This is a genomic window from Cohnella sp. SGD-V74, from assembly GCF_003001675.1.
Lineage (GTDB): Bacteria > Bacillota > Bacilli > Paenibacillales > Paenibacillaceae > Cohnella.
In genome coordinates, this window is sequence record NZ_PVYW01000001.1 from 1 (window position 1) to 114,152 (window position 114,152).

Sequence of the window (114,152 nt, forward strand, 5' to 3'; positions counted from 1 at the left end):
CCTGCTAGCTACGGGGCAGCTTGGTCTTTACCCCGACTGAACTCTCATCAGCTAGTTGTGCCTAACTTGGCTAGGCGCGCGTTCAACTTATATAGGAATAGAAAGGCATCAATAGTATCGAGATCGGCAGTTGCAACATCTCGGCAACTGCCGAATCCGGTTTTCTCACTTTCAACAGCGCGACCGGAAAGTTTTATTCCCATAATGCCGGCCCGATGAAGTCGATTCAGGATTTTTTTTGCGCGAAGTTTGTAACTCAGGGTTGAATAGGCATCGTCGATATTTTTTTCCGTTCCCGCGTATATTTTCCTTCGGCAAGGCCACACTGATATTACCGGCGCCGAGAGGTGTCGGGGACAACCGCGGAGAAGACTTACGTTTCCCCATAAGCTCTTCGTCCGGTTTCTCCTCTCCCATGAGACCCTCGTCGCGAGACGGGGGTCGACTTTTTGTTTATAAAACCTTATACGTCACGGTTTACGATCTCAATAACGACATTGTTTCGATTACAAACATCGCCTTATCCACTACGCGTCCGCCAAAACTCGAAATCAGATCAATATTTCTTTATCGGCGGATTTGAAGATACTTCAAATGTAATCGTTTTCTCGTTCATTACGAATATTTTCCGTATTTTTCCTCCTTCTCTCCGCTTCTTTCTTTTTTTCTTCTTCCATTCTGATTATCTTATTTAGTTGGATTTCAATTCTAAGTTTTTTTCGAGTGTAATAGTAGCAAAGGCGACCATAAAGGGAACCCCTAATCCTAAAAAGCTGTATCCTTTATAAGCTTCAGCCATTCCTTCGCACTTGGCTTTGCGTTTTATTAACTCGTCTTTATCCATTAATTTCTCTATTTTCATTCGTGTAATCCTTCCTCATCGGAAATATAGAAACAATATGCTTACCGTTTACTACCGTCCAAAAAATCCTTCTTTTACCTGATCTTCCTTCTTCTCCCACCACATCGATAGAAAAGTACTGCTCGATCTGTCATCCTCGTGATCGTCCGCACAGCAAGCTATAGACAACTCTGCTCCGGTCGATCAATGCCACCATTGTATAAAGAACATATCCGCGCGTCTCAATGCCCTAAGCGACTTATACGAGTGTTGCTATTTCATATTAAATATGTTTACCTATATGTGAGAGCTCGACTATACGGTTGAGGACCGATGTCTTCAAGAGAAATTGAAAAAGAGTGGTTGCAGAGGGGAGACGGTTGAATGACGGAGGAGCAATTAAAAAGGCTCAGCGCTTTACTGGACGAAAAAATACATCCGTTGCAAACGCAACTGGACTCTCAGGGCGACCTGCTCACGCAGCTTGTGAAGATGGCTTCTGAACAAGAATCCGTTTTGAACAAGTTCAAGAACTTATGATCCTTATATATGCGCTAACGCCCCTCATCTCACGACGAGGAGCGTTTTTTCTTACAAATCCGCCCCAAAAAAGTCCCGGATCGACTTATTCGCCCATCCCCCGCTGCCGGGGTCGGTGATCGTCCCCGCAAAGCCAGGTCTGGCCGGCGGACCGGGAATCGACGGCGAGGCCGGCTCTCCGCTCATGCCGGGAACGGACGGCAACCAATTGCCCGCCCATCGGGTGAAAGCAATAATTCCGCCTTTCCTGTCCCGCAGCACGCCTTTCTCCAGCCAGCCGAGCGGCTGTCCGGTCAAGCTGAATACTTGTTTGCCCTGATGAAGCCACCCCAGATTGCGCCCGTATTTGCTGACAAATCGTTCGTTGCCAACCACGATGAAGGACGCTTGTCCGTATCGATCGAAGTACCATTCATTCATTTTTCGGGGCCCCTTCGTTTTTTCCTCATTATACCACCATATGCGCGGCCTTCCATCCCTTCGCGCGCATCTTCGTCCCAGTATTCGTCGCTAAGACGCTTTTATCAACAAATATAAAAAATAAGGAACGCTTACGATAGTCACGATTACGCCAGCCGGTATACCCATCGCAAAGCTGGCTGTGCGAACAATCGTATCCGAAGCAAGGAGGATCATTCCCCCGATGATTCCGGCCGCAGGCAGCAGCACTTTATGATCGGAACCAACCAGCTTACGGGCGATATGCGGGCTGATCAGACCGATGAAAAAAATCGAGCCGCCAAGCGCTACACTTCCCGAAGCAATCGCCACAGCGGTAAGCGTCAGACTTACAAAAGCTTTATTAACCGATACCCCAACTCCGGTCGCGACCTCATAGCCCATACCGATCGTGTTCAGCGTGCGCGATTTGTACCACGCGTACCCGAACAGCAGCAGCACCCACGGCGCGAGAATCGCTATGTAAACCCATTTATCCCCCCATAAATAGCCTGCCTGCCACTTTTGAGCGAACGCATATTGATTCTCATCCAGCTTAAGCGTCAAAAATAGAGAGACCGCGCCCAAACCTACATTAATAGCCACGCCAGTCAAAATAAGCCGGGTAGGCGATGGAAACGCACCTTTACGATAGGAGAACAAATAAATAAGAAACGCGGCGAACAGGCCGCCGATAAACGCAAGCAACGGGAGCATTATCGCCGAGGATAGACCGTCAGCCCCCAATATAGATATAAAAACAAGCACGACTAGTCCTGAACCCGCGCTAATACCCAGAATGCCCGGATCGGCAAGGTCGTTGCGGAGAAGCCCTTGCAGCACCGTTCCCGAGGCCGCCATTCCTACTCCGACCAGGACGGCCAAAGCGATGCGAGGCAATCGGAATTCGAACAGCACCAGCTCGTTATTCGCTGTCCCCTTGCCGAACAACGTCGTGAAGACTTCGAACGGACTAAGCGCCATTTTACCCAAATTCATGCTAAGCACTGCGCCGGCCAACAAAAAGACAAGCAGCCCGGCTATAATGGCTATGGATGACTTTCTCATCAAAATGCCCTCTTCTCTCTACGGGAAATGAACAGAAAGAACGGCACTCCGATAATGGCAAATACGATGCCAAGCGCCAGTTCGTTCGGCCTGGCAAGGAGCCTTCCCGTGACATCCGCCAAGAGCATGAATACTCCTCCGTAAATAGCCGACGCCGGAATAATCCGTCTGTAGTCGATGCCGACAACAAATCGCATCGTATGCGGGACAATGAGCCCTACGAAACTAACAGGTCCGACTAACGAAGTGGATAGACCGGCCAGTACCAGTACGGCCAGCAGGGAAAGCAGCTTGACCAGCGCAGTACGTTGACCGACACTGACCGCTGTCTCGTCTCCGAGACTTAGAAGGGCTATCGAAGGAGACAGACCAATCGCCAGTACGACACCCGCGGCAAACCAGGGAGCGACGAAAGCAATATCCTCCCAGGACGCCCCAGCTACGCTTCCCGAAGTCCAATAGACGAGCGCTTTGCCGATATTGTATTTCATCGAGACGAACGTACCGAGAGCGGAGAACAGCATCGTAATCGCTATCCCCGCAAGTACAAGCCTCTCCGGCGTCATCCCCCGGCGATTCAGCGCCGCCGCCAAATAGGTCATGCCGGCGCCAAGTCCGGCTCCTGTAAAACAGATGAGCAGCAACTGCGTATGGCTGCTTCCCGGCAAGAATGCAAAGGCTAGCGCAACAGCGAACGCAGCGCCGGAATTGACTCCCATCAAGCCCGAATCCGCCAAAGCATTGCGGGTTGCCCCTTGCATAATCGCTCCGGCTACAGCAAGGCTGGTCCCCACCATAATATCGGCTATCGTACGAGGAATACGCGCGAACTGAATAATCTGATGCTCGGTCAAGGCGGGATCAAAATCGAAGACGGCCTCCCATGCTATCGCAATATGAATTCGGGCGGCGCCAAACGAGATCGATGCCGCAGCGAACACAAGCAGCAGTACAACCCCGACTATAAGCAACAGCCAATAAATAAAATTGCCCCGGTTGACCGAGGCAGATTTGTTCTTCGTCATTGTGTCCATCTTTACTTTCCTGCTGTTTCCAGCAGCTTCCCGGTGAGCAGATCAAGCTGCTTGTTAAGGGACAGCGGATCGGTATAGAAGAATAAGCCAAACTCCGCCTCGATAACGCGTCCCGCTTTGACCGCCTCTATACTGTTCCAAATCCTGTTGTCCGACAGATCGTCCATGCCTTCCCATGAAGAACGGACGATGTAATCTCCGGCGTATTCGGGGAGCACCTCCATCGATACGGACTTACCCGCCTCCGACTCCGAAGCATTCATATTGTTCTGAATCACATCCGGTGCTTTCATGCCGAGATAATCGTAGATCAACTGAGAGCCCCTTCCGAAATGTGTCGATTGGACGACGAACATCTCTTTGGCTCCGCCCTCCATAATCGTAACGGTTTTGTCCAGCACGCCGGCTGCTTGCAGCTTCTGCTTGCTCGTCTCCACATTCGTCCGGAAATCCTCGAGCAGCTCCTTTGCCTCTTGCTCCTTGCCGAATACTTTGCCCAACATCTCGATCCGCTGCTCGGTAGTCAGCTTGTCGTAGGGGACATATACGGTCGGGGCGATCGATTTAAGCTTGTCGTACGTGAACTCGGTTGCAACGATAATCAGATCCGGCTTCAGTGCCATAACCGATTCGGGATTGACATCATATTCGGGGCCGAGCGAGTCCGCATCGACTAGCCGATCGGTAAAAGCGGCGCCGGCGTAAATTTCCGAAATGCCGACGGGCTTCACCCCCAGAGCCGCAATATCGCCAATCAGATACATCACGACGACTCGTTGCGGATTAAGAGGGACTTCGACGTCGCCTTTCTCGGTAGAGATCACTCTCGTCGCGGCCTTGCTTGTCGTCTCTGTCTCTACGGCAGCGGCGGAAGAAGCGGACGGAGCAATTACGGCCGAGCCCGCAGCGTTATTGATTCCGGCCCCTCCTCCGGTCGTGCAGGCGCTAAGCACCATCGTCAGGCTGATCAGCATACTGAACAGTATGGCCGACTTGGAATTTCTTTTCATGTAGGATGAGCCTCCAGCGTTAAATTGATAATGATTATCATTGCCATGGTTAATATAACGCAGAGCTTTCTTCGTGCCAATGTGCAATCCGGATAAAATAAATGGACTATCCTTTGCTTGTTGCTGCTGACGCGCTTGCGCCTGATAACGCGAGGGCGACAATCCGGTCTGTTTTTTGAATATGCGATTAAAATAATACACGTCCGGGTATCCGACCTGCGACGCAATATCCCGCAGCGATGCGCCCGTCTCCGCCATCAGCCTGCAGGCATGACTGATTCGAATACGTATTAAATATTCGATTGGGCTGACGCCGGTCTGCTGTTTGAAGCTGACCGCAAAATGTCGAACGCTGTAATTCAACTGCTCCGCAAGAGATTGAAGCGTAATGCTGTCTTGATAATGACTATGCAGATAACGAGTTGCGCTGGTGACGAAATCCGTTTTGACGAGTTTCTCTTCGTCCGTCTTTAGCTGCCACAGAAGCTCATGAACGAATTGATAGAATAGCCCCGTCGCCTGCAGTCTGCCAAGCTTGCCTCCCTCCGTCCATGTCCGCTCCATCGAACGCAGGCAACTATATAAGCCAAGAGGTTCGCTAGGCCGGAAGCCGTATTGAATGCTGAAAGGATCGCTGCGCGTCAGCAATCGCCCAATTTCCTTCCAGCGCGAGAATACGAGCGTCGTTCTATAAAACAGCAAATAAAAGTCGAACGACTCCTTAGCCGCGACTTCAAGTCGCATCCCCTTTGCCCCGTGCAATAAATAGAACGATTCCGCCTGGTGCGTCACGCCGTCAAGCGCTACGCTCGCGCGACCGCGCATACTGTATATGAAGCAGCTTGCCGGCAGTCGATAGCCCTCCATCGTTTCCCCAGGGCTCATTGCGATATGACGAATATCGGAAATTTTGACAGCCGTATGATTCCATATCGTCGTGTGTTCGTCCAGCTTCATGCTACCTTCTCTCCTTGTTGTCTGCTCCGTAACGCCCTGCAATTGATAATCATTCTCATTTTAATCCCTATTATACAAATGCCGCCTCCTTTTGTCGATGAGTTAGAAGATTTGCTTCGCCTCGTCCAATTACAAACAACCCGCATACCTTGACGGCATACGGGTTGTTTGCAATTATGCATCGCCATACAGACTCAGACCGTTCCCGAGTGGCCTTCCTCCAGCAGCCGAAGCACTTCCCGCTTCAGCTCGACAAACTCGGGCGAGGTCCATACGTCCGCGCGGCGCGGCCGTTCGAACGGCACGACGAGCTCGCGCAGGACGGTCGCCGGAGCCGGAGACAGCACGTAGATGCGATCCGACAGCACGAGCGCTTCCTCGATGCTGTGCGTGACGAACAGCACGGAGCGCCGGTCCGCTTCCCATAGCTCCAGCAGCCAGCGCTGCATGTCGGCCCTCGTCAGCGCATCCAGCGCGGCGAACGGCTCGTCCAGACACATGACGCTGCGACGCATCAGCAGCGCGCGCAGAAAGCTGATCCGCTGCTGCATGCCGCCGGACAGCACATGCGGGTACTCCTTCGCCACATGCCCGAGCTGAATCCGCTCCAGCCATTGCGCGGCCTGCTCCTTCGCTTCCCGCTTCGGCGTTCCCGTAGAGACGAGCGCGAAGCGGATGTTGTCCTCTACCTTCAGCCAGGGAAACAGCGCCGCCTGCTGGGGCATATAGCTAATCAGCCCTTTGTGGCCGGTGCGGTCCTCCCCGTCGATCAGCACGCGTCCTTGATCCGGCTTCTCCACTCCGCCGATCATCCGAAACAACGTCGATTTCCCGCTGCCGGAAGGCCCGATCAGCGAGACGAACTCCCCGGCCCGCACCGTCAGCGAGACATCGTTCAGGACGAGCGTCCGTTCCTTACCCCTTCTGTACGACTTGACGATCCCCTCGAGTTCCAACGTACTGCCCCGGCTGTCGCTTCCGCTCATGACGACGCCTCCTTCCACTCCGGCTCCGGGCGCGGCCTCCATCGGATAACGAGGCGCTCCGCCAGCACGACCATATAGAAAAACAGAAGGCTCATGACGACGATGCAGACGATCGAGCCGAATACGGCCGCCTGCTGGAAGCCGCTGAACTTCAGCTTCAAGTAGAAGCCGATGCCCGTATTCGCTCCGGCTCCCAGCCATTCGGCGACGATGGCCGATGAGACGACGTATGTCGCGGCGATGCGCAAACCCGAGAACAGATAAGTCAACGATGCCGGAAATTCCAACCGCTTGAACCGCTCCCAACGCGACGCCCCGATCATGCCCAGGTATTCGCGCAAGTGCGGCTCCGCCTGTCCCAGGCCGACGAGAATCGACAGCGCAACCGGGAAGAAGCAGACGAGTACGAGCAAGATCAGCTTCGGCGTCGTTCCGAAGCCGAACCAGATGATCAGCAGCGGGCCGAGCGCGATTAACGGAACGTTCTGGGACAGCACGAGCAGCGGCGACAGCGCCGTCTTGAACGGCGGAACGATGTGCAGCAGCACCGCTACCGCTATGCCGACGGCGGTGCCCAGCGCAAGTCCGACAAGCGCCAGGCCGAACGTCGCCTGCACATGCGTCCACAGCACGGCCGAGTCCTCGTACATCTTGACGGCAATATCGGACGGAGCCGGAAGCGTGTACTCTTCAATCGCGAACGCCATGCAGGCCGCCTGCCAGACAGCCAGAAAAACGATAATCGTACCGACGGGCAGCGCAATCGCTCTTAATCGCTTATTGCCCATCCGGATACTTTTGCAACAGACGCGCCATCGAAGCGTTCGCTTTCGCATCCACAGACAGCTTGATTTGCGACAAGACGGAAGGACTGCCGCGCTCGATCATCGCAGCGCTCATTTGTTTGACGATATCGAGCAGTTGGTCCAGATCCCCTTCCATCGTCGTTTCCATCGGTCCTACACGGTAAGGAACGCCGGACGCCTTGATGATGGAGATCGCTTCGTCTACATAAGGGATAACTTCCTCGCCTGGATTCACCTTCGGAATGATTTGAATGCTGAGCAGCGCTTGAGCCATGTTCTTCTCTCTCTCCCTTGCGTCTTCATTTCTCTATGTCCGTCGAATTCGTCGTCTTCCTCGTATTCCACGTATTTCCTCGTCCCGATCTGCACGACTGCACCGCGCATTTCAATCTGGACGTCTTACTGCGGCAGAAACTCCGTCGTAAACATGTCGTCGTAGTTCAGTTCCTTCTCCATCAGGCCGTTCTCCAGCATCCACTCGCCGTAGCCGGACCATACTTCCCGCTTCTGCTCGCCCCAGCGCGGAGCGTCGTCCTTGTATTTCGGGCTGAGCCACGTCTGGCTCGCCTTCACCAGGTCCGCGTTGATTTCCGGAACGGCCTTGATCAGGACGTCCGCGGCGGCGTCCGGATTGTCGATGGCATACTGGTAGCCTTCGGAAGCGCCGGCCAGGAACGCGCGAACGAGCTCCGGATCTTCCTGGATCACCTTCTCGTTCGTCAGCAGAAGCGGCGTGTAGTAATCGAGCTGCTTGCTGTAATCGGTCAAATACACCATGTTGACCGGCTCGCCTCTAAGCTCCGCCTCGATGCCCGTCCAAGCGTAGAAAATCCACTCGAAGTCGATTCCTTTTTTCGTAGCCGTGAAAAAGTCCGCCGTACCCGCGTTGACGAAGTTGACCTTGTTCACGTCCGCCTGCTGCACGTTCATAATCGACTCGATGACGGCGCGCTCGGCCGGAGAGCCCCAGCCTCCGTACGTCTTGCCCTCGAAGTCCTTCGGTTCCTTAATGTTCTTGTCCACCGGCGATGCGAAGCCGGACGTATTGTGCTGAATGATCGGCGCGATGGAGACGAGCGGCAAGCCCTGCTCCCTGGCCAGAATCATGCTCTCCTGCGCTCCGACGCCGAACTCGGCTTGTCCGCCTGCGACAAGCGCGCTCGCCCCGGCTTCCGGCGGCAAAATCAGCTCCACCTTCAGGCCGTGCTTCTCCCACAGTCCCATATCCCGAGCCACGTACAGGCCGGTATGGTTCGTATTCGGCGTCCAATCGAGCACGACCTTCACTTCTTTCAGTTCCGCGGCCGGCGCCGTTTCGGACGCCGCGGGCGAAGAAGCCCCCGCAGACGGGCTGGCGGACGATCCGGCATCATTCTTGCCTCCGCAGCCGGACAACAGCATCGCCCCCGCCAGCAACGACAAACCTAACCCTTTCCAAGCCAAAACCTTTTTCTTCATGTCTCTCTCCCTCTCTCTACTATCTTTTACGCGGAAGAGGGCTCCATACGTATCAAAAAACGCCCCCCGACTCCGGAGGGCGCCCAATAGCAAACATGGACAATTGACACGACGAACCTCGCCGTGCTTCCCGCCTTCCTACGCTGGTACTAGCCAGATCAGGTTATAAGGGTCTGCATCTTCTTAGGGATGCACTCTCAGCCGGCCATCGTCCAGCTCCCCCGGGGCTTATTCGATTGTCGAAACCCGCAACTCACATTCCCTATTATAGCAAAAGCGCGGCTCTTGTCTATCCCCGGTCCCGCAAACCGACGATTCTCCGCACTTCCGCCAAGTATTGCCCGTAATACGGCTCCCGCTCGTAATGCTCCGTGAACACCGCCTCGAAGCCCCCGTAGTCGAAATCGAAGCCGACTTCGAGCATCATTTCCAGACGGGGCAGAACGAAACGGTCGAGCACGATTTTCTTTTCCGCCGCATAGACCTCTTCCGACAATCCCCTGCCCGCGAAATGCCGCAAAATTTCCAAGTAGCCGCGAATCGCCGCATCCCCGTAATTGTACCCGCGCGGAGCGTTGAACGCGTAGCGGAACATCGACAGCTTAAGCAGGGCAAATCGCGGGTCTTCCCGCAGCAGCTCCATCAGCCAATAAATGTGGTTCAGGCTTGTTCCGATAAAACGGTCCGGCTCGGACAGCCGGAGCACGGCTTCCCGATCGACGACGATCGAAGTGATGAACCCGGAGGCGAGCGACAGCTCGCGGACGAGCGTATCCATTCCCTCCAGCACCTCCACCGTCCCGTCGCTCCTCAGCACGTCAATAAACAAAAATCGGGTCCGCTTATGCAGCAGCGCGTACAGAATCGGCTGCACCGCGCCCGGCACGAAATAGTCGTCGTCCCCGTGCAGCTTCGCGTATTTGCCCCGCGCAAACTTCAGGATCTCGAGATAATTGCGCTCGCCCCCGATATTTTCCGGCTGCCGGACCGTCCGAAGCTGGGGATATTTCATGACGTACCTGGCGAGCAGCGCCGCCGTCCCGTCGTCGGAGGCATTGTCTGAGACGCACACCTCGATCAACCCGTTCATGCTCGTCTGCGGGAGCGCCGCGTCAAGGCACTCTTCCAGCTCCTTGACGCGGTTGTAGGTCGGGATGCAGATCGACAAGAGCGGATGCTCGCGCCTTCGCCGCAGCACGTCCGCGACGTCCCGTTCCGATTCGACCGCTATCCAGTCTTCGGCGACCGTATCGAACATCCGCTCGATGCGGGCCGGCACGCCCGAGACGACCGAATAATCCGGCACGTCCGCGCGCACGACGCTGCCGGCTCCGATCACGCAGCCTTTGCCGATCGTCACCGGCCCTTCCACGACCGCGTACGGTCCCAGATAGGAGCCTTCGCCTACGATCAGCCGTTTGGCCCCTCCCGTCTCCCGAATGCCTTGCTTGTAGATCGGCAGGCCCGTCTTCCGATATTCGGCCTCCGCGTCGGACAGCACGACATAAGGCCCGCACCAGACCGAACGCTCCAGCTCGACGTGATGCTCCGCTGTCACGTTCAGCCCGATGTCCGCCTGAACGCCGTCTCCGATAATCAGCTTCGGCCGAATGCCGCTGACCGTCGAAGTGACGATGAGCCGATAACCCGCGCTGATCATCGCCTCGTGCCCGACCGAAATTTCTTCCGCCCCGTAGATCAGCCCCGAGGCGTCCAATCTCGCTCCTTCGCCAAGCGAGTAGAAGGGCTGTTGCCCGTTGTCCAAGACGATCCCTCCTCACAACCGGCAGTACGAAATCCACGGGTCGAACGGAAACCTGCGCAGCTCCGTCTCGCGGATCGGCAGCATCTCCAGCAAAGCCGCCGTCTCTCCCGGGAACGCCGCGCAGTTCAATTCGTCGAAGCAGACGATCGCCCCCTTGGGCATGCGCGGAACGAACAGCTCCAGCGCCTTGCGCGTCGGCTCGTACAGATCGAAGTCCAAATACAGCAGCGCCACCAGCAGATGCGGATGGGATTGCAGGTACGCCTCCGCCGTCAACATAAAATCGCCCTGCACGATTTCCGCGTTCGGAATGTGCGACAGATGCCTCTCCGCGCCGTATTTGGCGATCGATCGGCGAATCTGCTCCGCCGTATCGCCCCTCATGTCCCCCGCGGCAAAGGTCCGGTGTTCGTCCTCGTCCTGCCCGGCCAAGCCCGGGAAGCCTTCGAACGTGTCGAAGCCGATAATTTTGCGCGTATGGTTGGACGGTTCGAAGATGTTGGAGAATTGCGCCCAGGAGAAGAAGCCCGCCCCGTTGAATACGCCGCATTCCACGATGCTGCCGTTCACGCGCAGCAGCTCGCGGTAAATTTCGTATCGCGCGAGGAAACGGGCGACGCTCCGCTTCGTCGCGAAACGCGGGAACGCTTCGAGCTTGTTGATCAGAGACGTCTGTGACGAACGGAACGTCTGCTCCGCCAGGCGGTGCGCCGCCCTGTCCTGCTTGGAATGATGGCGGTCGATCGCCGCCATCGGGCGCTTGCGGCCGGACATGCCCCGATTCCTCCCTTCGCTCATCTTTTGCGGCACACCGCGATCACGTAAGCCGGTCTTGCGTTCTTCACACGGCTTAGGGAAGCCGGAGCGTAGAATCGAATGATGTCCGGATTAAATCCCGCCATCGTCGTGTCTCCCCCTACCGCCGCGGCAATGTCCGGCCATTCCGGAGCGACATGGCCATGGGGGCCGACGAACGTCTGCCCGAACATGCCTTCGATATCGTAAAGCACGGACAGCTCCCCGATGAATTCGCCGATGCTGTATTCGAAACAGTGGTACGGATTGCGAACCTGCTGGCCGAACAAGCGGTCCGGATTCGTCACTTCGCGGTTCGGCGTCGAGATGATCAGCCGCCCGCCCGGACGCAGCACCCGCGCGGCTTCCCGCAGCCAGGCCGAGCCGTCCGGCACGTGCTCGATCGTCTCGAACGAGACGACGACGTCGAACGAGGCGTCCACGAAGGCAAGCTGCAGCACGTTGCCGGTCTGGAAGCTCACGCCCTCTCCGCCGTAATCTCTGCCGGCAAGCGCTATCGCCGCCGCATCGATGTCGACTCCGGTGACGCTCGCCGCGCCCCCGTCCTTCAGCATTCTTGCGCCGTAACCGGCCCCGCAGGCCGCATCCAAAACTTGTTTACCGGCGCAGTACGCCCGGGCGAGCCGGTAGCGGTACACATGCTCAGCCAACACGTCGGGATGGGACCCCGCGACCGCCGAACTCAGAACCAATCTCTCTCCCGTAAATGGAACGTCTTCTTGCGCCTTCGGCAAATAGCTCAAGTCGGTCACCATCGCTTCCGTTGAATTTGTCGGGGGATTGGCAGCAGGCGCTTGGACGTCAGGTCCGCCGATTCTGGATGCTTGACCGCCTGATCCGCCAACTTCATGCGCCTGGCCGCCCGATCCGCCGCCTTCGCGCGCTCGGTCGCCCGGCCCCCCGGCCAAGCTGATTCCCGCAGACTTGCCCTCGACGCCGCCGCTGCCTTTGACGGCTCTTGCCACATAATAGACCGCCGCATAGTCGTCCCGGTTCGCTTCGCCCGTTAACTGGAACAGCGCGTCGACGTCCCGCTTGGCCGCTCCCTCCGCGACGATCGCCTCGATCTCGATCTCGCCGAAGCCGGCTTGCTTCAACCGATGCTCAAGCTCCGTCCTGGACAGCATGGCGTCGCGGGAGATGGGATTCAGCGGCTTCAAATACGCTTTGATGTAATCGACGAACAGCCGGTTCGGCGCGCTCGTCGCGACAATTCCGCCGGGCCGAAGCCAGCCGTGAATGTACCGCAGAACGGAAAGCTGCGCAGGAACCGTTAAAATATCGTTCAGCACGACCGCATCGAATCCGCTCGCTCCGGTCGGAATTTCGACTTCCTCGTTCCTCGTCCACACTTTCTCCGCAACGAGCTCGGCTACTTTGGCGGCGGCAGGCTCCCCCTCGCATCCGAAGAGCCGAACGTTCCCGTAACGGTTGCGCAGCTCGAGCAGCGTCGCCCCGCAGCCGCAGCCGACTTCCAGCACGCTCATTCCGGGCTTCAAGCCGCGCAGCGGCCGCAGCAGGTCTTCGCGCACGTTCACGGAAATCTGCGGATGAAACCCCCATTTGTTCATGAACGTTTTCTCGTTGGTCAACAGCGCTTTGCGGTAGGTTTCCTTGACGAGACGGAACGATGCGCTCCCTTCGTGATGGATGAACGTGTCCCGGCAGAGCAGCAGCCGGAACCCGGCCAGCCGCGCGCTCATGCACCAGTCGTCGTCCTCGTAGTTGCCGATGCCGTAGCTCTCGTCCAGCGGCCCAGCCGCCTCCCACGCGGAACGCTTGATCATCAGGCAGAAGCCGATCAGCTTCATCCGCTCCTCCCACCGGTCGGGGGACGAGACGTTGTACGCCTCCGCGAAGCGCTGCATTTCATCCATTGTACGGTAAGACGTCTCGATCATCTGGCCGTAGCCGGCATAGTTGGTGATCGGGCCGACCGCCCCTACGCGCTCGTCGCTCTCTATCGCCAGCGTCAGCTGCTCCAGCCAGCGGGGAGTGACGACCGTATCGTTGTTCAGCAGCAGCACGTAGTCGCCTGTCGCGCGCGCGGCTCCGATATTGCAAGCCGCCGGAAACCCGACGTTTCCGGACTGCCTGAGCAGCTGCACGTCCGGCTGCTCCGCCAGCCAGTCGGCCGTACCGTCCGCGGACGCGTTGTCGACGACGATCAGCTCGTACGAGGAAGCGGCCGTATGCTTGCGAATGCTGGCTATCGCCCGCTTCGTCATCGCCAGTTGATTGTAGGTCACCATGATAATGCTCGTCGTCATTCCGGCTCCGTCCCTCCAATGCCAAGCGCCTGCTCGATCTTGGCCTTGTTTTGCAGCAGGTTCGCATCGTTCGGCAAGTAGGAGAGCGCCTTCTCATTGTGCTCGTATGCCAGTTCCAGCTCCCCGGTCATCCCGTAGCAGATGCACAGCTGCAGGTGCGGAAGCCATGTCCAGCAGATGAGATTAAGCACGCCGAAATGGTGATCCGGCGGCCGCTCCTGGGAGAGCGCCAGCTTAAACCAATAGATTGCCTTGACGAAATCCTCCCGATCGAGAAAGCACTGGCCGATCGAGCAGCAGAAATCCGCGCGCGGAACGTCGTAAACCATCGATTGCAGCAGCGCCGTCAGCTTCTGGTCGAGCAAGCCCAATTGGTGATAACAAGCCGACAGCCGCGCGCAGGCAGTCAAGTTGTCTTCGAAATATTCGACGGGCTGGTCGAGAAACCGCCGGTACTGCTCTGCCGCTTCCGCGAACCTTCCCGCGTCGGAGAGCTCGTTGGCGTAATAGAAAATGTCCCTCCCCGTCACTTCCCCTTCCCGCTGCACGATTTGCTCCAGAATGCGCAAATTTCTTCCCGTGTTTTCGTGCACTCTGCCGTGCGAGACAGCGATGTCGGTCAAATAGTAGTTGCCTTCTACGAGCAAATACTCATGGACGGGATTGTACCAGCGAAACTGCCTGCTTCGCTTGACGATCCGGTTGCGGCGGGACATCGCCAGCGGATTGCCGTAGGCGTCGAACGCCAGATGGTATTCCATGACGACGGAGTCGACCGCAGAATCGAGCTCGTCTTTCAGCTTCTTCAGCTTCAGCCGGTCCTTCTCGCGAAAATAATCGTCGGCATCCAGCCACATCACGTAATCTTGGGTGGCAAACGCGAAAGAGTAATTGCGCGCGTCGGCAAAATGGTCGGTCCATTCGTAATCGTAGATACGATCCGTATAATTGGCGGCGATCTCCTTCGTCCGGTCCGTCGAACCGGTGTCCACGATCACGATCTCGTCGACGAGATCGCTCACCGAATCCAGACAGCGGGCCAGCACTTCCTCCTCGTTGCGCACGATCATGCACAGACTGATGGTGGTCACCTTATCCCTCCTCGTTCCGACCTCTGTCCCATTTTATGTCGCGTTCGCCTTCTCCGCTTGGACAGGTGGTGGAGGTACATCCGCATCAAAAAAATAAAGCCGGCAACATCGTTGCCGACTTCATTCAAGCATATGACGCGATTAAGGAGCGCCTTGGGAAGCGATGCCCCAGAACACTTCCGGTCCGACCCTCTCGCCCGTGAACAGCAAGCCGAGCAGGCTTCCGCCGAAAATAAACGCGGAATAGATCGTCTCAGCGGCAGCCGGAGCGAGCAGATCCTGCGCGGTAAAGGCATACGTATCGGAGAATGCGGATAGGCGAACGTTCTGCACCAGCGTGTAGATGACGTTGGCCGGATTATAGACCGTCGTGCCGCGACAGATTTGAATGGCGAAGGTCGTGCCGAGGAGAAGAGAGCTGACGCCGACCATCCCCGTAAGCGTAATGACCTTGTTCGAGACGTTCTCCGTCTGCAAGCCGATAACGCCGAACAGCGCGGGAGTTGCAGTGATCGGGACGCCGGGAGCGCCGGATACGCCCGCGTTCATCGAACTGCGCAGATCCAAAAATCTACCCATTGAGTTAACCTCCTTCATTGTGAAGTTGGTATAGTGTATGTCCAATCGGCACGGATGCTTGGACAGACCTCACGGGGGTAGTTGTGTATTTTAGCGCGCGGAAGAGGCTGATCTATAAGCAGCGAATGCTGCTCAAGATCAGCCTCTCGCCGTCTTGCGTTATCTGAACATCGTATACAGTTTGAGCAGATGCAGCATGTTATTGGGATCGATTCTCTGGGCGATGATGAAGTTGACCAGTTGATCTTCCTGCGTCTCCGTGAGCGGTTCGCTCAAAATTTTGGCGAACGTCTTCACCCATCTTCTCACTTTGGCGCGGTCCTGGAGATCGTATTTCGTGGCGCCTTCCAAATGTCCTTTGATCTTCTCCTTGACGGCGGGATTTTTCATCTTCAGCTTTACGCGCTCGACGAATTCCGTCTTGATGCCGAACTTCTGATAACCCGGGCTCAACGAGGGTCACGCTCCTTCCTGCGGCTGCTCGGTACATCTTATGCCGCGGGCGGACGCGCGATGACTCCCGCTCAGTCGAGCGGCTCGTCCCGAAGCTGCGTTTCCCTCGCCAAATAGTCTCTGAGCGGGCCGTAGGCCGGGGAGGACCAGAACGATTCCGAAGACGTCAGAGCGGCTGCGTCGTCCCTGGCCTGCTCCAGCACTTCGAAGTCGTTCAGCAGGTTGGCCAGCCGGAATTCCGGCATCCCGCTCTGCTTCGTTCCGAAAAACTCCCCCGGCCCCCGGATCTCCAAGTCCCGGCGGGAAATCTCGAAGCCGTCGTCCGTCTCCGTCATCGCCCTCATTCTCTCCTGGCCGTTTTCCGATTTCGGATCGGCGATCAGAATGCAGTACGACTGGTGCTCGCCCCGGCCGACCCGCCCCCGGAGCTGGTGAAGCTGGGACAAGCCGAACCGGTCCGCGTCCATGACGATCATCAGCGTCGCGTTCGGCACGTCCACTCCGACCTCAATTACCGTCGTGGAGACGAGCACATGCGTCTTCCCGGCAGCGAACTCCGCCATCGTCTCTTCCTTCTCCGCTGCCGTCATCCGGCCGTGCAGCAGCCCGACCGTAAGCTCTGGCAAAGCTTGGGAGAGCTGGATGTGCAGGTCGATCGCGTTCTGGACGTCCAGCTTCTCCGACTCCTCGATCAGCGGGCAGATGAAGAACGTCTGCCTGCCGTCCGACGCTTCCTTGCGGATGAAGCCGAGCACCCGATCCATCATCTCGTGCTTCACCGAATACGTCTTGATCGGCTTGCGGCCTTTCGGCCGCTCCCGGAGCGTGGAGACGTCCATATCCCCGAACACCGTAATGGCCAGCGTGCGCGGAATCGGCGTCGCGGTCATCGTCAGCACGTCCGGATTCATGCCTTTGCGCCTTAGAATGCTGCGCTGGTTCACGCCGAACCGATGCTGCTCATCTGTCACGACAAGGCCAAGGCTGCGGAAGAACACGTCCTCTTGAATGAGCGCATGCGTGCCGACGATGATGTCGAGCAGTCCCATCTGCAGCGACGCGATCAGATCCCGACGTTTGCGCTCGGTCAGGCTGCCGGTCAGCAAGCCTACCTGGATGCCGTAGGGCTCGAACATCTTGCCCAGCGATCGGGCATGCTGCTCGGCCAATATTTCCGTCGGCACCATCAGAGCTCCCTGATGTCCCGCGCGCACGGTTGCGTACAGCGCCACCGCCGCCACGACCGTCTTGCCGGAGCCCACGTCTCCTTGCAGCAGCCGGTTCATCACGTAAGGCTGCTTCATATCGTGCAAAATCTCGTTGATGACCTGCTTCTGCGAACCGGTCAACTCGAACGGAAGCGCCCCGACGAACGCACGAATCTCGTCGTTGTCAACAGCGTGAACAAGTCCGTCCGTCTTCCGCGAATGCATCGCCCGGTACGCTTGCAGCTTCAATTGAAACAGGAACAGCTCCTCGTACACCATCCGGCGTCGGGCTTCCTGTCCGTCCTTCGTATTTTCCGGCTTATGAATGCCGGCGATCGCGTCCTTGCGGGCCATCAGCCCGTGCTTGTCCGTCAGCTCCGGCGGCAGAATCTCCGGAATATACGCGCCGAACTGGGTCAGCGCCTTGTCGATCAAGCCCCTCATCGCCGACTGGGTAATGTCGCCTCCGACGGAGTAAACCGGCTGCAAGGTGCCCGTCTTCGCGCCGCCGCGGTCCGGAAACTCCGAATCCGCCACGGTCAGCTGCCGCCGCCGCTGATCCCACTTGCCGGTCAGCGTAATTTCCCGCTCGAGCGTAAGCTGCTCCTTCAGGAACGCCCGGTTGAACCAGACGGCGGTCACGAGCGTCGCATCGACCGTCACGCGGCAGAGCAGCCTCGACTTGCCGCCGTACCTCTGCAGCGAGGGAAGGGACGCGATTGTCCCCTGAATCGTAATTCTCTCGCCGTCTTTCACTTCCCGCAGATCGCGGATGCGGTAATCCTCGTACCGAAACGGATAATATTCGATCAGCTCTCCGACGGTGGAAATGCCCAAGGCGTGGAACTCCCCCGCTTTGCGGGGACCCACGCCTTGAAGTTTCGTCAGAGGAATTTGGAACAATGAGATAGACATAAGACCAACCTCTTTATCTGCTTGCCTCTATCGGGAGCCGAGCGGGAACACGAACAATCCGATCGTTCCCGGCCCCGCATGCGCGCCGATGACCGGCCCGATCTCGGTCTCCTCGTATTCCTTCACGTTAAGCTTGCTCTTGAGCAGCTCGGCCATCTCCGCCGCCCCGTCCGAGTATCCCGGCGTAATCGCCACGATCAGGCTCACCGGCGTGTCCTTCAGATCGGTTTCCAGCACTTCGACGATGCGGGACATCGCCCGCTTCTGGCCTCTGGCCTTGTCGAACGGGTACACGAAGCCTTCCTTGTCGATCGACAGAATCGGCTTAATGTTCAGCAGCGAGCCGAGCACGGCCGAAGCCTTCCCGATGCGGCCGCCTTTCTGCAAGTATTCAAGCGTGTCCACGAGAAAATAAAGGCGAAGCTCCGAGCGCATTCGCTCGACCTCGGCGATAATGTCGGCTTTGTCCGCGCCGGCTTGCGCCAGCTCGGCCGCTCTGACGACGATTTTGCCGTAGCCGAAGGAAGCGGACTTCGAATCGATGACCGTCACGTCGGCATCGTCGTCCAGCATCGACTTGGCGATCGTCGCCGACTGGTACGTGCCGCTCATCGCGCTCGACAGCTGAATGGAGATAACCGAATGGCCTTCGTCCGTCAGCCTCTTGTACACCTCGTGGAAATCGGCCGGAGAAGGCTGCGAGGATGTCGCAAGCTTGCCGAAGCTCGCCAGCTTCTTATAAAAATCCGCCGGCTGAAGCTCAATGTTGTCCAGGTAGCTTTCTGCGCCGAAATTCACCTTCAGAGGTACCATCTCGATGCCAAGCTTCTCCCTTGTCGCCAGCGGGATATCCGCCGTGCTGTCCGTGACCACAACAATCGATGCCATAGCCTGTCTCCTCTCGCCTCACATGAATTTTACGGTTCGACCGCGAACAAGTACGGATACAGCGGCTGGCCGCCCTCGTGAACCTCGACCTCCGCGTCCGGATAAGTCTCCCCGAGCCATCTTGCCAGCTCTTCGGTCTGCTCCTCGTCCGCGCCCTCCCCGGTCAGCACCGTCAGAATCTCCTCGCCGGTCGCCAGAAGCGATCCGAGCAGCCCCTTCGCCGCTTCCGGCAAGCTCTCGTCCGACACGACGATCTTCTTGTCCTGAATGCCGATGTAGTGGCCTTCCTTGATCTGCACGCCGTCCATCTCGGTATCCCTGACCGCCTTCGTGACCGAGCCCGTCACGACCCGTTCGAACGCTTTCGTCATTCTGTCGATGTTCGTCTGCTCCGGCTCGCTTTCCTGGAACGCCAGCATCGCCGCCATGCCTTGCGGCAGCGTGCGGGTCGGAAGCACCGTCACCGGACGCTCCGCCAGTTCCGCCGCCTGCTTCGCCGCCATGATGATATTCGGATTGTTCGGCAGCACGATGACATGATGCGCGGACAACGAAGCGATGGCGCCGAGCAGATCCTCCGTGCTCGGATTCATGCTCTGGCCGCCGGAGAGCACTATGTCGACTCCGAGGCTGCGGAACAGCTCCGCATTGCCGTCGCCGACGCTGACCGCCACAATGCCGTACGAGGCCAGCTCGTAGACGTCGGGATTCGGCTCGCTCTCCGGAGAAGCGGTAACGGCCGGCAGGTCGACGACGCCCGGAAGCGCGTAATCGACTTTCGGCGTTTCCTGCGAAGCATGAGTCTCCTTCGGAGCGGAGAAAGCTGGCGCGTCATGATTCTGAGCCAGCAGCTCGCGATGCTGCTCCTGCATGTTCAGGATATGAATTTGCGTAATTTCCCCGTACGCGAGCGCCAGATTCAGCACATCGCCGGGGCGGCGGGAATGAACGTGCACCTTGACGATGTTGTCGTCCTCGATCAGGATGATCGAATCGCCGTCGCGTTCGAGCGCCTGCCTGAACGTGCGCTCCGGGAACGGAGCCGCCGTCGTGAAGCGCTGAATGAAAAACTCCATATCGTAAGGGAAAGCGATGCTTTCCGTCGTAATTTTCGATTGCGCGGACGTTGCCGCGGAAGCCGGCTTGCGCTCCGGCGCGGGCGCGATGGAAGGCGCGGGGCGCACTTCGGCCGGACGCGCAGCCGAATCTTCCGAATCCGGGGCGCTGCCGCTCAAGTAATCGACGAAGCCCTCGTAAATATAGACGAGGCCTTGGCCGCCGGAATCGACGACACCGACCTGCTTCAGCACAGGCAGCATGTCCTGCGTCCGCGCGAGCGTCTCAAGCGCTTTGGCGTACACCTCGCGCATCAGCTCCGTCAGATCCGCCGTGCGGCGCGCCACGGTCAGCCCATGCTTGGCCGCTTCCCGGGCCACTGTGAGAATCGTTCCTTCGACCGGCTTGACCACCGCTTTGTAAGCGGTATCAACTCCCTGTTGCAGGGCACTCGCGAACAGGGGCGCCGTAAGCTCGCGTTGGCCTGTTATTGCGCGCGCGAAACCGCGGAACAATTGGGACAGAATAACGCCCGAATTGCCCCGCGCTCCCATCAGAAGCCCTTTGGACAGCACTTCCGCCGCCCTGCCGGCTTCCTCCGAAGGCTTATTTTTCAATTCGGCCACGCCGGCCGACATCGTTAAGTTCATATTCGTTCCCGTGTCGCCGTCCGGCACGGGAAATACGTTCAGGGCGTTGACGCGTTCCTCGTTGCGGGACAATCTCTCCGCGCCGAGCAAGATCATGGCCGCCCATTCACTTCCGTTCAAGAAGCGCTTACTCAATGATGAATTCCCCTTCCCTAAAATGAGCTACTTCAGTACTCGCACTCCTTGAACGTTTACGTTCACTTGGTCGACACGCAGGCCGACGACTTCTTCCAGCACGTACTTCACTTTGGATTGAATGTTGTGGGCGACTTCGGAAATCTTCGTTCCGTAGCTGACGATGACGTACAGATCCAGATGAACCTGCTCGCCTTCGTGGCGGACTTCAACGCCGCGCGACAGGTTTTCCCGTCCCAGCAGCTCCGCGATCCCGTCCTTCAAGCCTTTGCGGGACGCCATGCCGACCAGTCCATAACAATCCAATGCCGCCGAACCGGCAACCACGGCGATTACTTGATCCGCTACGTCAATCTTTCCGTTCTCCGAGACGAGCTGCAGAGGCATGGAAATTCACTCCTTTATGGCTTATTATGGACTATACCTCATTGTACTATAAAAAAACGGGAGAATGAAGCCGTTAAGCTGTCATTTCTCGCGATTAAACCGCAAAAGCTTGAGGTACGCGCTTTTTTCGTTGCATCCGGATACGCGCTATGCTAAGATAATGAAGTATTTGTATGGACGTGGCAAGGAGGTGTATTTTAATGGCTCGTAAATGTTATATCACAGGTAAAACGCCAGGTTCGGGCAACCACAAGTCTCACGCGAACAACACTTCCCGCCGTACTTGGGGGGTTAACGTACAAAAAGTGCGCATTCTGGTGAACGGCAAGCCTAAGCGTGTATATGTCAGCGCCAAGGCTCTGAAATCCGGAGCGGTAACCCGCGTATAAGGATAGACCGATTCGACCATGAGAAAAGAACCGTCAGACTCGTCTGACGGTTTTTCTTTTTATGCTTGCCTACTACGAGGCGTCAATTTTTGTGAAAAGTGTTGAGAATCGCTTTGACGAAGCCACCTAAAAATTTCGGCAGCTTGATGGTGTAAAACTTCATCGTCCCATCCCTCCTCCGCAGGCTGAACCCTCGCAAGCTTCTTCTCTTCGCCGAAGCCGCTACTGATTCCAATGTATGCAGGAGAAGTTTTGTCCTATGCCAGACAAATTGTCAACGCAGGGAAGCAATTGCCTCCGCCCGGTCCGCGTGTCCGAAAATATACGTCCCCGCCACCAAGGAATTCGCTCCGGCTTCCTTGACGAGCGCTGCGGTAGCTGCGTTAATTCCGCCGTCCACCTGGACGTAAATATCGTTTCTGCCGTGACGCTCGAGCATATGGCGCAGATCGCGCAGCTTGGACAGCATCGCGGGAAGGAAGCTTTGGCCCCCGAACCCGGGATTGATCGTCATAATGAGAATAAGGTCGATCTCATCCAGCATGTATTCCAGCACGGACAGCGGAGTATGCGGATTCAAGGCGACTCCCGCCTTCATGCCAAGCTCCTTCGCTTCCGTTAGAGTACGGTGCAGGTGGACGCACGCTTCGGGATGCACCGTCACCCGCTCGGCGCCGGCTTTGGTCAGCGCGGGAAACAGCGACTGCGGGTTCTCCACCATCAAGTGCACGTCGAAAAACAGCTTCGTGACCGGGCGGATCATCTCCACGATCGGCGGTCCGAACGTCAGGTTCGGCACGAAATGTCCATCCATAATATCAATATGTACCCAATCCGCTCCGGCTGCTTCAATGCTGCGAATTTCATCGCCTAGCTTAGAGAAGTCCGAAGCGAGAATGGACGGGGCGATAATCGTCATGTCAGTACCTCCGCTTGTTTTCTTTCCACTCCGTCATGAAACTTGCGTAATTGTCGTATCGGCTGACGGCAATCCGTCCTTGCTCCTTCGCCTCCAGCACGGCGCATTGCGGCTCGTGCGTGTGCGTGCAGCCCCGGAATTTGCAGGCGGACGACAGCTCCGCGAATTCGCGGAAGCACGATCCGATCTCGTCAATGCCGAGCTCGGCGAAATCCAGCTGACTGAAGCCGGGAGTATCGGCCATGTAGCCGCCCCCTGCGAGCGGAACAAGCTCGACGTGACGCGTCGTATGCTTGCCGCGTCCCAGCTTGTCGCTGATCTCGTTCGTCTCAAGCTTCAGCCCAGGCACGAGCGCGTTGACGAGCGACGACTTGCCGACGCCGGACTGGCCCGCAAGCACGTTGATGTGTCCGGCCAGTTCGGCCCGCAGCTCGTCCAGCCCTTCGCCCAGATGAGCGCTCGTCTTCAGCACCCGATACCCGATCGAGGAGTACAAGGCTTCCGCTGCCGCGACATCCCGGCGAATACGTTCGCCTTCTTCCCCTTCGGGAATCCGGTCCAGCTTCGTCAGCACGATCACCGCATCCAGGCCGGCATGCTCGATGTGCACGAGAAACTTGTCGAGCAGGCCGAGACTCAGCTCGGGCCTGACGACGGAAAACGCGAGCACGGCCAGATCGGCGTTGGCGACCGGCGGACGCACGAGTTCCGAGGAACGGGGGAGGATTTCGTCCACCGTCCCTTCCCCGTTCTCCGTCTCGCCGTAGACGACGCGATCCCCGACCAGCGGAGACTCGCCCCGCTTCTTGAAGATGCCTCTGCCCCGGCACTGCACCGGCTCTCCGCCGTGCTCGCCCTGCACGTAATAATATCCGCTTAACGCTTTAACGATAATGCCCTCGGGCACTCGCATGCAGCTCCTTTTGCCTTCCGGCCCAGCTTGCCGACGATTGGAGCCGCCCGTTACTGCCCGGCGTCTCCCCCGTCCCCGTCATGGTCCGAATAGTCTTCGATGTGTTCGTCCACCGGCGGCTCTCCGTCGCCGGAGTCGCCCGGATCGGGATCCGGCGACGTCGATGCGGGTATATTCCGATCGTCGTAGTAGACCGGCTCGGATTTCAGGAATACGCCGTCGCGCATAATGGTGATCAATCCGGTCTTATCCGGGGACAGGATGAGCTTGACCGGGAACGAAGTCGTCGAGCTGATCCTCTTCGATACGTTCACGATATTGTCTCCCGTCGCGTCGGAATACAGAATCTGAATATCGCTCGGCTGTCCTTCCACGGCCGGAGAGACGGTGACCTCCAGCTTCTTCTCCAGAGCGTCCGCCGGGAATCCGCTGCTGACCCAGATTTGCACTTTCGTTTTCGGAGTGACCATCTCGTCCTTATTGGCCGGGAATTGCTTAAACACTTCGTCCTTCGGCGTGCTGTAGCTCGGCTCGCGGAATACTTCCTGCAGCACAAGGTTTTCCCGCTCGATCATCGCTTTGGCTTCGTTCTCCAGCTTGCCAATCAAGTCCGGCATCGGGAACGCTTCCTCGCCTTTGCTGACGACCAGCGTGATTTTCGTCGTTGCCGAGGTCGGATCGAACTTGGCTTCGGCCTCGGGAATCTGATCGAGAACCGTTCCCGGCTCGCTCTCGTTGTGCCTGTCGACGGACAAAATGTTGTTCGGATTAACTCCCATCGCCTGAAGCTGAGCGACCGCCGCATCGTACTGCAGTCCGGTCAGCGCCGGCATCGGCGGAAGCTCCTTCTCTTTGCCGACCGTCAGTTCGATCGGAGAGCCTTCCTTGGCCACGACGTCTTTCTTCGACTGGTCGATGACCTTGTCGTATTTCTTGTCGTCGTCGACCTCTACGTAGTTAATGGGGTCCACAATCTGGAACCCGGCCGTGGTCAAAATTTCGATCGCCCTCTGCTCCGTTTCGCCGATGACGTTCGGAACCTCGACGTCTTCGTTGGTTACGCCCTTCAGCAGAGTGACCGCCCAGATAAGCACGCCGATCAGCACGACGGCTATGACGCCCAGTACGGTCGGCAACACCCACCTGCGCTTGCCCTGTTCCCCATCGTCTTCGTTCCAGCGCTCCTCTGCAGAGGAGGTTTTGATCGCCGGAGCTTCGATCGTATTGCGCATATCGGGCCGGATCGCCGGCACGACCCTCGTCTTGTCCTGCTCGTCATCGTCGTCGCTGGCGTATTGCCGTGCCGGTTCGTTCAGCCGATCCGGCCGCATGCACGTTTCCAGATCGCGCTGCATTTCCTTGGCCGACTGGTAGCGCTCCTGCGGATTTTTGCGCATCGCCCGGAGAATGATGTTTTCCACGCTTTGCGGAATGTACGGGTTCACCAGCCGCGGCTGCTCGAACGGCTCCTGCAGATGCTTCAGCGCGACGCTGATCGGGCTTTCTCCCAGGAACGGAAGCCTTCCGGTCAGCATCTGGTACAGCACGATACCGAGCGAGTACAGGTCCGACTTCTCTCCGGTGGCGACGCCTTTGGCATGCTCCGGGGAGAAATAATGAACGGAACCGATGACGGAGCCGGTCTGCGTAATCGTCGAAGAAGTAACGGCGCGGGCGATGCCGAAGTCCGTCACCTTGACGCGGCCGTTGTTGCCGATCAGGATGTTGTGAGGCTTAATATCGCGATGGATGATTTGATTATGATGGGCGTGCTCCAGGGCGTCGCAAATTTGCACGGCGAATCTCACCGCTTCTTCCGCCTGCAGAGGAGCCCGTTCGCGAATGATTTCGTTCAGATTGGCACCGTCGACGAATTCCATAACGATGTAATGCGTATCGTCGACTTGTCCGACGTCGTAGATGCTGACGATGTTCGGATGGGACAACGACGCCGCGGCCTGGGCTTCGCGCCGGAATCTCTTGATGAAATCGTCGTCGTGGGTAAACTGCTGACGCAGCACCTTCACCGCCACGAAACGGTTCAGCAGCAAATCCTTCGCTTTATAGACGAGGGCCATGCCTCCGCCGCCGACTCGAGCCAGCAGTTCGTAACGTCCGCCGAGCGTATGTCCGATCATGCCGATTCTCCTCCCGCGGCGTATGCCCGTCCGCCGTCCGCGACAAGCACAACCGTAATGTTATCGTCCCCGCCCGCTACGAGGGCCAGATCGATCAACTGCTGGGCCTGCTGGTCCAGGTCGGCGCCCGGATGCTCCAGCGCGGCCTGCACCTCGGAAGGCTCCACCAATCCGCTCAGCCCGTCGCTGCACAGCAGCAGAACATCCCCGCTCCGCCAATCGATAATCTGGACATCCGCGTCAACTTCCCGATCCGTTCCCAGCGCTCTCGTCAGCACGTTGCGGCGCGGATGATGAGCCGCCTCCTGCGGGGTCAGCTGGCCGGATTTCGTCAGCTCGTTCACCAGCGTGTGGTCTTCCGTCAGCAGCTCAAGCCGCCCGCCGCGCAGCCGATACGCCCGGCTGTCGCCGATATGCCCGATGAGTCCGGCGTCTCCCCGAATCATCGCCATGACGACGGTCGTGCCCATGTTGTGGTACTGGTCGTTAAGCGACGCCGTATCGAACACGGTTTTGTTGGCTTGGCGTATGATCTCCCTGAGCTTGGGGACGCTATCGGCTACGGACGCCGCATGCTCCCAGGTTTGCAGGGATTGAACCAGGCTGTCCACGGCGAGCGAGCTGGCTACATCGCCCGCGCGATGGCCGCCCATTCCGTCGGCGACGATCGCCGCCGTCCACCCGCCCGGGAGAACGCCGCTCCAAGCCTGGTCTTCATTGACTTGCCGGACTTTGCCGACATGACTTCGCAATACCGTTAACATCTCGCATCACCCCGTCGTCGTCTCCATATGCTTCGCCCGCAGCTGGCCGCACGCCGCCGCGATGTCATGGCCTTGTTCCCTGCGAATCGTTACGTTCACGTTTTTCTTCTGCAACACTCGCTGGAATTCGAAAATATCGTCCCGGGGCGTTCTGACGTAGTTGCGTTCCGGTACATAGTTGACGGGAATCAGATTGACGTGGCACAGCATATCCTTCAGAACTTCTCCGAGTTCCTCCGCATGCTCCGGCCGATCGTTCATGCCTCCGATCAACGCATATTCGAACGTGATTCTTCTGCCCGTTTTCTCGATATAGTATTTGCAGGCGTCGATAACGTCCGCGAACGGATACCTCCGGTTGACCGGCATCAGCTTCGAGCGCAGCGCATCGTTCGGCGCATGGATCGAGATCGCCAGATTGATCTGCGTGTTCTCGTCCGCGAACCGGATCATGTTCGGCACGATGCCGCTCGTAGACACCGTAATATGCCTTGCCCCGATGTTAAGTCCTTTCGGATGGATCATCGTCCGCAGGAAGCTCATCGTCGCGTCGTAATTCTCGAACGGTTCGCCGATGCCCATAATGACGATGCTAGACACCCGTTCGTCCAGCGGATCGAGAATTTGCTGGGCCTTCACGACCTGCGCGATAATCTCTCCCGCGGTCAGGCTCCGCTTCAGGCCGCCCAGCGTCGAAGCGCAGAACGTGCAGCCGATCCGGCAGCCGACCTGCGTCGTGACGCAGACGCTGTTCCCATAATTGTGCCGCATGATTACCGTTTCAATCGCGTGATTGTCCTGCAGGCCGAACAGAAACTTGACCGTTCCGTCCTTGGACTCGAACTTGGCAATCTCCGTCAGCGTCACGAACCGGAAGCTCGCGCTAAGTTTATCTCTGAGCGGCTTCGGCAAGTTCGTCATCTCTTCGAACGAATTCACTCTCTTTACGTACAGCCAGTCGAAAATTTGCCCCGCGCGGAACGCGGGTTCCCCCTGCTCCTTGATCCAGTCCTGGATTTGCTCCAACGATAAATCGTAAATAAACGGATTGAGTTGTTCTTCTGGATTATGTTTGACTTTCTCCAACTTCGTCACCACCATTCGTTCATTTTATCATAAAATCAGCCGTTTTGCTTCCGCAGCCGCGCGATGAAGAAGCCGTCGCTTCCGAACATATCGGGCAGCAGCTGCAGCATGCCCTCGAATGGCTCCGTCGCGACTCCCGCTTCGCGAAGAGGCCCCAGCGTCTCCTCGGTCCAGCCCTCGGGTTCGAGGGAAAACGCCGGATGGCGCTGCAGGAACAGCCGAACCGCGTTCTCGTTCTCTTCCGGGGCGATCGTACACGTGCTGTAGACGAGTGTGCCGCCGGGCTTGACCAGCGCTTGAACCCGGTCGAGCAGACGGCTTTGCAGCTCAGATAGGGAGCCGATATCCGCCTCGGACTTGTTCCACTTGATTTCCGGTTTGCGGCGAATGACTCCAAGCCCGGAGCACGGAGCGTCGAGCAGGACGACGTCGAACGATTCCGGCTCAAGCTTGTCGGCCAGCTCCAGCGCATCCGCCGTCATCGTCCGGACTGCCGTAAGGTTAAGCCGTTCGGCCTGCTGCTTGATCAGCGCCTCTTTGTGAGGATGCACATCGTTGGCGACGATCGTTCCTTCGTCGCGCATCTTCTCGGCAAGGTGAGTCGTCTTGCCTCCCGGCGCGGCGCAGCAGTCCAGCACACGCATGCCCGGACGCGGGTCGGCGACGGACGCTACGAGCATCGAGCTCTCGTCCTGAACGGTAAGAGAGCCTTGCTTATACCACTCGCTATGTACAAGATTGCCCGTCCGACTCGCGATAATTCCTTCCGGCGCCAGCCGCGACGGGGCGGCTTCGATGCCGGCGTCCGCCATCTCCGCAAGCACCCGCTCGCGCGTCGTCTTCAGCGGATTGATCCGCGCGGAGACGTGCGGCGGCTCGTTGTTGGCGGCGCACATCCGCTCGGCGGCCGCTTCGCCGAATTCGGCCAGCCACCGCTCCACCAGCCAGAGCGGATGGCTGTGCTCAAGCGCAATCCGTTCCGCCGGCGTCAGTCCTTGCGGCAGCGGGGCCGCGAAGCCTTCCCTTAGGACGGCGCGCAGCACGCCGTTAACGAGGCCGCCGATCCCGGCGTGCCCGCGCTTCTTCGCGATCCCGACCGCCTCGTCGACGACGGCGTGGGCGGGGACGCGGGTCAGCCAGCGCAGCTGGTAGTAGCTCATTCTCAGCAGAGCTCGCACCCACGGCTCTATTTTTTTGGGCCAACCTTTCACCCGGCTTTGCAGCGCATGGTCAATCGTATTGAGCCGCTGAATCGTCCCGTACGCCAACTCGGTCGCCAGCGCCGCATCCGGCCGCGACAACCCCGCGGCCTGAATCGCCTGATTCAGCTCCAGTCCGCTGTACGCCCCCCGCGTCTCCACATTATGCAGCACGCTCATCGCCACTTCGCGCGCCCCCTGCGGCTTCCCGCCGGGCAATCGTATCGTCTTCGTCATCCTTCGCATCCTTTATCTGCTTGATTCTTTGTTTTCGCATCTCTGGAATAGCTTCGCGGGACGTCCCGCGCACTTGCTTGCCCTTGCTTGCCCCGGTGCTCGCCAATCACTCCCGGTCCCCGAGCGCCGAGGCACTTTTTTGGCCTACGCACTCTTCGCACACTCCCGGTCGCCCAGCGTCGAGGCACTTTTTTGGCCTCCGCACTCGTCACTCACTCCCGGTCCCCGAGCGCCGAGGCACTTTTTGGGCCGCTGCCCTATCCATCTACTTTTCCCCGGATCCGATTCTAACACGCCTTTATACACACGATAGAGCAAATAGTTGCGTTTAAGGCTGCTCTCGTCACCGCATTCTCGCGGGCCGGCTCCTCGAAGCACAGCCCAATTGTCGACGATCCGCCGTAAAGCGGGACTCTTCGCAAGTTCGTTTTATTCCAGAGGGAACGCGTTTCCGTCTTCAGGCAAGTTGTTTTCAGCCCGCCAATTGTCGAACTTCCCCTATCGGGCCCGCAACGCACAACTCGCCGAACCATCAAAAAAAGCCCGGGGTTACCCGAGCGTCTTGCCGGGAGCCAGTCGGGCTCCTTTGGCGAACTCCGATGCTTTCAGCGCTTTTTTGCCGGCCGGCTGGACGTCCGTCAGCACGATGCTGCCGTCGCCGGTCCGCACGCGAATGCCGAACGCTCCTGTCTCCAGTACCGCTCCTGGAGCGAACGCGGTCCACTCGGAACGCAGTTCAGCATCCGACGGGCCTGGGACAGCGCAGCCCCACACCTTAAACACTTCACCGTCCATAAAAGTAAAGCCGCCCGCCATCGGATTAAGCCCTCTCACCCGGTCGAAAATCCGCCGCGCGCTCTGGCTCCAATCCAGCTTCTCGTCCTCGCGGGACAAATTCGGCGCATACGTCGCTTCCTCGCCTGCTTGCGGCGTACGTCCTGCCGTGCCGCCTTCGATTCGCGGCAGCCATTCCAACAGCAGCGCCGAGCCGGCCTCGCTCAGCTTCTCGAACATCGTGCCCGCCGTGTCTTCATCCGTAATCGGCACTTCGACTTTGGCGATCATATCCCCGGTGTCGAGCCCTTCCGCCATGTACATCAGCGTCACGCCAGTCACCTTCTCGCCTTCGATGATCGAACGCTGGATCGGCGCCCCGCCCCGATACTTCGGAAGCAGCGAGCCGTGCACGTTGATGCACCCGAGGCGCGGCAGCTCAAGCACCGCCTTCGGCAAAATTTGTCCGTACGCAGCCGTCACGATCAGATCCGGCGCGATCTCCGTCACTGCGGCGACGCCTTCCGGCGAGCGCAGCTTCTCCGGCTGCAGCACCGGCAAGCCCCGCTCCAGCGCGAACGCTTTGACCGGCGGCGGCGTCAATTCCCTTTTCCGGCCCTTCGGCCGGTCCGGCTGCGTCACGACCGCCGCTACCTCGTAGCCGCGCTCCAGCAGCGCCGAGAGCGAAGGCACCGCGAACTGCGGCGTTCCCATAAACAAAATCTTCATTTTAATCTCCATCCTGCTCCTGATCTTCCGGTTTGCGAGCCTCGTACACGGATTCCGCCGAGTCGATGAACAGTACGCCGTTCAAATGATCGACCTCGTGCTGGAACGCCCTGGACAAAAACTCCGTGCTATCGTATTGGATCGGCTTGCCGTGTCGGTCCTGTCCTTTGATTACGATCCGGTTCGCCCGCTTAACGTCGCCTTGAAGGCCTGGAATGCTCAGGCAGCCCTCAGGCCCAAGCTGTTCGCCTTCCGCGAGGACGATCTCGGGATTGACCATCTCGATGAGCTCGTGTTCGTCTCCGACGTCGACGACGATGACTCGCTTCGAAATGCCGATCTGCGGGGCCGCAAGACCAACTCCGTCGGCGTCGTACATCGTGTCCGCCATGTCGTCCAGCAGCTTGTGCAGATTGGCATTGAATTTCGTCACTTCCTGAGCTCTTTCGCGGAGCACGGGGTCGGGGTGTTTCACGATTAACCGAATGGACATAACGGCATCCTTCCTTTTCATTACAGACGTTGTATTGCCACTCTAATCAAGTTCAGCTAGTAAGACCATTCAGAAATAAGAGGTGATCCCGCTCGAAGCCGATACAGCCGGCTTGCAGCTCCAACATCTCCTCTTCTTCCGTTGCAGCCCGACACAATCGGGTTGCAGCCTTGCTAAACCGCTTGTTTGCTGCTCTAACCCGACTCAGTCGGCTTGCGGTCCCCCGACTATCCGGTTCAATTGGGCAATGCCCGGCCGAACCCAAGATTCGATGCCGAATCCACTCCCTGCATCAGCTTCGTGATCAAAACCGGACTTTTTGAACTTCCCTTCCAATCGAGTTCGACAAATTCGCTTTTCAGCACCGAGAAGGTTGGGAGAGGCTTAGGGACCGAGGAACGGAGCGTAGGCAAACCTACGTGAGTACCGCAGGGCCCGGCCGAACCCAAGATTCGATGCCGAATCTGCTTCTGCGCACCAGCTTCGTGATCAAAAGTGAATTTGTCGAACTTCCCCTCAAAGCATCATTTGCGGATCTACGTCGACGCTGACCTGCACGCCTCCCTTTTTCACCGCATCCGACAGGGAGCCGAGAGTTTCCGCGACGAGGCGGCTCGCATCCATGTCTCCCCGATATTTTACCATACATTGAAACCTGTAGCGATCTTTCAATCTCGCAATCGGAGAAGCGACCGGCCCGAGCACCTCCATCGCCGCCGCCCCGCCGTGGTCGAAGTCTCTGCGAATGCCGAGCGCATCCGCTTTGCCGCGCAATCCGGACGCGAATTGCTGACCGATCGACAGCAGCATAGGGACCGATTCGTGGGAAAAGGTGACGGAGATCAGGCGGCCGTACGGAGGATAACCGAGCTGCTTGCGCAGCACGAGCGCTCTCTCCGCGAACCCGAGATAGTCGTGCCCTTGGGCGGACGTGACGGATTCGTGCTCGGGATCGTACGTCTGGATGACGACCTCGCCCGGCAGCTCGTGGCGGCCGGCCCGGCCGGCCACCTGCGTCAGCAGCTGGAACGTGCGCTCGGATGCGCGGAAGTCCGGCAGGCGCAGCGCGGCGTCCGCAGCCAGCACCCCGACGAGCGTCACGTACGGAAAATCGAGCCCCTTCGCCACCATCTGCGTGCCGAGCAGCACGTCCGCCCGGCGCTCGCGGAATTCGGACAGCCAGCGCTCGTGCGAGCCTTTTTCCGTCGTCGTGTCCACGTCCATCCGAATGACGCGAATGCCCGGAAACGTCGCGGCCAGCGCCTCCTCCACCTTCTGCGTCCCCGTCCCGAAAAAGCGGATGTGCGGACTCTCGCAGCTTGGGCAAGTTTTCGGTTCGCCTTCCGAGTAGCCGCAGTAGTGGCAGCGCAGGTTTTGCGAGCCGCGGTGGTAGGTCAGCGAAATTTCGCAGTGGGGGCACGCGGCCGTATAGCCGCAGGACCGGCACATGACGAACGTCGCGTATCCTCTCCGGTTCAGCAGCAGCACCATCTGCTCCTGCTTCTCCAGCCGGCTGCGAATGGCGTCGGCCAGCATCCGGCTGAACATCGCCCGGTTGCCCAGCTTCAGCTCCTCGCGCATGTCGACGACATGGACGCGGGGCAACGGCCGGTTCGCCACCCGTTCCGGCAAGGCGATATAGGCCGTCTCCCCGAGCGCCGTCTCTCTTCCTTCATAGACGGCCGCTTCATAGGTTTCGAGAGCGGGAGTCGCCGAGCCGAGCACGACGACGGCGTTATGGAGCCGCGCCCGCTCGATGGCGACGTCGCGCGCGTGATACTTCGGGCTCTCCTCCTGCTTGTAGGACGTTTCGTGTTCTTCGTCGATGACGATCAGTCCGATGCTCGTAAAAGGGGCGAAAATCGCCGACCGCGCCCCGACCGCCACCTGCGCCCTTCCTTCGCGGATTTTGCGCCATTCGTCGTAGCGTTCCCCGTGCGACAGCCGGCTGTGAAGCACGGCCACCCGCGCGCCGAACCGGCTCTTGAACCGCTCGACCATCTGCGGCGTCAGCGCAATCTCCGGGACGAGCACGATCGCTTCGCGCCGCGAATCGAGGCAGCGCTGAATCGCCTGCAAATAAATTTCCGTCTTGCCGCTCCCCGTCACGCCGTGCAGCAGGAACGTGCGGCTGACCCGCGCGTCCAGCGCCTCGCGAATCGGCGCCAAAGCCGTCTCCTGCTTCGGCGTCAGCCGCATCGGAGCGCTGGCCGGAAAGTCGCGGTCCGCATACGGGTCCCGATCCTCCGTCACGGGCCGGATCTCGACCAGCCCCCGTTCCTCCAGCGAACGGATCGTGCCGGACGTCGTCCCCAGCGTCTCCGCCAGCTTCGCGAGCGGAACCGGTTCGTTATGCTCCGCCAGGTAAGCCGCCAGCTCGCGCTGCTTGCCCGCTCGCGCCGGAATCGACCCGGCCGCCTCCAGCAGACGCTCCGTCTCGACCGGAAACACCGTCAGCACCGTCTTCACCGATAACTGGTCCTCGACGCGCTGCCGCTCCTCCAGTCGGCCTTCTCGCAGCCATTGCTTCAGCAGCGTCCCCTGATCGGGATACTGCTGAAGCAGCGAGGCGAGCTTAAGCGGCTTGCCTTTGCCCAGCGCAAGCAAAAGACCGCCGCTCAGGGCGATCTCCGCATCGGACCAGACCGCTCCGGCGGCCTGCTGCACATATTTCTCCACCCGTCCCTTGAGCGCAGCGGGCAGCATCGCCTGCAAAGCGACGGTTAACGGACAGAGCCACCTGCGACTGATCCATTCTCCAAGCGCCACCAGCTCGGCGGACAGCGGAGGCATCGCGTCGAGCACTTCCTCCAACGGCTTCAGCTTCCCTCGCTCGACCTCGGCGTCGTCGCCCATCCCGGTCACGATGCCTTGAAGCTTGCGCGGCCCGAACGGCACCGCCACCCGGCTGCCGACTTCGACCCACTCGCGCAGCCGATCCGGAATCGCATAATCGAACGTCCGGTCGGTGTCCCGGCTCGGAACGTCCACGATCACTCTGGCTACCCTCATCGATTCGCCGACCCTCTCCCCGCGTCCTGGACGATGTCGAGCAGCCGCTCGGCGACGGCTCTCTTCGCCATTTGCGGCAGATGCTCGGCGAAGCCGCCGCGTCCGTACACGCTGACAATATTCGTCTCCGTGCCGAAGCCCGCTCCCGCCTCGGCCACGTTGTTGGCGACGATCAGGTCGCACTTCTTGCGCGCCAGCTTGTCCAGCACGTGCTTCTCCACGTCCGTCGTCTCCGCCGCGAAGCCGACGATGAAGGGGCCGCCTCCGCGCGCTTCCTTCCATTCCCCGATCTCCTGCAAAATGTCGGGATTGCGGACGAGATCCAACGTAAACGAATCCGACGTTTTCTTGATTTTCTGATCCGCGCGGCTGGCAGGCCGGTAGTCGGCCACGGCAGCCGCCTTGATCACCACGTCCGTCCCGTCCAGCCGGCTCAACACCTCGTCCCGCATTCGCAGCGCCGAATCCGTTCGAATCACGTTCACCCCATGAGGAGGCTCCGCCTCCGTCCTGCCGCACACGAGCGTAACCTCCGCTCCGCGGTCACGGGCGGCCTCCGCGATGGCGAACCCCATTTTTCCCGACGAGTCGTTCGTAATGTAGCGCACGGGATCGATCCGCTCGACCGTCCCCCCCGCCGTAATCAGCACCCGCTGCCCGGCCAGCGGCTTGGGGCCGACCAGCTTCGCCACGACGGCGTCCACGATCTCGTCCGGCTCCGCCAGCCTGCCTTTGCCGACGTAGCCGCACGCCAATTGGCCGGTCCCCGGCTCCACGAAATATACGCCGCGCGAGGCCAGCTTGTTCACGTTGTCGATGACCGCCGGATGCTCCCACATATGTACGTTCATCGCCGGCGCGATCAGCAGCGGAGCCGTCGTCGCCAGCAGCGTCGTGCTGAGCATATCGTCCGCCAAACCGTTGGCGAGCTTGGACAGCATGTTGGCCGTCGCCGGAGCCACGACCGCGAGATCCGCGGAGTCGGCCCAGTCGATATGCTGCACGATCGCGGCGTCGCGCTCGTCGAACACGTCCGTCGCCACGGGATGACGGGTCAGCGTCTGCAGCGTCAACGGCGTAATGAACTTCGTCGCCCCTTCGGTCATCATGACGCGGACCGACGCCCCCAGGCCGACCAGACGGCTGCACAGAGTCGCCGCCTTGTATGCCGCGATGCCTCCCGTTACGCCTACCAGTATCGTTTTGCCCGTAAGCGGCTTGCTCATGGATTCCCCTCCCACAGTCTTGAAGCCTAGGGCGTGTATGCAAACCCGCTCAGAGGCATCTATCACCGCCTTTACGCCCCTTGCTTCGTCACTTTTGCTTGACGTACCCCGGTACGCCTTCACAAAAGTTCCTGGCATGGAACGAAAATTCAGCAACATCTGCTGTCCTCGGAGATTGCATACACGCCCTAGAAAAAAAACAACCGCGCGGGTTGTCTTTCCTTCTTGTTCCGTATCCGGTTGCTTGTTGCCGACTTGCTATTCCCCGGCTGCGACAGCCGGCTTGAGGTGCTCGACTTTGATCGCTTCCTGGTAGATCTCTTCGAGCGCCACGCCTACCTGCTTGTGGGACTTCGGAGCGCCGAGATTGCACATGACGCCTTCGCGCAAGTTGCGCGCCCGCTTGGCGGCGGCCACGACGAGCGTATATTTGCTGTCGACCTTCTTCACCAATTCATCAATGGATGGATATAGCATGCCATTCACCTCTTCTTTAGACGTTGTCCGCGGTTTTGAGCGTCTCGAACTGCTCGAACAGTTCCCCGAGAAAACGCTCCCGCTTGCAGTGCTCCGCCGTAATGATCGAGCCGATGCGGCTGCAGGCCAGATCGATCTCGTCGTTGACGACGGCATAATCGTAATGGTGCAGCAGATTCATCTCTTCGACCGCCACCGACAGCCGATGATCGATCGTCGCCTGGGACTCCGTGCCCCGACCGACGATTCTCTGTTTCAGCTCGTTAAGCGACGGAGGCATGAGGAAAATAAAGACGCCCTCTGGGAACTTCTCCCTCACCTTGATGGCACCCTGCACTTCGATCTCCAAAATGATGTCCTTGCCTTCCGCCAGCGTCTTCTCCACGAACTCCCGCGGAGTGCCGTAGTAGTTGCCGACGTATTCCGCATACTCCAGAAGCGCGTCCGTCTCGATCATTCGCTTGAACTGCTCATGCGTCTTGAAGAAGTAGTTGACGCCGTCCTGCTCGCCTTCGCGGGGAGAGCGGGTCGTCGCCGACACGGAGTACACGAGCCCGGGAAGCTTGCCTCGCAGCGCGGAGCATACCGTTCCTTTGCCGACGCCCGAAGGGCCGGATAATACGAATAAAATCCCTTTGTTCATCGTGTTCCCCAATTCATTCATCGTGTTCGTCGTCTTTGGTAGACAACCGGTGCGCAACCGTCTCCGGCTGAACGGCCGACAAAATCACGTGATCGCTGTCCGTAATGATGACCGCGCGCGTGCGGCGGCCGTAGGTCGCGTCGATCAGCATGTGCCTGTCCCGCGCCTCCTGGATGATCCTCTTGATCGGAGCCGATTCCGGGCTCACGATAGAAATAATCCGATTCGCGGACACGATATTGCCGAATCCGATATTGATCAGCTTGATCGCCATGGTATGCACTTTCCCCCCGGTCATTCCTACCACACAGGTGCGGCCGGCACCCGAACCGTCGCTTCCAGTGTTGCCAGAAGCGGCCCGCCGCATACTGAAGGCCGATAATGCCCTGTTTTATACATCTATCGATTATTGCCTATTGTACTTCAAATCCCCTGGGGGGACAAGAGGAACTAAAGGCTTAATTAGCGGGATTCCGATTCAGGCTCGGACTCTTGGAACGGACGTATTCCGTCAAGGAAACGGTCATCTCGTAAGCCATGAACGGAGTCATCAGATAGATGCCGTTAAAATGGGCCATCGCGACGTCCAGCAGCTCTTCGGCGATCTTCACGCCTTCGGCGCGGCCGGCGGCGCCTTCCAGTCCGCTCATTCGCTGGCGAACCGAATCGGAGAGCTGGATGCCCGGAACCTCGTTGTGCAAATATTCGGCGTTGCGCCCGCTCGCGAGCGGGAAAATGCCGAGGAAAATCGGGACTGTCAAATGTTTGGTCGATTCCGCGATCTGCACGATCAGTTCAGGGTCGTACACCGGCTGGGTCATAATGTAGTCGGCTCCTGCCGATATTTTGCGCTCCAGCCGCTGCACCGCTTTATCCAGATGCTTGACGTTCGGGTTAAAAGCCGCGCCGACGACGAACTTCGCCTTCTGCTTGAGCGGCTTGCCCGAGAAGGCGATCCCTTCGTTGAGCTGCTTGATCATGCGAATGATTTCGAATGAGGTCAGGTCGTACACCGAGCTGGAGCCGGGCAAATCCCCGAACTTGGCCGGGTCTCCGGTCACCGCCAGCACGTGGTCGATGCCGAGCGCGTCGAAGCCCATCATATGCGACTGCGTGCCGATCAGGTTGCGGTCGCGGCAGGCGATATGGGCGAGAGGCTTGATGCCGACCCGCTCCTTCAGCAGCGCGGCCAAGGCCAAGTTGCTCATGCGGGTGACGGCCAGCGAATTGTCCGCCATCGTCAAGGCGTCGGCTTTCGCATCCTTCAACGCCTGCGCGCCCGCCATAAACTTCGTGATATCCAGATCGCGAGGCGGGTCCAGCTCGACGATGATCGTGTGGCGTTCGCGCACGAGATCGACGATACTCGGCTCGGCATCATGCGTCGGCGGCTCGACTGGCGCAGGAGCCGCTTCGACGATGACCGCCGGGCTCTCGGCCGGAGCCGGAGCGGCCGACTGCTCGGCCGGCAAATACCCTTGCAGCGCCTTGGCGATCTCCGCGATATGCTCCGGCGTCGTTCCGCAGCAGCCCCCGATCAGCTTCGCTCCCGCGTCTGCGAACCGGAGAGCCGACGCTCCGAAATATTCCGGCGTCGCCGAGTAGACGACTTTGCCGTCGACGTAATCCGGAATGCCCGCGTTCGGGAAGACGCTCAGCGGCAAGCTCAGGTCCGCCGGAATCGTCTCCAGCGCGCGGAGAATGCCCGTCGGACCGCTGCGGCAGTTAAAGCCGATCACGTCCGCGCCTTCTCCCTTCAGCCGGCGAAACGCTTCGGCCAGCGGAATGCCGTCGTGCGTTCTCTCCGGGTCCTCGACCGCGAATTGGCAGATGACGCTGATATCGCTCTTCTTGCGGATCAGCGTCAAGGCCAGCGACAGCTCCTCGAGGTCGAAGAACGTTTCCAGCAGCAAGCCGTCTACCCCGGAGGAGAGCAGCACGCCGATCTGCTCCTCGAAGTCGCGCTTCACGATCGCCGTTCGGATGTTCTTGCCCGCTCCTCCCCGCACCGCTCCGATCGATCCGACGACGTACACGCCGTCTCCGACCGCTTTGCGAGCGAGGGCGACGCCAGCGGCATTGATCTCCTCGACCTTCTTCTCCAGACCATAGCGGGCCAGCTTGTTCTGCTGCGCGGAATACGTATTCGTCTCAATGATCTGCGCTCCGGCCGCCGCGTATTGCCGATGCACGTCCGCGATGACGTCCGGCTTCAGCAGATTAAACTCCTCGAACGATACGCCGACCGGCAATCCGAGTTGATATAAATAAGTCGCCATTGCGCCGTCGCCGACAAGCGGCTTGCGGGCGAGGGCCGTGCGTAAATCGGGTTTCATCCAGCTTCCCATCCATTCCATATAAGAGGTTGTTCAAAAAAGTCCGATTTTGATCACGAAGTCTCTCGGGAAGCAGACTCGACATCGAATCTTGAATTCAGCCGGTTCTTCCGGTGCTCACGTAGCTTCCACTACGCTCCGCTCCTCATACCCGGTCTTCATCCAACCTTCTCGGTGCTGAAAACCGGACTTTTTGAACACGCATTAATATAAAGTATCCTTAATGTAGCATAATTTTCATCCCGGGAAAATGGAAAAACCCGACCATATTCGATCGGGTTGAGCGGAATTTTCATTTTAGCGGGATGCGGCGTCGGATTGGGGAACGGCCAGCGCGGCGGGTTGCAGTTCGTCGGCCTTCTGCTCGGCGCCGCGTCCGATGCGGAAGGAAGCGGCCGCCAGCACCGCCGCGGCGGCGACGGCGAGCGCGCCCAGCCAGCTTACCGCCGACAGCGATACGCCGCTGACGATCGCGCCGCCGATGCCGGCTCCCGCGGCCATCGCGAGCTGCAGCATGGAGGAGTTAAGGCTCAGCATGATGCCCGAAGCGCCCGGCGCAAGCGTCAGCAGGTAATATTGCTGCGTCGGCCCCGACGACCACGCGGAGAACGCCCACAGCATAAGCAGCGGGAACATCAGCGCCGCTGAATGGGAGAACGCGGAGAGCAGCAGCAGGACGGCGGCGTGCAGCAGCATTCCTCCGAGCAGCGTCCGCTTGATGCCCCATTTGTCGGAGCTGAAGCCGCCGAGCTTGGAGCCGATCAGGCTGGCGATCCCGAACGCGAACAGACCGATGCTGACCGCGCGTTCGCTCATTCCCGTAATCGACAGCAGAAACGGGGAGATGTATGTGTACATGATGGAATAGCCGAAGATCCAGAAGAACGTCACCGACAACGCCACCGCGATTCGCGGACTGCGCAGCAGCGCAAGTTGCGATCGGATTGGCACGGGCGCTTCTCCCTCGGACTCCGGAATCGCCCGCACGATGGCGAGCGCGCCGAGCAAGCTCAGCGCCCCGATGCCTGCGAAGATCAGCTTCCAATCATACGAGGCGGCGATTACCCGGCCGAGCGGCACGCCCACGATCAGCGACGTGCTGAACCCCATCACCAGCGTGGCGATGGCGCTGCCCTGCTTGCCTGCAGGGGCCAGCTTGGAGGCGACCGTCAGCGAGGCGACGACGAACACCCCGGTGCCGAGCGCCAGTACAATGCGCGAAATCATCAATACGGCATAGTTGGGGGACAGAACCGCGATGACGTTGCCGACGATGAACAGACCCAGCGCGCCGAGCATCAGCTTCTTCCGCCCGACTCTGGCCGTAGCGGCCATGACGACGGGCGTTCCGAACGCGAAAGCGAGGGAGAAGACGGTGATGAGCTGCCCCGCCGCGGCGATCGACACTCCTACGTCTCCCGCGACCCGGTCCAAAATGCCCGCGATAATATTCTCCGACGTTCCGACGAGAAAACTGACGATGGCCAGTAAATAAATTTTCCATGAATTCGGCATGCTTCCGCATTCCCTCCCGTTTAATTTCTATATTTCTAAAAATATAGAAATATTCTCGAAAAAAATTACTTCAACAAATAGGGCGCGTACTTCTGCGCCATATCGCGGTTTACGCTATAGAAAATATACGTGCCGTCCTTGCGCAAGTTCAGCAGGCCGCAGTCGGTGAGCTGCTTCAGATGGTGCGACAGCGTAGAGCCGGCCACGGATTCCAGCTTGCCGCCAATATCGGAGCAGCACAGATTGTTCTCCCCGTCCGCGAGCAGCAGCGCGATCTTCAGCCTCGTCGGCTCTCCGAGCGCTTTGTACACCTTCACCGCTTGCCCGACATCCTTGTTGTCCGCGTCCATCCTTTCTCACCTCGGCCCTATATTTCTATATGTATCGAAATTAGATTAGCACAACGTTCGTCGTCTGTAAACAGGCAAAGAGGAGACGGGCGCAAATAAACGCCTGTCCCCTCTCCTCCGTCTGCCAAACCCCGATCGCGTTCCGGAGCCTGCCGCAAGTTGCCCTGCAGCGGCATCTCCCCGCTCCCGGCTTGGATCAGATCTCCACCGAGCCCGTGTAGACGGCCGCGGCCGGACCGGTCATATAGATGCGGTCGCTGGCCTCGTCCCACTTGATGCGCAGATCGCCGCCGGCGAGCGAGATCGTCGCCTCGCGATCGGTCAGCCCGTTCAGCACCGAGGAGACGAGCGTCGCGCAAGCGCCCGTGCCGCATGCCAGCGTCGGCCCCGCGCCGCGCTCCCACACCCGCATGTCCACTTGGCCGCGGGTATTGACGGTCGCGAACTCGACGTTGATTTTGCGCGGGAACAGCGGATGCTTCTCCAGCTTCGGTCCCCATGTCGCCAGGTCGAACCCGGCCGCATCGTCCACGTAGATGACGCAGTGCGGATTGCCCATCGATACCGCCGTGAATCGGAATTCGCGTCCGTCCACCTCGACCGAGTGGCCAATGACCGGATTGGCGTCGATCGTCGTCGGCACGTCGAGCCCGTTCAGAATCGGCTTGCCCATATCGACGGTTACTTGCGCGACCTTGCCGTCTTCGACCTGAAGCACGACCGGCTGCACGCCGGCGCCCAGCGTCTCGATCGTCAGCTCCGTCTTGGCCGCCAGGCCGTTGTCGTAGACGTACTTGGCGACGCAGCGAATCGCGTTGCCGCACTGCTCCGCTTCCGATCCGTCGGAGTTGATGATTCTCATCCGGAAGTCCGCCTTCTCCGAAGGCAAAATGTAGACCAGCCCGTCCGCCCCGATACCGAAGTACCGGTTGCACAGCCGAACGGCCAATTCCGCCGCGTTATCCGGCAAAGCTTGCTCGCCGGCCACGACGATGAAGTCGTTGCCGAGCCCGTGCATTTTCGTAAATTCCATAACAAAAGCCTCCCGCTATGACCAGTCAGTCAAGTATTCTCGCTCACTGGAATAATCATAACGGGAAGGCGGCGGGATGAGCATACAGCAAACCTTCATTTATTTGCACTTTTTGACTACGACGAACGGAAAATCAGCTCTCTTGCACGCTTAGACGCTCCAGCGCCTTCGTCGCGCGCTCGCGCGCTTCGGCGACCGTGCCACCCGTCGACAGAGCGACCGCCATCCGGCGTCCCGGCTTCGTGACCGGCTTGCCGAATACGCGCAGCTGCGTATACGGAACGGACAGGGCCTCGCCGATTCCGCCGATCCGGTAGTCGTCCAGCTCCCGGTCCGCTTTCAGCGGGCGGCTGGCTCCGGGAGCGACGTTCTCGATCTCCGGAATCGGATAGCCGAGAATGGCGCGGACGTGCAGCGCGAATTCGGACAGGTTCTGGCTCACGAGCGTGACGAGACCGGTATCGTGCGGCCGCGGCGACACTTCGCTGAAATACACCTTGTCCTTGGCGAGAAACAGCTCCACGCCGAAGATGCCCGCTCCGCCCAGCTCGTCCGTAATCGCTTTGGCGATCCGCTGCGCCTCCACCAGTTGTCCGGCGGTCATCTCGTGCGGCTGCCACGATTCGATGTAGTCGCCGTCCTTCTGGATATGGCCGATCGGCGGGCAGAACGCCGTGCCGCTGACCGAGCGCACTGTAAGCAGCGTAATCTCCGACTCGAACGTGATGAATTCCTCGACGATAACCCTCGTCTGCTGCACGCGACCGCCTTCCATCGCGATCGTCCAGCAGCGTTCAAGATCATCTTCCGAGCGGCAGACGCTTTGCCCCTTGCCCGACGAGCTCATCAGCGGCTTCACGACGCAGGGAAAGCCCATCTCCTTCGCCGCCTCGGCGAATTGCTCGTACGTATCGGCAAACCGGTACGCAGCCGTAGGCAAGCCCAGCGTCTCCGCGGCCAGCCGGCGAATGCCTTCGCGGTCCATCGTCAGACGCGCCGCTCGCGCCGTCGGGATGACCCGGCAGCCTTCCTCCTCCAGCTTCAGCAGTTCGGCGGTAGCGATCGCCTCGATCTCGGGCACGATCAGGTCCGGCTTTTCCCGTTCGACGACTTCCCTGAGCGCCTGCTTGTCCAGCATGTCGATCACGTAGCTGCGATGCGCGACCTGCATGGCCGGCGCTCCTTCGTAACGATCGACCGCTACGGTCTCCGCTCCCAGACGCTGCGCCTCGATGACGACCTCCTTGCCGAGTTCGCCCGATCCGAGCAACAATATTTTTTGACTGGCGTACATGTCAGCATTCCTCCATCATGAACTCGAATTCAATAACGTCCATTATACACGATGATCGGACGAAGCGTAGCCGGTCGTCCCTTCATAGAGGGGCCAGCGCCGATATCGCGAATGACGCCGCAAGCAGCAGACAGAGCGGACTATACAGCTTCGTATCGCTTGCCGCGAATGCCGTTCCGCGCACTTTTTTGAAGAAGCCGACATACTTGAAATCCCCCACCGTCCGGATCAAAAAAACCGCCCCGCCCAGCAGGCAGCCCCATTGCGTCCAAGTCTCCGAAAGCCCCAGCGGCAGCAATCCTCGGTGCGCGAGCAGCAGCGCTCCTGCGGCAAGCAGCATCGTCCCCACCGTCAGCGTCGCCGGCTTGCCCGGCCGAAACAGCGGTTCCCCGTCCGGTCTGTCCGGCACCGCGGCGCGCGCTCCCGCTTTCCCTCCGAACGCCCAATAGTAATGAAGCCCCCCAAGCCCCGCCAATACGAGGCTCGCAAACCAAGCAACGAAGTCCGCCATCCGATCTCCTCCACTGCATATGAGTCACATTTATTTCCATTATACCGTCCCTTCAGAAGAGTGACACCGACGAGCCTCCCGCGAATGTGACCGATTCCCGACAAAAAAACAGCCCGCCATCCCACGAATGGGAGAGCAAGGCTGTTTGGCCGATCGAATCGTTTATCTGGCGGGCCTGGCCGAGGCGGAGTTGCCTCCGTAAGTGATTTTGGTTCCTTTCTTCTTCTGCTTCGAAGAGCCCCATACGCTGCCGGCGCCCATCGCGAACGTCGGGATGCCGGCGGCGACGATGACGAGCGCCCAGTCGCGCAAGTCGAGCGGCACGGTTTTGAATATCGGCTGCAGCGGCTCGATGTACAGCACGGCCAGCATCAGCACCAGCGAAGACAGCACCGCGAGGACGAGGAACTTGTTCTCCAACAGCTTGCGGTGAAAAATCGAACGTGAGCTGCGGCAGTCGAACACGTGAATGAGCTGAGCCATGACGAGAGTGGCGAACGCGACGGTCTGCGCGTGAATGAGCTGGTCCGGCTGACCTTCTCCCGCTTTCAGCGCCAGCACGAACGCCCCCAGCGTACAGAGGCCGATCAGCACGCCGCGGCTGACGATCTTCCAACCGAGCCGTCTGGCGAAAATGTTCTCTTTGGCCGGCCTTGGCTTCTGCTGCATCAGATCGCTCTCCGCCTGATCGACGCCGAGCGCCATCGCCGGCAGTCCGTCCGTCACCAGGTTGACCCACAAAATCTGGATCGGAACGAGGGGAAGCGGCAGCCCGGCCATCATCGCCAGGAACATCGTCATAATCTCGCCGACGTTCGACGCCAGCAGATAGCGGATGAACTTGCGGATGTTCTCGTAGATGCCGCGCCCTTCCTCCACGGCGGCGACGATGCTCGAGAAATTGTCGTCGGACAGCACAAGCGCGGAAGCTTCCTTCGTCACGTCCGTTCCGGTGATGCCCATCGCGATGCCGATGTCGGCCGCCTTAACCGCCGGAGCGTCGTTGACCCCGTCCCCCGTCATCGCCACGACGTGTCCGCGCCGCTGCAGCGCCTGCACGATTCTCAGCTTGTGCTCGGGAGAAACGCGGGCGTATACGTTCACGTCGTCGGCGACCTTCTCCAGCTCTTCGTCGGGCATTGCCGCCAGCTCCGTGCCGGTGATGACGCGGCCCTCGCGGCCGATAATGCCGAGCGTTCTGGCGATCGACTCCGCCGTCGTGCCGTGATCTCCGGTAATCATGACCGTCTTGATGCCCGCCTGGCGGCACTTGTAGATCGCTTCCTTGACTTCCTTGCGCGGCGGGTCCATCATCCCCGTCAGCCCGACGAAGATGAGCCCGCTCTCGGCTTGCTCGCTATTGTCGCAGGTCTCATGTCCTTTGACGTCCCGATACGCCGTTCCCAGGACGCGAAGCGACTCCCTGGCCATCGCTTCGTTCGCGGCGAGCACCTTCGACTTGAGCGACGCCGTGAACGGGACGACCTGATCATCCCACAGCACGTAAGCGCACTGGCCGACGAGCAGGTCGGGCGCTCCTTTGGCGCAGATCAGCTTGCCTCCCTGGTGGGAGACGAGCACCGACATCCGCTTGCGTTCGGCGTCGAACGGGAATTCTTTGACGCGCGTATACAGGCTTTGCAGCGCGGATTTGACCAGCCCCGTCTTCGCCGACAGCACGAGCAGCGCCGCTTCGGTCGGATCGCCTTTGATTTTCCATTCCGCGGCGTCGGAAACCGGCGGTTCTCCTTTGGCCGGCTTGCGTTTCTTGGCATCGTCGCTCTTTTCCTGCTGAGACAGGTCCGAGTTGTTGCAGAGCGCGGCGATCTGCGTCAGCCGGCGCAGGGCGGCGTCGCCCTTGGCGTCGATGCTTTTGCCGTTCTCCTTCAGCAGGCCGACCGGCTCGTAGCCTTCGCCCGTCACTTCGATCGTCCTGCCGCCGAGCCACAGCTTGGTGACGGTCATTTTGTTTTGCGTCAGCGTCCCGGTCTTGTCGGAACAAATCACAGAGGCGCAGCCGAGCGTCTCGACGGACGGCAGCTTGCGGACGATCGCCCTGCGCTTGATCATGCGCTGGACGCCCAGAGCGAGCGCGATCGTCACGATCGCCGGAAGACCTTCCGGAATGGCGGCGACGGCCAAGCTGACGCCGGCCAGGAACATGTCGTAAGCGGGCTGTCCGTGCAAGATGCCGGCGAGCACGACGACGACCGTCAATACGAGCGCCACGACGATCAAAATTTTGCCGAGCTGCTCAAGACGGTGCTGAAGCGGCGTTTCCGCCTCCTCCGTCTGCTGGATCAGATCGGCGATTTTGCCCATCTCCGTCCGCATGCCCGTGACCGTCACGATCCCTTTCGCCGTTCCGCGCGTCACCATCGTCCCGAGATAGCCGCAATTTTTCCGGTCCCCGAGCGCCAAATCCGCCGAATCCAGCTTGCCCGCCGACTTGACGACAGGCACCGATTCCCCCGTCAGGGCGGACTCGTCCACCGAGCAGTCGTTGCATTCCACGAAACGAAGATCCGCGGGCACCCGGTCTCCGCTTTCCAGAAGCACGAGGTCCCCGGACACGAGGTCCCTCGCCGGAATGTGCAGCAGCTCCCCTCCCCGGATCACTTTGGCAAAAGGAGCGGACAGCTCCTTCAGCGCCCGAAGCGAACGCTCGGCCCGATATTCCTGATAGAAGCCCAGCACGCCGTTAATGAGGATGATCGCGATAATCGTGAGCGCGTCCAGCATCTCCCCGAGCAATCCGGAGATGATCGTCGCCCCCACCAGCACGAGCACCATGAAATCCTTGAATTGATTCAGCAGCAGCTTCAGCGGAGAATCTCCGCGCTTCTCGGCGAGCTCGTTCGGTCCGATCGCCTGAAGACGCTCGTCCGCCTGCTCCCGCGACAATCCTTTTTCGCCGTCGGTATCCAGCGCCTTCGTCAATTGCTCCTCGCTCAGCTGATGCCATGCCTGACCTTCCAAGATCGTCAACCCCTTCCGTCTTATCCGCGTGCGGTTCTTGACCTATATGTATTCAGACAAGCCGGGAAATATCCCCGGGGGTTGTACGAGGAATGGCGATCGCCGCGCATGCAAAGAGCGGCCGCCCCGCCCCCATACGAGATGGCGACAAGACGACCGCTTAATCTTCAAAACCGCGCCCTTTAGCGGGACTGAACCTTCTCCAACTGCTCCTCCAGGCGATCAAGCAGCTCGCTCGCGCCTTCCGCCATGCCGGTTTGCAGCACCGCTTCGCGAACTTCCACGGAAGGATACAGCGTCAGCTCCGTAAACTTCGTCTTGCCGCCCTCCAATTCCTCGAACGTCGTCGTGACGAGCCCGACCACGCCGGGATAACCTTCGAATTCGTACGTGTTAATGAGCCGTTCCGGCGCGGCCACCTCGTGGTAAACCCCGTTATGCGCAAACTCGTTCCCGCCGCCGCTTTCCTGTTGAATGTACCTCCATACACCGCCCTTTTTGACCTCCATCCGGTCTACCCTCGTCTGCATGCTTCTCGGGCCCCACCAATCCGGCACCGTGGCCGGGTCCGTATACATCCGGAAAACAAGGTCTCGTGGGGCATTGAAAATTCGGGTGATCGCGACTTCCTGTTTTCCCGGTTCGGCGATAATGTTCGTTTTCGACATGTTTGATTTCTCCTTTTCATCTCATTAATAGGGATTGTTGTCTTCACGCTGGGCCTTCTGCAGCAACTGCTCGAAACGGTCGTACTGCTCTTCCTTGATCCGGATGAAAGATTCCAGCCAGTCGTTCATCTCGATCAGCGGCGTCGGACATAACGAATAGATGCGGCGGTTCGCATCGACCTGCACTTGGACGAGACCGGCCTCGGCCAGCACGTGCAGGTGCTTGGAAGATTGAGGGAGCCGCAGCCCCAGCTTGTTGGCGATCTCGCTGACGGTCAGCGAGCCGTAATCGCGCAGCAGCTCGACGATGTTGAACCGGTTGGGCTCGGCAAGGGCGCTGAGCGTTGCGAATGTCATTGCTGGCGCTCCTCCTTTCCGTAAGATTAGGCTTTATGGTTCCAATTTACACCACGGGGAAATTTCCGTCAAGGGAAATTTCCTTTCAAGGAAAATTGAATGATTGAGAGCAGAAAGTCCCCGCGCTTTCCCTTTCCGAAAATGTATGGCATCATAGGGAGGCGGCATCCACCCGAAGCGAACCTACTTACACAGGAGATCAAACGATATGTCATTGGACGGAATCGTCGTCAGAGCGCTCGTACGCGAGCTTCAATCGTGCGTCAGAGCGCGAATTCTTAAAATCTATCAGCCTACGGACAATGAACTGATCCTGCATATACGCGGGCAAGGCGCCGGCGGCAAGCTGCTGCTGTCCGCACACCCTTCGATGCCCCGACTGCATTGGACGGAGCAGGTTTGGGCCAACCCGTCCGAACCGCCGATGTTCTGCATGCTGCTGCGCAAATATTGCGAAGGCGGCGTTATCGAAGCTGTGCGCCAGATCGGTCTGGAAAGAATCGTGGAGATCGACGTCCGGCACCGGGACGAGCTCGGGGACGCCTCCCTGAAGCGGCTTGTCATCGAAATTATGGGCCGGCACAGCAACATTATTTTGATGGACCCGGTCACCGGCGTTGTGCACGACGGCATTCGCCACGTAACCCCGGCCATCAGCAGCTACCGCGTCGTCCTTCCGGGAAGCGCGTACGTCTCTCCTCCGGAGCAGGATAAGGCCGACCCTCTCGGCATCGGCGAGGCGAAGTTCGCCGAATTGACGTCCCGGGGCGGCAATCTTCCTGAGCTTCGCGAAGATTCGTCTTACGTCGACGCCGCTTCGAAGGCTTTGCTCGGAGCTTTCACCGGGCTGAGCCCGCTCATCTCCCGCGAGATCGCCTTCCGGGCCGCACAGCGCCCGCAAGGACTGTGGGCGGCATTCCGGGAGACGTTCGATCAAGTGGCGCGCGATGCGTACGAGCCGAATATCGTCGTGCAGGAGAACGGCAAAGCGGCCTTCTCCGCCCTTTCCTTGACGCATCTGAACGGGGAGAGGCAGACGTTCCCTTCCGTTCACGAGTGTCTGGAAAGCTTCTATCGGGACAAGGCGTCCCGCGATCTGGTCCGGCAGCGCACGACGGACTTGAACCGTTTCCTGCTGAACGAGATCGCCAAAAACGAGAAAAAGCTGGTCAAGCTGCAGGAGACGCTCGACGAAGCGGCCGAAGCCGACAAGTTCCGTCGGATCGGCGAACTGCTGACCGCGCATCTGTACGCTTTCCAGCGGGGCGACGCCTCCGTCGACGTCGTCGACTACTACGAGGAAGAGCAGCCGACGCGCACCGTCGCGCTCGATCCTCTGCTGACGCCTAACGAGAACGCCCAGCGCTACTTCCGAAAGTACAACAAGCTGAAGAACAGCCGCGACGTCGTAACGGAGCAGATCGAAGCGACGAACGCGGAACTCGCCTACTTGGCTTCTGTGCTGCAAGGACTCGAATCGGCGAGTCCGGACGACATCGGGGAAATTCGGGACGAGCTGATCGAGCAGGGCTACATCCGCGAGCGGGGCGTTAAACGAGGAGCTAAAAAGCGGAAAAAGGACCGCCCTGCCGTGCTGTGCTACACGTCGAGCGAGGGCGTCGCGATCTACGTCGGCAAAAACAACACGCAAAACGACTACATTACGAACCGTCTCGCGTCGTCATCCGACACGTGGCTGCATACGAAGGACATTCCCGGCTCCCACGTGCTCATCCGCGGCGGCGAGTTCGGCGAGGCGACGCTGCACGAGGCGGCGATGCTGGCCGCTTATTACAGCAAAGCCAAGTCGTCGAGCAGCGTCCCCGTCGACTACACGCTCATCCGCTACGTCCGCAAGCCCAACGGCGCCAAACCCGGCTTCGTCATCTACGACGCCCAGAAGACGCTGTTCGTCACCCCGGACGAAAGCCGCATCCAGCAAATGCCGTCCACGGTTAAATAAAAAGAGAGGCGGCAATCGCCGGAGCTTAGGCTCCAGGGATTGCCGCCTTTCTGTTGATCGTACCGCCTCGCGGGTTTATTGGTCAGCCGCTGCCCTGCGCTCATCAGCAGGCAGGCAAGCTATTCCGTCCGCACGCCGAGCCGCTCAAGGATGTCGGCGTCCACGCTGCGATTGCCGATCGCCCCGTGATAGACCTTGCCGTCCTTGACGCCGTGGAAATCGGAGCCCCCGGTAGCCAGCTTGCCGCGAGCCGCCGCCCATTCGGCGTAACGGCGCTCCTGCTCCGGATTATGATCCGAATGGTACGCCTCCAGACCGTCCGCTCCCCCATCCAGCAAAGAGAGCACGAGATCGTCGTCCCCATATATGCCCGGATGGGCGATGACAGCCTTGCCGCCCGCCTCGTGAATCCAGCCGATCGCCTCCAGCGAGGAGGCGCGTTCCTGCCGCTCGTAAACCGGCTTCCCTTCCGCCAGCCACCGGTCGAACGCCTCTCTCAAGTCCGACACGTAGCCTTTGTCCACCATCGCCTGCGCGATGTGCGGCCTGCCGACCGATTTGTCCTTGCGCTCCGACTTCCCGGCCGCGGCCGCCAGCTCCTCCGGAGTGATCGGCATGCCGAGCCGGCCCAGATTGGCCAGCATGCGCTCGTTCCGAAGATTCCTTCCTTCGCGCAGCGTCTCCAATCGGGCCAGCCACTTCCCGTCGTCCAGATCGAAGCCGTAGGCCAGCACGTGAATATCCTTGCCGCTTGCAACCGTGCTTAGCTCGACTCCGGGCACGACAACGATGCCAAGCTCGCGTCCGGCCCGCAGCGCTTCGTCTACCCCCGCCACCGTATCGTGATCGGTAATCGCTATCGCGAACAGCCCCGCTTCCTTGGCCATCCGAACGTTGTCGGCCGGAGCGAACATGCCGTCCGAGGCCGTCGTATGCATATGCAGATCCGCGCGTCTACTCATGCGACAATTCCCCCAATTCGCTCAGCAAGGCGACCGCCGGAATCGGCAGCAACGACGAACGCAGCCTTACCGAATAGAACTGGCGCCTAAAGCTGACGCCCGTAATTCTCACCGGCTTCAGCAGACCAAGGGCAAGCTCGTGCTTGATCGTCCACACGGACAGCAGCGACAGGCCGAGTCCGGCCTCCACCGCCGATTTGACCGCCCCCGTGCTGCCGAACTCGCTGACGACCCGCAGCCGCTCTTCGGTGACGCCGTGCCGCTGCAGCTCCTCCTCCATGATCTGTCTCGTGCCCGAGCCTTTTTCCCGCAGCACGAGCGGCTCCCGGATCGCCTCTTCGAGCGATACCTGCTCTCGGGAAGCGAACGGATGGTTCGACGGAGCGATGAGCAGCAGCTCGTCGTCCATGACCGCTTGGGCCTCGAAGCCCGGAACGTCGCAAGGCGCTTCGATAATGCCGAAATCCAGCCCCTGGTGGGCGACCGCTTCGATAATCTCGGTCGTGTTCATCACCTTCATGTCGACGGAGACATTCGGAAATCTTCGCAGGAAGCTGCCGAGCAGCCGAGGCAGCACGTATTCCCCGATCGTCAGGCTGGCCGCGAACTGCAGCCTCCCCTTCAGCTCTTCGATATACTTGGTCATCATCTCGTCCGTATCCCGCATCAGCTCCACCGCTTTGCGGGCTTGCGGAAGCAGACGATGCCCCGCCTCCGTCAGCTCCAGCCGTTTCGTCGTCCGGTTGAACAGCTTCGTGCCGAACCGCTCCTCCAATGCTTGCACCTGCATCGTCACGGCGGGCTGGGTCATGTGCAGCGACTGCGCGGCCGCGGAGAAGCTTCCCCTCTCCGCGACGGTGTAGAAAATGTGAAGTTGGTGCACGTTGAGCGCCATCTCTTTCCGCCTTCCCGTCCGTAAGTTTCTCTCGCATTATACCATAGAATACGAACGGCCGGGCGGAGGGTGCTCCTCCGGCCCGGCCGTTCCGATCGCGCAGCCGCTTAGCGGCGTTTGCGATTGTTTTTGATTAACGTCATGCGCCTGGAATGGCGCAGCCACGAATAATACGTCTTCAGATCCCGGAGCTCCATCGTCTCCGACATTCTTCCGAGGAACGTAACGACGATCATCTTGTGGAGGGGATTTCCAAGCAGGTCCGTATCGGTCTCGCTCACGGAAAATTCGGCAACGAAAACAAGATCGTCGTCGATCGTATAGACGTCCTGCTCATTCCGGTAATAGGAAACGATACGCCCGTCCTTCAAGCATTGCCACATGAATTCGGCGATATCGGAATAGCCGGTCTTCTCCTGCTCCACTCGGTCCGACCAGCGGGTACGAGCATGGTTCGTAATAATGATGTCGGATACTTTCTTATCCCCAAGAACGACATGAAAGGGTTCGTATGTGCTCCATCGCTCCGTATGCCTATCCTTCACCGGGCCATCCCCTTCCCGATTCTAGGTCTTCTGAATCAAATTTGTCATGTGTTCCTAGGAACTTAAGTACATTCTACAGCATCTATTCCCTACGATTCAACAATAAAATAGACGTTTAGAAAAAATTCCCATGCAATAAAAAGAGGCGCCCGCCCACCATCGGATGATGAACCGGGACAGCCCCGTCTAGCCCAATACGATGCGGTCGTCGGAAAGCTGGTGACCGCTGATTCTCTCGAATTCTCCCAGCAGCTGCGCGACCGTCAGGCCCGCCTTGCGCTCCGCGGGAACGTCGAGAATGATGCGCCCCTTGTCCATCATGATCAGGCGGTTGCCGAGGCGGATCGCCTGCTCCATGTTGTGGGTCACCATCAGCGTCGTCAGCTTCATGTCGCGCACGATTTCATCCGTCAGCCGCGTGATCAGCTCGGCTCTGGCCGGATCCAGGGCGGCCGTATGCTCGTCGAGGAGCAAAATCTGCGGTTTCGTGAACGTCGCCATCAGCAAGCTGAGCGCTTGCCGCTCCCCGCCGGACAGCAAGCCCACCTTGGCGCTCATGCGGTTCTCGAGCCCGATGCCCAGACGGCTGAGCTGCTCGCGGAACAGCTTCCGCTTCGAAGCGGTCGCTCCCCAGCCCAGTCCGCGCGGCTTGCCGCGCTTGTAGGCCATCGTCAGGTTCTCCTCGATCGTCATCCGCGGCGCAGTCCCGGCCATCGGATCTTGGAAGACCCGCCCGATCCAGCAGCTTCTCTTATATTCGGGCAAGCCGTGCACCTCGGTGCCCTCGATTCTGATCGCTCCGATGTCCGGCTTCATAACGCCCGAGATCAAGTTCATCAGCGTCGACTTGCCCGCCCCGTTGCTGCCGATGACGGTCACGAAATCTCCCGATTTGATTTTCAGGTTGGCGTTCATGAGCGCCACCTTCTCGTCCGGCGTTCCGGGATTAAACAGCTTGGATACGTTCGTCAGGTCGAGCATCAGGCTTTACCTCCTTTGCCAGGAGCGATCGTCGCGAGCAGTTCCTCGGAACGCTTCTTGGCGACGCTGCGCTGCCTCATCACCCGGCGAACGTACGGAACGACGAGCGCGACAATGACGATAAGCGCGGTAACCAGCTTAAGATCGGAGGCTTCGAACAGTTCGACGCGCAGAGCGATGGCGATGACGATCCGGTAGATGATCGCGCCGATGACGACGGCCAGCGTCGCCATAAACACCGTTCTCGCTCCGAAAATCGCCTCGCCGATAATAACGGAAGCAAGCCCGATGACGATCATCCCTACGCCCATCGTGACGTCGGCGAACCCGCCTTGCTGGGCAATAAGCGCGCCCGACAGCGCGACCAGGCCATTCGACAGGCTGACGCCCAATATTTTCGTGCCGTCCGTGTTCGCTCCGAAGCTGCGAATCATCCGCTCGTTATCGCCCGTAGCTCTGAGCGCAAGCCCCAAATCCGTATGGAGGAAGGCGTCCAGCAACAGCTTGACGATCAGCACCGCGATCCCCATGACGAGAATAAACAGGCCGACCGGCTTCACGATCGAAGAAATCAACGTATCCATATTGACGATGGACACGTTCGGACGACCCATGATCCGAATGTTGATGGAGTGAAGCGCGATCATCATCAGAATACCGGCCAGCAAGCCGTTTACTTTGCCTTTCGTATGCAGAAGTCCGGTGCAGACCCCCGCGAGGAGCCCGCCTCCGAAGGCGGCCAGCGTGGCGAGCGCGGGATGATACCCCGTCGAGATCATGATCGCGGCGATCCCTCCTCCCGTCGCGAAACTCCCGTCGACGGTCAGGTCGGGGAAATCCAAGATGCGGAACGTGATGTAGACCCCGAGCGCCATCAAAGCGTACAGCAGTCCCAGCGCAACGGCTCCGTAGATCGAATCAATCATCGGTTAAGCCTCCTCACAGACAAATGGAGTGAGCGACGGCTGCCGCCCACCCCATTGTTCTGTTTACTGGATAATATTATTTTCTTTGTCCTTCACTTTATCCTTCATCGCGTCCGTGACGGAGATGCCCTGCGCTTCGGCCGCTTTCAGGTTCAGGATCAGGTCCAGCTTGTCCGGTACGGATACCGGCATGTCGGCCGGTTTCTTGCCGTTCTTCAGCACGTCGACGGCCATCTGGCCGACTTGGTAGCCGTGGTCGTAATATTTGAAGCCGACCGTTGCGAACGCGCCCTTCTCGACCGTATCGCGGTCGCTGGAGAAGAACGGAAGCTTGTTGTCGTTGGCGACTTGAATAATCGAATCCGCCGCGGTGACGACCGTGTTATCGAGCGTGATGTAGATCGCGTCCGCGCGTCCGATCAGCGATTCGGCCGCTTGCTTCACTTCGGAGGAAGTCGTGGCTGCCGCTCTGACCAGCTTGATGCCGTGGGCCGACAGCGCTTCCTCGGCTTTCTTCGCCATAATAACAGCGTTGGACTCGCCTTCGTTGATTACGATACCGACGTTCTTCACGTCAGGGAAATCCGAAGCGATGAAGTCCATCAACTGCACGATCGCTTCCGGGTTCGTGTCGGACGCGCCGGTGACGTTGGCGCCCGGCTTCTCCAGGCTGCTGACGACTTTGTCGGCGAGAGGGTCGGTAACGGCCGCGAACAGAACCGGGAAGTCTTTGACGTTCTGGGCGAGCGACAGCGCGGACGGCGTAGCGATGCCGAGCGCCAGATCGTATTTGCCGGAGGCGATCTTCTGCGCGATCGACAGGTTGTTCGTCGAATCTCCTTGCGCGATATTGACGTCGACTTTCAGATTATCGCCTTCCTTGATGCCGGCGTCTTCAAGCGCCTTGAGGAAGCCGTCTCTGGTCGCGTCAAGCGACGGATGTTCGACGATTTGCGAAATGGCAATCGTATAGCTTGCGGAGCCGGATTCCTTACTGCCGCACCCTGCAAGCGCTAACAGCGCCGTGGTGGACAGCATTACGGTCGATAACAGTTTCTTTTTCAACTTCATTACCCCTTTATCGTGTTTGTTTTTTTCTCCAGCTGCTGAAAAGCTTCGACGCTTCTTCCAGTTACAGCGATAAAAAAGAATTGATACTAGTTTAATAGTCCGTTTCACGATTCGTCAATTGCAATCTTTCACAGTCGGGCATCCCAAGCAAAAACGCCTTCGGCGTCCTCTGGACGATGAATGCGTTTTGTCGGAGACGATTCAGAGAAGGATAGCGAATTTTATACTTGCTCAATCGTGGACAAAGGAAGAGACAGCCCCGCAGGCGAGGCTGTCTCTCTTGAGCGAGTGCGGTTCCGTTCGAACGTCCGGCCCCCGAGAGATCGCGCTCCCGGACTTACAGGCCGTAAAACCGCGTTTTGTCCGGTACGTTCTTCTCGTACTCGGTTTTGATCTCGTTCCTGTAGGAACGTTCCACCTTGCGCACGAAGGGCAGCCTCTGCAAGTTGCGAACCGTCTCATCCGCCACATCGGCGTTCATATACATGACGGCGTAGTGCATCTTGCGGGACAAGTAATGGAGCGTTCCGTACTTGTCCAAGCCTCTGGCCGCCTTCGAATCGCTGAACCATACGATGTACCCTGTCCGTTCGGCAAACATGTCCAACCTCCGTCTGAACTGGAATCCGTTACCCGCAGCCTCCGCTCCCGCAGGAGCAGCTGCCCCCGTTGCCGCAGCCCGAAGCTTTCGGATTAGGGTTGTTGTCCGGAACCTTGATGCTCTGCGATACCGCAAAAGCGAGCGTTCTGGATATATCGGTCAGCAGCTCGTCCAAGGAGCTCTCCGCGGCTTTGTATTTGCGCACGGATTCTACCTCGTCCAGCCGCTGCTGCGCTTCGTACACTTGCTCCAACGCGGCGTTGTAATCGGGATGGAATCTTCCGAAACGCTCGCACTCCGCGAACTTCTCCTTCGCCTGAAGAAACTGCTTCTTCAAGCTCTGGGCCTTGGCGTCCTGCAGAACTTCCGTCTTCCAATAAGCGTATTCCGCAGCGAAGTCGGAGCGGATCAGCGATTCCCCCAGCTGGTAAGCGCGGTCCAGCAGCAGCGCCATATCGACGGGCTCTGCCGCGCTATATTCCGCCGCGGGGAGGTTTTGCGTCATGCTGGCCATCGGCCTCACCTCACCATTCGGCTTTGTCTTACCTCCCCTATCATAACACAAGATGAGCTCATCCGGTCAATTGGTTTCAAGCTCCTCCAGATCGGGAAGAACGATCATCAGCTCGGCGACTTCCTCTGCGCGAACGCGCGCCGGTTCCATCGGACCGACGATGGAATCGCGACCGTCGGACGGATGGCGCCATCTCCCCTCGGCTACCCAGGAAGCTCCGTTCTCGCGCATGCTGCGCGGCGCAAAATAACAGGCGTCTCCTTCCCGTTCCAGACGAACCGCCGTCCGCCACTCGATGGCTCGCCTGATCAACTCCTTGCTCGTGGAAGGATGATACTTCCTCGGCCTCGTCACCCATGTCGCAGGGATGTCCCCCAGCCCCGGGAACAGCTCTTCCGTACCGGTTCCCCCCCTGTCCGCCTCGAAGGCGGACAGCGCCGATCCGATTCCGGGCCACCCCCGTTCCTCGCTTGACGACCGTTCGTCTTTCCCCGGCAGCTCGCCGCCTGCCGACCGTTCTCTAGCCGGTTGATCACCGCCTGCAGGTCGTTCGTCGCTCGCCAATCGCACTCTCTCCGGCCGTTCACCGCCTCTTCGAGACTCATCCGTCGCGCCCCGCTCCATTCGAACGGCATCCGCAGGCGGATAACCGACTTGCCGCAGCTTGGCCCGAATCGCTTTGCCTGCGGCAGCGTCGACGAGAAAGTGCCTGTCCCCGATTCGTTCCAAGATCATCCCCGCTATGTCGGCGTCGGAGGCGACGACGTCCGCGACCTCCTTGCTGTCCGCGCGCAGCACCAGCGCTTCGACGAGCTCCGTCCTTCCCAGCGAAGCGAACCAGTCGCGGAGCGCAGCCCGAACGGGCTCGGGAACCGGGGCTTGGGATCCCTGCTCCAATACGCCCAGCACTTCTCCGAGCGAATAGCCCAAGCGGAAAGCCTCCTCGCACGAGCGCCGCGTCAGCCGGTACACGCACAATTCGTCGGCCTTCTCCATCTCCGCAACGTCGAACAGCGTCCAGCGCGTCGCCAAGCCGACGTCCGGCGGAACGAGAATTTCCCCGTCGGGCTGCAGGATGAAAGGACTCTCCTCGCCCTCGTTATAGCTCATCGGCTCCATACGCCTTCTTATGACCGTCTGACCCCGCCATGTTCCGCGTTCGATCCAGCCGAGCGCCTCCAGCACCGCCAGCCGCCCGTCGGCTTCTTCCCGGCTCTGCCACTGGCCGCCGATTCGCCCTTCGGTATGCCACTTGCCAGCGCTTAATCCCAGCGCCGCCGAGAACGTCAGATGAAAGGCCGGCCGCGAGGCGCAGTATCTGGTCATGACCAGACCGTGCAGCCGGCGATCGGCTTCGCGCAGCGTCAAACCGAGCCATTCGTTCAAAACGCTCCGCTGAACGCCAATGACGCCGTCCTGCTCGTTCAGCACCCCGCAGACGAGTCCGAGATCGAGAGCCAGCATCGCCTGCGGGGGCACCTGTTCCCCATAAGGATAAGTCGGCAGCAAGCCGTTCAGCGCCTCCGCCTCAAGCCGCATAGCCGCTGCGACCCGTGCGACCGCCGCCTGCTGCGGCGCTCCCTTGGCCGTTCGCGCTACCGGCTTCCTGGCGATCTCGTGCCAGGCCGACAGCAAGCCGAGCGCCAGCGGCTGTCGGAAATCCGCCGCGTTCGGCGCGACCTCCCAAGCTTCATCGGGCTCAAGCGGCCGATTATCCGCAGGAAGCAGCAGCGGCTGCCACAGCGCGACGGCGTCGTCCGGCACGTAGATCAGCCGGTCTCCCCAGCTTTTGCGCACCGCGAACACGATGCCGCTTCTGCGCAGCTTCGCGATCGCGACGCGCGCCTCGGCCCCGGTCAAGCCGAGCTCCTCTTCCGCGTCCGCCGCGATCCGTTCCGGCTCGAACGGATTGGCTCCGTATTTGTTCAGCACGCCCCTTAATACGGCGATCTGGTCGGCATCGCGGCAGCGATGCAGCCAAGCCTCGGCCCATTCCGGGTCCGACAGCGTGTCGGCCAGCTCCATGCCCGGCTCCAGCCTCGCCTTGACCGCGGGATCGGAGGCAATGAGCCGCTTCATCGCCTCCGGCAGCCTCTCGACGGACCGTCTGACGTTCATGGGCACACCTCCCCGGCAGCTTCGCCAACGCGTTCGGCGTTCCAGTAGTCGATCTGGTACGGATACCCCTGTTCAAGCAGGAAACGTCCGCGATTGCGCGAAAACTCCACCTCGTCCGTCCCCTCGCTGACGAGCGAATAGAACCGGGCCTTGGCCCCGTTCTTCTTCGGGCGCAAAATGCGGCCCAGCCGCTGCGCCTCCTCCTGGCGGGAACCGAAGCTTCCGGACACCTGGATCGCGATCGCCGCATCCGGCAGATCGACGGCGAAGTTGGCTACTTTGGAGACGAGCAGCACGCCCAGCTCGCCCCGCTTGAACCGCTCGAACAGCTCTTTGCGCCCGCGCAGCGGCATCTCTCCGGTAATGAGCGGCAAAGACAGCTCCCCGGCCAGTCCGTGCAATTGATCGAGATACTGGCCGATCACGATCGTCGGAACGCCGGAGTGGCGCTGCAGCAGCGCTCTGACGACTTCGGCCTTGCGCGGGTTCTCCCCGGCGATCCGGTTGCGCCGGCTCTTGGGAGCGGCGACATAGTCGGCTGCAGCGGCAGGTTCCATCGGCACCCGAACCTCGGTGCACTCCGCCTCCGCGATCCAGCCCCGGTCCTCCATCGTCTTCCAGGGCAGCTCGTATCTCTTCGGTCCGATCAGCGCGAACGCGTCCTCCTCCCTGCCGTCCTCGCGTACCAGAGTGGCGGTAAGCCCCAATCTCCTCGTCGCCTGAATATCCGCCGTCATTCGGAACACCGGAGCCGGAAGCAGATGGACTTCGTCATAGACGATCAGCCCCCAGTCCCGATTGACGAACAATTCGAGATGAGGATATTCCTCTCCCTTGGAAGAGCGGTATGTGAGCACCTGGTAGGTCGCCACCGTGACCGGTCTTACGTTTTTCGATTGCCCCGTATATTCGCCGACCTCGCTCTCGGTCAGCGTCGTATGCCGCAGCAGCTCGGAGATCCATTGCGCCACCGACACTCCGTTCGGCGTCAAAATGAGCGTCTCGCATTGCAGGCGGGCGAGGGCGGCCATGGCGACCCACGTTTTGCCCGCACCGCACGGCAGCACGACAACCCCGCTCCCCGCGGAATCTCCCAGCAAGGCGTCCACAGCCTCCCGCTGATAGTCTCTCAGCTCCACGGGTCTGCCGTCCTCCGTCTCCGATCGCAGAGACACGGACAGCGGCTGACCTTCATGAAAACCGGCCTCGTCCTTGACCGGGTAGCCTGCGCTCGCCAGTTCCCGCTTGATCCAGCCCCGGGCTTCGGGCCGAATCGCCGCCCGCGCGCCTTCGGGGCCGCCGGCGAAGCAGGCGGAGATCGCTTCCAGCCGTCCGACCCGTTCCATTAACTCTAGCGAATCGGTCAATAGAACAAGCTCGCCTCCGTCGCTAACGAGCCGAATTTGCCCGTACCGCTCCATCTGCATCCGGACAAACTGCTCTACCGAAGCCGGAAGCGGGCAGCGGGCCATGGCGGCAAGCCGCTCCGACACGCGCACGGAAGTCCAGCCGGCGGCTGCTGCGTTCCACAGCGTCACCGGCGTTAACCGGTATGTATGCCAGAAGCCCGGACGTTTCTGCAAGATCGCGACTTCCCTTAGAAAATCCCGCGCTTGCGCGTACTCCGGATGCCGCTCGTCCAGCAGCAGCGTGCCGTCCGACTGCACCCACAGCGGCCTCGTATTTTCCATCCGGCATTCCTCCTTGTCGTTAACAAGGTTCTCCTCCTCGGCGCCGGTTCATGCATTGGGAACGCAAAGAGGCCGTTCCATAAGAGGTCAGCGAGCAACAATTGGCATTATCGATGAACAAGAACCGGGTCATCTCGATAATAATACCTGTTGCCTGACTTAATGGGACGGCCTCGCTATCGTTAATGCGCGTAAGACGAGTTGCCGTGCTCGGAGATTTCGCTCAGCGCCTCTCCCGCTTCGTTGACGAAAATTTCCCGCACGGCCAAGTCGCCGATCGAGACGATGCCTTCCAGATGGCCGTCGTTCACGACCGGAAGCCTGCGGATTTGTTCCGCCGCCATAATCGACGCGGCTTCGTCGACGGACATGTCGGACGGCACCGTCCGAACCCCGTTCGTCACCACTTCGTCCAGAGATTCGGAGCCCGAGCGATTGTCCGCGTAGCCGCGAACGACAAGATCCCGGTCGGTCACGACGCCAACCAGCTTGCGCCCGTCCACGACCGGGATAAAGCCGATATCGTGATCTCTCATCAAACGCGCGGCTTCCGTAATGCTGGCATTCCGGGAAAGCGTCACGCAATCGGTCGACATAATGTCGGCAATTTTCCTCATCGATAGCCTCCTGTATGGCCGAATGACGCCAATGGCGCCCGATCCGGCTTCATTGTTCGGTCCTACAGTAGAGTGACCGAATCACGGAAGCCCCATACAGGTAAAATCGGCTAGGGCGTGTATGCATACACGCCCTAGCCGAAATCGAGCGCGGCATCGTCCGCCACCGCGATCAGAAGCCGGGCCGCGTGCAGCATCGCTTCCTCCTCGATGTCGAACATCGGATGGTGGTGGGGCGCCGAACTCCCCTCCGGCTTGCCCGCCCCGACGAAGAAGAAGCAGCCGGGCTTGCGTTCGAGATAATAAGAGAAGTCTTCGCCGGCCATGATGCGTTCGCACGGTCCGGAAGCCGTGTCCGGCAGCAGCTCGCCTATAATTCGGAGCACCCGGCTGGCTTCGCGCTCGTCGTTCACGACGGGAGGATAGCCCTCGATAAACCGAAACCGGTAATCGCAGCCGTGCATCTCGCACGTGTGCTTGACAATCTCCTCCATCCGCCCCCTCACGAGGGCTCTCATTTCCTTATTAAAGGAGCGAACCGTTCCGGCCAGCTTGCTGCCGGCGGCGATGACGTTGTTGGCCGTGCCCGCGGAAAACCTGCACACGGACAGCACGGCGGCGTCGAGCGGGTTGACGCTGCGCGAGACGATCGTCTGCAGCGCCGAGACGAGAGACGCGCCGGCCAGGAGCGCGTCCCGGCTCTCGTGCGGGAGCCCTCCATGACCGCCGCGGCCGATGATCTCGATCTCGAACTCGTCCGGCGTCGCCATGAAGGGGCCCGGCCGGGTCGTCGCGGTGCCGCACGGCAGCGGAGACCACAGGTGAACGCCGTAGATCGCGTCCACGCCGTCCAGCGCGCCGTCCTCGATCATCCGGATCGCCCCGCCCGGCAGCATCTCCTCTCCGGGCTGGAAGAGAAAGACGCGTGTTCCGGCCGTCTCCGCCCGATGCAGGCTGTAATATTTGGCCACCGCCAGCAGCTCGGCCATATGCCCGTCATGGCCGCATGCATGCATGACTCCGGGGACGGTTGAGCGATACTCGCAATCTTTGGCGTCCTGAATCGGCAAGGCGTCGATATCGGACCTCAGCGCGATCGTCCGGCCCGGCAAGCCGCCGGCGAGCCGCGCGACGATTCCCGTTCCGGCGACGCCCCGGCGCACCTCCAGTCCCCACTCCTCCAGCAGCGCCGCGATCATGGCGGACGTTTCGTGTTCCTGGAAGCTCAGCTCGGGATGCCGATGCAGATGTCGGCGCCATTTCACCATCTCCCCGTAAAGAGGCTGAAGCGTTTGCTCGTTGACCGTCATGGCGACGACTCCTTTCCGTAAACCGCGTATTTTTATTATTGTATCAGAAACGGCAAGGCTCCGTAACCTACCGGGAGAGCGGGCGAAGAGAATTGTCAATGAACGTTCGAACTTAGGTCCCGATGCAGGCTTGCAGAAGGCATGCAAACCGACTATCATGGAAGTGGACAGCGCTTGCCCCAACGGGCTCCGAGCGCAAGCAGCCTGCACGTTGGATTGTACCTACATAAGGAGGATCACCATGTTACTCGAAAATACAGGGTTAAACGGAATGCGCAGCGATCTGGGCCATCTGGACGAGTCCGGCGACAAGCTCGGCTTCGTACGCTGGCAGTGGGAATATCGCCGCGCGACTTACGATCTGAAGCTGCACGACCGCACAAGCGGGCAAGATTACTATCTGCGCATCGCGACGAGAGCCGTCGAGGGCAAATTGGAAAATCCGGACGCCGTTCTGGAAGTGGAAGCCGTCTATCTCGGACGCTCGACGTTCCCGCACGGACTGGATTACGAATCTCCGATTCCCGAGCCGATCTTGAATGCCGCTAATCAACGCGCGCAGGATCTGAAGAAGCTGCTATCCTAAGCGGCACGGGGGAATTCGGGATGAAATCTCCGGAGAGCGGCCAGCGCGGCGCGCCAGATTTTCTGTTGCTGATACTGACGCTTCTGCTCGTAGGATTCGGACTTGTCATGGTTTTCAGCGCCAGCTCCAGCATGGCGGTCACTAAGCCCGCCTACAACAATGACGCCTTCTACTTCCTGAAGCGTCAATTGATGTGGGTCGGGCTAGGCACGTTTATCATGCTGATTCTGATGAACATCCACTATCAGAAATACAAGAAGCTGTTTCTGTTGTTCTTCATCGGCACGCTTGTCCTGCTCGTTCTCGTTCCGATCATCGGGGAGACGCGGAACGGCGCGAAAAGCTGGTTTGGAGTCGGTTCGTTCGGCGTTCAACCGACCGAATTCGCGAAGCTGGCGATCATTATGTACTTGGCCGCGATCATCGCGAAGAAGGACGAGAAGTTCCGGAATTTCAAAAAAGGGCTGCTCCCCGTCATGATCGTCGTCGGCTTCTTCGCCTTCCTCATCATGCTTCAGCCCGACTTCGGCTCGTGCGCCATCCTCGTCATGTGCGCGTCGGCCATCGTCGTCGCCGGGGGGTCGAACCTCAAGCACATCCTGCTTTCCTCCGCCGTTCTGATCGGCTTGGCCGCGCTCGGGACAAGCTTCTACCTGCTGCTGAATCCGGACGCGGGATTCGGCTTCCGCGGCGACCGTTTCACCGCTTTCCTCGATCCGCTGGCGGACCAGCAAGGGAGCGGATATCATCTGTCCCGTTCGCTGCAGGCGTTCGGACACGGAGGATTGACCGGCACCGGACTCGGCAACAGCATCCAGAAGCTGTTCTATCTGCCCTACGCGTACAACGACTTCATTTTCGCCGTCATCGGCGAGGAGTTGGGCTTTATCGGCACGACGATCTTTATTCTGTTCTACGTGTTGTTCCTGTGGAGAGCGCTGATCGTCTCCCTGCGCTGCCCGGACATCTACGGCACGCTGGTCGGCATCGGCCTCGTCTCGCTGATCGCGATCCAGGCGCTCATCAATATGGGAGGCGTCAGCGGAGCGATTCCGATTACCGGAGTCACTTTGCCGTTTATCAGCTACGGAGGCTCCTCGATGCTCACGCTGCTCGCGGGGATGGGCATTCTGCTCAGCGTATCCAGGGAGTACAACCGCGTCGAGAAAACGGCGCAGAACGCGCCTCAGGCGCCTTATACGCGCAACAAAGCTTATCATTCATGAACAAAAAGAGCCTTCCGCTTCGCAACTCGCGGGAGGCTCTCTTTTTCGTGTATACGGATGACTCTACTTCACCCGGTTAGGCTCTTCGGTCTCTTCATCCTTGAAGGCTACGCCTTCCACCTTGACGTTGACTTCGACGACGTTCAAGCCCGTCATATTCTCGACGGCTTCCCTTACGTTCTCCTGAAGTCTCCGACCGACTTCCTGAATCGGAATACCGTACTGGACGACGATTCGCAAATCGATGGCCGCTTCGACCTGGCCGACTTCCACGGAGACGCCCTTCTGGGCGTTGCGTCCGCTGAGCCTCTTGGCCAACCCTTCCGATATGCCGCCCGACATCGCGGCGACTCCCGGCGTCTCCAGCGCCGCCAATCCGGCAATCGTGGCGACGACGTCGTCGGAAATCCGTATCATTCCTTGTTGAAGTTCATCCGTCATAGCGGCCCACTCTCCCCGACCTGTTATGCTTCCATTGTAATGGAAGACTACTCCATAATCAACCGCAGCGGCTAACCGCCTCGCATTGTTCAAAACTCTCCGTTTACGAACATACAGAAATTGGGTATAGTAAGAAATGCCAAATCCGGATTTTTACATTCTGCCTTCGAGAAGGTGACCGCTTGTTAAAAAAATCGTTTTATCCTCTGCTCGTCGTTACGTTTCTCCTCAGCGCCCTTTCCCATTATCTGCACTGGGGGATGGAGCTCCAATTCGCCTTCGCCGGAATCGCGATTCTATTCGCGGCCGGCCTGCTCGGCAAAGCGACCGAATCGGTCGCGCACTACGCGGGACAGCGGCTCGGCGGATTTCTGAACGCCACGTTCGGCAACGCGGCGGAGCTGATCATCGCCATCTTCCTGATCAAGGAAGGTCTGTTCGAGATCGTCAAGGCGAGCTTGACGGGCGCCATCATCGGCAATCTGCTGCTGGTGCTCGGCGTGAGCGCTCTGGCCGGAGGATTCAAGTTCAAGGAGCAGAAATTCAACGTCCACCTGGCCGGTCAGAACGCGTCGCTCATGCTGCTGAGCATCATCGCGCTGTTCATTCCCGCCATCTTCGTCAAGACCGAGCACATCTCCGTCGAGGATACATTGAAAATGAGCGAGATCGTAGCCGCCTTCCTCATCGTGGCCTACATCGGCTGGCTTGTCTATTCGATGGTCACCCATAAGGATCTGCTGGCGGACAACGAGGATACGAAAGCCGATCACGGTGAAAGCGCCGGATGGTCCAAGTCGCTGTCCATCGTCCTGCTCGTCGCCGCTACCGTCATGGTCGCCTTCATCAGCGAATGGCTCGTGCATACGCTGGACGCGTTCTCCGCGCGCTTCGGCCTGTCGGAGCTGTTCATCGGCGCCTTCGTCGTGGCCATCGTCGGCAACGCGGCTGAGCATAGCGCGGCCGTCATGCTCGCCATGAAGAACAAGATGGGAGCCGCGGTCGAGATCGCGGTCGGAAGCAGTCTGCAGATCGCCCTCTTCGTCGCTCCGGTGCTCGTCTTCGTCAGCCTGCTGTTCGGCGGGGGCATGAACCTGATTTTCACGACGATCGAGCTCGCGGCCATCGGGGTGGCCGTCTTCATCGCAATCTCCATCTCGCGGGACGGATCGACGACCTGGTTCGAAGGCATGCTGCTGCTGTTCGTCTACGTCATTCTCGGAGTTGCCTTTTTCTTCGTTTGACGGTCTCTCCGCCATATTGTCTCGCAAAAAAAGAAGAGCAGCAACCCTGCCCTGTCAGGGTGCTACTCTTCTTTCTTTTCCAACGCTTCGTATAGCATCGCCAGATTGCGTTCCAGTTGGCTGATCAGCAGCTTGCCTGCATTCTCGTCGACCAACCCCGCACGCACCGCGAAATCCACCGCCCGTGAGAAGCCGTACATCTGGGTGTCCAGAACTTCTTCGTATAACGGGCATTTACGAGTCGTTAGGTTTTCCATCTGGATAGCGATCAACTTCTCGATTTTATCGGCGTCTTCCTGAAGCAGCCTTAGCGCTTTCTCGTGAAGATCGATTAGGGTATCCGATGCTGCCATTCCCACTCCCCCTGTGCCCTTGCTTCCAATTGTAAGCCATTCTTCGCCAGAACGACGAACCGCCCCATGCCATTGTTTCTAGCTATCACTTTTATATTAGACCATAATGCCCGGAAGCACAAGGACAGGTGGCCGTATTCCCGAAACTTTCCGGTTCCAAGCCAAAAGGCCTTCGCCGTTCTTAGGACGGAGAATGCGTTTTGTCGGAGACGATTCAGACAAATAAAAGAGCCGCCCCTCCGGTACGATACCGCAAGGAACGGCTCCATCATGAACCAATCCCGAAAAACTGAAACGGATTATTCCACGACTTTGACGTTCAAACCGTGCTTGGAGAAAATATCTCCGAGTTCCTTCTTCGCTTCCTCGGCATCCGGACCGTGTACGTGAAGCTCATAAGAAAGGTTGCCTACGAGCGTCGTGAACAATCCCAGAATGCTTTTCACGTCGATGTACTTGTTATCCGCTTGAAGAACGATGGAAGAGCGGAACTTGTTTGCGGTTTGGGACAACTCTACAATAGCCGCATTGTTCGACATAGGATTCCCTCCTAAATTTAGGCGTAACAATCTCTCCCACATCATAACTTGTTCCCCCATTTTCACGCAAGGGGAAAAAAATCATGATTTCAAGAAATCGGGGTTAAGGCCTTCCAATTCCGGGACGACGAACAGCCCGTCCTTGCGGATCAGCACGTCGTCGAAGTAGACTTCTCCGCCGCCGTACTCGGGGCGTTGAATGAGAACGAGATCCCAATGGATGGACGAACGGTTGCCGTTGTCGGTCACCTCGTACGCCTGTCCCGGGGTGAAATGCAGGCTGCCCGCGATCTTCTCGTCGAACAGCGTATCCTTCATCGGATGAAGAATATACGGGTTAAAGCCGAGGCTGAATTCGCCGATATGGCGCGCGCCGTCGTCGCTGTCCAGAATCGCGTTGATCCGGTCCGTGTCGTTGGCCGTCGCTTCGACGATTTTGCCGTTCTTGAACGTGAATTTGACATTCTCGAACGTAAATCCGTTATAGACGCTCGGCGTATTGTACGAGATTGTGCCGTTCACGGAATTGCGCACCGGACAGGAATACACTTCTCCGTCGGGGATGTTGCGCTCTCCGGAGCACTTCTGGGCGCCGATGCCTTTGATCGAGAACGTCAGATCCGTGCCCGGGCCGACGATGCGAACCTTGTCGGTGCGCGCCATCAGCTGCTGCAGCGGGTCCATGGCGCGGTCCATCTTGGCGTAATCGAGATTGCAGACGTCGAAGTAGAAATCCTCGAACGCCTCGGTGCTCATGTTGGCCGATTGCGCCATTGAGCCGTTCGGATAGCGCAGGATGACCCACTTCGTCTTCTTCACCCGCTGCTCCATATGTACCGGATGGCGATGAATGCGATCGTACGCCTTCATGCGGTCCGCCGGCACGTCGGCCAGTTCGTTGGCGTTGTCGCCCGCGCGGATGCCGATATAAGCGTCCATTCGCTTCATCCGCTCCAAATCGTATTCGGCCCAAGTTTCCAACTGCGCGTCGGTGGCATTGAGAAGCAAGGTGCGAAGAACGGAGCGGTCCTCTATTTCGACGAACGGATTTCCCCCGAGCTTCGCCACTTCCTCGATCAGGCTCTTCAGCAATTCCCGTTCGGTGCCGATCATTTCGATAAGTACGTTTTCTCCCGGCTTGACTTTCACCGAGTAGCCGGCCAAGTTGGCGGCCAGCCGCCGGATTCGCGGATCTCTCATGATAGCTGCTCTCCTTCTGCTGTCGCTGTGTTCTTCTACATTGTACCACCTTAGGCTTTGGCAAGGAAATTCGTTTCCGAAGTTCGCTTCTCGCGATATGATTTCCCTTCCCACGAATAAGTCAGCTCCGTCAGCTCCGACATGCGGCCGGGAAACCAGCTCTTCGGATCGGCCGTCCAGATGACGACCGTATCGACCTTTAACGTATCCAGTGCGGCCTCCAGCTTACGCTCGGCGGCTTCCAGAGCGCTCCGAGCCTGCTCCGCGGCATACAACCGCTTATCCGCCCGGACTTCCGCCATCTCCTCCCGCAAGACGTCCGCAATGCGCCGTTTCGCCGCTTCCTCGTTCAGCCGAATGCGAATGCGCACGGGCTCGCCCGGCGTCGGAGGATCGGCGTAGGAGATCGACGCGTTGCGGCCGTTCAACGCTTCGAGCAGGCTCAGCGGCTTATACCCCGGACCGAACTCCCGGGACCGCCCCGCGTCCATACCCGGCTCCGTCCAGTTCAGCTTCAGATTGCCGTGACGGCTGACCTCTCCTTCGAACGCCGCCCTCGTCTCCATCTTCCCTCCGGGATTGTACAAAGCCAGCTCGCCCGCAAACCCGTAGCTGTCGCTGCCGGACAGCGCCGAAGCCGACAAAGCGAAAGCCTGATCCGCAGGCAGGCTCCCGACCCGCCCCATGCAGCCCGTCAACATCAGCAGCAGCCATCCCGCTCCGCAGATCGCTGCGCCAAACCGAATTGCCCCTTTCATTCCGATCCCCCCTTTCGCTTCGTATCGTTTCCCCATTTGCCTCGTCTATGCACCCGATCCCGAACATGCCCCCCAAACGCGCTCAGGCGGCGCCGGGATAATCTCCCGGCGCCGCCTGAGCTTCTCTGTCATTCCGTTAAGTTCCAGCCTATCCGACGACGATGCAGTTGCGCCCGTGGTGCTTCGCTTCGTACAACGCCATGTCCGCCTTATAGAACAGCGTCTCGACGCTGATCTTGTCGTCCTGCAGCCGCCATTCCGAAATGCCGCACGACACGGTCACCTGGGGGTTCGTCTCCGCCTCGACCCGCTGCCGAATTCTTTCCGCCACCCGCTGGGTCTGCTCCAGACTGAGCAACGGCAAATAGATCGCGAGCTCTTCTCCGCCCCATCGGGCCGCGATATCGCTGTCCCGAATCGACGTGCGAATGATCTGGCTGACCTGAATGAGAATGTCGTCGCCGACCTGATGACCGTAGGTGTCGTTGATTTTCTTGAAATGGTCAATATCGACGACAATCAGCGATCCGGAGCTGTCCCGAAGCTGCTTGCGGCCGATTCGTTCGTTCAAGTAGTGGCGCGCGTACAGGCCGGTCAGGTTGTCGGTAATGACCATCCTGCGCACTTCGGCATGCAGGGTAGCGTTCGAGATGGCCAAGCCCAGATGCGCCGACAGCACCTGCAGCAGCTTGTAGTTGTCGTAGGAGAAATGGTTCGGCTCCCGCTTCGCGATCATGACGGCGCCGATCACCTCCCCGTTGAGCAGCAGCGGCGAAGCGAGCAAGGAACGGGAAAGCGTCACGTCCATTAGCTTGGACGCGACGGGGGTCGCCGAACAGTAGTCCGACAAAATGATCGGTTCCTTCGTCGACCACATGACGCCGCAAAAGCCGTATTCCTTCGAATACGCGTCTCCGATCATCTCCGCCACGTTCGAGGACATCACCATGAATTGCTGCAGCGCCTTGTCGAACTGGAGGATGCAGCAAAAATCGGATTTGAATATCGCCAGCAGCTCGGCGGATGCGAACTGCATCGTCTCCGACAGCTTCAGGCTGCTGTTCAGCCTATGCGTGAGCTCGTTGATCAGGCGCAGTTCCCCGACGAGAACGTTGGCCTGCTCGTGAAGCTTGGCCTTCTCGAACGCGGCGCCCGCGGCCCCCGCCAGCATCGTGAGGAAGCTGATATCCGCTTCGTCGAATTGGCTCTCCGGCATATCCAGCCGGAGCACGCCGTACACGCCCTGCTTGCCCGACAGCGGCAGCGCGATGCGATGCCGGCCGGCCGACAGCTCCTCCCGGATTTTCCCGTCGAGGAACGCCGCCTTGCACAGGTCCATGTCGTTCAGATGAAAGGCGAGCGGACGGACTTTCTCATTGGGGCTCGTATAGTCCTGCGACAGAAACAGGTCCGCCTTGCAGATCGGGTATAGCTGTTCAAGGCTGTCCAGCACTTCGGACAGCACGTTCTCGACATCGATATGGTCGTTCAGCCGCCTCATGACGCCGAACAGAATGTTCCTGCGGGCTTCTTCCTTCTTGGACAGTTTGCGTTCCCTCAGCAAACCGCCGACGAACAAATTCTCGAAGTCCCGATAGATGCAGCTTCTTATATGAAGCGCCGCGGCCTGAAGGAGCTTCAGGTCGCCTGCTTGCGCCGCGCCCGCAGGGAGCAGGCAAGCGACGACCGCGCACGGAAAGCCGGTCGTTCTCGTGAAGATCGGCACGGCGATCGAATCGTATTCTTTCAGCTTGGCGACCCGATGCTCTTCCGCCCGCATCAGCGTCGGCCGGCAAGTGTCCAACGCCCTGCTGGCGGCCGTAGGACCTATTACCTCTTCGCTCCAGGAAGGAAGATCGGCTTCCGTCTCTTCCGGCACCCGATTCGCGACGACGTTCGTCCCGTCCGGATGGAGCAGCGCCATCGGCCCTCCGAGCCAAGGGAATCCTTCCACTTCTTCCAACCACTCCGCGAAGCCGTTCGTCAGCAAATCGTGGATATACGGCAAGTCCGCTTCGGTTAGCTCCTGCTTCTGCAGCCAGTGCGGCAGTTGCTGACGGGTGCGGGATGGATTCTCCGTATTGTCTTGCGTTTCGTGATGCTGCTGCATTTTCCGCTTAAGGACCATACCCGACACCTCCATCCCCCGATGTCTCTTTCTTTTTACTATACAATGAAACCGTGATTTTTGCACTAGCTTCATAGAAGTCCATAGCCTTCCGGCTTATTTTTTTAAGCGCTTTCTCTCCTGTCCTGCTTCGCCGGTCCGGTATTGCAAACCGTTGAACGAAACGAATGGTTCTTGACATTTCCCCTCAACTTCTTATAATATATCTTGTTGAATACTGGGCTTAGATCTTGTGGCACCCTCTCGGACGATCCACCAGCGGGCAGCGGCTGAACTTCCCTGCTGGAACCGGGCATTCCGGTTAAGGAAAATCCGCGCAACGAAACCCATTTTCAAAACCATATTCATTTTGAAAAAGGAGTTTTCACACACATGGCAAGATATACAGGTCCTAAGTTCAAGCTAAGTCGCCGCCTGGGCATTTCCCTGAGCGGATCGGGCAAGGAATTGAAACGCGCATTCCCTCCGGGACAACACGGCGCCAACCAACGCCGCAAAATCAGCGGATACGGCATGCAACTGCAAGAGAAACAAAAGCTTCGTCACATGTACGGCCTGAACGAGAAGCAATTCCGCAACTTGTTCGACCGCGCTTCGAAGCAGCAAGGTATCGCCGGCGACAACTTCTTGATCCTGTTGGAGAGCCGTCTCGACAATCTTGTCTACCGTCTCGGCTGGGCTAACTCCCGCTACGGTTCCCGTCAATTGGTCTCCCACGGCCACGTGACGGTCAACGGCAAGAAAGTCGACATCGCTTCCTACACGGTGCAAGTCGGCGACGTGATCGGCCTTCGCGAGCGTAGCCGCTCCCTGAAGTCGATCAAAGAAGCTCTGGAAGGACGTCACCACATTCCAGGCTACGTGGACTTCAACGCCAACGCAATGGAAGGCAAGTACACTCGTCTTCCGGACCGCGGCGAGCTGTCCCAAGAAATCGACGTTAAACAAATCGTCGAATTCTACAGCCGTTAATCGTCTTTCCAAGCCTCGGCGCCTCTCGTCTTCCTTATCCAAGGAAGCGAGGGGCGTTTTTTATTGCCCGCGGACGAAGTCTCGATTTTTCTCATTGACAATGATAATGAGAATTAATATCATTTTATGGAGAATCGATACGTCGAAGAGGAAAGCCGGTGCGTGCCCCCATGAAAAAAATCAAATTTTGCTGCCGGAACTTCAAGCACGGTTCCAAGTCCGTGTACAAAACGCTAAAAGCCGAGTACCCGGATCTCAAGCGCAAGAAAAAAGATTGCCTGGGCGTCTGCAAGCTGTGCACGAAGCAATGCATGGCTCTGATCGGCAAAACCGAAGTCGTCGTCGCCCCTTCCCCCGAAGCGTTGTACGAGAAATTGAAGCAGCGGATAGGATGACTCGACGCTTTATGGTACAATTCGGGTAGAAACTGCCAGATTCCATAAGGAGTGAGTCGCGAGATGATCAACGAAACTTTAAGCAAAGCCCTGAACGACCAACTGAACTACGAGCTGTATTCCTCGCACGTGTATTTGGCGATCGCGGCCTACTGCTCCGGCGAGAGCCTGGACGGCTTCGCCAATTTCTTCACCGTACAGGCGGAAGAAGAGAAATTCCATGCGATGAAAATCTACAAATACTTAAACGACCGCGGCATTCGCGTCACGCTGTCCGGCATGGACACGCCGAACAACGAATATTCGTCCGTGCTCGACGCTTACGAGCATGCCTACGAGCACGAGCAGGAAGTGACCCGGCGCATCTATCATCTGTCCGATCTGGCCCTCAACGACCGCGAGCATGCGACGATCCAGTTCCTCAAATGGTTCATCGACGAACAGGTCGAAGAGGAATCGATGTTCGACACGATCATCAACAAGCTTAAGCGGATCGACAAGGACAGCAACGCCTTCTTCATGATGGATGCCGAGTTCGCCGCCCGCACGTTCACTCCCCCGGCTCTGTAAGCCGCGCAAACGCGATAAGGATCGCCCGCTGTCGTCCTCGGATGACGGGGCGATCTTTTTTTGTCTGTCGAAAACACAACCTCCGCCCGATTGCTGCGTATAACCGTTACGGTACGGAATCGCAAGGCTCCCGGAGCAAGCGCGTTCCGCGGGAGCGACCTTCCAAGGAAGCCAAACTATGGTTATGTATGCTATAATAGTTCTGTTTGTTGAAGGAGGCTTTCTAAAATTATGACGACTACTAAACAACCCCCTTCGGAGCCAGAACGCAAGGGCGAAGGCTTCAAGACGGCGGGGAAAATCGCAGGATTCACCGTTCTCTGGCTGATCCTGTTCGGGATTCTGGCCGGACTCGTCGGCGCCGGAGCGGTAGCGGGCTTCGTCGCTTCCCTCGTTCATGAAGAACCGATTCGCGATCGTGCCTTCATAGAAGAAAAGATCAACGAAAACGCGATTACCGGATTCGTCTATTTCAACGACGGAACCCCGATCGGACAGCTCCGCTCGGAGGAGGACCGCAGGCCGGTCACCTACGACCAGATTCCGCAAATTATCGTCGACGCGGTCATCGCCATCGAAGACAAAAACTTCTTCACGCACCCCGGCGTCGATACGAACGGCCTGTTCCGCGCCGTGAAGCAGCAGCTGCTGAACGAGAGCGTACAGACCGGCGGTAGCACGATCACGCAGCAGCTCGCCCGGCGCGTCTTCCTGAACCTGGACCAGACGTCCAGCCGCAAAGCCAAGGAAATCTTCCTGTCGCTGCGCCTGGAACGGTATTTGAGCAAAGAGGAAATTTTGACGGCCTACTTGAACAAGGTGCCTTACGGCAACGGCTCCAACGGCTATCAAGTGTTCGGCATTAAAGCGGCGTCCAAGGGCATCTTCGGCATCGACAAGCTGGATCAGCTGAACATCGCCCAAGCGGCCTATCTCGCGGGCGTGCCGCAGCTCCCTTCCCTCTATTCCGCTTTTAACGGCAAGGGAGAGTTCAACGAGAAGAACTTCAAGCGCGCGGTCACGCGCCAGAAGCTCGTGCTCAGCCGCATGCTCGAGGAGAACAAGATCACGAAGGCGCAATACGACGAGGCGCTCGCTTTCGACTTGTACAAGTCGCTCGCCAAGCCTACGGAGAAAGCGTACAATACTTATCCTTACTTGATGCTCGAAGCCGAGCGGCAAGCCGCCGAGCTTCTCGTCATGAAGCAAAATCCGGATCTGACCCGCGAAGACTTGAAGAAGAAGGAAAACTCTTCCCTGGTCGAAGAAGCCCGCGCGCAGCTGCTGCGAGGCGGCTATAAAGTGACGACGACCATCGACAAGAAAATTTACAATTTGATGCACGATATCGCGGAAAACCCGGAAAACTTCGCGAAGGATCATCCGGTCAAAGGCGTGGAACAGATCGCCGCCGTCCTGATGGACCATAAGACGGGAGCGATTCTGGGCATGATCGAAGGACGCGACTTCCACATCGAGCAGATGAACTTCGCGACCCAGATGGTCCGGCAACCCGGCTCCGCGATGAAGCCGATCGCCGCTTACTTGCCCGCGATCGACAAAGGGCTCATACAGCCCGGCAGCGTTCTGGACGATTCTCCGATCATCCTGAAAAACGGCGGCGGAGGCTACCATATCCCGAAAAACTCCAACAACCGTTACTCGGGTCTTGTCACTGCGCGCCAAGCGTTAAACAGCTCTTATAACATACCTGCGCTGAAAATATTCCTGGACAAAGTCGGCATCAAGGATTCCTGGGAATTCGTACGTTCCCTCGGCATCACGACGCTGGTCAAGGAAGACGACGAAGCGCAAACGGGCGTTATCGGCGGCTTGAAGTACGGAACGTCCGTCGAGGAATTGACGAACGCCTACGCCGCAATCGCGAACAAGGGCGTGTTCAACGACGCTTACCTGATCGAGAGTATTCGCGACGCGAACAACCAGATCGTGTACAAGCACGAATTGAATCCGAAGCAGGTCGTCTCGGAGCAATCCGCCTACTTGATGACGGATATGCTGCGCACGGTCGTCACCAACGGCACGGCGACTTCCCTGATGTCACAGTACAAAAATTATAAGAATATCCCGATCGTCGGCAAAACCGGCACGACGCAAAACTATAGCGACGTCTGGTTCGAAGGCTTCACGCCGGACATCACGCTCGGAGTTTGGGCCGGATACGAAAAGGTCATTCATACGCTCTCCTCGGACAGCCACAGTCGGGCCCGCACGATCTGGGCCAAGATCATGAACGAAGTGACCGAGGCGAAGCCTGAGTTGTTTCCGACCAAGACGTTCGAGAAGCCGGACGACATCGTCTCGATGACGGTATCCAGCGTCAGCGGCAAGCTGCCTACGGACTTGACCAAGCAAGCGGGCAAACTGGTCACTGACATTTTCAACCGCAAGTTTATTCCGACCGAGTCCGACGACGCTCTGGTCAAGGTCAAGTATATTTCCTACAACGGGGTCAATTATTTGCCTCAGGACGGCACGCCTGAAGATCTGCTGCGGGAATCCGTCATGGTCGTCCGGGAATCGCCGCTCGACACGTTGATCGAGGAACTGCAGGCGAAGCTGGGTCAAGTCGCGGCCCAAAGCCGCAAGCCTCTCGCGTATTACTTGCCTAAAGACGCGGGCGAAAGCGCGCCCTCCAAGATCGACCCGAGAGTCGAAGACGGAGCCGTGCCAAGTGCGCCGCGCAACGTGGCGGTCGAGACGCTCAACAACATAGCGAGAATAACGTTTAGCGCGCCTCCGCAAGCGGACGTCGCCGGCTATCGTCTGTACCGCTCCATTAACGGAAGCCCGTTCCAGAAGGTCGAAGCTTCCTTGCCTGTCGGAGAAGACTTGAAGTTCGTCAACTACATCAGCGCCCGCCAATCGTACAGCTACTACGTGACGGCCGTGGACGTCGCAGGCAACGAATCGGTTGCGAGCGACATCATCTCGACGGACGGCGGCATCATCGTCGATCCTACGCTGCCCGGCCAGACGGACCCGGGAACCGGCAACGGCGACGGCGGCGACAATCCGGATACCGGGGTTCCTCCGGAAATTCCAAGCGGCGGCAACAGCAACGCTCCGTCTTCGCCTAGCGGCCTGAACGCTCGCGGCACGGATATCGGTGTCGTCCTGACCTGGAACGCGAATCCTTCGGAAGAAGGCGTAACCCAGTATCAAGTCTGGTACAGCGGCTCAGAGAACGACAAATACAAGCTGCTGGGCACGACCGAATCGACTTCCTTCGAGTATATCGCCCCCGCTTCCGCGGGCTGGTACAGAATTACGGCGATCAGCCCGTCCGGGGAATCGTCGCCGACTTCCGCCGTCGAAGTCAGATCGGGCGGATAAGGAACTTAATAATAAAAAGGGACGAAGCAGATTGGATTCTGCTTCGTCCCTTTTTTGTCGCCGTAAGACGGCGGCGCAACTTCGATTAATCCTCGATCGTGGACAAGTCGCCCGTCGGCAAGTTCAGCTCCCAGGCTTTCAGCACGCGGCGCATGATTTTACCGCTGCGCGTCTTCGGAAGTTTGTCCTTGAACTCGATCTCGCGCGGCGAAGCGTGAGCCGACAAGCCTTCCTTGACGAACTTCGCGATGTCCGCCTTCAGCTCGTCGGACGGCTCGAAGCCTTCGCGCAGCGAGATGAACGCCTTGATGATCTCGCCGCGAAGCGGATCGGGCTTGCCGATGACGCCGGCTTCCGCGACGGCGGGATGCTCGACCAGCTTGCTCTCGACCTCGAACGGCCCTACCCGCTCTCCGGACGTATTGATGACGTCGTCGATTCTTCCTTGGAACCAGAAGTAGCCTTCTTCATCCTTGTAGGCGGAATCTCCGGAGACGTACCACCCCGGAATATGGAAGTACTCCTGGTACTTCGTCGGGTTGTTCCAGATTGTGCGCATCATCGACGGCCAAGGCGTCTTGATCGCCAGATTGCCCATCCGGAACGGAGGCAGCTCATTGCCTTGATCGTCGATGATGGACGCCTGCACGCCCGGAATCGGGCGTCCCATCGAGCCCGGCTTGATCTCCATGCTCGGATAGTTGCAGATCAATTGTCCGCCGGTTTCCGTCATCCACCACGTATCGTGGATGCGCTGGCCGTACACGCGGTTGCCCCAGCGCACGACTTCCGGGTTCAGCGGCTCGCCAACGCTCAGCACGTGGCGAAGGCTGGACAGGTCGAACGATTTGACCGCGTCGTCGCCGGCCCCCATCAGCATCCGGAACGCGGTAGGCGCGCTGTACCAGACGGTTACTTTATATTTTTCGATCGTGGCGTACCAATCCTGCGGACTGAAACGTCCGCCGCGCACGACGTTCGTTACGCCGTTGAGCCAAGGAGCGAAAATGCCGTAAGACGTTCCCGTTACCCAGCCGGGATCGGCCGTACACCAGTATACGTCGTCTTCGCGCAAATCAAGCACGATGCGTCCGGTATGGTAGTGCTGAACCATCGCGTTCTGGACGTGGAATACGCCTTTGGGCTTGCCCGTAGAACCGGAAGTATAATGAAGAATGAGGCCGTCTTCCCGCTCCAGGAAGGTCACCTCGGCTTCTTCCGAAGCTCCGGCCATCGCCTTGGAGAAGTCGATGATGCCGTCTCCTTCTTCCACGGAATCCCCATATACGAGAACGTGCTTCAGTTCGGGCAATTCCGCCCTGGGCACACGAGAGAGCAATGCGGGAGTCGTGATCAGCGCGACGGCGCCGCTGTCCTGCAGACGATCCCTGACGGCGGTTTCCATAAACGCTTCGAACAACGGGCCTACGACGGCGCCGACTTTGATCGTCCCAAGCAAGCTGAAGTACAGCTCCGGCGTCCGGGGCATAAAAATAAAGACGCGGTCGCCCTTGCCCACTCCCAACCCGCGAAGCACATTGGCGAAACGGTTGGACTGCTTGGACAGATCCGCGAAAGTATAGCTCTCTTCGCGATGGTTGTCGCTGTAGTGAAGCGCGACTTTGTCGCCGCGGCCTTCCGCCAGATGCCGGTCGATCGCCTCATGCGCCATGTTCACCTTGCCGGTGGTCGACCACGTAAAACGCTGCTCGACATCCGCCCAGTTAAAGCTGTTTACCGCCTCTTCGTAAGATGCCATGTTGGACACCTTCGCCGTAACGGCTAATTTTTCGTCCGATTGCAATGTCACACTCCATCACCTTCCCATTGAAATGCGGGTACCCGTTATGCCGTATGCGCTTTCATGAACTCGAGGTTACCCCTCTACCAAAGCCATTATACCACAGTGCATCCGAGCTCTGCATAGTAGGCAAGGACAAAATCTCCCATTGCAGGGGCAATATTCTGTTACAGGGTCGCTTCTAAGCCCGTTGCATGCCGCTAATGTGCTATAATATACGGAGCATAAACACGGTTAACAAGGGGGGAACGGCATGGAGCACATTAAAAAATACGTCCGTCATACGATTGAACGGCACGGCCGATCCCTAATCGTGGAAGGACCTATAGCGCCCGAAGAGCTTCAGAAGCTGACGATGCATCCGAAGCTTGACGCTTTCCGCAGACCCGCGGAGCAGCACGTCGCGTTGGTTGAAATCGCGGAGCTTCCGGAAGGCCGAATTATCGCGGCGCGGGACGGAGACGTCATCGTCGGCTACGTCACCTTCCACTATCCCGACGAAATGGAACGTTGGTCGGAAGGCGGCATGGAAGATCTCGTCGAGCTCGGGGCGATCGAGGTCGCCGACGACTACCGCAATTACGGACTGGGCAAAGCGTTGATATCCGCCGCGTTCGAAGACGGCCAACTGGACAATATGATCGTCTTCACGACCGAATATTATTGGCACTGGGATCTGGAATCGAGCGGGCTGAACGTCTGGGAGTACCGGGAGATGATGGAACGGCTGATGAAATCGGTCGGCATGGTCTGGTTCGCCACGGACGATCCGGAGATTTGCGCGCATCCCGCGAACTGTCTCATGGTCCGAATCGGCAAAGACGTTCCGCTGTCCTCTGCCGAGCAATTCGACCGCGTTCGGTTCAGACAACGTTTTATGTATTAGAAAGGCAGGCGACCTTATCTGGCTTCCAATACGATATGGATTGACAATCAAGCATCCGGGCATTATCGCTTTTCCGACGATCATCCCTTTCACCCGGTCAGGCTGGCGCTGACGGAAAATTTGCTGAGGGAGAGCGGTGCGCTGGACGACAGACAATCCCTTCCTCCCTTCTCCGTCGCCGAAGCCGAGAAGAGAGTCCGGGACATTCATAGACCCGACTACATCGAGGTCGTGCAGGCGCTGAGCGTTGCCGAGCCCGATATGAAAGCGCTTAGCTTGGCGGACCGTTACGGACTGGAGGCGGACGGAGATACTCCGTACTTCCCCGACATGCATCAGGCGGCGATCGAGCTGGCGGCGGGCTCCATGGCCGCCGCGGACGCGGTCATGTCGGGTAAAGCGACGCGGGCGATGCATCTGGCCGGCGGGCTGCATCATGCTTTCCAGGAGCGGGCTTCGGGCTTCTGCGTCTATAACGACGCGGCCGCGGCGATCGCCCATGTGCGCGAGAAATATTCGGCCCGCGTCCTCTACATCGATACGGACGTTCATCACGGGGACGGAGTTCAATGGTTTTTTTACACCGATCCGGACGTATTCACGCTGTCGATTCACGAGACGGGCAAATTTCTGTTTCCCGGAAGCGGCTTTCCTCACGAGAGAGGCGACTCTTCCGGCTACGGAACCTGCTTAAATGTCTCCATGGAGCCTTACACCGAAGACGATTCCTGGCTGGAATGCTTCGGCAAGGCGATCGAGAGCGCGGCCCGCGCGTTCCGTCCGGATCTCATCGTCAGCCAGCACGGCTGCGACGCGCACGCATTCGATCCGCTCGCCCATATTCATTGCAGCATGCGCATTTATCGGGAGATGCCGAAAATGATTCGCGGGCTCGCAGACCGTTATACGGACGGGAAATGGGTCGCCCTCGGAGGCGGAGGGTACGATCACTGGAGAGTCGTGCCGCGGGCTTGGAGCCTGCTGTGGATGGAAATGAACGATCATCCTCTGCTCGCTTCCATCGACGCCCAAGCGGACGGCGGCTTGCTGCCGAAAGGTTGGCCCGGCGTGCCATTGGATCGCTTGCCGGACTACCCGCTTCCATCCACCTGGCTGGACGACTTGGAGACTTGGACGCCGATGCCGCGTCGGGCCGAGATCACCGACAAAAACCTCAAAAATCTCGAAATCGCGCTGCAGCACATCGGGTAAAAAAAGGCCGCGCCGCAGATCTCCGGATAAATCCGGGATGACTGCGGCGCGGCTCTGTTTATATCGGTTGACTCAAAGCGACGCGACCATTTTCTCGACGATTGCGTAAGAGCGGTTGGACGCTTCCACTGTGAACTCGGCGAAGTTCACGTGCGCCGATCCGTCGGCTTTGTCGGACATCGAGCGGATGATGACGTGAGGGATGCCGTTCATGAAGCACACCTGCGCGACCGAAGCCCCTTCCATTTCCGTACAGGCCCCTTCGAACTGCTCATGCAGCGTCTTCACAACCTCGCGATCGGCAATGAACTGATCTCCTGACAAAATCTTGCCGACCTTGCAGCGCCCCGGATACAAGGCGCGTCCGGCCTCTTCGGCCAATGCGACGAGCTTCTCGTCGGCTTTGTACTCCGATATGTCCTGATACGGAATCGTTCCCCGCGGAAAGCCGAGCGCGGTAACGTCGATGTCGTGCTGAAGGCTGCTGGAGGAGATAACGATATCCCCGATGTTCAGGTCCGGATCGACCGCGCCGGCCACCCCGGTAAACAGAACCGCATCGGCTCCGAACTTGTCGATCAAGATCTGCGTGCATACCGCCGCATTCACTTTGCCGACGCCCGAACGGGTCAGTACGACCTTCTTCCCGCGAAAAACGCCGCGATGGTACGATATGCCCGCATGGATCTCCGTTTGCTTGTTGTCCATTTGCTCAAGCAGAAGCTCAATCTCCTCCTGCATCGCTCCGATAATGCCGATCGTTCCGAACGTCATCCCAAATCCGTCCTTCCTTGCCAGTCGATTAAGTTAGGTCCCACAAAAGAGGCCCTGCTTCGGCGAGCTCGCCGAGCAGGGCTTCCGTTATTGCAAATGTCAGTTGCCTTTCGGTCCGGCAACGGAACGACGCAAGATTAATTCATGCGGCAACGTTACCGTAGCGTTGTCCACGGTTTCTTTCTTCATCAGCTTCGTCAACAGTCTCATCGAGACCGCTCCGATATCGTACATCGGCTGGGCGACCGTCGTCAGAAGCGGGCGCACCATCGACGAAATCCGGCTGTTGTCCACGCTGATCACGGATACGTCTTCGGGAACGCTAAGTCCGGCGTCCTGAATGCAATGAACGGCTCCGATCGCCATCTCGTCCGTCGCGGAGAATACCGCCGTCGGGCGATCCGGCAAATCGAGGAAATACTGCATCGCCTCGATGCCCGATTCGTACTTGTAGTTGCCGACGCGCACGTAATCTTCGCGATGGGGCAGGCCGGCTTCCTCCAACGCGCGCTTATAGCCTTGATAACGAGCGTATCCGTTCGCCGGATCCTGCAGCGTGCCGCTGATCATCGCGATCGACCGGTGTCCTTCCCCGATCAGCTTCGTCACCGCGTCGAATGCGGCCGCTTCATGATCGATGTCGACGGAAGGAATCGCTCCCTTCTCGTCCTTCGTTCCGCACAGCACGATCGGCACGTTCGACGTCTTGAACGCCTGAATATGCTCGTCCGTAACCGCGCCGCCCATGAACAGCAAGCCGTCGACCTGCTTCTCGAGCAGCGTGTTGATGACGCGGATTTCTTTGTCTTTGCGCTTGTCCGCATTGCAAAGAATGATATTGTAGTGGTACATGTTGGCAATATCTTCGATGCCTCTGGCGACTTCCGCGAAGTTCGCGTTCGCGATGTCGGGGATGACGACGCCGACCGTCGTCGTCTTCTTGCTCGCCAAACCGCGCGCGACCGCGTTCGGCCGATAGCCGAGTCTCTCTATCGCCTCGTAAACTTTTTTGCGCGTCTGAGGCTTGACGTTAGGATTATTGTTGACGACGCGGGATACCGTCGCCATCGACACGCCTGCTTCCCGTGCCACGTCGTAAATAGTTACCGTCACAATGATTCGCTCCAATGTTCATGACCGCAAACCGGAGGTTTGTCCCATCATGGATTATTAAGGTAATGATACGACAAAACCGCATGTTTAGCAATCAAACCTATATAATGTAGTTCAAAAAGTCCAATTTTGATCACGAAGGGACTCGGAGAAGCGGATTCGGCGTCGAATCTTGCATTCAGCCGGGCCTTCCGGTGCTCATGTAGCTTCCACTACGTTCCGCTCCTCAGTCCCTAAGCTTCATACAACCTTCTTGGTGCTGAAAACCGGACTTTTCGAACCTTCATTTGAACGGTAGTTCAAAAAGTCCAATTTTGATCACGAAGGGACTCGGGGAAGCGGATTCGGCGTCGAATCTTGCATTCAGCCGGGCCTTCCGGTGCTCATGTAGCTTCCACTACGTTCCGGCCCGGCTTAAGAGCCGTTAGCCGAAGCTCCGAACTTTTCGGACAGGAAGTCGTAAGTAATATGCCAGTGGGAAGTGTTCCATACCGCCTCGCCGTCCTTCACCAGAATGACCTGGGGGGAAGCGTGCTTGACGCCGAGCCGCTCCGCGATTTCGTTGCTGACCGGGCGGTCCTCGATGACATGGACGATCGCGTAATCCACTTTTTCCGAACGGTCGTTCTCGATATAACGAACCGTCTCTTCGCGGGCTCCGGCGCTGATCGGGCAGCTTGTGCTGTGCTTGAATACGAGCAGCGGTTTGCCCGAAGATCCTTCCAGCACGGCGTTCCATTGCTCAAGAGACGTAAGCTGTTGCAGATTGGCCATTAGGTAGTTCCCTCCTTGAAAATCGTTACGAATATCGTAGCAGAAAATGGAGTGGCACGCAAAATAACCGCTCCGAAATACAAAAGGGGTTGCCCCGTCCGGGACAGCCCCTCTCATCTGCGCTATGAAACGTATTGGGCACTCAATTGGCTCAGACGCGTATGTATTTCGTTCTTCCAGCGTTCGTCTTCCAACGATGAAGCGATAAGCAGCAGATCGAGCAGTTGATCGATTCTCTCCTCGGTCGCCCTCGCGATCGCCGCCGCTTGCAGCGATTCGGAAACGTGCAGCGCTTGCGACAGAACGCCGGCCCATTCGTGAACCTGATCGAACGGGATACTGCCCGGGTCGGGTCTGGCGCCAAGCTGGCCGACCAGCTTGCCGACATCCTCCTTCACGCCCGGAAACACGTCGTTCCTTCCGCATCCCGGACAATTGTACACCGGGACGTTGTTGATATTGACTTTTCTCGCGAAAATGACGGTACGGAGACCCAGGCTCATTTCTTCTCCGCATGAGCAACGTTTAAGCAACGGCATTCTCTCCTTAATTACAAAGAGCTATCCGTAACATATTCGCTCACCGCCGCTTTTTCTCCTGCTCAAGAAGCGGTGTAATTTCTGGAACGGCGCCTATTAAATAGTCGGTAGATCAGCAGCACGAGCAGGCTCGCCGCCGCGGCTCCCATGCCGTCGTGAAGCAGGTCGAGCGGGTCCGGGCTGCGCATGGGCACGAACGATTGGTGCCATTCGTCCGTCAGTCCGTACACGACGCAAACGGCGATATTAAGCAGACAGCCTCCCCATGTCGCCGACCGCGCGCCCATCCCGTACGCGATCGTCAAGGCCAGGATGAAATAGGCGACGTAGTGCATCGGATTAAAATCGGATAAAAAAGGCAGCCAGCGCTGAACCCACGGCAGCACGCTGTCGAGCTGGTCCCCGCTTCGCGACGAGGATATGAATATGGCGATCATGCAGAGCAGCGCCGGTATGTACCTCCATTTTCCCTTCATGCGGATCACTCCTCTCTCTTGCCTGGCCGCGAACGTGAAGGAAGGGCCAAGTTCTGGTACAATGGATGTCTGATCCCTATCGTTCTATCGAAATGGAGGTGGCCTGCCTTGGCCTCGACCAAAAGAGTCGTATGTTTGCTGGATGACGAATTCGAAGATTTGGAGCTTTGGTATCCGGTCTACCGCGCGCGCGAAGAAGGCGCGGAAGTGCTGTACGCCGGACCGGTGCAAGGCCGCAAGCACATCGGCAAGTACGGTGTTCCCGCCGTGGCCGATATCTCGTACGACGGGCTGGACGCCGACAAATTCGACGGCTTGCTCGTTCCCGGAGGCTGGGCCCCGGACAAAATCCGCAGAGACCCTCGCGTGCTCGAGTTCGTGCGCCGGATGGACGCCGCCGGCAAGCCGATCGGCCAAATCTGTCATGCGGGATGGGTGCTCGTCTCCGCCAAGATCTTAAACGGCAGGACGGTAACCTCGACGCCCGGCATCCGCGACGACATGGAAAACGCCGGAGCGACATGGGTGGACGAGGCTGTCGTCGTCGACCGCAATCTCGTCTCCGCCCGCAGACCGCCCGATCTTCCACCGTACGCGAAGGCGTTCTGCGACCTGCTGTTCGGCCGCTAACGCTGGCGGCCTCTCGCGGCCGTTTTGGCCCTCGCCCGCCCGTTCGCCGCTTCTGGCGCTCGGAGCGGGCTTTTTTTGGCGCGCAAACGCGGCAGCCGGCCGTTCACGCTACACAAGCGGGTTGGCGCTGCCCGGGGCGAGCGCCGCTTCTGCGTGGAACTGGCGGGCAAGCTCGCGCGCTTCCTTCGACGTCCTGCAGCGGAACAGGCCGTCGAGCAGCCTGCGGCTGTCGGAGGCTTTGGAGCGCAGCAGGCGCTCCTTCACCGGCAGAATCGCCTGCGCGGAGAGGCTCAGTTCGTCGATGCCAAGCGCGAGCCAGATCGGCAGCGCGTTCACGTCGCCCGCGATCTCCCCGCAAATATTGACGGGGATTCCCTTCGCCTTGGCCGCTTGCGCGACCGAGCGGATCATCCGCAATATCGCCGGGTGGAACGGTTCGTACATGTGGCTGATCTGCTCGTTCATCCGGTCGACCGCCAGCGTGAACTGGATCAGGTCGTTCGTGCCGATGCTGAAGAACGACGCCTCCTCGGCCAAAATATCGGCGATCGCCACGGCGGCCGGAACTTCGACCATAATGCCGGCCTTGATATCGGAGCGGAACGGAACGCCTTCGGCCTCCAGTTCGCGCTTCGCTTCGGCCAGCACCTCGTTCGCTTCGCGCACCTCTTCGACAGACGTAATCAGCGGGTACATGATCTGTACGTCGCCGTAGTTCGACGCCCGCAGAATGGCGCGAAGCTGAATTTTGAACAAATCTTTGCGCTTGAGGCTGAAGCGGATCGCCCGGAAGCCGAGGAACGGGTTCTCCTCCTCGGGCATTTCGTAGTAGTCCAGCTGCTTGTCTCCGCCGATGTCGAGCGTGCGGACGACCAGCGTCTCGCCTTTCAGCTTCTGGACGGCGGTCCGATACACCTCGAACTGCTCCTCTTCGGAAGGAAAATGAGATCTGTCCATGTACAGGAACTCCGTCCGGAACAAGCCCACGCCCTGCGCGCCGTTGCCCAGCGCCGCTTCCAGCTCCTTCAGAGAGCTGATGTTCGCCGCCAGCGTGAGCGACAGGCCGTCCATCGTCACCGAAGGCACTTCGGCCAGCTTGAGCAGCTGCTCCTTCTGCGCGATCAGCCGCCGACGCATCTCGGTGTAGCGGGCAACCATTTCCGGCGTCGGATCAACCTGAAGCATGCCCGTCTCGCCGTCGAGAATCAGCAGATCTCCCGTGCCGATCGGCTGCTCCAGCTTGCCTTCCGCGCCCATTACCATCGGAATGCCGAACGCCCGCGCCATGATCGCCGAATGCGACGTCGGGCTGCCGACCATCGTCACGATGCCGAGCACGAGCTCCGGCTTCAGATGAACGAGCTGCGAAGGCGACAGCTCTCGCACGACGAGTACGAAGGGCTGGGTATCCTCCGGCAGCGAAATCTCCGGCGCGCCGAGCAGATGCTTCAGGAGCCGGTTGCCCACGTCCTTGATGTCCAGCGCTCTCTCTTTCATATACTCGTCGTCCAGAAGGTCGAACATCGTGACGAAGTGATCGATCGCTTCCTTGACGGCTACTTCGGCCACCTTATACTGCCGCTGGATGATGCCCTGAATCTCGTTCATGAACACCGGATCTTCCAGAATCGCCAGATGGGCGTCGAAGATGCTCGCCTCCTCGGAACCGACCGCCTCGTCCAGCTCCGTCTTCATCTGGCTGATCTCCGTCTTCGAACGGCGAATCCCCTCGTACAGCCGGTCGAACTCCTTGGCCAGATCGCCTACGTCGATCTTCTGATCCGGCAGCTCCCACTCCCAATGCGGAAGCACGAAGGCTTTGCCGATCGCGATCCCCTGCGACGCCCCCAATGCCTGTATCATTTCTCCGCCCCCTTGTTCTCTCTCTCGTGCACGACAACCGACATGACTGCGGCCTGACCCTTTTTGACCGCTTTATACGGAGCGAACCTCCAGGACTTGACCTTGTCGCTGTTCGTAATGACCATCGGCGTCTCCAGCGATTTGGCGTGCTGCTTCAGCGTCGGAATATGGAACTTCAGCAGCGGCTGACCCGGGGACACTTCGTCTCCTATCTGGACGAGCGCCGTGAAGCCTTTGCCTTCCAACTGGGAGGTGTTGATGCCGACGTGCAGCAGCACTTCCAGGCCGTCCTTCGTCACGAGACCGATCGCATGGAGCGAAGGGTGGATGTGAATGATCTTGCCTTGCACCGGAGCGACCAGCTCTCCCTTGTCCGGGACGAACGCGACGCCCCGGCCGACGAGCCGTCCGGAGAAGATCGGATCGTCGACCTCCTCGAGCGGAATCATCCTCCCCTGCACCGGGGAATGGAACTGGATCTGCTGCACGTCGGTCTGCATGATCTTGTGGATCTCTTCCCGGATCAGCTCCGAGAATGTGCCGAACACGACTTGCACGTGGCCTCCGCCAAGGCGGATGACGCCCGCCGCCCCGAGGTGACGCAGCGACTGCACGTCGACTTTGCGGTCGTCCTCCAAAGTCAGCCTCAACCGGGTGATGCAGGCTTCGAGCCGAACCATGTTCTCCTTGCCGCCGAGCGCTTGCAGAATAAGCGGCGCCCGGTAAGGGATGTCCCCCGCCCAATCGTCCAGCCGGGTCGAATCCTCGCGCCCCGGAGTGGCGAGCTGGAAGCGGCGAATGCTCCACCGGAACAGCACGTAATACAGCAATCCCGTAGCCGCCCCGATCGGCAGCAGCAGCCAGCCTCTCTGGGCGAGCGGCAGGTTGACCAAGTATTCGAGCACTCCGGCGGAGAACGCGAAGCCGTGATGGATGTCGAGCTCGTAGACGAGCCACATGACCCCGCCCGACAACACCGCGTGAATGAGGAACAAGTACGGCGCGACGAACAGAAAGGCGAATTCGACCGGCTCGGTAATGCCCGTCAGGAACGAGCCGAGCGCGGCCGCGCGAAACTGCTTGCTCGTCTTCGGCTTCAAGTCCTCGCGCGCTTCGTGAATGATCGCGAAGGCGACGGCGGGCAAGGCGAACATCATCGTCGGATACAGGCCGGCCATGAAGATGCCCGCGGAAGTATCCCCGGCGAAGAAGCGCGGCAGATCGCCGAAGTAGACCGCTCCGTCCGCCCCTTGATATTCCCCGACCTGAAACCAGAACAGATGATTCAAAATATGGTGCAGTCCGAAGGCGACGAGAATGCGGTGCAGAAACCCGTACAGGAACACGCCGAAGCCGCCTGCGGAATAGACGAGCGTTCCCGCCGAAGCCGCCCAGCTCTGCAGCCCTTCTCCGAGACCGATCATCAACCAGGCGAACGCGAGCGACACGGCGCTCATAAACAACGGAACGAACCGCGAGCCTCCAAGGAACTGCAAATACTCGGGCAGCCGGAAAGACTTGAAGCGGTCGTGCGCCCAAGCGGACAAAATGCCGATGACCACCCCGGCGAACATTGACGGCTGAACGCCGTTCGGATCGTAGGTATGGGCCACGACATGAAAAATAAACATCCCGACGAGCGCCCCCATGCCCGCCGTTGCGGACTGGTTGGACATCCCGAGCGCGATGCCGATGGCAAACACGTAGGGAACGTATTCAAAAATCGCCATGCCCGCGGCGTGCAGCATCTCGGGCACTTGCTCCCATCCGAACGAATCCCACGGCAGCCGCGCCAGCATCAGAAAGATGGCTGCGGCCGGCAGCACCGTCATCGGCAGCATCATCGCCCGGCCCAGCCTTTGCAGGTAACCGATTCCGTACATGCGTCTCCTCCTCCCCGCAACGATCTCGCGGCGCCGCCGTCAGCCAGGACGACGGCGCCGCGGAAGGGAACGGGCAATCTGCTTAAGCCTTACCGTTCGGCAGCAGAATGGAATCTTCCACTTTAATGCAGCGATCCATGATCACGTTAAGCCCGCCTTCGGCGGCGAGCGCTCCCGCTTCCTCGTTCAGAATGCCGAGCTGGAGCCACAGCGTCTTCGCGCCAATCTCGACGGCTTCCCGGGCGATCGGAGGCGTATGCTCCGGACGGCGGAATACGTTAACGATGTCCACCGGCTCCGGAATGTCCTTCAACGAAGCGTACACTTTCTCTCCGAGAATCGTCTCCGCGTTCGGATTGACGGGAATGATGCGATAGCCTTTGCGCTGCATCGCTTCGGACACCATATGCGACGTCTTGGACGGATCGTCGGACAGACCGACGACGGCGATCGTGGCGGATTGCTCCAAAATACGTTTGATCTCTTCTCGGGACGGGTGAACGTAAGCCATCCTTCAAACCTCCCTTAATTTAGAAGTTGTTCAAAAAATCCACTTTTGATCACGTACTTTCAGAAACAAGCGAACCCGGGTAGTCTGTCCATTCGACCTGGGCGCCAAGCGACTTCAGGTGATCGAAATAGATCGGATACGATTTGGCGACATGGTGCGCGTCCTTGATGCGAATCGGCTTGGCGGAACGAAGGCCGACGATCGTCAGCGCCATAATGACGCGGTGATCGTAGTGCGCGTCGATCTCCACGCCCCCTTCCACGCCTTCCGGACGGCCGTGGACGATAATCTCGTCCCGCTTCTCCTCGACGTTCGCGCCCGCCTTGCGGAGCTCCGTCAAGTAGTCGGTAATGCGGTCGCATTCCTTGTAGCGCAAGTTCTCCACGTTATAGAAACGGGAAGTGCCTTCCGCGAACACGGCTGCGGCGACCATCGCCAGCACGCCGTCGGTGAACTCGTCTCCGTCGAATTCGCCCGCCGTCAGCTTGCCGTTGCCCTTGACGCGCACGATGCCGTTCTCATGCGTAAGCGGAACGTTCATCGCCTTCAACACGTCGACGACGGCCCGCTCGCCCTGCTTGCTGTCTTCCTTCAGCCGGTGAACGACGACGTCCGATTCGGTGACGGCCGCGGCGGCCAGAATGGCAGCCGAGCCCGGGTAGTCGCCCTGGACGACGTACGTCTGGGCCTTATATTTCTGCTTGCCGGGAATCCGGTAACGCATCAGATCTTCGGACGCCTCGATAACGATGCCCGCTTGCTCCAGCACCTCCAGCGTCTGGCCGACGACGACTTTCGATTTCAGGTCGTGCAGCACTTCGATCTCGCTGTCTTCGTCCAGAAGCGGCGTCAGGAACAGCAGGGAGCTGAGAAACTGGGAGCTGACGTTGCCCGACACCTGGATTTTGCCGCCGCGGGGCTGACCGCCGCGAATCGTCATCGGCAGCCGCCCGTTCTGATGCTCGATCCGAACGCCCATGCTCTCCAGCGCGACGATCAAGTCGTCGTGCGGACGCTTGCCGAGGGAAGCGGGGTACGAATTGACGAAATGCACTTCGGGGAGTAAAGCCGCCACGGACATAATGAAACGAAGCACGGCGCCCGCGTTGCCGACATCCAGTTCCTTCGTCGGACGAGGGTTGCGGCCGAAGCCGGTAATGACGATCTTCTCGTCGTCTTCCTCGACGACTGCGCCGAGGTCGCGGATGCAGCGCCGCATCGCTTCGCCGTCTTCGCTGTGCGCGGGGTACAGAATCGTGCTCGTTCCTTCCGCCAGCGCGGAGACGAGCAGATAGCGGGTCGTATAGTTTTTCGAGGACAGCGCTTGAATCTCGCCGTTCAGTTTGCCAGTCGGGGTTACAATCATATCCATGTTCGTTATACACGCTCCTTGGAAGCTATTAATGATAGATTAGCCAGCCTAATCCGACGCCGGCCGCGGTCAGCGCCAGGCCGCCGGCATAAGTCGCGGCCAAGTAGACGATCAGCGTCCGCCTTGCGGCCGCTCCTCCGCGAAGCATCGTCGCTTTCTGCACGTTCAGGGTGGAGTAGGTCGTCAGCCCGCCCAGAAAGCCGATTCCGGCAAAAGCGTAGGCCGCGGCGTTGCGCTGCTCCAGTCCAAGTCCGATAAATAGGCCCAGCGCCAGCGAACCGGCCAGATTCACGGCAAGCGTGCCGTAAAATCCGGGCTTGTCCTTGGAAGAGAACCAGCGGCCGACTCCGAAGCGCAGCAGCGTGCCCGCCGCTCCCCCAAGGCCGACCAGGCATGCGAGACCGAGACCGCTCATGTCCGCTTCGCCCCTCTCTTGCCCAAGGTCAAGCCCAGCGCAGCCAACGCCCAGCCCGCCGCCGCGCTGGCCAATACGTAAGCCGCGGCGAAGCCGTAGGCCCGATGTTCCAGCAGCAGCCACAGCTGCCCATTAAACGCGCTGAACGTCGTATACGAGCCGAGAAAGCCCGTGCCCAGCACCTCGCCGATCCAGGACGAGGCCGATCGGCCCGCGAGCCAGCCTGTCAGCAAGCCCAGCAGCAGCGAGCCCGACAAGTTGATGAATGCCGTCGCCCACGGAAAAGCGTCCGGGGTTGCCGAGACCGGGAACAGAAATCCGACCCCGTACCGTGCGAGCGCTCCCAGAAAGCCCGCAAGAGCGATGCCGAGCACGATTCTCATCATCATTACCGCCTATCGTTTGACAGCGCCGTGCGCATTTTCTTATGATGAATCTATACTCTTGGAAAGAAGGCTGGTCCCCGCATGAGTCATTATGGAACGATAACCGTGGAGGAACTGAAAGCCCGGCTGGACGCCGGGGAAACTCCGCATATGATCGACGTTCGCGAAGAGGAAGAAGTCGCCCAGGGCATGATCGACGGCGCTCGTCATCTTCCGCTCGGCCAAGTGCCGCAGCAGCTCGACGCAATCCCGAAGCACGAGGAAGTCATCCTCATCTGCCGCAGCGGCGCGCGCAGCGACAGAGCTTGCCAGTATCTCGCTTCGCTCGGCTACGAGGGCGCCACCAATCTGCTCGGCGGCATGCTTGCTTGGAACGAGCTCGACCAGGCTTAAAAGCCGTCGCGAGGGCTGAGGTTACGCGTTCAGCGTTACAGCCAGCCCTCCGGCAGCCCCCGAAGCAGCTCCTCGGCGACTTCTTCGGGAGACTTGTCCGTCGTGTCCACTCTCGCATGCGCGAAATCGTAGGCATGCCGCCTCGATTCCAGCAGCTGCGAGACGCGAGCCTCGGCGTCGCCCGCGAGCAGCGGCCGCGTGCCCTCGGCGGCGCTCGTCACGCGGCGGATCAAGCTCGCCTTGTCCGCGGTCAGCGCCACGACCCTTCCCCGTTCCAGCATCTGCAGCCGGTTGCTCTCGCGCAGCACGGCGCCTCCACCGGTGGCGACAATTCGCCGCTCCGCGTTCAACGCTTCCCGCACCGCTTCGCTCTCCCAGTCTCGGAAAGCCGTCTCTCCGTCCTCTGCGAAAATTTGCGGAATGGACTTGCCCGCCAATCTCCCGATGACTTCGTCCGTGTCCAGGCATTCCCAGCCGAGACGCTCCGACAGCAGACGGCTGACCGTCGATTTGCCGGTTCCCATAAAGCCTACAAGAATAATGTTCATGCCGAAATCGCTACCGCTCAATGCACGTTCCCCATTCCTGCCATAATTCGTCCCATGTTTTATTTTTACTTTATAACCATCATAGCATATCGATTCCAAGGTATAAAACGACGAGTTTTACCGTAAGTTTGATAGTGTACAATCCTGCGCGCAAAGTAAAGGTGATGTCTACCGTGAACAATTACCGGCCGAAGCCGCCGTTCGAGCAGCCTCTCCGCCGCCTTCTCGACCCTTCCTATCCCCTGTGCCGCGAGGACGTCCTGTGGGCGCTCGGCTTCATCAAGAAAAAAGTGGCCGATAGAGCCCCCGAATGGTCGGGACTCGATCGGCCACAGCTGCTTGCCCATTTTGCCTGTTTCGCGGACATGGCCTTGCTGCTGCTTCATCGGCGCAGCCCCAGCGGCCAGGAAACCGACTGCTTCCGCACGATGCTAAGCGAGCTTCTGCCGCGCGAACAAGAGCATTAGGAATGGATCCAGTTGTGGTGGAACGTGCCTTCCTTGTCCACCCGCTTGAACGTATGCGCTCCGAAGTAGTCGCGCTGCGCCTGAAGCAGGTTGGCCGGCAGACGTTCGGAACGGTAGCTGTCGTAGTAAGCGAGCGCGCTGGCGAACGACGGAACCGGAACGCCGTAAGCGACCGCAGTCGTGACGACTTCGCGCCATGCGTCCTGATACGATTCGACGACGCCTTTGAAGTACTCGTCCAGCAACAGGTTGCGAAGTTGCGGGTCGCGGTCGTAGGCGTCTTTGATGTTTTGCAGGAAACGCGCGCGGATGATGCAGCCGCCGCGGAAAATCATCGCGATATCGCCGTAGCGCAAGTTCCAGCCGTACTCCTCGGAAGCGGCGCGCATTTGCGCGAAGCCTTGCGCGTAGGAGCAGATTTTGCTGGCGAACAGCGCCTTGCGCACGCTCTCGATGAACGCCGCTTTGTCGCCTTGGAACGGCTTCGTTTGCGGTCCTTTGAGCACTTTGCTCGCAGCGACGCGCTCTTCCTTCATCGCGGAGAGGAAGCGCGAGAATACCGACTCCGTAATGATGGACAGCGGCACGCCAAGGTCGAGCGCGCTTTGGCTCGTCCACTTGCCCGTACCCTTCTGTCCCGCAGCGTCAAGGATGACGTCGACCATCGGCTTGCCGGTCTCCGGGTCCTTCTGCGCGAAGATGTCGGTCGTGATTTCGATCAGATAGCTGTCCAGCTCGCCCTTGTTCCACTCGCCGAAAATGTCGTGTAGCTCGTCCGTGGAGACGCCGAGCACGTCCTTCAGCAATTGGTAAGCTTCGCAGATGAGCTGCATGTCGCCGTACTCGATGCCGTTGTGCACCATTTTGACGTAGTGTCCGGCGCCGTCCGGTCCGATGTACGTGCAGCACGGATCTCCGTTCACCTTGGCGGAAATGCCCGTCAAAATCGGCTCGACGAGACGATAAGCTTCCTCCGGTCCGCCCGGCATGATGGACGGGCCTTTCAGCGCGCCTTCTTCGCCGCCGGAGACGCCGGTGCCGATGAAGTGGAAGCCCTTGGCCGTCAAATCCTTGCTGCGGCGCTGGGTATCCGGGAAATAGGCGTTGCCGCCGTCGATAATGATATCGCCTTGATCCAGATGAGGCACGAGGGAATCGATCGTCGCGTCGGTGCCTGCTCCGGCTTGTACCATGATCAAAATTTTGCGGGGCTTCTCCAGGGAGTTCACGAACTCTTCGACAGAGTAGGCGCCGACAAGGTTTTTGCCTTGTCCTTCCGTGTTCAGCAGGTCATCGGTTTTCTCTCTCGAGCGGTTGTACACCGCGACCGTGAATCCGCGGCTCTCGATGTTAAGAGCCAGGTTGCGCCCCATGACGGCCAGGCCGACGACGCCAATGTTAGCTTTCGACATGATTTTCTTCATCCTTTAGCGCAAAATTTTCACAATAAGGTTATTGTACTCTTTTTGCCCGGAGATGAAAACCATCATTTGCATTCCCTCGCGATCGTCGCCAAAGGGCAGGACGAAAAAAAGTTCTTGCATTTTTGTGTTACTTATATTTTAATAGTTAATATAATTTATAAAGGATGTGTTCAAAGATGGCAGCAAGCACTTGGAACCTGGATAAATCCCACAGCGGCATTACGTTCAGCGTACGGCACATGATGATTACGAACGTACGGGGCAGCTTCAACGACTTCGACGCGTCCGTATCCGCCGATCCGGCCGATCTCGCGAGCCTCGAGGCCTCGCTGACGATCGACGTGAACAGCATCGACACGAAGGACGAAAGCCGCGACGGCCACCTGAAATCCGCGGACTTCTTCAATGCCGAGCAGTTCCCGCAAATCTCGTTCAAGAAGACGGCGCTCGTCTCCAAGGGCGGGGAAGATTACGCGCTGACCGGCGACCTGACGATTGCCGGCGTCACGAAATCCGTCACGCTGAACACCGAAATTTCCGGTCCGGCCAAAGACCCTTGGGGCAACACGAAGTTCGGCGTTGTCGCCGACGGCGCGATCAACCGCTCCGAATTCGGCCTGTCCTGGAACGCCGCGCTCGAGACCGGCGGATTCCTCGTCGGAGACACGATCAAAATCCACATCGAGCTGGAATTCGCGCAAGCCTGACCGGTCGACCTCGCAGCGACAGAAAAAGCGGAGCCATCGTCTTCCAAGATGAGGCTCCGCTTTTCAATATATGGAGGAGAAAATATCGGAGTTGCGGGCGTTACAGCTCGAGCTGCAGCATTTCCGTCCTCATGACCATCAGCTTTTCCTTGCTCGCTTCTACGGCGTCTTGCCATCCATTCTGGATCGCTTCGTGCAGCACGGCAAGCTCGTAATCGATTTCAAGCCGCAGAACACCCGCTCGCAGCTCGGCTCTGTTCGACCTGAACGCTTGCACCATGTCTTCCACCGTCACTTGCGGCCTTTTCTGAAAAATAATGCGATGTTCCATGCCGGACACCTCCACGAGTCGGATAATTTCACCGAACATGATATTCTCGATTCTAAGCACCTGACGATCGTGAAATCTCTTGACGACGGCGTGGCCGCGGGAATCGTTGATCAGCTTCTCGATCCAGATCGCCAGCTTCTCGTCCCTGACCAGATAATTGCCTACCATCTTGTAACGTCCCATCGTTCTCAGAAACTTCAGCTTCAGCAGCTTGCGCCCCGTTCGCACCGACACGATAAAATGATGCTCGCTCTCGTTCCAGTACAGGGAGTAACCGTCCTGGATCAGCTCACGGATCAAGTTCTGGATTTGCCTTCGATCGAAGCGAAGCTCCAGATTGCAGTATTCCACTTCGTGACTTCGGTTCACGGCCATCCCCTCCTCCTGCCCTATTCGCATGGCTTGAGATGTTGACCGAATTGTCAGAATATTGTGTCTTAACTCTATCTTATACTCCATCTTATGATCTGGCAACTTGGTTTCTTGACTATTTTCATTCCTATTTTTTGAAAAGAATGGGCCGCCCCGCGCACCAGCGCCGGGCAGCCCATTGGAATTTCGTGATGAACCGCCGCTTCAGCGATCGGCGGGACGCAGTACGTAGGAGCCGAAGGCGAGCAGCACGGCGGCGAACAGCCCGAGCACGCCCAGCTGAAGGCCGATGCCGGCCAGCGATTCGCCCGCGGACGCCTGCTCAAGGGCGGAGATCGCCCACCGCTGCGGCGTGAAGTTGGCAAGCTTCCGCATGAAGTCCGGCATCATGGCGATCGGCCAGAAGCAGCCGCCAAGCATGCAGGTCGGAACGACGATCATATTGTTGATGCTGCCGAGCATCGAGCTGTTCTTCACGAGCGCGGCCGCAGCGGTGGACAGCCCGACTGCCGCCAGCAGGAAGCATTCCATGACCGCGACCAACACGCCGAACGGCACGCCCAGGTCGAAGCCGATGACGTACCGGGTCACGGCGAGAATGAGCACGAGTTGGATCGTCCCGAGCAGGAAGCAGCCGAGGAAGTTGCCCAGGGCGATCTCCGAAGCCCGGACCGGCGCCGCGAAGATTCGGGCCATTGTCCGGTTGTCGCGATCTTCGACGACACCGTGGATGGACTGATTGACCAGCATCATCACGAACACGAGCATAAGGCCGATGACAAGCACGTACGCATTGTTAGCCCTATGGACGATCTGCTCCCGTTCGGCGCGCAAGCCCTCGGCCGCCTGCTTCTCCAGCATCGAGCGAACGAGCCTCTCCCGCTCCTCCGGCCCCTCCTCCGCCGCCGCAGCCAGCGCAGCGGTGCCTGCCAAGCGATTCGTCGTCTCCGACAGCGTCAGTCCTAAAGACACGTTCCAAGACCTCTCGTTTTTACGGATGAGCTGGATCGCCGTCTCCTCGCCGCTCAGCAGCTTGGCGGTGAAGTCTGGCGGGATGTAGACGAGCGCGCCCCGCTTGCCGTCATATACTTCGCCCTTCAGCCGTTCCAGATCGGTCGAGGCCGGATCCTGCTCCAGCACCTCGTAGATGCCGACGTCGCGAATCGCATCCGCCACCGGCTCGCTAAGCCATCCTCCGTCCGCGTTCAGCAGCGCGACCGAAACCCGAACGTCGGACGATCGGCCGAACAGGCCCACGATGCCCGAGATGACCAGAATCGGAAGCAGGACGAGCGCGATTAGCGCCTTCCGGTTGCCCAGCGTCCTGCGGATATGAAGATTGGCAATGATCAGACTGTTCACGTTAACGCCACCGCCTTCCGGAATCTGAACGCGGCAGCCGCCAGAATCGTCGCTGTAATCGCAACGAGGATGAGCGCCTCCAGCCAGCCCTCGCCCAGAGTGCCGCCCGCCATGAGCCGCCGAAGAGCTTCATTGGCCCAATGGTTGATCGTGAATTTGCCGATATCGCGCAGGCCTGAGCCGATATCGGCGATCATCCCGCCGCTCAGGAAAGTCATCGCGACAATGACCAGGCTGAAGATCGATTCGATCGCCCTGCGATTGCGGACGAAGGAGCATATGACGATGGCGAAGCCGATCGCCGCCGCCGATACGAGCGCGCAGACGAGCACGATAGCCCCGTAGCTGCCGCCCCAATCTACGCCGTACACCCCTCGGGTGAACCCGACGATCACGATCGCTTGCAGGCAAGCGAACAGAGCGGAGCCCATCAATTTTCCCAGCAGCAGAACGTTTAACGATACCGGTATCGAGTAGAGACGCAGCAGCGTCCCCTTCTCCCGCTCCTCGGTCAGACTGAGAGCGGCCGACATGCCGGAATAGAGCAGGAACATGACCAAGTAAGCGACCGAATAGTATTGCACGGCCGAGAAGTTGTCGAAACCGACGCTGTCCCGGGAGAGCAGCGTGCCGATCTGCACCCGCTCCTTCGCGTAAACCGCGAACAGGCTTTGTTCGACCGCTTCCCCGGAGAGACCCGGAGCGAGATCCGCCGAGGACAGGCGAACGTTCGCGTCTGCCGTGAAGCGGTTCAGGACGGATTCGGCGATCATGTTGCGTTCAGTAAAAGATCCGGGAAAATAACGAACGCCCGTCTCGGTCAGCGCGAACCCGAAATCCGCCGCGCCCGAGCGCACATCCTCGCGAACCTCGGCTTCGCTTCCGCGGTTCTGCGCGTCGACATAGCCGGCTGCAGCCGGGGAGGCCAGATAACGTTCCGCCGCCTCGCCGAGCGCCCCCCGGTCGCCGACGGATACGGAAAGCCGGACGGGCTCGAGGTCGCTTTGCAAGGCGTTGCCGAGCAGGAAAATAAGCAGCAGCGGCAGCCCCAGCAGCATCAAGATGACGGTGCGGATTCGGCATAGACGGACGGCCTCGTTCCAGGCCACTTCTAATGCTATTCTCATATCGTCGTTCCTCCTCCGCCCCGTCAGGCTTTGTCCCGCAGCGTCCGGCCGGTCAGCGCCAAAAACAGGCTTTCCAAATCCGGCTCGACCCGGGTCAGCTTCTGCAGCTTCAACTCATGCTTGGTGAGGATGAACAAAATATCCTGCAAATACGCTTGCGATTCCTGCAGCACCAGCTCCAGCTGCGCATCCTCCCGCCGTTGGAAGGAGGTCACTCGGGGATGGCTGCGGATTTCGGCCGCGGCTTCGTCCGTCAAGCGGTTCGTCTCGAGCATCAGCCTCTCCTCCAGGCCGACTTGAATGTTCAACTCTTCTTTCGTCCCTTGTGCGACCAGCCTGCCCTTGTCCATAATGCCGATACGCGTGCTGATCGCTTCGACTTCCTCCATGTAATGGCTCGTGTAGATTACCGTCGAGCCCATCTCGTTCAGCTTCCTGACCGACTCCAGAATATGATTGCGGGACTGCGGGTCGATGCCGACGGTCGGTTCGTCCATAATAATCAGCTTTGGACGGTGCACGATCGCGCAAGCGATGTTCAGCCGCCTCTTCATGCCGCCGGAGAACTTAGCCGGCCTGTCTTTGGCGAAATCCCGCAGCCCGGTGAATTCAAGCGCCTCCTCCACCCGTTCCTTAAGCAGATTTCCCCTCAGTCCGTACAGCTTGGCGAAAAAAGTGACGTTCTCTCTGGCCGACAGCAGCTCGTAAATTGCCAGCTCCTGCGGAACGAGGCCGATTCTGCTTTTCGTCTCGAGCGGCCGCTTCGCTACGGAATACCCGTCGAGCAGGACTTCACCGGCATCCATCGGCAGCAGGCCGGACAGCAGATGGATTGTCGTGCTTTTGCCCGCTCCGTTGGGGCCGAGCAGACCGAATATTTCCCCTTGCGCGATGTCCAAATTCAAGTGATTCACGCTGATTTTCGTATCGTATTTTTTGACGACCTCTTTGAATTGCACGAACGTCATGTCGGCTTCCCCTCTCTGGCTTGTTGACCCCATTATAGTAGATCCGCGATTTCGCGGCAGGTATATTGAGTCACCGGTTTTCGCGCGTCGAGGTGACAAAAGTCATTTCTTGAGTGCTATAATGGAAATCACCCGAGGGCGTGTATCCATACACGCCCTAGCATTCCCGAAAGGAGTTCCCCATGAGGCTGCCTCTTGTCTGGCTTCAGCACCTGCTGATCGTCGTTCCGGCGATCGCCACTCTCTACGAAGCGGACATCCCCTCGGTCGGAAAATACGTCGCGTGCATCCTTCTGGCGCTGCTATGCTCCAGACTGCTGCCGCTCGCCCGCAAGTACGCGATGCTGCTTATTCCGCTCGGAATGATCGCTTTCTCGTGGCTTTTTCACGAATACGGGGGGCTGCTTTATTTTCTCCAATACTCCTTGCTCGTCTCCGCCGTTCTCCTGCTGAACAAACCCGCGGAGCTCGGCTTGGCGATCGTTCTGTCGGGCGCGGCGCTCAACTCCGGCGCATCCGGACTTCCCTCGGACACGATCTGGACGATGAATGTCGCATGGCTGACCGTCGCGCTGTTCGTGGCGGGCGTCTTCGTGCAGCAGCGGCAGACGGACCGGCTGGAAAAAGAGATGGAATCGCTGGCAGGCAGCCAGGATCAACTGGAGCAGGAGCGGACGCGCGCGATGGAGTACGCCAGGAAAGTCGAGGACTACGCACAGGTTCAGGAACGCAGCCGAATCGCCACTGAGCTGCACGACGATCTCGGACACCGGTTGATTCGGGTGAAAATGATGACCGAAGCCGCGCTTCAATTGATGGAACGCAATCCGGGTCAGGCGACGGGACTGATCGAGCAGGTGCGCGGGCAACTGGAAGAGAGCATGAACAATATGCGGTATACGGTTCGCAAGCTGCAGCCTGTCGATTCCGCGGGCGCCAGGCGATACGCGCTGCACCGGCTGATCGAAGACGCGGCCAGAGACTTGCGGATCGAGGTCGACTTCGCGGTAACCGGCAATCCGTACCCGCTCTACCCCAGCTTGGAGTTCGTGCTGTATAGGAACGCGCAGGAAGCGATCACGAACGCGGTCCGGCACGGCGGCGCTACCGCCGTCGAGGTGGAGCTGCGCTTCGCAGAGGATCAGATCGCCATGAACATCTCCAACAACGGGACCGAGCCCGACCGAATTGCTCCGGGCCTGGGGCTTAAAGGCATGCAAGACAGACTGGCGGTGGTCGGCGGGCGGCTTCGCGTCGAGACGAACCCCCGGTTCGTCCTCTCGACGATTGTTCCGTATTCGCGATCCCGACCCGCGCCGGAGAAGGAGCTATCGCCATGATTCAATTGGTCATCGTTGACGACGACCCGTTCATACGAGAAAGCTTAAAGCTCATTCTCGACCTGGACCCGGACCTGACCGTTATCGGCACGTGCGGCAACGGCGAGGAAGGCTATCGATTCGTTCAGGAGCATCCGGAGACGGACATCGTCCTGATGGATATCCGCATGCCGGGATGCGACGGCGTCGAAGGGACGCGCCTGCTGAAGACGCTGGACAAGCCGCCGGCGGTGCTCATTCTGACGACGTTCGACGACGACGAATACATCGTGCAGGCGATCCGCAACGGCGCCAACGGCTACTTGCTGAAGAACGTGCCGCCCGCCCGGATCGTCTCCGGCATCAAATCCGTCGCCGAGGGCAATCATCTGATTCATCCGGACATCGCCCGCAAGCTGGCCGGCCTGCTGGATCAGCGCGACTCCCGCGCGGACTCCGGCGGAGCGGCCAAGCGGCTGGCAGACGCCGGGCTCACCCCGGCGGAACAGGACATCGTCCGGCATATCGCCGACGGCAAGTCGAACAAGGAAATCGCGGGAGCGATGTTCCTCAGCGAGGGCACGGTGAAAAATTATATTTCGGAAATTTTGGGCAAGCTGGGCCTTCGGGACCGCACTCAGATCGCTATCTTTTATTTAAAGGAGTCAAGAACATGAGCGTAGCCGCAACCAATGTGTTTACGGGATTCGAGGATAAGGATTTCGAAGTGTTCGAGATCGAAGGGCTGGAAGCCCGCATGGAGGCGCTGATCGACCGGGTAAGACCGAAGTTTCATTTGCTCGGGGAGCGCATGGCGCCGTTCCTGGCGGAAGCTTGCGGAGAAGAGATGTTTACGCACGTCGCCAAACATGCCAGAAGAACCGTCAATCCGCCGAACGACTCCTGGGTCGCTTTCGCCCGCAACAAGAAAGGGTACAAAGCCCACCCCCACTTCCAGATTGGCCTCTGGTCGACGCACGTATTCGTCCAGTTCGCCGTCATCTACGAATGCCCGAGCAAGGATCAGTTCGCCGAGCGGGCGCTGGCCGAGCTGCAGTCGGTGCGGGGTTCGATTCCGTCGCATTACGTATGGTCGAAGGACCATATGGTGCCGACGGGCCACATCCACGGAGAGCTGGCGGACGGCGAGCTCGAGGAGCTGTTCGTCAGGCTGAAAACGGTCAAAGCCGCCGAGCTCACCTGCGGCATTCACATTCAGCGGGGCGATCCGCTGCTGGCGGACGGAGAAGCGTTCATGAAGCGCGCCGAGGAGACGTTCCGCACGCTGCTTCCTCTGTACCGGATGGCGCTGTAACGCAAAGGGCCTGGCTCCCGGAAAACGGGATACAGGCCCTTTCTTTATCGGCGTCGGCTGCCGGCGCTCCTTCGCATGTTATTGCGCAGCCGCTTCGCTAACGGCTGCAGCGGAGATTTTGCGCTGGCGAGCCGACTTGCGGAAGTACAGAAGCTCGTAGATGCAAGGCACGATGACGAGCGTGAGCAGCGTCGAGACGATCAGCCCGCCGATGACGACGATGGCCAGACTCTGGGAGACGATGCTGCCGCTCTCCGACGAGCCGAACACAAGCGGAAGCATTGCGCCGACGGTGGCGATCGCGGTCATGAGAATCGGACGCATGCGCGTTCCGGCCGCTTCGAGCAGCGCTTCGCGAATCGTCATGCGCTCCTCGTTGTGCTTCACCCGGTCGATCAGCACGATCGCGTTCGTGACGACGATGCCGATCAACATGACGACTCCGAAGATCGCCGTAAAGTCCGGCGTAATGCCCGTCACGATCAGTCCCAGCACGGCGCCGATCGGCACGAAGAAAATCGAGCTGATGATGGCCAGCGGCGCCTTAAGCGTCTTGAACGTAAACACCATGATCAGGTAGACGACTCCGATGGAGACGATCATCATCATGAACAGGCTCATAATGTCGGCCGATTGATCCGCCGAAGCGCCGCCCACGTTCAGCTTGACGCCTTCCGGAGGCGTAACTTCCTTCAACTGCTTGTCGATCTCGGCCCCGACTTTGGACAATTGGGAAGGTTCGACCGAAGCCGACACGCGGACGTAGCTGCTGCCGTCCTTGTGATAGAACGTCGTCGCTTGCTCCGACTTCACCCACTTCGCCACGGCAGACACCGGCTTCGGACCTTCGTCGGTCATGACGGTCAGGGACGACAGCTCCTTCTCGGATTGCGGCTTGAGCGCTGGCTCGACGAAGACGGGAACCGTCTGTCCGTCCACAGCGATCGAACCGACCGGCACCGGGTTGAGCATGCCCTGGAGCTGCATGGCGATCTCTCCCGCTTTGGCTGCGGCCGGATCGACCTCCAGCGTGTAGATCGTCTTCTTCTCCTGCTGATTGCTCTCGACTTTCAGCACATCCTTGATCGGCGCGATCTTCGCCATGACCTCTTCGGCCGTCTTGCCGATCGTTTCGAGATTGTTGCCGGTAATGTCGATAATGACTTGCGTGGAGCCGCTGCTCGACATGAAGTCGCCGGCCGACACGTTCAGCTCCGCCTCCGGATAACCGGCGGTCTGTGCCTTCACTTCCTCCATCGCCGTTTCGGCATCCGCGCCCTTTTTCATTTTCAACATGTAAGTGACGAAGGTCGGTGAACTGACGGACCCGTACTTGGCCGCATCGGAATTGTTGCCGTTGCTCATGGCGACCAACTCCACGTCGTCCCGGCCCAGCAAGTAGGTTTCCAGCTTCAAACCATTCTCGAGCACTTGCTCTGCCGGAGTTCCCGGCTTGTATTGCAGATTTACGTTGACGTTCTCCGCGTTCGAGGAATCGATCGCTCCCTTCGGCATCGCCATGTAAGTGGCAATTGAAGCGACCAGCAGCGCGAACGCGCCGAGGATCGGCAGCCACTTGCGCTTCAGGTTCCATTCCAGCAGGCGGACGAACCGCTTCGAGGGCTGGTGCTCCTTAATGCTGGAATTGCGCAGCACGCCGGCGCTCATAAGCGGAATAAGCGTCAGAGCGACGAGCAGCGACGACAGCAGCGAATACGTCATCGTTAACGCGAACGGCAGCAGGAACGATTGCAGGCTGCCCCTCAGCAAGCTCATCGGCAGGAATACCGCGATCGTCGTCAGCGTGGAAGCAGTAATTGCCCGAGCTACCTCGGCGGTCGCGTCGATGATCAACTCCTTGGAGAACTTCTCCTTCTGCAGCCTGCGGAAAATGTTCTCGATGACGACGATGCTGTCGTCCACGAGCCGTCCGACGGCGACCGCGACGCCGCCAAGCGTCAAAATGTTCAGCGTAATGCCCGACAGATCAAGCAGATACAGCGTCATCGCCAGCGACAGCGGGATCGAGACGATCGTTACGAGCGTGGCCCGAACGTTGCGCATGAACACGAGAATGACGATGGTAGCGAACAGGGCCCCGAGAAGCACTTCCCTCATCATGCTGTTCACTGAGTGAACGACCTGCTCCGACGTGCTGATCGCGACCTTCAACTCGACCGCCTTGTTCTCCTCGTTATGCTTGTCGATGATTTTCTCGACTTCATTGCCGACGGCGACCGCGTTGGAGTTGGCCCCCTTGGAGATGATGAACTCGATCGCCTCTCTGCCGTTGACGCGGAACAGGCTTTCCGCAGAATCGTCCAGCGTCACGTTCGCCACTTCGCCCAGCTTCACTCCCGGCACGACGGAAAGCTGCTTCAGCGTATCGACGCTCTGGAGATCGGCGACGACGTTCAGATTGACGATCTGGCCGTCCAGCACGCTCTCCCCGACCGCGGAAGAAGCGGTGCGCCCTTGCAGCACTCCGTACAGCGCCTGAAGCGGAACGCCCTTCTCCGCCAGCTTCGCGGCATCCGGTTCGATGCGAATGGAAGGCTGCGGCTTGCCGGCGACCATGACGGTGCCAACGCCGCCAATCGCGTTAAACTCGTCTCTGATCCGCTGCTCCAGCGTCTCCTTCTCCGCATCGCTGACGCCGTCCGCGAACGTCAGCGTCACGAACGAGATCGGAATCATCGAGGTGTTAAGCTGCACGACGTACGGCGAGGATACGTTCTCGGGCAAGGAAACCCCGCCAACCGCCCTCTCCACCTCTTGCTTCGCTTCCTTCATGTTCGTGCTTGAATCGAAATTCAAGTTCACTTGCGAGAACCCGTCTCCCGAAGTGGAGAACGTGTTCGTCTTCCCCTTGATGCCGGCCAGCGCCTGCTCGATCGGGCCGGTAACCGCCCTGTCCATCGCCGAGGCGTCGTAGCCCGGACCGATGACGGACACGGTCACCTGCGGATTGTCGGCCTCCGGCAGAAATTCCATCGGAAGCTTGGTATAGCTCAGCACCCCCATCGCGAGTACCATGATGACGATGATGATCATCGCCGCTTTGTTGCGAAATGCGCCGTCAATTAAACTTTTCAACTTTCCGTTCCCCTTCCGCATCTGCGTGTTTTCATTGTTCAGCTTAACGGATAAACGTCCAGCGCGAGAATCGGCTGCAGACCGGACTTTGACCTGGACTTGAGGCCGATAGCGAATCGGTCTTCGGTCTTCGCCGAAACCTTTTCCCAGCAGCGGTTTTCCGTTCCATGATTGCCATTGTAAGGCGTCCGGGAATTTCGCACAGGTGCATTGAGTCACTTTGCCGAGAAACGAACGGATGACGAAAGTCATTTTCCTAAGGAGGGGGAGGGTTGAAGCGCATGAAAAAAAGCCGTTCCTGCCGGCCAGAAGATGACCGGTGGAACAGCTTATAGCGGACGAAGGCGAAACGACGATCAGGCGGGCGCTTTCTGACGGCGATCCTGGCTGCGGAACTGCGCCAGCAGTCCAAGCGCGGCGATCGAGAGAATACCGGATACGACGAACGGCAGCCAGGATGTCGCGCCTAGCAGCGCCGCCCCGAGCAGCGGACCGACAATCCGTCCCAGGCTATCCATGGAGGAGCTGAGGCCGGAGGCGATACCCTGCCCGACCGTTGTTTTCTGAGTGATCAGAGACGTGACGCAAGGTTTGATCAGCGAATTGCCGATGCCGAAGACGCACAGATAGACGGTCGCCATCCCCCAGCTGTTGGCCGTAAGCAGAAGGAAGAAGCCGGCTGCCGAGATGACCAAGCCGATGGCGATATACTGGCCTTCCTGTCCGACTTTCACCCGCCTGCGGACGACTCCGCCTTGGACCACCGCTCCGGCCAGCCCGCAGAAGAAAAACATCATGCCGACCTGCAGCGGAGTCACTCCGAACTTCTCCATACCGAACAGCTGCAGCGTCGCTTCCAATATCGCGAGCGAGAACGTTACGAAGAAGGCCAGAACGTACAAATACTTAAGCGGTCCCTGGAAGGCCGTCCAGCGCGACACCCTCTTGCCTCTGTCCCGGGAAGCGCGTTTCTCCGGCGGCAGCGATTCGGTCAAGCTGAACCAGGCCGCGACGAATACGATCAGGGAAAGCGCGGACGCCGCATAGAACGGCGTGTGAAGCGTAATCTGGCTCAGCAAGCCCCCGAACCCCGGTCCGAACGTAAACCCGAGCCCGATGCTCATGCCGACGACCGCCATCCCCTTCGTCCGCTCCTCTTCCGTCGTAATGTCCGCGACGTAAGCCACGATGCAGGATACGACTGCGCCGGAGAACAGCCCTCCGAGAACGCGCGACGCGTACATCATCCATAGATGGTCTCCGGACATGCCGAACAACAGGAAACTTACCGCGAAGCCGATGACGCCCGTCATAATGACCGGACGTCTGCCGATTCGTTCGGACAAGCCTCCCCAGAGCGGGCTAAGCAGGAACGACATCAGCGAGTAGATCGCGAGCATCGCCCCCGTATGCCAGTTAGCGGATTTCTCGCTCGCTTCCGTCACAAGCTCGGGAAGTACGGGAATAATGATGCCGAATCCGATAAAAATCGTAAAGAGCATGAGCCCCACGATCGCCAATTTGCTTTTCACGCGCATTTCTCTCCTCTTGTTGTACGATAAATAAGATAACGTGCCGAAACCTATCTTTAGAGGTCATTCAAAGTCGACATTTTGAACACTCACTTCTAATGATGGTAGCATATAAATCCATGCAGTTCCAAATCGCAACCGTTGACGTTTTGGTGACAATGTTCGCCGCTTCGAGACAATAGTTGATTTCCCCCCTATTTTTGTTATACTCATGCTGTTTGGATAAAAGGCAACGTTTAACCCTCTGGCACGTCACGAGAAAGGCAGGGAACTTCTATTGGATCATAATCGCACTCCGCTATTCGACGCGCTGCGTTCCCATGCAAAGCAAAATCCGGTGCAATTCCATATCCCGGGGCATAAGAAGGGCGCGGGAATGGATCCCGAATATCGCGAATATATCGGACAAAACGTACTCGACATCGACTTGATCAATATCGCTCCGCTGGACGATCTGCACCAGCCTACGGGCGTCATTCTGGAAGCGCAGAAGCTTGCCGCCGACGCGTTCGGAGCGGATGCGACATTCTTCTCCGTGCAAGGAACGAGCACCGCCATCATGACGATGATTTTGTCGGTGTGCGGCACGGGAGACAAAATCATCGTGCCCCGCAACGTGCATAAGTCCATCCTCTCGGCGATCATCTTCGCCGGCGCGCGGCCCGTCTTCCTGTCCCCCGTCCGGGATACGAACCTCGGCATCGACCACGGCGTCACGACCCGGTCTGTTCGCCGGGCGCTGGAGCGCCATCCCGACGCCGCCGCGCTGCTCGTCATCAACCCGACCTATTACGGGGTGTGCGCGAATTTGAAGGAAATCGTCGATCTCGTGCACGAATACGACATGCCGGTGCTCGTGGACGAAGCGCACGGGGCGCTGATCCACTTCTCGGAGGAGCTGCCGCTGTCGGCGATGCAGGCCGGAGCGGATATGGCCGCGACGAGCGTCCATAAGCTCGGCGGCTCCATGACGCAAAGCTCGATTCTGAACGTGCGCAAGGGGCTCGTCAACCCGCAGCGCGTGCAGACGATTCTCAGCTTGCTAACGACGACATCGACTTCTTACCCGCTGTTGGCGTCGCTCGATACAGCGCGCAGGCAGCTCGCAATTCGCGGCAAGGAAATCGCCGAACGGACGCTGCGGCTCGCGCAGAAAGGTCGGGAAGAAATTAACCGCATTCCCGGCTTATACAGTTTCGGAGACGATCTTCTCGGAGAAGAAGCGACTTACGATTACGATCCGACGAAGCTGACGATCCACGTGCGGCACCTCGGCATTACCGGATACGACGCGGAAAATTGGCTCCGTGAGCATTACAAGCTCGAGGTCGAGCTCAGCGATATGTACAACATTCTGTGTCTGATCACGCCGGGCGACGATGAAGCATCCTTAGGCATTCTAATCGATGCGCTTAAAGCTCTGTCCGACGCTTACCATGCGGATTCGAAAGAAATCCCCGAAGTCGTCGTCGTTATTCCGGAGATCCCTCATCTCGCGCTGACGCCCAGAGACGCTTTTTACGGGGAAACCGAGCTGGTGCCGTTCAAAGAATCGGCCGGCCGCATCATCGCCGAGTTCGTCTACGTCTACCCGCCCGGCATTCCAATTCTGCTGCCCGGAGAAGTCATCTCCCAGGAGAACATCGACTATATCGTCGACCACCTGGAAGTCGGCTTGCCGGTCAAAGGACCTGAAGACCGGTCGGTGACGAACGTCAAAGTCATCCTGGAAGAAACGGCCATCTCGTAAGGAAGTTCAAAAAGTCCGGCTTTGATCACGATGCAGATACAGGGAGCGGGTTCGACGTCGAATCTTGCATTCAGCCGGGCCTTCCGGTGCTCACGTAGGTTTTCCTACGCTCCGCTCCTCATTCCCTAAGCTTCATGCAACCTTCTCGGTGCTGAAAACCGAACTTTTTGAACAATGATTGGACCAGAAGTTCAAAAAGTCCGGCTTGCCGAAAGCCCGCCCTCCGGCGCAATGCGCGCCAGACGGCGGGCTTTCGCCGCTTCTGGAACCCGTTGCCAACGAAAGCGGGAAATGCTATCATGGGCGTGGGGGTGGAACCGATGAGTCAAAGCGCTTACATATCGCTTGTGCAAGGCTCGACCGTATCCGAAATCGATCTGGCGGGCGTTCAGGAACAGCTGCAGCATTACAAGGAACAAATGCGGTTAACGGGCCAACAGTTGGGCTGGGATTACGCCGAATCGGCTTTTCCGTACAGCATCGAACAGAAGCCCGAAGCCGAAGGTCGCTGGTTTTATTTGAAAGGCACGTCCCCTCAGTACCGTTACATCGTCGTCGGCACCGGGCAACGGAGCAACGATGAACAATCTGTCCCTTATATTCACTTCGTGCTGCCGGACGACTCCACGCACGGAGACAAGTCGAAAGCCAACGAATTGTGCAAATGGATCGGCAAACAACTGCAGGCGGAAGTCCGCATGTTCAACGGAAGAACGATCTACTACAATCCGAGAAAATAATATAAGGCTGACATCCCTTCGTCGTCGAAGGATGTCAGCCTTATTGCATCGTTGCGGGAGCGCAACTCAAGCTTGCCCGTTCTCTTGCGCGGCAAGTTCTTCGTAAGCCTTCATGACCGTTTCCCATTCCTGATCGTCTTCGATGTTGACGAGAACTTCGTCTTCGCCGTCTTCTTCAACGCGGAAAATGACGCCGTCATCTTCAGGATCGTTACGGTCCAGCAACACTGCGTATACCCGGCCATTGTTTTCGAATGTATACACGAGCACCATCTCGTGTTCGTTGCCTTCCTCGTCCGTTACGATAAATACCGCTTCGTCGTGGTCATGATCGCAATTCTCGTCATGGACATGATCGCTCATAGTGAGCCTCCGTTCAATTCGGTTGTTTTTTCCTACTCACGTATCGTATCACTTCCGCCAACTAGGGTCAAACCTAAAAAAAGCCCGATCCGCTCTCGGTTCGGGCTTCGTTCTATTCGTTTACTGGGAAGTAATTGTTTTCTCCGAAATAACCTTAAAGGAGGATTCGCCGGCCGGTCTGACCGAGAAACGCAGCGTGTACGCCCCCGCCTTGTCGAAAGTGTAAGTGATGTCCTCGACCGTGATCCAGAAATCGGATTTGCCGTCCGGGAAATTGCCATCGCCGGATTTACGCTGTTCGATCAGCACTTCATCCCCGTAAGGATCGGCGATCGTCAGCTTCAGGGCGCTGATGTCCAGCTTCAAGGAATCTACCTGAATAAACGTGTTGAATTTGATTTTATCGTTCTTGTTCACGCCTGCGAAAATCTTCGGACCGACATTGGTCACCATATGAACGTTAGGCTTGTAAACGGATGCCTTCCCGTCCTCCCTGACCACGATCGCCTGCAACCTGTCCGATACGACCTGGGAGGCAATGTAGAGCTTGTTGTCTACGACGATTCCTCCGTCGGCCACTTCTTCCGACTTCTTGTTATTAATCAGCACCCTCAATTTCTGGGATACGGAATCCGCATAAGCCACGCTGCCGCACAACAACGTTAACGTCGTAACCAGTACGATCAGTTTACGAACTTTCATGATTCGTTTCCTCCGTCTTTTCGCCGTCTCGTATAGCTTTCGTACTTGGTTATACTGACGCTTAAACGGAAAGTTGCGCGGGAAAGTTAAAAATGGATGAAAAGTTTATCATTTTTCTTCAGCGGGTTAATGTCGCATTATGCCGATTGCTGCGCTTGCCCGGGAAATCGCGTTTCATTGCCGACCGGGCAGCGTCAGCACGCAAGGAACGCCCTGACCTACGGCGCCGGGGACGTTCATCTGGGCCAAATAACGAAGCCCCCTGGTGCATGGCGTTTTGCATACGGCGCATACGTCGGAAGTTACGATTCTCATTTGCGCCCGCTTCTGCTGTTCCGCCGCTGCCGACTTCTTCTTCTTGTTCACTTTGCCCATCGGCGATCTCCCTTTCGCACAGCCCTGGAAATAATAATTGTCTCCACAGACTATGCGCGAGCCGCCTATACCGCTACTGACGTTTGTATGTTTTTTGGCTTGCCTTCTTACTTAGCAAGGTAAATTATGGTACATTGAATAAAGCTGAAATCTGCTTATGAGATTCCCCCTTCTTAGGAGGTACCGAGTTGAAGATCACCATGTTGGGAACGGGCAGCGCCTTTGCCAAAGCCTTCAATAACAACAACGCCATCATCGAAGCGGAAGGCCGCCTCCTGCTCGTGGATTGCGGAATTACCGCGCCCAAAGCGCTTCACGAGCTGGGGTACGGATTTAACGATTTGCACGCGGTTCTGATTACGCACATCCATGCCGATCACATCGGCGGATTGGAAGAGTTCGCTTTCCAGATGAAGTTCGTCTACGGCCGCAAGCCGATTCTTTATATTGCCGATACGTTGGTTCAGCCGATATGGGAGCATTCCCTAAGAGGAGGGCTGCAACAAGAGGAGTCCGAGACGATTCACGACTTTTTTGACGTGCGGCCTCTGACGGTTGGAACCAGCCATCAACTGATGCCCGGCCTTGAAGTCGAACCCATTCCGACTCGCCATATTCCGAACAAGCCGAACTTCTCGATGCTGTTTAACGGCTTCTTCTTTTATTCCGGAGACACCGTATTCGATTCAGACCTGCTGGAATCGCTCGTGCGCGACCGCGGCGTAAAAGTCATTTTCCATGACTGCCAGTTGCATCCCCCCGGCGCCGTCCATGCCTGTCTGCCGCAGCTGCTGACGCTGCCCGCGGAATTGCAGAAACGAGTTTACTTGATGCATTACGGAGACGACCAGCCTGACTTCGTCGGCCGCACCGGCGCGATGAAATTCATCGAACAGCAAGTCGCCTATGAGCTCGAACGGCTAACCCCCGACGAATAATTCATGATATGATAGTTGGGACACCGACCGAGGAAAGGAAGAAGCTCGTTGCTTACCACGTTTATCATTGCCGGCGTAATCGCAGTTCTGCTCATCTGGATCGTGCTCTGGACGACCAAGAAGGCCTACTCCCGCAAATGGGACGATGAGGAATAATACGGAACCAGGGGTGGCCGGAGCGGATTGCAGCTCCAGTCACCCCTGATTTTTTTTCGGTACGATACCGTTATCCTCGCCGATCCTCCTGCACGGTCTCGGAAGTTCCCTCGTGCGGGCGATCCTGAGCTTGCGGAAAATGCGCCCAAGTCAGTTGTTTGTCATACGCAGACGTATCTTTATTCACGAACCGTACGACCGCAGCCATCACGCCCCCGATCAGAGTGAACAAGCCGATAATCCACACCGCAAGCAATGCCGCGTCCCTCATTCTCCGCCCTCCTGCCGATACGCGCTGATGATACATATGTACGCGGCAGACGCTCGAAACATCCCTCTTTTCGCTCGGATTGACACTCGATTAGCTTGGCGTAGATTGTGCAAAACTTTTTTCAAAAATCGTGTTGACTTTGGATTCTGGGCTTGTTATTATATTACTTGTCGCCGCTAAACAAAACATGATCTGATAGCTCAGCTGGGAGAGCACCATCTTGACAGGGTGGGGGTCACAGGTTCGATCCCTGTTCAGATCACCATACTTAAGCGACCGAGAGCCTTAGAGTGATAAGGGCTCTCTTTTTTATTTTCTTAAATGAAGGGAGAATTTACTGGAAATCTGCATGCAATCTGGTGCCGGGTTGGTGCCGTTCCTTGACTAAAGTGTTGTTCGAAGAAAGCTCTTCGTAGGCCTACTTCATTCGATACTTGATTTTGATAGGCCTCGCTTAGGTTGCGAAGCCTTCGGACTTCCAATATGCTAATCGACCGTTAATTCGTTCTTCTAATTCGTCGTCGAAACCCCCCGGTGACGGTAATTCAAATTCCTCTTTGCTCTCGAAATGCATTGAAACATGATTGAACGTGCGAATGTGTAACTTCCCACCCTCGATTATCAATCCGACAACTTCACCCAGAAATTTTTCGATTCTAGACCCATCTTCCCAAGTCTCCACTTCATAAACTTGCTTGTCCCTTATTTCGATTTTCTTTTCGCTCATATCAATCGCCCACCATTCTTTTATTCAGTCACATAGCTAATTTCATAGCCATTAATTGCCGACGAATACGTATTAAGTTGATAAGCTCTAATCATCAAGGAATTGCTAAAAAATAAAGGTTGATCGATCGGAACAAGTCTGGAGTAGGTCGCAGAAGTAGTTAGTGTTGTATTAACATACGGGTATTGACTTATTATTGTGTTAACTCCGCCAGTCATCGTATTATACAAAACCCCATTCGCATAGCTTCCCGGCATTCTTAGACCCAAAGAATTTGAGCTGTCATAGCCGGTTATTTGGTTATCTTTGATAATTCCCGATCTAAAACTTACACCGGTACTCGTAGCTGTTGAAGTTATTAAAGTGTGATAGGTAATTGTCCCATCAATTGTTATCTCAAAAAATTGTTTCATCGAAACACCAGAACCATTATTCCCCGAAATCCAAGCACGTGTTAGGTATCCCGCTTTCCCCGTCACATTAACCAGAGTCGAAGGCGTTTCATTTGTTGACGGCAACCCAGTTAGAATATTTAATTTCTTATATCTCGACATATCTCCCCCCACCTTCTTCCACACTGTTCCATCGAAATACTCAAGTTCCCCCGCGCTAACTCGTAGCGGCACGCTACCCGTAAACTTATCGATTGCCTGCTTCGTCCGTTGCGGCGTCATAAACTTATTGGTCGCCGTACCCGCCTCGGCTTCCACTTGCGTGGCCGTGCCGTAGTTGTCGACGTTGCCGAGACTAACTTGAATCTTCGTAATCGAGTCCAGACGGGCAATGTCATCGCTCGCGGCAGGTGCAGCTACTTTCGCCCGTCCGGCAGCGTCACGGATAATAAGGCGGCTTGCGGTGGGTGCGTTGGTTGCACCGTGGACACTTGTCGCGTTGGCATGAGCGTCCAATTCCGTCTGCGTTGCCGGATCGAACGAGAGTTTTGCTGGAGTGATCGCCCCATCAGAAATGTCAATGTCTTGAATTGTTTCGTGCAGTTCCTCGATTGCTCCCGCTACTGTCTTTGCCGCAGTTGGAACAGCCCCTAGATCGCCCAATGTCAAATCAATCATATCCATGTTTTCATTAATGATGGATATGTCCGCTATTTCGTTCTCCAGCGGTTTTTTCAGACCGAGATGCGACGTCACTTCAGGCATCTACTTCAACTCCTTGCCACCAATATTTGTCCTTTCATCTATTAGTGGCATTCGCACGACAAGCATATTGGTCGAATGATACCCAGCGTATCCGACTAAACAGTTTCATGCTCGCTGGTCTTGAACGCCTTCTTGTTGCGAAAAGACCTTGGAGATCATCCGCTCTGGAAGCCCCTTCAACGAGAAATTCGATACTGCTCCTAATCCCTTGATAATCGGAGTTTCCGTCTACGGCAAAAGGAAGTCCGATAAAGGTAACGGCAGTATCCCCATCGGGCTTTTCTACGGTTTCATTTTCAACCGGTTCAACGATCTCTTGGTTCTCTGTTTTAACCTGATCTGTTGCTTAAGCCGATTACTCCTGTCCCCAGCACAGCTACCATGACAGCAACCAAAAGCAAGGTTAGTTCAGATGTCACTTTATTCTCTCCTCATAACATTTTGATCGACTGCATCTTAAAAAGGAACGGCGCTTTGAAGCAAAGCACCATTCCTTCCGCTATTTTCACCCGACTTTAGAAACCAGTGATCATTACCGAAATAAGCGAGCCTAACACACCCACTCCAAGCGCTATAAAAATTCCGCCGACACTGGTTCCGCCAATTTTTTCGACCGGATACAGAGCCGGATTGCTTAGATGCTTCTGTTCCAGCTTGCTAATGTGATTACGATAATAAACGTTGCCGTACATGCCAAAATACACGAACAAGCCCGCGTTCAAACCTAAAATCAAATCAGGTCTTCCGATCAATTCTACAAAAGTAGTGCCCAGGACAAATGCAAAATTAACGAAGATCAAATCCTTGTACATTTTCCGATACCCTAACCATAAAAACCACCAGAAAGCCGTAGCCCAGTTCCATCCTTTTCGTTGACCGGGACGCGCCCATCTGCTTATGTAATATGCAGCATTTTTTCCGATCAGTTTTTCCGTCAGATCAGCTTGCCCCCTTGCATCCGGTTGCTCCTTCCCCATCGCTCCAGCATTTGGAGAAGCTACTTTCGTTCCGCACGAACTACAAAAATGACTTTGGTTGTTTAAGCTTGCTCCGCAATTTGAACAGAACACGGGCCGATTCTCCTTTATAGTAGGTATTATCCCTCATAAAATTTGTGCGCTGCTTAAATGGTCGATAAACTCCGTCTATAGACTTACTTGTATCTGCACCTCCTGTCCTGTTGTGTCATTTATTCTCGGATTCTTAAGTAATTGGAACTATCTCCTAAATACTATATCTCAAATGAAACTATTGGTAAATATTTTGAAACAAATAGTTCGTTAAATAACCCTTTCAAATTAACTACTGTTAATGTGGAGGGATGGACGATGGATTATAAAGTTTTAGGAGCCAAGTTGCGCCAAGAGCGGCTCAAACAAGATTGGACACAGGAAATGTTGGCTGAAAAAGTAGATGTGTCCCACGCGTACATTGGACAAATCGAACGAGGGGAACGCTCGCTGACGCTGGATACGCTGATCAGGCTAGCGAACCAATTAGGGGTTACAGCCGATGATCTGCTTTACGATCACCTGGAGAGAAGCAACGAGTACTACATAAATAAAATACGGAAAGTCGTTCTGAACCGCTCCGAAAAAGAGCAACAAATGGCGCTGGACATGATAACATTGATGTTCTCGCACATAGACCGACTTTCATCCGAGTGAAGAATGAGCGCATCACGCGACTCTCGGCACGATTAACTCCGATTTCTCACAATGCCCTCCGACAATCACAGTCGCCATACTCAAACTCCGAGAAGCCTTGATATAAGGCTTCTTTTTCATTAAAGGGTAATGATAGAAATCGTCGAATTATTGATCAAAATGATGCATTTGGAGGTCGAAAACTGAGGTATTATCTCGCATATAACGGGAAACGTGTCAATGTACCGCTATCACGAGATGAAGCAATGAAGTTGCTCATGGAGACAAAGGGGGCCATTAAGGGACTGAGCATTATGGTATACGACGAAAAAGGGAAATTCATCAGGGAGATCGGGAGGGATAGACGCCGATGAT

General features: G+C 58.3%; 110 protein-coding genes, 1 tRNA gene and 1 riboswitch. Of the genes, 24 read left to right on the forward strand and 87 right to left on the reverse strand.

What is annotated here, in order from left to right; all coding sequences use genetic code 11:
- Positions 1-691: 691 nt before the first annotated feature.
- Positions 692-862, reverse strand: coding sequence for a hypothetical protein (locus B0G52_RS35475; RefSeq protein WP_158223520.1), 171 nt, complete (start codon positions 860-862; stop codon positions 692-694).
- Between the two features lie 363 nt (positions 863-1,225).
- Here B0G52_RS35475 and B0G52_RS35480 point away from each other — a divergent pair, with 363 nt between their 5' ends.
- Positions 1,226-1,381 carry a hypothetical protein gene (locus tag B0G52_RS35480; protein WP_158223521.1) on the forward strand — a complete coding sequence of 52 codons (156 nt, stop codon included), beginning with the start codon at positions 1,226-1,228 and terminating at the stop codon, positions 1,379-1,381.
- A 51-nt stretch (positions 1,382-1,432) separates the two neighbouring features.
- Here the strand turns inward: B0G52_RS35480 and B0G52_RS00010 are convergent, their stop codons facing one another.
- The 18 genes from B0G52_RS00010 to B0G52_RS00095 all read right to left on the reverse strand — a co-directional run bounded on the left by B0G52_RS00010 (position 1,433) and on the right by B0G52_RS00095 (position 21,351).
- Positions 1,433-1,801: a 4-fold beta flower protein gene (locus B0G52_RS00010; protein ID WP_094041471.1), complete on the reverse strand. Its 369-nt coding sequence runs from the start codon at positions 1,799-1,801 to the stop codon at positions 1,433-1,435.
- Positions 1,802-1,891: 90 nt separating this feature from the next.
- Entirely contained in the window at positions 1,892-2,887 is a 996-nt protein-coding gene (locus B0G52_RS00015; RefSeq protein ID WP_094041472.1) for a FecCD family ABC transporter permease, read from the reverse strand.
- Positions 2,887-3,921, reverse strand: a complete 1,035-nt coding sequence (locus B0G52_RS00020; RefSeq protein WP_233162219.1) for a FecCD family ABC transporter permease — start codon at positions 3,919-3,921, stop codon at positions 2,887-2,889. The genes B0G52_RS00015 and B0G52_RS00020 overlap by 1 nt, the downstream gene beginning before the upstream one ends.
- Before the next feature lie 2 nt (positions 3,922-3,923).
- Complete coding sequence (locus B0G52_RS00025) at positions 3,924-5,888, reverse strand: AraC family transcriptional regulator (protein WP_094041473.1); 1,965 nt, start codon at positions 5,886-5,888, stop codon at positions 3,924-3,926.
- 194 nt (positions 5,889-6,082) lie between these two features.
- On the reverse strand, positions 6,083-6,874 hold the full coding sequence (locus B0G52_RS00030; RefSeq protein WP_233162221.1) for an ABC transporter ATP-binding protein: 792 nt from the start codon (positions 6,872-6,874) through the stop codon (positions 6,083-6,085).
- Complete coding sequence (locus B0G52_RS00035) at positions 6,871-7,662, reverse strand: ABC transporter permease (protein ID WP_094041475.1); 792 nt, start codon at positions 7,660-7,662, stop codon at positions 6,871-6,873. Before B0G52_RS00035 ends, B0G52_RS00030 begins: the two co-directional genes overlap by 4 nt.
- Entirely contained in the window at positions 7,652-7,954 is a 303-nt protein-coding gene (locus B0G52_RS00040; RefSeq protein WP_094041476.1) for a thiamine-binding protein, read from the reverse strand. The genes B0G52_RS00035 and B0G52_RS00040 overlap by 11 nt, the downstream gene beginning before the upstream one ends.
- A 125-nt stretch (positions 7,955-8,079) precedes the next feature.
- Positions 8,080-9,138, reverse strand: coding sequence for an ABC transporter substrate-binding protein (locus B0G52_RS00045; RefSeq protein WP_094041477.1), 1,059 nt, complete (start codon positions 9,136-9,138; stop codon positions 8,080-8,082).
- A 118-nt stretch (positions 9,139-9,256) separates the two neighbouring features.
- Positions 9,257-9,371, reverse strand: a riboswitch (TPP riboswitch).
- A 56-nt stretch (positions 9,372-9,427) separates the two neighbouring features.
- Positions 9,428-10,903, reverse strand: a complete 1,476-nt coding sequence (locus tag B0G52_RS00050) for a glycosyltransferase (protein WP_094041478.1) — start codon at positions 10,901-10,903, stop codon at positions 9,428-9,430.
- Positions 10,904-10,915: 12 nt separating this feature from the next.
- The gene (locus tag B0G52_RS00055; RefSeq protein ID WP_094041479.1) at positions 10,916-11,677 is read right to left on the reverse strand and encodes a TylF/MycF/NovP-related O-methyltransferase; all 762 of its coding nucleotides are present in this window, start codon (positions 11,675-11,677) and stop codon (positions 10,916-10,918) included.
- A gap of 20 nt (positions 11,678-11,697) precedes the next feature.
- On the reverse strand, positions 11,698-13,989 hold the full coding sequence (locus B0G52_RS00060; RefSeq protein WP_094041480.1) for a methyltransferase domain-containing protein: 2,292 nt from the start codon (positions 13,987-13,989) through the stop codon (positions 11,698-11,700).
- Complete coding sequence (locus B0G52_RS00065) at positions 13,986-15,080, reverse strand: glycosyltransferase family 2 protein (RefSeq protein ID WP_094041481.1); 1,095 nt, start codon at positions 15,078-15,080, stop codon at positions 13,986-13,988. The genes B0G52_RS00060 and B0G52_RS00065 overlap by 4 nt, the downstream gene beginning before the upstream one ends.
- 141 nt (positions 15,081-15,221) lie before the next feature.
- Complete coding sequence (locus tag B0G52_RS00070; protein ID WP_094041482.1) at positions 15,222-15,659, reverse strand: hypothetical protein; 438 nt, start codon at positions 15,657-15,659, stop codon at positions 15,222-15,224.
- 159 nt (positions 15,660-15,818) lie between these two features.
- Positions 15,819-16,112, reverse strand: coding sequence for a stage VI sporulation protein F (locus tag B0G52_RS00075; protein ID WP_255407484.1), 294 nt, complete (start codon positions 16,110-16,112; stop codon positions 15,819-15,821).
- Positions 16,113-16,183: 71 nt separating this feature from the next.
- The gene (recG, locus tag B0G52_RS00080; protein WP_094041483.1) at positions 16,184-18,235 is read right to left on the reverse strand and encodes an ATP-dependent DNA helicase RecG; all 2,052 of its coding nucleotides are present in this window, start codon (positions 18,233-18,235) and stop codon (positions 16,184-16,186) included.
- 27 nt (positions 18,236-18,262) lie between these two features.
- Positions 18,263-19,123 (reverse strand): DegV family protein, encoded by an 861-nt coding sequence (locus B0G52_RS00085; protein ID WP_094041484.1) that lies wholly within the window; start codon positions 19,121-19,123, stop codon positions 18,263-18,265.
- Between the two features lie 29 nt (positions 19,124-19,152).
- Complete coding sequence (locus tag B0G52_RS00090) at positions 19,153-20,964, reverse strand: DAK2 domain-containing protein (protein ID WP_094041485.1); 1,812 nt, start codon at positions 20,962-20,964, stop codon at positions 19,153-19,155.
- A 27-nt stretch (positions 20,965-20,991) separates the two neighbouring features.
- Complete coding sequence (locus B0G52_RS00095; protein WP_094041486.1) at positions 20,992-21,351, reverse strand: Asp23/Gls24 family envelope stress response protein; 360 nt, start codon at positions 21,349-21,351, stop codon at positions 20,992-20,994.
- Between the two features lie 200 nt (positions 21,352-21,551).
- On the opposite strand from B0G52_RS00095, the gene rpmB reads away from it, so the two are divergent.
- Positions 21,552-21,740: a 50S ribosomal protein L28 gene (gene rpmB / locus B0G52_RS00100; protein ID WP_094041487.1), complete on the forward strand. Its 189-nt coding sequence runs from the start codon at positions 21,552-21,554 to the stop codon at positions 21,738-21,740.
- Between the two features lie 82 nt (positions 21,741-21,822).
- On the opposite strand, the gene spoVM is transcribed toward rpmB, so the two are convergent.
- The 23 genes from spoVM to B0G52_RS00215 all read right to left on the reverse strand — a co-directional run bounded on the left by spoVM (position 21,823) and on the right by B0G52_RS00215 (position 47,393).
- On the reverse strand, positions 21,823-21,903 hold the full coding sequence (gene spoVM, locus B0G52_RS00105; protein ID WP_041064529.1) for a stage V sporulation protein SpoVM: 81 nt from the start codon (positions 21,901-21,903) through the stop codon (positions 21,823-21,825).
- A gap of 111 nt (positions 21,904-22,014) precedes the next feature.
- Complete coding sequence (gene rpe, locus B0G52_RS00110; RefSeq protein WP_094041488.1) at positions 22,015-22,659, reverse strand: ribulose-phosphate 3-epimerase; 645 nt, start codon at positions 22,657-22,659, stop codon at positions 22,015-22,017.
- Position 22,660: 1 nt separating this feature from the next.
- On the reverse strand, positions 22,661-23,566 hold the full coding sequence (rsgA, locus tag B0G52_RS00115; RefSeq protein ID WP_094041489.1) for a ribosome small subunit-dependent GTPase A: 906 nt from the start codon (positions 23,564-23,566) through the stop codon (positions 22,661-22,663).
- A gap of 56 nt (positions 23,567-23,622) precedes the next feature.
- Positions 23,623-25,710 carry a Stk1 family PASTA domain-containing Ser/Thr kinase gene (gene pknB, locus B0G52_RS00120; RefSeq protein ID WP_094041490.1) on the reverse strand — a complete coding sequence of 696 codons (2,088 nt, stop codon included), beginning with the start codon at positions 25,708-25,710 and terminating at the stop codon, positions 23,623-23,625.
- Positions 25,707-26,474 (reverse strand): Stp1/IreP family PP2C-type Ser/Thr phosphatase, encoded by a 768-nt coding sequence (locus B0G52_RS00125; protein WP_094041491.1) that lies wholly within the window; start codon positions 26,472-26,474, stop codon positions 25,707-25,709. The genes pknB and B0G52_RS00125 overlap by 4 nt, the downstream gene beginning before the upstream one ends.
- A gap of 6 nt (positions 26,475-26,480) precedes the next feature.
- Positions 26,481-27,560, reverse strand: coding sequence for a dual-specificity RNA methyltransferase RlmN (gene rlmN / locus B0G52_RS00130; protein ID WP_369826944.1), 1,080 nt, complete (start codon positions 27,558-27,560; stop codon positions 26,481-26,483).
- 35 nt (positions 27,561-27,595) lie between these two features.
- The gene (gene rsmB, locus B0G52_RS00135) at positions 27,596-28,996 is read right to left on the reverse strand and encodes a 16S rRNA (cytosine(967)-C(5))-methyltransferase RsmB (protein WP_198960562.1); all 1,401 of its coding nucleotides are present in this window, start codon (positions 28,994-28,996) and stop codon (positions 27,596-27,598) included.
- Between the two features lie 549 nt (positions 28,997-29,545).
- Positions 29,546-30,499 carry a methionyl-tRNA formyltransferase gene (gene fmt, locus B0G52_RS00140; RefSeq protein ID WP_094041494.1) on the reverse strand — a complete coding sequence of 318 codons (954 nt, stop codon included), beginning with the start codon at positions 30,497-30,499 and terminating at the stop codon, positions 29,546-29,548.
- A gap of 1 nt (position 30,500) precedes the next feature.
- Positions 30,501-30,992: a peptide deformylase gene (gene def / locus B0G52_RS00145; RefSeq protein ID WP_094041495.1), complete on the reverse strand. Its 492-nt coding sequence runs from the start codon at positions 30,990-30,992 to the stop codon at positions 30,501-30,503.
- 516 nt (positions 30,993-31,508) lie between these two features.
- Positions 31,509-34,004, reverse strand: a complete 2,496-nt coding sequence (priA, locus tag B0G52_RS00150; protein WP_094041496.1) for a primosomal protein N' — start codon at positions 34,002-34,004, stop codon at positions 31,509-31,511.
- Positions 34,001-35,230, reverse strand: coding sequence for a bifunctional phosphopantothenoylcysteine decarboxylase/phosphopantothenate--cysteine ligase CoaBC (coaBC, locus tag B0G52_RS00155; protein WP_094041497.1), 1,230 nt, complete (start codon positions 35,228-35,230; stop codon positions 34,001-34,003). Before coaBC ends, priA begins: the two co-directional genes overlap by 4 nt.
- A 258-nt stretch (positions 35,231-35,488) precedes the next feature.
- The gene (gene rpoZ / locus B0G52_RS00160; RefSeq protein ID WP_094041498.1) at positions 35,489-35,707 is read right to left on the reverse strand and encodes a DNA-directed RNA polymerase subunit omega; all 219 of its coding nucleotides are present in this window, start codon (positions 35,705-35,707) and stop codon (positions 35,489-35,491) included.
- 16 nt (positions 35,708-35,723) lie between these two features.
- A complete protein-coding gene (gene gmk / locus B0G52_RS00165; protein ID WP_094041972.1) occupies positions 35,724-36,350 on the reverse strand; it encodes a guanylate kinase in 627 nt (208 codons plus the stop codon).
- Positions 36,351-36,363: 13 nt separating this feature from the next.
- Positions 36,364-36,624: an extracellular matrix/biofilm regulator RemA gene (remA, locus tag B0G52_RS00170; RefSeq protein ID WP_027084220.1), complete on the reverse strand. Its 261-nt coding sequence runs from the start codon at positions 36,622-36,624 to the stop codon at positions 36,364-36,366.
- A 184-nt stretch (positions 36,625-36,808) separates the two neighbouring features.
- Positions 36,809-38,686 carry a bifunctional homocysteine S-methyltransferase/methylenetetrahydrofolate reductase gene (locus tag B0G52_RS00175; RefSeq protein WP_094041499.1) on the reverse strand — a complete coding sequence of 626 codons (1,878 nt, stop codon included), beginning with the start codon at positions 38,684-38,686 and terminating at the stop codon, positions 36,809-36,811.
- Positions 38,687-38,983: 297 nt separating this feature from the next.
- Positions 38,984-40,201 (reverse strand): MFS transporter, encoded by a 1,218-nt coding sequence (locus tag B0G52_RS00180; RefSeq protein ID WP_094041500.1) that lies wholly within the window; start codon positions 40,199-40,201, stop codon positions 38,984-38,986.
- A gap of 65 nt (positions 40,202-40,266) precedes the next feature.
- On the reverse strand, positions 40,267-40,551 hold the full coding sequence (locus B0G52_RS00185; RefSeq protein WP_094041501.1) for an ArsR/SmtB family transcription factor: 285 nt from the start codon (positions 40,549-40,551) through the stop codon (positions 40,267-40,269).
- A 196-nt stretch (positions 40,552-40,747) separates the two neighbouring features.
- The gene (gene dapF / locus B0G52_RS00190; protein WP_094041502.1) at positions 40,748-41,584 is read right to left on the reverse strand and encodes a diaminopimelate epimerase; all 837 of its coding nucleotides are present in this window, start codon (positions 41,582-41,584) and stop codon (positions 40,748-40,750) included.
- Positions 41,585-41,717: 133 nt separating this feature from the next.
- Positions 41,718-42,878 carry a phosphoribosylglycinamide formyltransferase 2 gene (gene purT / locus B0G52_RS00195; RefSeq protein ID WP_094041503.1) on the reverse strand — a complete coding sequence of 387 codons (1,161 nt, stop codon included), beginning with the start codon at positions 42,876-42,878 and terminating at the stop codon, positions 41,718-41,720.
- An 82-nt stretch (positions 42,879-42,960) separates the two neighbouring features.
- Entirely contained in the window at positions 42,961-43,389 is a 429-nt protein-coding gene (locus tag B0G52_RS00200; protein WP_094041504.1) for a DUF3995 domain-containing protein, read from the reverse strand.
- 162 nt (positions 43,390-43,551) lie between these two features.
- Positions 43,552-46,368: a calcium-translocating P-type ATPase, SERCA-type gene (locus B0G52_RS00205; RefSeq protein WP_094041505.1), complete on the reverse strand. Its 2,817-nt coding sequence runs from the start codon at positions 46,366-46,368 to the stop codon at positions 43,552-43,554.
- 182 nt (positions 46,369-46,550) lie between these two features.
- Positions 46,551-47,036, reverse strand: coding sequence for an SRPBCC family protein (locus B0G52_RS00210; RefSeq protein WP_094041506.1), 486 nt, complete (start codon positions 47,034-47,036; stop codon positions 46,551-46,553).
- A 24-nt stretch (positions 47,037-47,060) separates the two neighbouring features.
- Positions 47,061-47,393, reverse strand: coding sequence for an ArsR/SmtB family transcription factor (locus B0G52_RS00215; RefSeq protein WP_094041507.1), 333 nt, complete (start codon positions 47,391-47,393; stop codon positions 47,061-47,063).
- A 208-nt stretch (positions 47,394-47,601) separates the two neighbouring features.
- On the opposite strand from B0G52_RS00215, the gene B0G52_RS00220 reads away from it, so the two are divergent.
- Entirely contained in the window at positions 47,602-49,356 is a 1,755-nt protein-coding gene (locus B0G52_RS00220; RefSeq protein WP_094041508.1) for an Rqc2 family fibronectin-binding protein, read from the forward strand.
- A 119-nt stretch (positions 49,357-49,475) separates the two neighbouring features.
- Here the strand turns inward: B0G52_RS00220 and B0G52_RS00225 are convergent, their stop codons facing one another.
- From B0G52_RS00225 to B0G52_RS00280, 12 genes are all read right to left on the reverse strand, one after another.
- Positions 49,476-50,318 (reverse strand): PHP domain-containing protein, encoded by an 843-nt coding sequence (locus tag B0G52_RS00225; protein WP_094041509.1) that lies wholly within the window; start codon positions 50,316-50,318, stop codon positions 49,476-49,478.
- Positions 50,311-51,213, reverse strand: a complete 903-nt coding sequence (locus B0G52_RS00230; protein WP_094041510.1) for a LysR family transcriptional regulator — start codon at positions 51,211-51,213, stop codon at positions 50,311-50,313. The genes B0G52_RS00225 and B0G52_RS00230 overlap by 8 nt, the downstream gene beginning before the upstream one ends.
- A 107-nt stretch (positions 51,214-51,320) precedes the next feature.
- Complete coding sequence (locus B0G52_RS00235; protein WP_094041511.1) at positions 51,321-51,758, reverse strand: hypothetical protein; 438 nt, start codon at positions 51,756-51,758, stop codon at positions 51,321-51,323.
- Positions 51,759-51,944: 186 nt separating this feature from the next.
- A complete protein-coding gene (locus tag B0G52_RS00240) occupies positions 51,945-52,739 on the reverse strand; it encodes an ABC transporter ATP-binding protein (protein WP_094041512.1) in 795 nt (264 codons plus the stop codon).
- Positions 52,739-53,665 carry an ABC transporter permease gene (locus B0G52_RS00245; RefSeq protein ID WP_094041513.1) on the reverse strand — a complete coding sequence of 309 codons (927 nt, stop codon included), beginning with the start codon at positions 53,663-53,665 and terminating at the stop codon, positions 52,739-52,741. The genes B0G52_RS00240 and B0G52_RS00245 overlap by 1 nt, the downstream gene beginning before the upstream one ends.
- 63 nt (positions 53,666-53,728) lie before the next feature.
- Entirely contained in the window at positions 53,729-54,736 is a 1,008-nt protein-coding gene (locus B0G52_RS00250; RefSeq protein ID WP_094041514.1) for an ABC transporter substrate-binding protein, read from the reverse strand.
- Positions 54,737-55,073: 337 nt separating this feature from the next.
- Positions 55,074-55,337 carry a YlbG family protein gene (locus tag B0G52_RS00255; RefSeq protein ID WP_094041515.1) on the reverse strand — a complete coding sequence of 88 codons (264 nt, stop codon included), beginning with the start codon at positions 55,335-55,337 and terminating at the stop codon, positions 55,074-55,076.
- 28 nt (positions 55,338-55,365) lie between these two features.
- The gene (locus B0G52_RS00260; RefSeq protein WP_094041516.1) at positions 55,366-55,851 is read right to left on the reverse strand and encodes a YlbF/YmcA family competence regulator; all 486 of its coding nucleotides are present in this window, start codon (positions 55,849-55,851) and stop codon (positions 55,366-55,368) included.
- Positions 55,852-55,917: 66 nt separating this feature from the next.
- Positions 55,918-57,969, reverse strand: coding sequence for a helicase-associated domain-containing protein (locus B0G52_RS00265; protein ID WP_094041517.1), 2,052 nt, complete (start codon positions 57,967-57,969; stop codon positions 55,918-55,920).
- Positions 57,966-59,660, reverse strand: coding sequence for a DNA repair helicase XPB (locus tag B0G52_RS00270; protein ID WP_094041518.1), 1,695 nt, complete (start codon positions 59,658-59,660; stop codon positions 57,966-57,968). Before B0G52_RS00270 ends, B0G52_RS00265 begins: the two co-directional genes overlap by 4 nt.
- Before the next feature lie 182 nt (positions 59,661-59,842).
- A complete protein-coding gene (locus tag B0G52_RS00275; RefSeq protein ID WP_094041519.1) occupies positions 59,843-60,277 on the reverse strand; it encodes a CBS domain-containing protein in 435 nt (144 codons plus the stop codon).
- A gap of 134 nt (positions 60,278-60,411) precedes the next feature.
- A complete protein-coding gene (locus tag B0G52_RS00280) occupies positions 60,412-61,587 on the reverse strand; it encodes a M20 metallopeptidase family protein (RefSeq protein WP_094041520.1) in 1,176 nt (391 codons plus the stop codon).
- Positions 61,588-61,828: 241 nt separating this feature from the next.
- Here B0G52_RS00280 and B0G52_RS00285 point away from each other — a divergent pair, with 241 nt between their 5' ends.
- Positions 61,829-62,173 carry a YugN family protein gene (locus B0G52_RS00285; RefSeq protein ID WP_094041521.1) on the forward strand — a complete coding sequence of 115 codons (345 nt, stop codon included), beginning with the start codon at positions 61,829-61,831 and terminating at the stop codon, positions 62,171-62,173.
- Positions 62,174-62,193: 20 nt separating this feature from the next.
- Positions 62,194-63,399, forward strand: coding sequence for a putative lipid II flippase FtsW (gene ftsW / locus B0G52_RS00290; RefSeq protein WP_094041522.1), 1,206 nt, complete (start codon positions 62,194-62,196; stop codon positions 63,397-63,399).
- A 63-nt stretch (positions 63,400-63,462) separates the two neighbouring features.
- Here ftsW and B0G52_RS00295 read toward each other — a convergent pair whose 3' ends face one another.
- Positions 63,463-63,840, reverse strand: coding sequence for an Asp23/Gls24 family envelope stress response protein (locus tag B0G52_RS00295; RefSeq protein WP_094041523.1), 378 nt, complete (start codon positions 63,838-63,840; stop codon positions 63,463-63,465).
- 182 nt (positions 63,841-64,022) lie between these two features.
- Between B0G52_RS00295 and cax the strand changes: the two genes are divergently transcribed.
- On the forward strand, positions 64,023-65,084 hold the full coding sequence (gene cax, locus B0G52_RS00300) for a calcium/proton exchanger (RefSeq protein WP_094041524.1): 1,062 nt from the start codon (positions 64,023-64,025) through the stop codon (positions 65,082-65,084).
- Positions 65,085-65,146: 62 nt separating this feature from the next.
- On the opposite strand, the gene B0G52_RS00305 is transcribed toward cax, so the two are convergent.
- The 5 genes from B0G52_RS00305 to B0G52_RS00325 all read right to left on the reverse strand — a co-directional run bounded on the left by B0G52_RS00305 (position 65,147) and on the right by B0G52_RS00325 (position 70,062).
- On the reverse strand, positions 65,147-65,437 hold the full coding sequence (locus B0G52_RS00305) for an Fpa/YlaN family protein (RefSeq protein ID WP_094041525.1): 291 nt from the start codon (positions 65,435-65,437) through the stop codon (positions 65,147-65,149).
- Between the two features lie 299 nt (positions 65,438-65,736).
- Entirely contained in the window at positions 65,737-65,976 is a 240-nt protein-coding gene (locus B0G52_RS00310) for an HPr family phosphocarrier protein (RefSeq protein WP_094041526.1), read from the reverse strand.
- Positions 65,977-66,057: 81 nt separating this feature from the next.
- Positions 66,058-67,176 (reverse strand): aminopeptidase, encoded by a 1,119-nt coding sequence (locus tag B0G52_RS00315; protein WP_094041527.1) that lies wholly within the window; start codon positions 67,174-67,176, stop codon positions 66,058-66,060.
- Positions 67,177-67,226: 50 nt separating this feature from the next.
- Positions 67,227-67,934, reverse strand: coding sequence for a hypothetical protein (locus B0G52_RS00320; RefSeq protein ID WP_094041528.1), 708 nt, complete (start codon positions 67,932-67,934; stop codon positions 67,227-67,229).
- Positions 67,935-68,082: 148 nt separating this feature from the next.
- Positions 68,083-70,062, reverse strand: coding sequence for a sensor domain-containing diguanylate cyclase (locus B0G52_RS00325; RefSeq protein WP_233162224.1), 1,980 nt, complete (start codon positions 70,060-70,062; stop codon positions 68,083-68,085).
- Positions 70,063-70,434: 372 nt separating this feature from the next.
- Here B0G52_RS00325 and rpsD point away from each other — a divergent pair, with 372 nt between their 5' ends.
- From rpsD to B0G52_RS00345, 4 genes are all read left to right on the forward strand, one after another.
- Positions 70,435-71,034, forward strand: a complete 600-nt coding sequence (rpsD, locus tag B0G52_RS00330; protein ID WP_094041530.1) for a 30S ribosomal protein S4 — start codon at positions 70,435-70,437, stop codon at positions 71,032-71,034.
- Positions 71,035-71,204: 170 nt separating this feature from the next.
- Entirely contained in the window at positions 71,205-71,429 is a 225-nt protein-coding gene (locus B0G52_RS00335; RefSeq protein ID WP_094041531.1) for a DUF1450 domain-containing protein, read from the forward strand.
- A 63-nt stretch (positions 71,430-71,492) separates the two neighbouring features.
- Positions 71,493-71,999: a ferritin gene (locus tag B0G52_RS00340; RefSeq protein WP_094041532.1), complete on the forward strand. Its 507-nt coding sequence runs from the start codon at positions 71,493-71,495 to the stop codon at positions 71,997-71,999.
- Positions 72,000-72,230: 231 nt separating this feature from the next.
- Entirely contained in the window at positions 72,231-75,356 is a 3,126-nt protein-coding gene (locus tag B0G52_RS00345; protein ID WP_094041533.1) for a penicillin-binding protein 1A, read from the forward strand.
- Positions 75,357-75,441: 85 nt separating this feature from the next.
- Here the strand turns inward: B0G52_RS00345 and acsA are convergent, their stop codons facing one another.
- On the reverse strand, positions 75,442-77,166 hold the full coding sequence (gene acsA / locus B0G52_RS00350) for an acetate--CoA ligase (RefSeq protein WP_094041534.1): 1,725 nt from the start codon (positions 77,164-77,166) through the stop codon (positions 75,442-75,444).
- 244 nt (positions 77,167-77,410) lie between these two features.
- Here acsA and B0G52_RS00355 point away from each other — a divergent pair, with 244 nt between their 5' ends.
- Both B0G52_RS00355 and B0G52_RS00360 read left to right on the forward strand, forming a co-directional pair.
- Positions 77,411-78,043 (forward strand): GNAT family N-acetyltransferase, encoded by a 633-nt coding sequence (locus tag B0G52_RS00355; RefSeq protein WP_094041535.1) that lies wholly within the window; start codon positions 77,411-77,413, stop codon positions 78,041-78,043.
- Positions 78,044-78,061: 18 nt separating this feature from the next.
- A complete protein-coding gene (locus B0G52_RS00360) occupies positions 78,062-79,255 on the forward strand; it encodes an acetoin utilization protein AcuC (RefSeq protein WP_094041536.1) in 1,194 nt (397 codons plus the stop codon).
- Positions 79,256-79,327: 72 nt separating this feature from the next.
- Here B0G52_RS00360 and B0G52_RS00365 read toward each other — a convergent pair whose 3' ends face one another.
- The 5 genes from B0G52_RS00365 to B0G52_RS00385 form a co-directional block, all read right to left on the reverse strand.
- Positions 79,328-80,029 carry a 5'-methylthioadenosine/adenosylhomocysteine nucleosidase gene (locus B0G52_RS00365; protein ID WP_094041537.1) on the reverse strand — a complete coding sequence of 234 codons (702 nt, stop codon included), beginning with the start codon at positions 80,027-80,029 and terminating at the stop codon, positions 79,328-79,330.
- Between the two features lie 99 nt (positions 80,030-80,128).
- Positions 80,129-81,142 (reverse strand): catabolite control protein A, encoded by a 1,014-nt coding sequence (gene ccpA, locus B0G52_RS00370; protein ID WP_094041538.1) that lies wholly within the window; start codon positions 81,140-81,142, stop codon positions 80,129-80,131.
- A gap of 414 nt (positions 81,143-81,556) precedes the next feature.
- Complete coding sequence (gene ytxJ / locus B0G52_RS00375) at positions 81,557-81,916, reverse strand: bacillithiol system redox-active protein YtxJ (RefSeq protein WP_094041539.1); 360 nt, start codon at positions 81,914-81,916, stop codon at positions 81,557-81,559.
- A gap of 122 nt (positions 81,917-82,038) precedes the next feature.
- The gene (locus tag B0G52_RS00380; RefSeq protein ID WP_143762482.1) at positions 82,039-82,449 is read right to left on the reverse strand and encodes a TraR/DksA C4-type zinc finger protein; all 411 of its coding nucleotides are present in this window, start codon (positions 82,447-82,449) and stop codon (positions 82,039-82,041) included.
- A 68-nt stretch (positions 82,450-82,517) separates the two neighbouring features.
- Entirely contained in the window at positions 82,518-82,931 is a 414-nt protein-coding gene (locus B0G52_RS00385; protein ID WP_094041541.1) for a VanZ family protein, read from the reverse strand.
- 108 nt (positions 82,932-83,039) lie between these two features.
- Between B0G52_RS00385 and B0G52_RS00390 the strand changes: the two genes are divergently transcribed.
- Positions 83,040-83,561, forward strand: coding sequence for a type 1 glutamine amidotransferase domain-containing protein (locus tag B0G52_RS00390; protein ID WP_094041542.1), 522 nt, complete (start codon positions 83,040-83,042; stop codon positions 83,559-83,561).
- A gap of 108 nt (positions 83,562-83,669) precedes the next feature.
- On the opposite strand, the gene ptsP is transcribed toward B0G52_RS00390, so the two are convergent.
- The 6 genes from ptsP to B0G52_RS00420 all read right to left on the reverse strand — a co-directional run bounded on the left by ptsP (position 83,670) and on the right by B0G52_RS00420 (position 89,988).
- The gene (gene ptsP / locus B0G52_RS00395) at positions 83,670-85,424 is read right to left on the reverse strand and encodes a phosphoenolpyruvate--protein phosphotransferase (protein WP_094041543.1); all 1,755 of its coding nucleotides are present in this window, start codon (positions 85,422-85,424) and stop codon (positions 83,670-83,672) included.
- Entirely contained in the window at positions 85,421-87,307 is a 1,887-nt protein-coding gene (locus tag B0G52_RS00400; RefSeq protein ID WP_094041544.1) for a glucose PTS transporter subunit IIA, read from the reverse strand. The genes ptsP and B0G52_RS00400 overlap by 4 nt, the downstream gene beginning before the upstream one ends.
- An 82-nt stretch (positions 87,308-87,389) precedes the next feature.
- A complete protein-coding gene (locus B0G52_RS00405) occupies positions 87,390-87,818 on the reverse strand; it encodes a CoA-binding protein (RefSeq protein ID WP_094041545.1) in 429 nt (142 codons plus the stop codon).
- Between the two features lie 49 nt (positions 87,819-87,867).
- A complete protein-coding gene (aroA, locus tag B0G52_RS00410) occupies positions 87,868-89,190 on the reverse strand; it encodes a 3-phosphoshikimate 1-carboxyvinyltransferase (RefSeq protein WP_094041546.1) in 1,323 nt (440 codons plus the stop codon).
- Positions 89,191-89,218: 28 nt separating this feature from the next.
- Entirely contained in the window at positions 89,219-89,605 is a 387-nt protein-coding gene (locus tag B0G52_RS00415; protein WP_094041547.1) for a fluoride efflux transporter FluC, read from the reverse strand.
- The gene (locus tag B0G52_RS00420; RefSeq protein ID WP_158223522.1) at positions 89,602-89,988 is read right to left on the reverse strand and encodes a fluoride efflux transporter FluC; all 387 of its coding nucleotides are present in this window, start codon (positions 89,986-89,988) and stop codon (positions 89,602-89,604) included. The genes B0G52_RS00415 and B0G52_RS00420 overlap by 4 nt, the downstream gene beginning before the upstream one ends.
- 84 nt (positions 89,989-90,072) lie before the next feature.
- On the opposite strand from B0G52_RS00420, the gene B0G52_RS00425 reads away from it, so the two are divergent.
- A complete protein-coding gene (locus B0G52_RS00425; RefSeq protein WP_094041549.1) occupies positions 90,073-90,384 on the forward strand; it encodes a rhodanese-like domain-containing protein in 312 nt (103 codons plus the stop codon).
- 35 nt (positions 90,385-90,419) lie between these two features.
- Here B0G52_RS00425 and B0G52_RS00430 read toward each other — a convergent pair whose 3' ends face one another.
- Positions 90,420-90,953 carry a shikimate kinase gene (locus B0G52_RS00430; RefSeq protein ID WP_369826945.1) on the reverse strand — a complete coding sequence of 178 codons (534 nt, stop codon included), beginning with the start codon at positions 90,951-90,953 and terminating at the stop codon, positions 90,420-90,422.
- 152 nt (positions 90,954-91,105) lie between these two features.
- Between B0G52_RS00430 and B0G52_RS00435 the strand changes: the two genes are divergently transcribed.
- The gene (locus tag B0G52_RS00435) at positions 91,106-91,399 is read left to right on the forward strand and encodes a hypothetical protein (protein ID WP_094041550.1); all 294 of its coding nucleotides are present in this window, start codon (positions 91,106-91,108) and stop codon (positions 91,397-91,399) included.
- On the opposite strand, the gene gndA is transcribed toward B0G52_RS00435, so the two are convergent.
- Complete coding sequence (gene gndA / locus B0G52_RS00440) at positions 91,396-92,811, reverse strand: NADP-dependent phosphogluconate dehydrogenase (protein ID WP_094041551.1); 1,416 nt, start codon at positions 92,809-92,811, stop codon at positions 91,396-91,398. The two genes, B0G52_RS00435 and gndA, sit on opposite strands and share 4 nt — an antisense overlap.
- Before the next feature lie 188 nt (positions 92,812-92,999).
- Here gndA and B0G52_RS00445 point away from each other — a divergent pair, with 188 nt between their 5' ends.
- Complete coding sequence (locus tag B0G52_RS00445; protein ID WP_094041552.1) at positions 93,000-93,530, forward strand: YceI family protein; 531 nt, start codon at positions 93,000-93,002, stop codon at positions 93,528-93,530.
- 100 nt (positions 93,531-93,630) lie between these two features.
- Here B0G52_RS00445 and B0G52_RS00450 read toward each other — a convergent pair whose 3' ends face one another.
- The 4 genes from B0G52_RS00450 to B0G52_RS00465 form a co-directional block, all read right to left on the reverse strand.
- Positions 93,631-94,230 carry a hypothetical protein gene (locus tag B0G52_RS00450; protein WP_094041974.1) on the reverse strand — a complete coding sequence of 200 codons (600 nt, stop codon included), beginning with the start codon at positions 94,228-94,230 and terminating at the stop codon, positions 93,631-93,633.
- Between the two features lie 207 nt (positions 94,231-94,437).
- The gene (locus B0G52_RS00455; RefSeq protein ID WP_158223523.1) at positions 94,438-95,595 is read right to left on the reverse strand and encodes an ABC transporter permease; all 1,158 of its coding nucleotides are present in this window, start codon (positions 95,593-95,595) and stop codon (positions 94,438-94,440) included.
- Positions 95,592-96,722 carry an ABC transporter permease gene (locus B0G52_RS00460; RefSeq protein WP_094041554.1) on the reverse strand — a complete coding sequence of 377 codons (1,131 nt, stop codon included), beginning with the start codon at positions 96,720-96,722 and terminating at the stop codon, positions 95,592-95,594. Before B0G52_RS00460 ends, B0G52_RS00455 begins: the two co-directional genes overlap by 4 nt.
- Before the next feature lie 23 nt (positions 96,723-96,745).
- Positions 96,746-97,690 (reverse strand): ABC transporter ATP-binding protein, encoded by a 945-nt coding sequence (locus B0G52_RS00465; protein WP_094041555.1) that lies wholly within the window; start codon positions 97,688-97,690, stop codon positions 96,746-96,748.
- Between the two features lie 182 nt (positions 97,691-97,872).
- On the opposite strand from B0G52_RS00465, the gene B0G52_RS00470 reads away from it, so the two are divergent.
- From B0G52_RS00470 to B0G52_RS00480, 3 genes are read left to right on the forward strand one after another with little or no spacing between them, the layout of a single operon-like run.
- Complete coding sequence (locus B0G52_RS00470; protein WP_094041556.1) at positions 97,873-99,030, forward strand: sensor histidine kinase; 1,158 nt, start codon at positions 97,873-97,875, stop codon at positions 99,028-99,030.
- Positions 99,027-99,686 (forward strand): response regulator, encoded by a 660-nt coding sequence (locus tag B0G52_RS00475; protein WP_094041557.1) that lies wholly within the window; start codon positions 99,027-99,029, stop codon positions 99,684-99,686. Before B0G52_RS00470 ends, B0G52_RS00475 begins: the two co-directional genes overlap by 4 nt.
- Entirely contained in the window at positions 99,683-100,324 is a 642-nt protein-coding gene (locus B0G52_RS00480; protein WP_094041558.1) for a YktB family protein, read from the forward strand. The genes B0G52_RS00475 and B0G52_RS00480 overlap by 4 nt, the downstream gene beginning before the upstream one ends.
- 78 nt (positions 100,325-100,402) lie before the next feature.
- On the opposite strand, the gene B0G52_RS00485 is transcribed toward B0G52_RS00480, so the two are convergent.
- Positions 100,403-103,420 (reverse strand): efflux RND transporter permease subunit, encoded by a 3,018-nt coding sequence (locus tag B0G52_RS00485; protein WP_233162226.1) that lies wholly within the window; start codon positions 103,418-103,420, stop codon positions 100,403-100,405.
- Between the two features lie 356 nt (positions 103,421-103,776).
- Positions 103,777-104,952, reverse strand: coding sequence for an MFS transporter (locus B0G52_RS00490; protein WP_094041976.1), 1,176 nt, complete (start codon positions 104,950-104,952; stop codon positions 103,777-103,779).
- Positions 104,953-105,229: 277 nt separating this feature from the next.
- Here B0G52_RS00490 and B0G52_RS00495 point away from each other — a divergent pair, with 277 nt between their 5' ends.
- Complete coding sequence (locus B0G52_RS00495; protein WP_094041559.1) at positions 105,230-106,702, forward strand: aminotransferase class I/II-fold pyridoxal phosphate-dependent enzyme; 1,473 nt, start codon at positions 105,230-105,232, stop codon at positions 106,700-106,702.
- A gap of 320 nt (positions 106,703-107,022) precedes the next feature.
- Positions 107,023-107,442 carry a DUF1885 family protein gene (locus B0G52_RS00500; RefSeq protein WP_094041977.1) on the forward strand — a complete coding sequence of 140 codons (420 nt, stop codon included), beginning with the start codon at positions 107,023-107,025 and terminating at the stop codon, positions 107,440-107,442.
- A gap of 66 nt (positions 107,443-107,508) precedes the next feature.
- On the opposite strand, the gene B0G52_RS00505 is transcribed toward B0G52_RS00500, so the two are convergent.
- From B0G52_RS00505 to B0G52_RS00515, 3 genes are all read right to left on the reverse strand, one after another.
- Positions 107,509-107,805, reverse strand: coding sequence for a DUF1292 domain-containing protein (locus tag B0G52_RS00505; protein WP_094041560.1), 297 nt, complete (start codon positions 107,803-107,805; stop codon positions 107,509-107,511).
- A 120-nt stretch (positions 107,806-107,925) separates the two neighbouring features.
- On the reverse strand, positions 107,926-108,507 hold the full coding sequence (locus B0G52_RS00510) for a hypothetical protein (RefSeq protein WP_094041561.1): 582 nt from the start codon (positions 108,505-108,507) through the stop codon (positions 107,926-107,928).
- Between the two features lie 174 nt (positions 108,508-108,681).
- A complete protein-coding gene (locus B0G52_RS00515; RefSeq protein WP_094041562.1) occupies positions 108,682-108,882 on the reverse strand; it encodes a hypothetical protein in 201 nt (66 codons plus the stop codon).
- A gap of 188 nt (positions 108,883-109,070) precedes the next feature.
- On the opposite strand from B0G52_RS00515, the gene B0G52_RS00520 reads away from it, so the two are divergent.
- On the forward strand, positions 109,071-109,820 hold the full coding sequence (locus tag B0G52_RS00520; protein WP_233162228.1) for an MBL fold metallo-hydrolase: 750 nt from the start codon (positions 109,071-109,073) through the stop codon (positions 109,818-109,820).
- A gap of 226 nt (positions 109,821-110,046) precedes the next feature.
- On the opposite strand, the gene B0G52_RS00525 is transcribed toward B0G52_RS00520, so the two are convergent.
- Positions 110,047-110,247: a hypothetical protein gene (locus B0G52_RS00525; protein ID WP_094041563.1), complete on the reverse strand. Its 201-nt coding sequence runs from the start codon at positions 110,245-110,247 to the stop codon at positions 110,047-110,049.
- A gap of 189 nt (positions 110,248-110,436) precedes the next feature.
- Between B0G52_RS00525 and B0G52_RS00530 the strand changes: the two genes are divergently transcribed.
- Positions 110,437-110,512: transfer RNA gene (locus B0G52_RS00530), tRNA-Val, on the forward strand.
- A 189-nt stretch (positions 110,513-110,701) separates the two neighbouring features.
- Here the strand turns inward: B0G52_RS00530 and B0G52_RS00535 are convergent.
- From B0G52_RS00535 to B0G52_RS00545, 3 genes are all read right to left on the reverse strand, one after another.
- Complete coding sequence (locus B0G52_RS00535; RefSeq protein ID WP_094041564.1) at positions 110,702-110,974, reverse strand: hypothetical protein; 273 nt, start codon at positions 110,972-110,974, stop codon at positions 110,702-110,704.
- Between the two features lie 20 nt (positions 110,975-110,994).
- Positions 110,995-112,131 carry a hypothetical protein gene (locus B0G52_RS00540; protein ID WP_094041565.1) on the reverse strand — a complete coding sequence of 379 codons (1,137 nt, stop codon included), beginning with the start codon at positions 112,129-112,131 and terminating at the stop codon, positions 110,995-110,997.
- A 515-nt stretch (positions 112,132-112,646) separates the two neighbouring features.
- A complete protein-coding gene (locus tag B0G52_RS00545; protein WP_094041566.1) occupies positions 112,647-113,201 on the reverse strand; it encodes a DUF2628 domain-containing protein in 555 nt (184 codons plus the stop codon).
- A gap of 258 nt (positions 113,202-113,459) precedes the next feature.
- On the opposite strand from B0G52_RS00545, the gene B0G52_RS00550 reads away from it, so the two are divergent.
- On the forward strand, positions 113,460-113,798 hold the full coding sequence (locus tag B0G52_RS00550; protein WP_094041567.1) for a helix-turn-helix domain-containing protein: 339 nt from the start codon (positions 113,460-113,462) through the stop codon (positions 113,796-113,798).
- Positions 113,799-114,152: the final 354 nt, after the last annotated feature.

What these genes read in the sequence shown, in the direction of transcription:
- B0G52_RS35475 (WP_158223520.1), bottom strand. Translation starts at nt 862, where the DNA reads ATGAAAATAGAGAAATTAATGGATAAAGACGAGTTAATAAAACGCAAA.
- B0G52_RS35480 (WP_158223521.1), top strand. Translation starts at nt 1,226, where the DNA reads ATGACGGAGGAGCAATTAAAAAGGCTCAGCGCTTTACTGGACGAAAAA.
- B0G52_RS00010 (WP_094041471.1), bottom strand. Translation starts at nt 1,801, where the DNA reads ATGAATGAATGGTACTTCGATCGATACGGACAAGCGTCCTTCATCGTG.
- B0G52_RS00015 (WP_094041472.1), bottom strand. Translation starts at nt 2,887, where the DNA reads ATGAGAAAGTCATCCATAGCCATTATAGCCGGGCTGCTTGTCTTTTTG.
- B0G52_RS00020 (WP_233162219.1), bottom strand. Translation starts at nt 3,921, where the DNA reads ATGGACACAATGACGAAGAACAAATCTGCCTCGGTCAACCGGGGCAAT.
- B0G52_RS00025 (WP_094041473.1), bottom strand. Translation starts at nt 5,888, where the DNA reads ATGAAGCTGGACGAACACACGACGATATGGAATCATACGGCTGTCAAA.
- B0G52_RS00030 (WP_233162221.1), bottom strand. Translation starts at nt 6,874, where the DNA reads ATGAGCGGAAGCGACAGCCGGGGCAGTACGTTGGAACTCGAGGGGATC.
- B0G52_RS00035 (WP_094041475.1), bottom strand. Translation starts at nt 7,662, where the DNA reads ATGGGCAATAAGCGATTAAGAGCGATTGCGCTGCCCGTCGGTACGATT.
- B0G52_RS00040 (WP_094041476.1), bottom strand. Translation starts at nt 7,954, where the DNA reads ATGGCTCAAGCGCTGCTCAGCATTCAAATCATTCCGAAGGTGAATCCA.
- B0G52_RS00045 (WP_094041477.1), bottom strand. Translation starts at nt 9,138, where the DNA reads ATGAAGAAAAAGGTTTTGGCTTGGAAAGGGTTAGGTTTGTCGTTGCTG.
- B0G52_RS00055 (WP_094041479.1), bottom strand. Translation starts at nt 11,677, where the DNA reads ATGTCCGGCCGCAAGCGCCCGATGGCGGCGATCGACCGCCATCATTCC.
- B0G52_RS00060 (WP_094041480.1), bottom strand. Translation starts at nt 13,989, where the DNA reads ATGACGACGAGCATTATCATGGTGACCTACAATCAACTGGCGATGACG.
- B0G52_RS00070 (WP_094041482.1), bottom strand. Translation starts at nt 15,659, where the DNA reads ATGGGTAGATTTTTGGATCTGCGCAGTTCGATGAACGCGGGCGTATCC.
- recG (WP_094041483.1), bottom strand. Translation starts at nt 18,235, where the DNA reads ATGTCTATCTCATTGTTCCAAATTCCTCTGACGAAACTTCAAGGCGTG.
- B0G52_RS00085 (WP_094041484.1), bottom strand. Translation starts at nt 19,123, where the DNA reads ATGGCATCGATTGTTGTGGTCACGGACAGCACGGCGGATATCCCGCTG.
- B0G52_RS00095 (WP_094041486.1), bottom strand. Translation starts at nt 21,351, where the DNA reads ATGCCTCTGCAGCTCGTCTCGGAGAACGGAAAGATTGACGTAGCGGAT.
- rpmB (WP_094041487.1), top strand. Translation starts at nt 21,552, where the DNA reads ATGGCTCGTAAATGTTATATCACAGGTAAAACGCCAGGTTCGGGCAAC.
- spoVM (WP_041064529.1), bottom strand. Translation starts at nt 21,903, where the DNA reads ATGAAGTTTTACACCATCAAGCTGCCGAAATTTTTAGGTGGCTTCGTC.
- rpe (WP_094041488.1), bottom strand. Translation starts at nt 22,659, where the DNA reads ATGACGATTATCGCCCCGTCCATTCTCGCTTCGGACTTCTCTAAGCTA.
- pknB (WP_094041490.1), bottom strand. Translation starts at nt 25,710, where the DNA reads ATGATCGGACATACGCTCGGCGGACGTTACGAACTGCTGGCTCGAGTC.
- B0G52_RS00125 (WP_094041491.1), bottom strand. Translation starts at nt 26,474, where the DNA reads ATGTTAACGGTATTGCGAAGTCATGTCGGCAAAGTCCGGCAAGTCAAT.
- rsmB (WP_198960562.1), bottom strand. Translation starts at nt 28,996, where the DNA reads ATGACGAAGACGATACGATTGCCCGGCGGGAAGCCGCAGGGGGCGCGC.
- fmt (WP_094041494.1), bottom strand. Translation starts at nt 30,499, where the DNA reads ATGAAGATTTTGTTTATGGGAACGCCGCAGTTCGCGGTGCCTTCGCTC.
- def (WP_094041495.1), bottom strand. Translation starts at nt 30,992, where the DNA reads ATGTCCATTCGGTTAATCGTGAAACACCCCGACCCCGTGCTCCGCGAA.
- priA (WP_094041496.1), bottom strand. Translation starts at nt 34,004, where the DNA reads ATGAGGGTAGCCAGAGTGATCGTGGACGTTCCGAGCCGGGACACCGAC.
- coaBC (WP_094041497.1), bottom strand. Translation starts at nt 35,230, where the DNA reads ATGAGCAAGCCGCTTACGGGCAAAACGATACTGGTAGGCGTAACGGGA.
- rpoZ (WP_094041498.1), bottom strand. Translation starts at nt 35,707, where the DNA reads ATGCTATATCCATCCATTGATGAATTGGTGAAGAAGGTCGACAGCAAA.
- gmk (WP_094041972.1), bottom strand. Translation starts at nt 36,350, where the DNA reads ATGAACAAAGGGATTTTATTCGTATTATCCGGCCCTTCGGGCGTCGGC.
- remA (WP_027084220.1), bottom strand. Translation starts at nt 36,624, where the DNA reads ATGGCGATCAAGCTGATCAATATCGGATTCGGCAATATCGTGTCCGCG.
- B0G52_RS00175 (WP_094041499.1), bottom strand. Translation starts at nt 38,686, where the DNA reads ATGAAACCCGATTTACGCACGGCCCTCGCCCGCAAGCCGCTTGTCGGC.
- B0G52_RS00180 (WP_094041500.1), bottom strand. Translation starts at nt 40,201, where the DNA reads ATGCCGAATTCATGGAAAATTTATTTACTGGCCATCGTCAGTTTTCTC.
- B0G52_RS00185 (WP_094041501.1), bottom strand. Translation starts at nt 40,551, where the DNA reads ATGGACGCGGACAACAAGGATGTCGGGCAAGCGGTGAAGGTGTACAAA.
- dapF (WP_094041502.1), bottom strand. Translation starts at nt 41,584, where the DNA reads ATGGAATTTACGAAAATGCACGGGCTCGGCAACGACTTCATCGTCGTG.
- purT (WP_094041503.1), bottom strand. Translation starts at nt 42,878, where the DNA reads ATGTACGCCAGTCAAAAAATATTGTTGCTCGGATCGGGCGAACTCGGC.
- B0G52_RS00200 (WP_094041504.1), bottom strand. Translation starts at nt 43,389, where the DNA reads ATGGCGGACTTCGTTGCTTGGTTTGCGAGCCTCGTATTGGCGGGGCTT.
- B0G52_RS00210 (WP_094041506.1), bottom strand. Translation starts at nt 47,036, where the DNA reads ATGTCGAAAACGAACATTATCGCCGAACCGGGAAAACAGGAAGTCGCG.
- B0G52_RS00215 (WP_094041507.1), bottom strand. Translation starts at nt 47,393, where the DNA reads ATGACATTCGCAACGCTCAGCGCCCTTGCCGAGCCCAACCGGTTCAAC.
- B0G52_RS00220 (WP_094041508.1), top strand. Translation starts at nt 47,602, where the DNA reads ATGTCATTGGACGGAATCGTCGTCAGAGCGCTCGTACGCGAGCTTCAA.
- B0G52_RS00225 (WP_094041509.1), bottom strand. Translation starts at nt 50,318, where the DNA reads ATGAGTAGACGCGCGGATCTGCATATGCATACGACGGCCTCGGACGGC.
- B0G52_RS00230 (WP_094041510.1), bottom strand. Translation starts at nt 51,213, where the DNA reads ATGGCGCTCAACGTGCACCAACTTCACATTTTCTACACCGTCGCGGAG.
- B0G52_RS00240 (WP_094041512.1), bottom strand. Translation starts at nt 52,739, where the DNA reads ATGCTCGACCTGACGAACGTATCCAAGCTGTTTAATCCCGGAACGCCG.
- B0G52_RS00245 (WP_094041513.1), bottom strand. Translation starts at nt 53,665, where the DNA reads ATGATTGATTCGATCTACGGAGCCGTTGCGCTGGGACTGCTGTACGCT.
- B0G52_RS00250 (WP_094041514.1), bottom strand. Translation starts at nt 54,736, where the DNA reads ATGAAGTTGAAAAAGAAACTGTTATCGACCGTAATGCTGTCCACCACG.
- B0G52_RS00255 (WP_094041515.1), bottom strand. Translation starts at nt 55,337, where the DNA reads ATGTTTGCCGAACGGACAGGGTACATCGTATGGTTCAGCGATTCGAAG.
- B0G52_RS00260 (WP_094041516.1), bottom strand. Translation starts at nt 55,851, where the DNA reads ATGGCCAGCATGACGCAAAACCTCCCCGCGGCGGAATATAGCGCGGCA.
- B0G52_RS00265 (WP_094041517.1), bottom strand. Translation starts at nt 57,969, where the DNA reads ATGAACGTCAGACGGTCCGTCGAGAGGCTGCCGGAGGCGATGAAGCGG.
- B0G52_RS00270 (WP_094041518.1), bottom strand. Translation starts at nt 59,660, where the DNA reads ATGGAAAATACGAGGCCGCTGTGGGTGCAGTCGGACGGCACGCTGCTG.
- B0G52_RS00275 (WP_094041519.1), bottom strand. Translation starts at nt 60,277, where the DNA reads ATGAGGAAAATTGCCGACATTATGTCGACCGATTGCGTGACGCTTTCC.
- B0G52_RS00280 (WP_094041520.1), bottom strand. Translation starts at nt 61,587, where the DNA reads ATGACGGTCAACGAGCAAACGCTTCAGCCTCTTTACGGGGAGATGGTG.
- B0G52_RS00285 (WP_094041521.1), top strand. Translation starts at nt 61,829, where the DNA reads ATGTTACTCGAAAATACAGGGTTAAACGGAATGCGCAGCGATCTGGGC.
- ftsW (WP_094041522.1), top strand. Translation starts at nt 62,194, where the DNA reads ATGAAATCTCCGGAGAGCGGCCAGCGCGGCGCGCCAGATTTTCTGTTG.
- B0G52_RS00295 (WP_094041523.1), bottom strand. Translation starts at nt 63,840, where the DNA reads ATGACGGATGAACTTCAACAAGGAATGATACGGATTTCCGACGACGTC.
- B0G52_RS00305 (WP_094041525.1), bottom strand. Translation starts at nt 65,437, where the DNA reads ATGGCAGCATCGGATACCCTAATCGATCTTCACGAGAAAGCGCTAAGG.
- B0G52_RS00310 (WP_094041526.1), bottom strand. Translation starts at nt 65,976, where the DNA reads ATGTCGAACAATGCGGCTATTGTAGAGTTGTCCCAAACCGCAAACAAG.
- B0G52_RS00315 (WP_094041527.1), bottom strand. Translation starts at nt 67,176, where the DNA reads ATGAGAGATCCGCGAATCCGGCGGCTGGCCGCCAACTTGGCCGGCTAC.
- B0G52_RS00320 (WP_094041528.1), bottom strand. Translation starts at nt 67,934, where the DNA reads ATGAAAGGGGCAATTCGGTTTGGCGCAGCGATCTGCGGAGCGGGATGG.
- B0G52_RS00325 (WP_233162224.1), bottom strand. Translation starts at nt 70,062, where the DNA reads ATGGTCCTTAAGCGGAAAATGCAGCAGCATCACGAAACGCAAGACAAT.
- rpsD (WP_094041530.1), top strand. Translation starts at nt 70,435, where the DNA reads ATGGCAAGATATACAGGTCCTAAGTTCAAGCTAAGTCGCCGCCTGGGC.
- B0G52_RS00335 (WP_094041531.1), top strand. Translation starts at nt 71,205, where the DNA reads ATGAAAAAAATCAAATTTTGCTGCCGGAACTTCAAGCACGGTTCCAAG.
- B0G52_RS00340 (WP_094041532.1), top strand. Translation starts at nt 71,493, where the DNA reads ATGATCAACGAAACTTTAAGCAAAGCCCTGAACGACCAACTGAACTAC.
- B0G52_RS00345 (WP_094041533.1), top strand. Translation starts at nt 72,231, where the DNA reads ATGACGACTACTAAACAACCCCCTTCGGAGCCAGAACGCAAGGGCGAA.
- B0G52_RS00355 (WP_094041535.1), top strand. Translation starts at nt 77,411, where the DNA reads ATGGAGCACATTAAAAAATACGTCCGTCATACGATTGAACGGCACGGC.
- B0G52_RS00365 (WP_094041537.1), bottom strand. Translation starts at nt 80,029, where the DNA reads ATGACGTTCGGAACGATCGGCATTATCGGAGCGATGCAGGAGGAGATT.
- ytxJ (WP_094041539.1), bottom strand. Translation starts at nt 81,916, where the DNA reads ATGGCCAATCTGCAACAGCTTACGTCTCTTGAGCAATGGAACGCCGTG.
- B0G52_RS00385 (WP_094041541.1), bottom strand. Translation starts at nt 82,931, where the DNA reads ATGAAGGGAAAATGGAGGTACATACCGGCGCTGCTCTGCATGATCGCC.
- ptsP (WP_094041543.1), bottom strand. Translation starts at nt 85,424, where the DNA reads ATGATACAGGCATTGGGGGCGTCGCAGGGGATCGCGATCGGCAAAGCC.
- B0G52_RS00400 (WP_094041544.1), bottom strand. Translation starts at nt 87,307, where the DNA reads ATGTACGGAATCGGTTACCTGCAAAGGCTGGGCCGGGCGATGATGCTG.
- B0G52_RS00405 (WP_094041545.1), bottom strand. Translation starts at nt 87,818, where the DNA reads ATGGCTTACGTTCACCCGTCCCGAGAAGAGATCAAACGTATTTTGGAG.
- aroA (WP_094041546.1), bottom strand. Translation starts at nt 89,190, where the DNA reads ATGGATATGATTGTAACCCCGACTGGCAAACTGAACGGCGAGATTCAA.
- B0G52_RS00415 (WP_094041547.1), bottom strand. Translation starts at nt 89,605, where the DNA reads ATGAGCGGTCTCGGTCTCGCATGCCTGGTCGGCCTTGGGGGAGCGGCG.
- B0G52_RS00420 (WP_158223522.1), bottom strand. Translation starts at nt 89,988, where the DNA reads ATGAGAATCGTGCTCGGCATCGCTCTTGCGGGCTTTCTGGGAGCGCTC.
- B0G52_RS00425 (WP_094041549.1), top strand. Translation starts at nt 90,073, where the DNA reads ATGAGTCATTATGGAACGATAACCGTGGAGGAACTGAAAGCCCGGCTG.
- gndA (WP_094041551.1), bottom strand. Translation starts at nt 92,811, where the DNA reads ATGTCGAAAGCTAACATTGGCGTCGTCGGCCTGGCCGTCATGGGGCGC.
- B0G52_RS00445 (WP_094041552.1), top strand. Translation starts at nt 93,000, where the DNA reads ATGGCAGCAAGCACTTGGAACCTGGATAAATCCCACAGCGGCATTACG.
- B0G52_RS00460 (WP_094041554.1), bottom strand. Translation starts at nt 96,722, where the DNA reads ATGAGAATAGCATTAGAAGTGGCCTGGAACGAGGCCGTCCGTCTATGC.
- B0G52_RS00465 (WP_094041555.1), bottom strand. Translation starts at nt 97,690, where the DNA reads ATGACGTTCGTGCAATTCAAAGAGGTCGTCAAAAAATACGATACGAAA.
- B0G52_RS00470 (WP_094041556.1), top strand. Translation starts at nt 97,873, where the DNA reads ATGAGGCTGCCTCTTGTCTGGCTTCAGCACCTGCTGATCGTCGTTCCG.
- B0G52_RS00475 (WP_094041557.1), top strand. Translation starts at nt 99,027, where the DNA reads ATGATTCAATTGGTCATCGTTGACGACGACCCGTTCATACGAGAAAGC.
- B0G52_RS00480 (WP_094041558.1), top strand. Translation starts at nt 99,683, where the DNA reads ATGAGCGTAGCCGCAACCAATGTGTTTACGGGATTCGAGGATAAGGAT.
- B0G52_RS00500 (WP_094041977.1), top strand. Translation starts at nt 107,023, where the DNA reads ATGAGTCAAAGCGCTTACATATCGCTTGTGCAAGGCTCGACCGTATCC.
- B0G52_RS00505 (WP_094041560.1), bottom strand. Translation starts at nt 107,805, where the DNA reads ATGAGCGATCATGTCCATGACGAGAATTGCGATCATGACCACGACGAA.
- B0G52_RS00510 (WP_094041561.1), bottom strand. Translation starts at nt 108,507, where the DNA reads ATGAAAGTTCGTAAACTGATCGTACTGGTTACGACGTTAACGTTGTTG.
- B0G52_RS00515 (WP_094041562.1), bottom strand. Translation starts at nt 108,882, where the DNA reads ATGGGCAAAGTGAACAAGAAGAAGAAGTCGGCAGCGGCGGAACAGCAG.
- B0G52_RS00525 (WP_094041563.1), bottom strand. Translation starts at nt 110,247, where the DNA reads ATGAGGGACGCGGCATTGCTTGCGGTGTGGATTATCGGCTTGTTCACT.
- B0G52_RS00535 (WP_094041564.1), bottom strand. Translation starts at nt 110,974, where the DNA reads ATGAGCGAAAAGAAAATCGAAATAAGGGACAAGCAAGTTTATGAAGTG.
- B0G52_RS00540 (WP_094041565.1), bottom strand. Translation starts at nt 112,131, where the DNA reads ATGCCTGAAGTGACGTCGCATCTCGGTCTGAAAAAACCGCTGGAGAAC.
- B0G52_RS00550 (WP_094041567.1), top strand. Translation starts at nt 113,460, where the DNA reads ATGGATTATAAAGTTTTAGGAGCCAAGTTGCGCCAAGAGCGGCTCAAA.